The sequence below is a fragment of the Pedobacter glucosidilyticus genome, assembly GCF_002483235.1.
GTDB lineage: Bacteria > Bacteroidota > Bacteroidia > Sphingobacteriales > Sphingobacteriaceae > Pseudopedobacter > Pseudopedobacter glucosidilyticum_B.
On sequence record NZ_DLHN01000017.1, the window covers coordinates 239 to 102128 of the forward strand.

Annotated in this window: 92 protein-coding genes, 1 tRNA gene and 1 pseudogene; 17 read left to right on the plus strand and 77 right to left on the minus strand. The window is 34.3% G+C overall.

Annotation, left to right across the window (positions count from 1 at the left end):
* Positions 1–87 precede the first annotated feature (87 nt).
* The 3 genes from recO to B2745_RS03660 form a co-directional block, all read right to left on the minus strand.
* Complete coding sequence (recO, locus tag B2745_RS03650; RefSeq protein ID WP_304063837.1) at positions 88–813, minus strand: DNA repair protein RecO; 726 nt, start codon at positions 811–813, stop codon at positions 88–90.
* Position 814: 1 nt separating this feature from the next.
* The gene (locus B2745_RS03655; RefSeq protein ID WP_304063840.1) at positions 815–3049 is read right to left on the minus strand and encodes a T9SS type A sorting domain-containing protein; all 2235 of its coding nucleotides are present in this window, start codon (positions 3047–3049) and stop codon (positions 815–817) included.
* A 75-nt stretch (positions 3050–3124) separates the two neighbouring features.
* A complete protein-coding gene (locus B2745_RS03660; RefSeq protein WP_155977916.1) occupies positions 3125–3316 on the minus strand; it encodes a hypothetical protein in 192 nt (63 codons plus the stop codon).
* Positions 3317–3434: 118 nt separating this feature from the next.
* On the opposite strand from B2745_RS03660, the gene ileS reads away from it, so the two are divergent.
* From ileS to B2745_RS03700, 8 genes are all read left to right on the plus strand, one after another.
* Positions 3435–6827, plus strand: coding sequence for an isoleucine--tRNA ligase (ileS, locus tag B2745_RS03665; protein ID WP_304063844.1), 3393 nt, complete (start codon positions 3435–3437; stop codon positions 6825–6827).
* A gap of 2 nt (positions 6828–6829) precedes the next feature.
* Entirely contained in the window at positions 6830–7213 is a 384-nt protein-coding gene (locus B2745_RS03670) for a TraR/DksA family transcriptional regulator (protein ID WP_026904133.1), read from the plus strand.
* A complete protein-coding gene (locus tag B2745_RS03675) occupies positions 7213–7815 on the plus strand; it encodes a lipoprotein signal peptidase (RefSeq protein WP_304063847.1) in 603 nt (200 codons plus the stop codon). Before B2745_RS03670 ends, B2745_RS03675 begins: the two co-directional genes overlap by 1 nt.
* A 21-nt stretch (positions 7816–7836) precedes the next feature.
* Complete coding sequence (locus tag B2745_RS03680; RefSeq protein ID WP_304063850.1) at positions 7837–8529, plus strand: DUF2490 domain-containing protein; 693 nt, start codon at positions 7837–7839, stop codon at positions 8527–8529.
* A gap of 223 nt (positions 8530–8752) precedes the next feature.
* On the plus strand, positions 8753–10195 hold the full coding sequence (locus B2745_RS03685; RefSeq protein WP_304063853.1) for an SDR family oxidoreductase: 1443 nt from the start codon (positions 8753–8755) through the stop codon (positions 10193–10195).
* Between the two features lie 72 nt (positions 10196–10267).
* A complete protein-coding gene (locus B2745_RS03690) occupies positions 10268–10693 on the plus strand; it encodes a CBS domain-containing protein (protein ID WP_026904129.1) in 426 nt (141 codons plus the stop codon).
* 66 nt (positions 10694–10759) lie between these two features.
* Positions 10760–11665 (plus strand): TIGR01777 family oxidoreductase, encoded by a 906-nt coding sequence (locus B2745_RS03695; protein ID WP_304063855.1) that lies wholly within the window; start codon positions 10760–10762, stop codon positions 11663–11665.
* Positions 11658–12971 carry a cryptochrome/photolyase family protein gene (locus B2745_RS03700; RefSeq protein WP_304063857.1) on the plus strand — a complete coding sequence of 438 codons (1314 nt, stop codon included), beginning with the start codon at positions 11658–11660 and terminating at the stop codon, positions 12969–12971. The genes B2745_RS03695 and B2745_RS03700 overlap by 8 nt, the downstream gene beginning before the upstream one ends.
* Positions 12972–12974: 3 nt before the next feature.
* Here B2745_RS03700 and B2745_RS03705 read toward each other — a convergent pair whose 3' ends face one another.
* The 9 genes from B2745_RS03705 to B2745_RS03745 all read right to left on the minus strand — a co-directional run bounded on the left by B2745_RS03705 (position 12975) and on the right by B2745_RS03745 (position 25077).
* The gene (locus B2745_RS03705; RefSeq protein ID WP_304063859.1) at positions 12975–13979 is read right to left on the minus strand and encodes a LacI family DNA-binding transcriptional regulator; all 1005 of its coding nucleotides are present in this window, start codon (positions 13977–13979) and stop codon (positions 12975–12977) included.
* 125 nt (positions 13980–14104) lie between these two features.
* The gene (locus tag B2745_RS03710; protein ID WP_304063860.1) at positions 14105–15223 is read right to left on the minus strand and encodes a hypothetical protein; all 1119 of its coding nucleotides are present in this window, start codon (positions 15221–15223) and stop codon (positions 14105–14107) included.
* Between the two features lie 10 nt (positions 15224–15233).
* The gene (locus B2745_RS03715) at positions 15234–15935 is read right to left on the minus strand and encodes a fasciclin domain-containing protein (RefSeq protein WP_026904124.1); all 702 of its coding nucleotides are present in this window, start codon (positions 15933–15935) and stop codon (positions 15234–15236) included.
* A 19-nt stretch (positions 15936–15954) separates the two neighbouring features.
* Entirely contained in the window at positions 15955–17514 is a 1560-nt protein-coding gene (locus tag B2745_RS03720) for a RagB/SusD family nutrient uptake outer membrane protein (RefSeq protein ID WP_026904123.1), read from the minus strand.
* An 11-nt stretch (positions 17515–17525) separates the two neighbouring features.
* The gene (locus B2745_RS03725; RefSeq protein ID WP_304063862.1) at positions 17526–20696 is read right to left on the minus strand and encodes a SusC/RagA family TonB-linked outer membrane protein; all 3171 of its coding nucleotides are present in this window, start codon (positions 20694–20696) and stop codon (positions 17526–17528) included.
* Positions 20697–21065: 369 nt separating this feature from the next.
* Positions 21066–22088, minus strand: a complete 1023-nt coding sequence (locus B2745_RS03730; protein WP_026904121.1) for an asparaginase — start codon at positions 22086–22088, stop codon at positions 21066–21068.
* Positions 22089–22141: 53 nt separating this feature from the next.
* Positions 22142–22909: a TatD family hydrolase gene (locus B2745_RS03735; protein ID WP_304063864.1), complete on the minus strand. Its 768-nt coding sequence runs from the start codon at positions 22907–22909 to the stop codon at positions 22142–22144.
* Between the two features lie 80 nt (positions 22910–22989).
* Positions 22990–23949 (minus strand): FKBP-type peptidyl-prolyl cis-trans isomerase, encoded by a 960-nt coding sequence (locus B2745_RS03740; protein ID WP_304063865.1) that lies wholly within the window; start codon positions 23947–23949, stop codon positions 22990–22992.
* Between the two features lie 117 nt (positions 23950–24066).
* Entirely contained in the window at positions 24067–25077 is a 1011-nt protein-coding gene (locus B2745_RS03745) for a DHH family phosphoesterase (RefSeq protein ID WP_304063866.1), read from the minus strand.
* Between the two features lie 108 nt (positions 25078–25185).
* Between B2745_RS03745 and B2745_RS03750 the strand changes: the two genes are divergently transcribed.
* Positions 25186–25605, plus strand: coding sequence for a nucleoside-diphosphate kinase (locus tag B2745_RS03750; RefSeq protein ID WP_149074960.1), 420 nt, complete (start codon positions 25186–25188; stop codon positions 25603–25605).
* 57 nt (positions 25606–25662) lie between these two features.
* Here B2745_RS03750 and B2745_RS03755 read toward each other — a convergent pair whose 3' ends face one another.
* The 10 genes from B2745_RS03755 to pruA form a co-directional block, all read right to left on the minus strand.
* A complete protein-coding gene (locus tag B2745_RS03755; RefSeq protein WP_304063867.1) occupies positions 25663–26670 on the minus strand; it encodes a hypothetical protein in 1008 nt (335 codons plus the stop codon).
* A gap of 69 nt (positions 26671–26739) precedes the next feature.
* Positions 26740–28272 carry a 2-oxoglutarate dehydrogenase complex dihydrolipoyllysine-residue succinyltransferase gene (odhB, locus tag B2745_RS03760; protein ID WP_304063869.1) on the minus strand — a complete coding sequence of 511 codons (1533 nt, stop codon included), beginning with the start codon at positions 28270–28272 and terminating at the stop codon, positions 26740–26742.
* Between the two features lie 29 nt (positions 28273–28301).
* On the minus strand, positions 28302–31106 hold the full coding sequence (locus B2745_RS03765; protein WP_304063871.1) for a 2-oxoglutarate dehydrogenase E1 component: 2805 nt from the start codon (positions 31104–31106) through the stop codon (positions 28302–28304).
* A 92-nt stretch (positions 31107–31198) separates the two neighbouring features.
* Positions 31199–32098: a MerR family transcriptional regulator gene (locus B2745_RS03770; RefSeq protein WP_304063872.1), complete on the minus strand. Its 900-nt coding sequence runs from the start codon at positions 32096–32098 to the stop codon at positions 31199–31201.
* An 81-nt stretch (positions 32099–32179) separates the two neighbouring features.
* On the minus strand, positions 32180–33703 hold the full coding sequence (locus tag B2745_RS03775) for a cryptochrome/photolyase family protein (protein WP_304063874.1): 1524 nt from the start codon (positions 33701–33703) through the stop codon (positions 32180–32182).
* 86 nt (positions 33704–33789) lie between these two features.
* A complete protein-coding gene (gene arsB / locus B2745_RS03780; protein WP_304063877.1) occupies positions 33790–34860 on the minus strand; it encodes an ACR3 family arsenite efflux transporter in 1071 nt (356 codons plus the stop codon).
* A gap of 1 nt (position 34861) precedes the next feature.
* Positions 34862–35281 (minus strand): arsenate reductase ArsC, encoded by a 420-nt coding sequence (locus tag B2745_RS03785; RefSeq protein WP_304063880.1) that lies wholly within the window; start codon positions 35279–35281, stop codon positions 34862–34864.
* 25 nt (positions 35282–35306) lie between these two features.
* Complete coding sequence (locus B2745_RS03790; RefSeq protein ID WP_304063883.1) at positions 35307–35873, minus strand: DUF6428 family protein; 567 nt, start codon at positions 35871–35873, stop codon at positions 35307–35309.
* Between the two features lie 20 nt (positions 35874–35893).
* Entirely contained in the window at positions 35894–36223 is a 330-nt protein-coding gene (locus tag B2745_RS03795) for an ArsR/SmtB family transcription factor (RefSeq protein ID WP_304063886.1), read from the minus strand.
* Between the two features lie 269 nt (positions 36224–36492).
* A complete protein-coding gene (pruA, locus tag B2745_RS03800) occupies positions 36493–38121 on the minus strand; it encodes an L-glutamate gamma-semialdehyde dehydrogenase (RefSeq protein WP_304063889.1) in 1629 nt (542 codons plus the stop codon).
* A gap of 213 nt (positions 38122–38334) precedes the next feature.
* On the opposite strand from pruA, the gene B2745_RS03805 reads away from it, so the two are divergent.
* Both B2745_RS03805 and B2745_RS03810 read left to right on the plus strand, forming a co-directional pair.
* A complete protein-coding gene (locus tag B2745_RS03805) occupies positions 38335–39546 on the plus strand; it encodes a proline dehydrogenase family protein (RefSeq protein ID WP_304063892.1) in 1212 nt (403 codons plus the stop codon).
* Between the two features lie 55 nt (positions 39547–39601).
* Positions 39602–40486 (plus strand): AraC family transcriptional regulator, encoded by an 885-nt coding sequence (locus tag B2745_RS03810; RefSeq protein WP_304063895.1) that lies wholly within the window; start codon positions 39602–39604, stop codon positions 40484–40486.
* Between the two features lie 357 nt (positions 40487–40843).
* On the opposite strand, the gene kbl is transcribed toward B2745_RS03810, so the two are convergent.
* The 4 genes from kbl to dnaG are packed head-to-tail and all read right to left on the minus strand — an operon-like array spanning position 40844 to position 45425.
* Positions 40844–42034 carry a glycine C-acetyltransferase gene (gene kbl / locus B2745_RS03815; protein ID WP_304064195.1) on the minus strand — a complete coding sequence of 397 codons (1191 nt, stop codon included), beginning with the start codon at positions 42032–42034 and terminating at the stop codon, positions 40844–40846.
* A gap of 49 nt (positions 42035–42083) precedes the next feature.
* Positions 42084–43145, minus strand: a complete 1062-nt coding sequence (locus B2745_RS03820) for a glutaminyl-peptide cyclotransferase (protein WP_304063898.1) — start codon at positions 43143–43145, stop codon at positions 42084–42086.
* Positions 43123–43491, minus strand: a complete 369-nt coding sequence (locus B2745_RS03825; RefSeq protein WP_304063901.1) for a YraN family protein — start codon at positions 43489–43491, stop codon at positions 43123–43125. Before B2745_RS03825 ends, B2745_RS03820 begins: the two co-directional genes overlap by 23 nt.
* On the minus strand, positions 43491–45425 hold the full coding sequence (gene dnaG, locus B2745_RS03830; protein ID WP_304063904.1) for a DNA primase: 1935 nt from the start codon (positions 45423–45425) through the stop codon (positions 43491–43493). Before dnaG ends, B2745_RS03825 begins: the two co-directional genes overlap by 1 nt.
* A gap of 214 nt (positions 45426–45639) precedes the next feature.
* On the opposite strand from dnaG, the gene B2745_RS03835 reads away from it, so the two are divergent.
* The gene (locus B2745_RS03835) at positions 45640–46224 is read left to right on the plus strand and encodes an outer membrane beta-barrel protein (RefSeq protein WP_304063906.1); all 585 of its coding nucleotides are present in this window, start codon (positions 45640–45642) and stop codon (positions 46222–46224) included.
* A 156-nt stretch (positions 46225–46380) separates the two neighbouring features.
* On the opposite strand, the gene B2745_RS03840 is transcribed toward B2745_RS03835, so the two are convergent.
* Positions 46381–46980, minus strand: a complete 600-nt coding sequence (locus B2745_RS03840) for a TetR/AcrR family transcriptional regulator (protein ID WP_304063909.1) — start codon at positions 46978–46980, stop codon at positions 46381–46383.
* Between the two features lie 269 nt (positions 46981–47249).
* On the opposite strand from B2745_RS03840, the gene B2745_RS03845 reads away from it, so the two are divergent.
* Positions 47250–47867 carry an outer membrane beta-barrel protein gene (locus tag B2745_RS03845; RefSeq protein WP_304063912.1) on the plus strand — a complete coding sequence of 206 codons (618 nt, stop codon included), beginning with the start codon at positions 47250–47252 and terminating at the stop codon, positions 47865–47867.
* Positions 47868–47989: 122 nt separating this feature from the next.
* Here B2745_RS03845 and B2745_RS03850 read toward each other — a convergent pair whose 3' ends face one another.
* A complete protein-coding gene (locus B2745_RS03850) occupies positions 47990–48466 on the minus strand; it encodes an Lrp/AsnC ligand binding domain-containing protein (RefSeq protein ID WP_026904098.1) in 477 nt (158 codons plus the stop codon).
* 163 nt (positions 48467–48629) lie between these two features.
* Between B2745_RS03850 and B2745_RS03855 the strand changes: the two genes are divergently transcribed.
* Positions 48630–48741 (plus strand) — tRNA-Asp (locus B2745_RS03855).
* A gap of 133 nt (positions 48742–48874) precedes the next feature.
* Positions 48875–49102: a hypothetical protein gene (locus tag B2745_RS03860; protein WP_304063915.1), complete on the plus strand. Its 228-nt coding sequence runs from the start codon at positions 48875–48877 to the stop codon at positions 49100–49102.
* Between the two features lie 44 nt (positions 49103–49146).
* Here B2745_RS03860 and B2745_RS03865 read toward each other — a convergent pair whose 3' ends face one another.
* From B2745_RS03865 to B2745_RS03895, 7 genes are all read right to left on the minus strand, one after another.
* Positions 49147–50457, minus strand: a complete 1311-nt coding sequence (locus tag B2745_RS03865; RefSeq protein WP_304063917.1) for an ABC1 kinase family protein — start codon at positions 50455–50457, stop codon at positions 49147–49149.
* A gap of 121 nt (positions 50458–50578) precedes the next feature.
* On the minus strand, positions 50579–51262 hold the full coding sequence (locus B2745_RS03870; RefSeq protein ID WP_304063920.1) for a TetR family transcriptional regulator C-terminal domain-containing protein: 684 nt from the start codon (positions 51260–51262) through the stop codon (positions 50579–50581).
* Between the two features lie 22 nt (positions 51263–51284).
* The gene (locus tag B2745_RS03875) at positions 51285–51926 is read right to left on the minus strand and encodes a flavin reductase family protein (RefSeq protein ID WP_304063922.1); all 642 of its coding nucleotides are present in this window, start codon (positions 51924–51926) and stop codon (positions 51285–51287) included.
* 1 nt (position 51927) lies between these two features.
* Positions 51928–52626: an SDR family NAD(P)-dependent oxidoreductase gene (locus B2745_RS03880; protein ID WP_304063925.1), complete on the minus strand. Its 699-nt coding sequence runs from the start codon at positions 52624–52626 to the stop codon at positions 51928–51930.
* A gap of 1 nt (position 52627) precedes the next feature.
* Positions 52628–53329: a GTP cyclohydrolase I FolE gene (folE, locus tag B2745_RS03885; RefSeq protein ID WP_304063928.1), complete on the minus strand. Its 702-nt coding sequence runs from the start codon at positions 53327–53329 to the stop codon at positions 52628–52630.
* Positions 53292–53705 (minus strand): 6-pyruvoyl trahydropterin synthase family protein, encoded by a 414-nt coding sequence (locus B2745_RS03890; protein ID WP_304063931.1) that lies wholly within the window; start codon positions 53703–53705, stop codon positions 53292–53294. Before B2745_RS03890 ends, folE begins: the two co-directional genes overlap by 38 nt.
* 71 nt (positions 53706–53776) lie before the next feature.
* Positions 53777–54064, minus strand: a complete 288-nt coding sequence (locus B2745_RS03895; protein ID WP_026904090.1) for a TIGR03643 family protein — start codon at positions 54062–54064, stop codon at positions 53777–53779.
* 40 nt (positions 54065–54104) lie between these two features.
* On the opposite strand from B2745_RS03895, the gene B2745_RS03900 reads away from it, so the two are divergent.
* Both B2745_RS03900 and B2745_RS03905 read left to right on the plus strand, forming a co-directional pair.
* Positions 54105–54257, plus strand: coding sequence for a DUF2256 domain-containing protein (locus B2745_RS03900; RefSeq protein WP_081659247.1), 153 nt, complete (start codon positions 54105–54107; stop codon positions 54255–54257).
* A 37-nt stretch (positions 54258–54294) separates the two neighbouring features.
* Positions 54295–55638: a DASH family cryptochrome gene (locus tag B2745_RS03905; RefSeq protein ID WP_304063935.1), complete on the plus strand. Its 1344-nt coding sequence runs from the start codon at positions 54295–54297 to the stop codon at positions 55636–55638.
* Positions 55639–56199: 561 nt separating this feature from the next.
* Here B2745_RS03905 and B2745_RS03910 read toward each other — a convergent pair.
* From B2745_RS03910 to B2745_RS04115, 42 genes and pseudogenes are all read right to left on the minus strand, one after another.
* Positions 56200–56547, minus strand: a complete 348-nt coding sequence (locus B2745_RS03910; protein ID WP_304063938.1) for a type II toxin-antitoxin system VapC family toxin — start codon at positions 56545–56547, stop codon at positions 56200–56202.
* Positions 56548–56585: 38 nt separating this feature from the next.
* Positions 56586–56786 carry a type II toxin-antitoxin system VapB family antitoxin gene (locus tag B2745_RS03915; RefSeq protein WP_304063941.1) on the minus strand — a complete coding sequence of 67 codons (201 nt, stop codon included), beginning with the start codon at positions 56784–56786 and terminating at the stop codon, positions 56586–56588.
* 396 nt (positions 56787–57182) lie between these two features.
* On the minus strand, positions 57183–58319 hold the full coding sequence (locus B2745_RS03920; protein WP_304063943.1) for an ATP-binding protein: 1137 nt from the start codon (positions 58317–58319) through the stop codon (positions 57183–57185).
* Between the two features lie 549 nt (positions 58320–58868).
* Positions 58869–59165 carry a hypothetical protein gene (locus B2745_RS03925; protein WP_304063945.1) on the minus strand — a complete coding sequence of 99 codons (297 nt, stop codon included), beginning with the start codon at positions 59163–59165 and terminating at the stop codon, positions 58869–58871.
* Positions 59166–60124: 959 nt separating this feature from the next.
* The gene (locus B2745_RS03930; RefSeq protein WP_304063948.1) at positions 60125–61015 is read right to left on the minus strand and encodes an NAD-dependent epimerase/dehydratase family protein; all 891 of its coding nucleotides are present in this window, start codon (positions 61013–61015) and stop codon (positions 60125–60127) included.
* Positions 61015–62484, minus strand: coding sequence for a Fic family protein (locus B2745_RS03935; protein WP_304063950.1), 1470 nt, complete (start codon positions 62482–62484; stop codon positions 61015–61017). Before B2745_RS03935 ends, B2745_RS03930 begins: the two co-directional genes overlap by 1 nt.
* A 190-nt stretch (positions 62485–62674) precedes the next feature.
* Positions 62675–63004, minus strand: coding sequence for an NAD-dependent epimerase/dehydratase family protein (locus B2745_RS03940; protein WP_304063952.1), 330 nt, complete (start codon positions 63002–63004; stop codon positions 62675–62677).
* Positions 63005–63008: 4 nt separating this feature from the next.
* Positions 63009–63758, minus strand: coding sequence for a glycosyltransferase family 2 protein (locus B2745_RS03945; RefSeq protein ID WP_304063954.1), 750 nt, complete (start codon positions 63756–63758; stop codon positions 63009–63011).
* 910 nt (positions 63759–64668) lie between these two features.
* Entirely contained in the window at positions 64669–65919 is a 1251-nt protein-coding gene (locus B2745_RS03950) for a glycosyltransferase (RefSeq protein ID WP_304063956.1), read from the minus strand.
* On the minus strand, positions 65916–67199 hold the full coding sequence (locus tag B2745_RS03955) for a hypothetical protein (protein ID WP_304063958.1): 1284 nt from the start codon (positions 67197–67199) through the stop codon (positions 65916–65918). Before B2745_RS03955 ends, B2745_RS03950 begins: the two co-directional genes overlap by 4 nt.
* A complete protein-coding gene (locus B2745_RS03960; RefSeq protein WP_304063960.1) occupies positions 67186–68235 on the minus strand; it encodes a glycosyltransferase family 2 protein in 1050 nt (349 codons plus the stop codon). Before B2745_RS03960 ends, B2745_RS03955 begins: the two co-directional genes overlap by 14 nt.
* Positions 68219–68389: pseudogene (locus B2745_RS16970) on the minus strand (transferase); the annotation flags it as partial. The gene B2745_RS03960 and the pseudogene B2745_RS16970, both read right to left, overlap by 17 nt.
* A gap of 451 nt (positions 68390–68840) precedes the next feature.
* Positions 68841–70037, minus strand: a complete 1197-nt coding sequence (locus tag B2745_RS03970) for a glycosyltransferase family 4 protein (RefSeq protein ID WP_304063964.1) — start codon at positions 70035–70037, stop codon at positions 68841–68843.
* The gene (gene glf / locus B2745_RS03975; RefSeq protein WP_304063966.1) at positions 70034–71137 is read right to left on the minus strand and encodes a UDP-galactopyranose mutase; all 1104 of its coding nucleotides are present in this window, start codon (positions 71135–71137) and stop codon (positions 70034–70036) included. The genes B2745_RS03970 and glf overlap by 4 nt, the downstream gene beginning before the upstream one ends.
* Positions 71124–72569: a flippase gene (locus B2745_RS03980; RefSeq protein WP_304063968.1), complete on the minus strand. Its 1446-nt coding sequence runs from the start codon at positions 72567–72569 to the stop codon at positions 71124–71126. The genes glf and B2745_RS03980 overlap by 14 nt, the downstream gene beginning before the upstream one ends.
* 1 nt (position 72570) lies before the next feature.
* Entirely contained in the window at positions 72571–73641 is a 1071-nt protein-coding gene (locus B2745_RS03985) for a Wzz/FepE/Etk N-terminal domain-containing protein (protein ID WP_304063970.1), read from the minus strand.
* A gap of 149 nt (positions 73642–73790) precedes the next feature.
* Entirely contained in the window at positions 73791–74477 is a 687-nt protein-coding gene (locus tag B2745_RS03990; protein WP_304063972.1) for a cytidylyltransferase domain-containing protein, read from the minus strand.
* A 2-nt stretch (positions 74478–74479) separates the two neighbouring features.
* The gene (locus tag B2745_RS03995; RefSeq protein ID WP_304063974.1) at positions 74480–75532 is read right to left on the minus strand and encodes a nucleotidyltransferase family protein; all 1053 of its coding nucleotides are present in this window, start codon (positions 75530–75532) and stop codon (positions 74480–74482) included.
* Entirely contained in the window at positions 75525–76676 is a 1152-nt protein-coding gene (neuC, locus tag B2745_RS04000; protein WP_304063976.1) for a UDP-N-acetylglucosamine 2-epimerase, read from the minus strand. Before neuC ends, B2745_RS03995 begins: the two co-directional genes overlap by 8 nt.
* Entirely contained in the window at positions 76673–77680 is a 1008-nt protein-coding gene (gene neuB / locus B2745_RS04005; RefSeq protein ID WP_304063978.1) for an N-acetylneuraminate synthase, read from the minus strand. The genes neuC and neuB overlap by 4 nt, the downstream gene beginning before the upstream one ends.
* The gene (locus B2745_RS04010) at positions 77673–78317 is read right to left on the minus strand and encodes an acetyltransferase (RefSeq protein ID WP_304063980.1); all 645 of its coding nucleotides are present in this window, start codon (positions 78315–78317) and stop codon (positions 77673–77675) included. Before B2745_RS04010 ends, neuB begins: the two co-directional genes overlap by 8 nt.
* On the minus strand, positions 78310–78774 hold the full coding sequence (locus tag B2745_RS04015) for an ATP-binding protein (RefSeq protein ID WP_304063982.1): 465 nt from the start codon (positions 78772–78774) through the stop codon (positions 78310–78312). The genes B2745_RS04010 and B2745_RS04015 overlap by 8 nt, the downstream gene beginning before the upstream one ends.
* Positions 78775–79926 (minus strand): LegC family aminotransferase, encoded by a 1152-nt coding sequence (locus tag B2745_RS04020; protein WP_304063984.1) that lies wholly within the window; start codon positions 79924–79926, stop codon positions 78775–78777.
* 6 nt (positions 79927–79932) lie between these two features.
* Positions 79933–81120: a UDP-N-acetylglucosamine 4,6-dehydratase gene (locus B2745_RS04025; protein WP_304063986.1), complete on the minus strand. Its 1188-nt coding sequence runs from the start codon at positions 81118–81120 to the stop codon at positions 79933–79935.
* 633 nt (positions 81121–81753) lie between these two features.
* Positions 81754–84258: an SLBB domain-containing protein gene (locus tag B2745_RS04030; RefSeq protein WP_304063988.1), complete on the minus strand. Its 2505-nt coding sequence runs from the start codon at positions 84256–84258 to the stop codon at positions 81754–81756.
* A gap of 473 nt (positions 84259–84731) precedes the next feature.
* Positions 84732–85868, minus strand: a complete 1137-nt coding sequence (gmd, locus tag B2745_RS04035) for a GDP-mannose 4,6-dehydratase (protein ID WP_304063990.1) — start codon at positions 85866–85868, stop codon at positions 84732–84734.
* Positions 85869–86047: 179 nt separating this feature from the next.
* Positions 86048–86458, minus strand: a complete 411-nt coding sequence (locus B2745_RS04040) for a four helix bundle protein (protein ID WP_304063992.1) — start codon at positions 86456–86458, stop codon at positions 86048–86050.
* 114 nt (positions 86459–86572) lie between these two features.
* Positions 86573–87445, minus strand: coding sequence for a glucose-1-phosphate thymidylyltransferase RfbA (gene rfbA, locus B2745_RS04045; protein WP_304063994.1), 873 nt, complete (start codon positions 87443–87445; stop codon positions 86573–86575).
* A gap of 117 nt (positions 87446–87562) precedes the next feature.
* Positions 87563–88126, minus strand: coding sequence for a DUF3109 family protein (locus tag B2745_RS04050; protein ID WP_304063996.1), 564 nt, complete (start codon positions 88124–88126; stop codon positions 87563–87565).
* A 57-nt stretch (positions 88127–88183) separates the two neighbouring features.
* Complete coding sequence (locus B2745_RS04055) at positions 88184–88681, minus strand: N-acetyltransferase (protein ID WP_304063998.1); 498 nt, start codon at positions 88679–88681, stop codon at positions 88184–88186.
* Positions 88674–89774 carry a DegT/DnrJ/EryC1/StrS family aminotransferase gene (locus B2745_RS04060; protein WP_304064000.1) on the minus strand — a complete coding sequence of 367 codons (1101 nt, stop codon included), beginning with the start codon at positions 89772–89774 and terminating at the stop codon, positions 88674–88676. Before B2745_RS04060 ends, B2745_RS04055 begins: the two co-directional genes overlap by 8 nt.
* Position 89775: 1 nt before the next feature.
* The gene (locus tag B2745_RS04065) at positions 89776–91041 is read right to left on the minus strand and encodes a nucleotide sugar dehydrogenase (protein ID WP_304064196.1); all 1266 of its coding nucleotides are present in this window, start codon (positions 91039–91041) and stop codon (positions 89776–89778) included.
* Positions 91042–91095: 54 nt separating this feature from the next.
* Positions 91096–91884 (minus strand): DUF3108 domain-containing protein, encoded by a 789-nt coding sequence (locus B2745_RS04070; protein ID WP_304064002.1) that lies wholly within the window; start codon positions 91882–91884, stop codon positions 91096–91098.
* An 88-nt stretch (positions 91885–91972) separates the two neighbouring features.
* A complete protein-coding gene (locus tag B2745_RS04075) occupies positions 91973–92488 on the minus strand; it encodes a DUF2480 family protein (protein ID WP_304064003.1) in 516 nt (171 codons plus the stop codon).
* Positions 92489–92556: 68 nt separating this feature from the next.
* Positions 92557–94650 (minus strand): SurA N-terminal domain-containing protein, encoded by a 2094-nt coding sequence (locus B2745_RS04080; protein ID WP_349681770.1) that lies wholly within the window; start codon positions 94648–94650, stop codon positions 92557–92559.
* A 113-nt stretch (positions 94651–94763) separates the two neighbouring features.
* On the minus strand, positions 94764–95339 hold the full coding sequence (lptC, locus tag B2745_RS04085; RefSeq protein WP_304064008.1) for an LPS export ABC transporter periplasmic protein LptC: 576 nt from the start codon (positions 95337–95339) through the stop codon (positions 94764–94766).
* A 2-nt stretch (positions 95340–95341) separates the two neighbouring features.
* Positions 95342–96634, minus strand: coding sequence for a hypothetical protein (locus tag B2745_RS04090; protein ID WP_304064010.1), 1293 nt, complete (start codon positions 96632–96634; stop codon positions 95342–95344).
* Complete coding sequence (locus tag B2745_RS04095) at positions 96627–97355, minus strand: type III pantothenate kinase (RefSeq protein ID WP_304064012.1); 729 nt, start codon at positions 97353–97355, stop codon at positions 96627–96629. The genes B2745_RS04090 and B2745_RS04095 overlap by 8 nt, the downstream gene beginning before the upstream one ends.
* Positions 97355–98047, minus strand: coding sequence for a phosphoribosylformylglycinamidine synthase subunit PurQ (purQ, locus tag B2745_RS04100; RefSeq protein WP_304064014.1), 693 nt, complete (start codon positions 98045–98047; stop codon positions 97355–97357). Before purQ ends, B2745_RS04095 begins: the two co-directional genes overlap by 1 nt.
* Positions 98048–98178: 131 nt before the next feature.
* Positions 98179–99153 (minus strand): DUF6427 family protein, encoded by a 975-nt coding sequence (locus tag B2745_RS04105; RefSeq protein WP_304064016.1) that lies wholly within the window; start codon positions 99151–99153, stop codon positions 98179–98181.
* Positions 99154–99184: 31 nt separating this feature from the next.
* Entirely contained in the window at positions 99185–100174 is a 990-nt protein-coding gene (locus B2745_RS04110; protein ID WP_304064018.1) for a glycosyltransferase family protein, read from the minus strand.
* Between the two features lie 60 nt (positions 100175–100234).
* Entirely contained in the window at positions 100235–101071 is an 837-nt protein-coding gene (locus B2745_RS04115; RefSeq protein ID WP_026905494.1) for a UDP-2,3-diacylglucosamine diphosphatase, read from the minus strand.
* Positions 101072–101890 lie beyond the last annotated feature (819 nt).

Below are 101890 nucleotides of genomic sequence, written 5' to 3' on the forward strand. Positions count from 1 at the left end.
TGCTCTGAACCAGCTGAGCTAATCCTCCAAATCTTTTGGGACTGCAAAAGTAAAATCTTATTCGAGAAAAGCAAAATAAATTTGAAATTATCCTAAAACTTCTTCTAAAATGGTATGTGATTTTACTTGCCCAAAATCATCTATATGCAAACTATAATAATCAATAAGCTTATCTATCAAAAACTTACGACTTTGATGTGCTATTTTAAGTTGCTGATAGTTTTCTAAAGAACATCTTAATAATAAAATGAAATTTTGTAAATCATCATTGGTGATGTACAATAAGTGATTAGGCTGTTGCTTGCTAAAAACACCATTTTTTAAATCGAAATAATTGCTGGTATCGGCGTAACTGGTATCAGGGTAAAACCCTAAAAACCTAGTTAACTTCACTAAAAAGACGAGATGAAAATTGGCTATAGGTTCTTCTGCAGCATCTAAAAGCTCAATAGACTTAAAAATAAACTCAAAAAGTACTTCATCATCTGATTGTTGCCTTAATGATTTATACAAAATCTCATTGATAAAAATGGCAATAGAACTTTTCACTATATCATAAGGGATATGATGTAGCATAGGCATACTCCTGATGTCTGAAATTTTCTGAATACCACCATTGGGCTTGTGATAAACCACCATATCCAACAGGTGTAATGGCTGCAACATATTCATCTTCACCTTAGACTTAGCTTTTTTTACCCCATTAATCATGTAAGATTGCAAGCCAAACTTCTCTGTAAAAATTCTGGCTACTACACTACTCTCAGAGTAATCTGTAACTTTTAAAACAATGCCTCTGGTCTTATGAATCATGTTATCTTACGATCATCAATTTAGAAATAGCGGTATCTGTACCATTTTCTGCAACTATTAAAATCAGATATACGCCCGAAGAGGCGGCATCTCCATTAAATGTACGTCCGTCCCAAGTTGCTAAGCCTCCTTTTGCTACGGTTTGGTAAACCAAGTTACCGCTGATGTCTGTTATTTTAACCCTGGCTTGCTCTGTTAATCCTTTTATAGCGATTAAACCTGTATATCCCGGTCTTACCGGATTTGGATAAACTGTAATTTCAGAAAGCTTTGCAGATGCTGCTGTAGCATCGCCACGATAAGACATTAAACCACCTTCGGTAGCAAAAAACACTTCTCCACTTTCAGCTTCTACCTCAATATCTACAATACGGTTGCTGATTAAAGGGCTATTGCTGGTATTAAAATTTAAAATTTGTTTACGCAAATCCTCATCAAAAAGCCAAACGCCATTATTTGTACCTATCCATTTGCGGTTTGCGCCATCTATAGCTATACAATTTATCCGCTCCTGACTTAATACTGGTCTTATAAAGCCATTTTCCGTAATTGTTGGAATTTCTATCTCTACATTACTAAAGGCATCTTCTGGATTCTCAATTACAGCTATTCCCTTATCTGTACCTATCCATAAGGCACTTTTTATATCCTTTTTAATACTTAAAATATCGGTTCCGGGTAATAAATTGGTTCCAAAACCGATAACTCTAGCTTGCGAACCATTAAAAACTAACAAACCTCTGTTTCTAATCATGAGCCATTTCTGAGATGCATCATCTACCAGTAAACCTTTAGCTTCTATAAAAGCACCCGGTAGCGCATCCTGAAAAGAGAAAGCCTGCCATGTGCCATCCATTTTTAACACAGACAAAGGACTGCTAACTCCAAACTGACTTACCCAAATATTACCCGTTTGATCTTCTCCAATACCCGAAACTCTTATTGTAGCAGCATCACCAACGGTAGTTTGTAAACTGCTATTCGTATTGTTAAAAAGGCTAAAGCTATCTCTATCCTTTATTAATAAGCCATTAACAAAAGAGCCTAAGTAAGTTTTTGCTGCTGATTGATGTATAACTGTAAGATCTCTAATAGGTGCTAATACCGAGTTTGATTGCTCGTTATAATTCTTCCATTCACCGTTTTTAAACTCGGTAAAACCTAAATTTTGAAATAAAGGCGAGTAGGTATCGCTAAAACCACCTGGTGCCATAAGCAACTGTTTGTTTAGGGATGATAAATCTTTAATAATTTGGGTTTGAGGACCTGCTGGTGTATAATTTACAAAGCTAGCATCAGGTTTAAAACCTACTAAGCCAATTTTATCATCGGCTATTAAAACTTCTTGGTTTAGTAAGGTAACATCATTTACGTTGTTAAAAACATTGGCATTCTGGATGTTTTTGAGCTGATTGAATTGACTATCGTAAACAATAACTCTAAAGGGTGCTATGGTAATGAACCTCTTATCAGCTACTTTTAAGCGCTTAACATCAACAGCAAAAATGGAAGATAATTTCCATTGGTTATTCTCAAAAATATAAATCTGGTTGTTAAATAAGCCGTAGAGTTTCCCATTAAAATCTACAACAGACCTACAAACCCCACCCGGATATAGCTGATTGGAGGCATGTTTACGCCACCTGCTAAAATCTATCAATAAATCATTGAGATTGGCTTCGTAAATACCGGCAGAGCTTGCTGCAAATATTTTATCTCCTAAAATAACGGTTTCAAAAACTTCTAGAGGCGCACCGTTTTCGGTAAAAAAATAAGTATCTGTAACTTCTTTTCTAGCAAGATTATAGACCACTATACCAAAGGCGGTACTCAAAAAAGCCATTTCTTGCTTAAAAAATACAGTATTAATGGTTTTTCTACCTAAGTTATTACGGTTAAAAATCTCTGGTAGGTTATAAAGTTTACCCTTCTCTAAAACATCTATGTTTGCGTTTTGGTAAACGATGAAGAGTTGCTTGGTATTTGTATTCCATTTTGCAAGTTTGATATCACTACTTGCAAAACCATCTAAAACAGAAAATTTTTGTACTTCTTTGGTATTTCTATCTACAGTAAACAGCCCTCCACTAGTGGCACAAAAAGCCTCTTCCTCATTTATATCAGTACTAGAAGCATTAAAAAAGGGTAGATAAACTTGCCACTGGCCTATGCCAACTTGCTGACCAAATACTACTTTGCTAACCAATAGCCATATCAGAAGGAGCTTTATTTTCATTTACAGCCCCAAATTAAGGCTTATCACTTAAAGCACAAAAATATAGCACCTTTATTGTAACATTGTGGCTTAAATTTAATGGATAGGCTTTTTCTCACCATACCTTTTAAACATAAATACGATGTATAAAACTGTTGCTATGGCTAAGCTCATTAAACCAAAACCTAAAATATACTTACCAAAATCTGGATTAAATAAGTATAATAAAATACTGGCAGCTACTATAATTGCCGAGTATCTTAATGCGTAAACTGATCTTCTTAACATAAGCTTTTTTAGTAATGGTAATACAATTTTCAAACCAGTTTTTGTTTTTCTCTTTCTATTACTATTTAAACATCTAAATGCCTAAATTTGCAACCTTAATTTTGGAGACAAAGCGCTGATGTACAAAGAATATAAGCAACTTAACTTATCACAAATAGGCAAAGAAGTATTAGAAAGCTGGAAAAGCAATCATATTTTCGAAAAGAGTATCAACAATCGTCCGGCTTCTAAACCATACACCTTTTATGAGGGGCCGCCGTCTGCTAACGGAATGCCTGGTATTCATCATGTTATGGCTAGATCTATTAAAGATATTTTTTGCCGTTATAAAACTTTAAAAGGTTTTCAGGTTAAAAGAAAAGGCGGTTGGGATACACATGGTTTACCTATTGAGCTAGCGGTTGAAAAATCTTTAGGTATCACCAAAGAAGACATTGGTAAGAAAATTAGTGTAGAAGAATATAACGATGCCTGCCGTAAAGAGGTAATGAAATATACCGATGTATGGAATGACCTTACTGAGAAAATGGGGTATTGGGTGGATTTAGAAAACCCATACATCACTTACGAAAATGAATATATTGAAAGCCTTTGGTGGATTTTAAAGCAATTACATAGCAAAGGTTTCTTATACAAAGGTTATACCGTACAGCCTTACTCGCCTGCTGCCGGTACAGGTTTAAGCTCGCATGAGTTAAACCAACCAGGTACTTATCGTGATGTTAAGGATACTTCCATTGTTGCGCAGTTTAGATTAAAGAAAGATCAGGTTTATCCGCTAATTTCAAAACTTTTTGAAACTGAGGAAGAAGATACCTCCATTATCGCTTGGACAACTACACCATGGACTTTACCGTCTAACTGTGCTTTGGCGGTTGGCGAGAAAATCACCTATGTAAAAATCAAAACCTTTAACCCATATACTCACCTTCCGGTAAGTGTTGTTTTGGCTAAAGATTTAATAGCTAAACATTTTAAAGCCGAAGCACAAAATTTATCTTTTCAGGATTATAAAGCTGGTGATAAACTCATCCCATGGGAAATTGCGGCCGAGTTTACAGGCAAAGAGCTTTTAGGCTTACGCTATTTCCAACTGCTTCCTTATGTAAGTAACGAGGATTTAGAAGCCAAAGCTTTCCGTGTGATAGCTGGTGATTTTGTGACGACAGAAGATGGTACGGGTATCGTTCATATTGCATCAGTTTATGGTGCTGATGACTTTAGAGTTGCCAAAGAAAATGGTGTACCGTCTGTTATGGTTACCGATGAAAAAGGAAACGAATTCCCTCTGGTAAACAAACAAGGTAAGTTTGTTGATGAGGTAACAGACTTTGCAGGCAAATATGTAAAAGAAGAGTATTATAGTGATGAAGAACGTAAAGCGGCCGATTTTAAGCCAACTGATGTTTTAATTGCCATAAAACTTAAAGAAGAAAACAAAGCTTTTGATGTTAAAAAGTACGAGCACAGCTACCCACATTGCTGGCGAACAGACAAACCTGTACTTTATTACCCTCTTGATAGCTGGTTTATCAAAACTACGGCTGTTAAAGAAAAGCTAGTTGCCCTTAATAAAACCATTAATTGGAAACCAGAAAGCACCGGAACCGGGAGATTTGGAAATTGGCTAGAAAACTTAGTTGACTGGAATTTATCTCGTTCTAGATATTGGGGAACACCTTTGCCGATTTGGAGAACAGAAGACGGAGCAGAAGAAATTTGTATTGGTGCTGTTGCCGAGCTAAACACAGAAATAGCAAAAGCTATAAAAGCTGGTTTTATGCCAGAAGGTTTTACTTTACAAGACATGCATCGTCCTTTTGTTGATGATGTAATTCTGGTTTCTTCAACGGGTAAAAAAATGTTCCGCGAGCCAGATTTAATAGATGTTTGGTTTGATTCTGGCGCTATGCCTTATGCACAATGGCATTATCCGTTTGAAAATAAAGAAGAATTTGAGAAAGCCTACCCTGCAGATTTTATTGCAGAAGGTGTAGACCAAACCCGTGGATGGTTTTTCACTTTACACACCCTAGCTACTTTATTAAGCGAAACCAGCGATGATATAAAAGCCGTAAATATTAAAAATGCGAACCAAGGCATTGCATTCAAAAATGTAATTTCTAATGGTTTGGTATTAGATAAAAACGGTAATAAGATGTCTAAAAGACTAGGAAATGCAGTAGATCCTTTTAGCACCATAGAAACTTACGGTGCTGATGCTACGCGTTGGTACATGATTAGTAATGCATCTCCTTGGGATAACTTAAAATTCAATTTAGATGGTTTAGATGAGGTTCGTAGGAAATTCTTCGGTACCCTTTACAATACTTATGCGTTTTTTGCCCTTTATGCCAATATCGATGGTTTTAAATACGCAGAAGAAGAAGTTGCTAACCGCCCAGAGATAGACCGTTGGATTATATCTTTATTAAATACTTTAACCAAAGAAGTAGACGAGTTTTATGAAGATTTTGAGCCTACAAAAGCGGCTAGAGCAATACAAAATTTTGTTGATGAGCATTTAAGTAATTGGTTTGTACGTTTAAGTCGTCGCCGTTTCTGGAAAGGTGATTATACTGAAGATAAAATATCGGCATATCAAACTTTATACACTTGCTTAGTGGGTGTTGCCAAATTAATGTCGCCTATAGCACCTTTCTTCTCAGATAGGCTGTTTAACGATTTAAATAGCGTCACGCAGAAGGAGGATGTAGCATCTGTACATTTAACAGATTTCCCTATTTACCAAGCTAATTTGGTTGATAAAGACTTAGAAGAAAGGATGCAACTAGCACAAGATATATCTTCCATGATATTATCTCTGCGTAAAAAAGTAGGCATAAATGTAAGACAACCGCTTAGTAAAATATTGTTACCAGTACTAGATCAAGGTTTCCAGCAAAAAGTAGAAAAAGTAAGAGAACTCATTCTTTCTGAGACCAATATCAAAGAAATTGAATTCATTACAGATACAGCGAGTATCATTAAAAAGAAAATAAAACCAAACTTTAAAGCACTTGGGCCAAAAGTTGGTAAGAGCATGAAAGCTGTAGGAAACTTTTTAACGGCTTTAAATGATGAGCAAATCCAAACTTTAGAGATCCATAGAAATATAACCTTTGAAGTAGAAGAACAAACATTCACCATTGCTGTTGAGGATGTAGAGATTATTGCAGAGGACGTACCGGGCTGGCAAGTTACCAATTTAGGGCGCTTAACTGTTGCTTTAGATGTTACCATTAGCCAAAACCTAAAAGAAGAAGGTATTGCCAGAGAGGTTATTAACAGAATACAAAATTTAAGAAAAGACAAAGGTTTTGAAGTTACGGATAAGATAAGTGTTGTGCTGCAAAGGCTTCCAGTTATTGCGGATGCGGTTAGTAGCAATTTATCCTATATTTGCGAAGAAACACTGGCAGAATCTTTGATATTAAGCGATGAATTAACCGGTGGAGACACCATAGAAATAGAAGACACTCAAATTTTTATCTCACTAAAAAAGAACTAAACATGGAGACTAATAATAAAACCCGCTACTCTGATGCCGAGCTACAAGAGTTTAAAGAACTGATAACAGCAAAATTAAATAGTGCTAAAGAAGAATTAGCCATGCTTGCGGGCTCTTTAAGTAACCCAAATGTTAATGGTACAGATGATACCGCTGGTACTTATAAAACCTTAGAAGATGGCTCTGCAACTTTAGAGAAAGAACAAATTAACCAGCTTGCTGCCCGTCAGAAAAAGTTTATTGAAAACCTAGAAGCTGCGTTGGTAAGAATAGAAAATAAAACTTACGGTATTTGCAGAGAAACAGGAAAATTGATACAAAAAGAGCGCTTAAAGGCTGTGCCACATGCTACTTTAAGTATGGAAGCTAAATTAAAACAGAATTAATGAAAGGTTATACCAAGCCTGTATTTTTAATCGTACTGGTACTTCTTGCTGATCAGATTTTGAAAACCTGGATTAAAACCAATATGTATATTGGTCAGGAATTCCAGATTATTCAAGACTTTTTTATTATCCATTTCACAGAAAATAACGGAATGGCCTTTGGAATGGAGTTTGGTGGAGAACTGGGAAAATTGGCGCTGTCTTTATTTAGAATTGTAGCTGTTATAGGGATAGGCTACGGTTTACACCATCTTATTAAGCATAAATATCATAGAGGTTTAATTCTTAATGTATCTCTTATTTTTGCCGGTGCCTTAGGAAACATCATAGATTCTGTTTTTTATGGTGTAATTTATGGCTATGAAAAACTTTTTCATGGCCGTGTGGTTGATATGTTTTACTTCCCTATTTTTACAGGGGTTTTTCCAGAATGGTTACCTGTTTGGGGTGGCGAAGATTTTATCTTCTTCAGGCCAGTATTCAACATCGCTGATGCGGCTATATCCGTAGGTGTTATTTTGATTTTAATTTATCAGAAAGTTTACTTTAAAGAAGAAATTAAAGAAGAGCCAAGTACCAATAGTGAAGTAATTGAAGATTAAGGAAATTCATTAATTACATTCATGAAGAAACAAATTCTACTCTTTTTAGCAGGTATTACATTAGCCTTAACAGCAACAGCGCAAACGGTTAATCAACAATCCGGCTGGGCGGCTTGGTTCCATAGTCAGAAATTTTCTAAAAAAACGGGGCTACATTTTGATTTTCAAGTACGCTCTGCAGATGATTTGGAATATGTAAGAAACATCCTGATAAGACCTGGCTTTACTTATTTTATTAATGATAAGCTAAATGCAACGGTTGGTTATGCTTTAATTATTACCGATGAACCTAACAGAGAAGCTCTTACAGAAAGTCGTATATGGGAGCAATTTATAGTAACCTACAAATTGGGTAAAATCCCCTTAACCCATCGTTTTAGGTTAGAACAAAGGTTTATTAACCAAGCTAATGGCGATGATGCTTTTTCGCAAAGGTTACGCTATTTTTTCAGGAGTGTTATCCCATTACAAAAACAAAATACGCCAGCTTTTAGTAAAGGTGCTTTCGTAGCTTTACAAAACGAAGTTTTCTTAAGTATTCAAAACCAACCCAATGGTTATTTATTTGACCAAAATAGGCTTTACTTGGCAGCAGGTTATAGGTTAAACCCGAAAATGGATTTAGAAGCAGGTTATCTCAATCAATCTATCAAAGGTGCTGCTGTAAATACCAATAATAACATCTTTCAAATAGCCTTGTATACTAGATTTTAATATTTAAAACCATCATAATAGAATAGGCTATCTCAAAATCGCATTTGTCACATTGAGCGGACCTTTTTTGTCATCCTGAGCGAAGTCGAAGGATAATAAAAAGGCTTCGACTCCGCTCAGCCTGACACAAAATTGTAGCTTGAGACAGGCTTTTCTGTTTACACTGATATTAAAAACTTCATCCTCTGGTAAAACTGCTTTCAGTTTTAGGTGTTGATAGGATATGAAGATTCTACTAACAGGTGCTAATGGCTATATCGGAACCAGATTATTACCTGTCTTACTAGAAAACAAACATGAAATAGTTTGTCTGGTAAGAGATAAAAGACGTTTTCAACGAGATAACAATTGGGAAAATCAGGTAGAGATTATTACGGGAGATTTACTTAGGGAAGAGTCTTTACAAGAAATCCCGAAGGATATAGATGCAGCTTATTATTTGGTACACTCTATGAGCAGTACAGATTTCAGCGATTTAGAAAAACTCTCCGCACATCATTTCATCAAAGCTTTAGAAAAAACAAATTGTAAGCAGGTTATTTACCTTACCGGGATTGTTAATGATGATAACTTATCGGTACATTTAAAATCAAGGTTAGGCGTAGAAGATATTCTCAAATCTTCAAAAATTGCACATACATGTTTAAGAGCCGCCATAATTATTGGCTCTGGTAGTGCATCTTTTGAAATCATAAGAGATTTAACCGAGAAACTTCCAATCATGATTGCCCCTAAATGGTTAAAAACACGTTGCCAACCCATTGCTATCAGAGATGTTTTAGCCTATTTACATGGCGTATTAGGCAATAACAAAGCTTTTAACAAAACTTTAGATATTGGAGGTCCTGATATACTTACCTATAAACAAATGCTATTGCTTTATGCTAAAGAAAGACATATTAAACGATGGATTTTTACTATTCCCGTACTTACCCCGAGATTATCATCCTATTGGTTAAATTTAGTTACCTCTGTAAATTATAGTATTGCTAGTAGTTTGGTAGAAAGTATGCGTAATGAGGTGGTTTGTAAAGACGAAGAGATTAAAAAAATTGTTCCGCATGAGTGTGTAAGCTACCAAACAGCTTTAAAATTGGCCTTTGAAAAAATAGAGCAAAACTCTATAGTATCTAGCTGGCGTGATGCTTTAAACCGTGGCTTTTTAGAAACCAGTTTTATGGACCAAGTTAAAGTACCACAAAATGGAACGCTAGCGTACAAAGTTAAAATTGATTTTAAAAGAGATAAACATGAGGTTTTACAAAATATTTGGGCTATTGGTGGTAAAAGGGGCTGGTATTATTTAGACTGGCTTTGGAATTTAAGAGGGATTATAGACAAACTAGCCGGTGGTGTAGGTACCAGAAGAGGAAGAAGAAGTAATATAAACGTAAAAGCAGGCGATGCCTTAGACTTTTGGAGGGTAATTTTAGCTGATAAAAAAAATAGCAGGCTGTTGCTATATGCGGAGATGCGTTTACCGGGCGAGGCATGGTTGGAATTTAAAATTATTGATAGACCAAGTGGAAGCATCTTAAGCCAAGTGGCAACCTTCAGACCTAGAGGGCTATGGGGACGTATTTATTGGTGGATGTTATGGCCTTTTCATTATTTTATCTTTAATGGGATGGCACTTAACTTGGTGAATTACAAAGAAAATGTTTAACCGTTTTTTGATATTACTATTTCTTTGTAAGGAAAATTTTACTAAATTTAGTTAACCCATAAAACTAGATTTATGAAACCTGTAAGTAAAATCCTTAAACAAAAAACCAATCATCTTATTAAACTCAGTCCTGATGCTACAGTTTTTGAAGCTCTACAGCTGATGATGGACCATAATATTAGTGCTGTTTTAATAGGCCAAGACCAACTTGAAGGAATTTTTACTGAAAGAGATTATGCCCGTAAAGTGGTACTACAAGGTAAATCATCCAAAGAAGTTAAGCTTAAAGAAGTGATGACTGCAAATTTAGTTACCATTTCTCCGCAAGATAGTGTTGAGTACTGCATGCAAATGATGACAGACAGACATATACGCCATTTACCCGTTTTAGAATTTGGAAATTTGGTGGGCATGGTTTCTATAGGTGATGTTGTAAAATTTGTTATAGAAGACCAAAAACAAACCATTCAGGATTTAGAAAGCTATATCAAAAGCTAAATTATCAATAACTAAAATGTAGTCTGTTAAAAACTAAAATCTGGTATTTTGGTTATTAAAACAGCTATGGCAAAAAAAATTCTGATTACTGGCGGCACAGGTTCTGTTGGTAAAACCTTAACACAATTATTACTCAGCAAAGGACATGAAGTCTGTCACCTTTCCAGAAGTAAAGGCAAAAACCCTAGTGTTAAAACTTTTATCTGGGATGTAGAAAATCAAGTTATTGATGAAACCTGCATTGATGGTGTAGATACCATTATCCACTTGGCTGGTGCTGGTATTGCAGATAGCCGCTGGACAGCAAAAAGAAAAGAGTTATTGATAAAAAGCCGTACAGAATCTATAAAGCTTATTTATCGGTTATTAGATAAAAAACCACATCAAGTTAAAGAAATTATTTCCGCCTCGGCTTCTGGCTATTATAGTAACCGTGGCGATGAAATTTTAACAGAAACATCAAAACCTTTAGATGATTTTTTAAGTACTTGCTGTATTTTATGGGAACAAGCTGTAGATTTAGGTAAAAAATACAATTTACGTATCGTAAAATTTAGAACAGGTGTTGTGTTAGATAAAGATTCTGGTGCGCTAGAAAAATTAGCACAGCCTATAAGATTTGGCGTAGGCTCTCCGCTTGGTAATGGCAAACAATGGATTTCTTGGCTACATTTAGAAGATGTTGTAAATATGTATGATTTCGCCATAGAAAATGAGCAATTAGAAGGTGTTTTTAACATGAGTTCGCCATTACCTGTCACCAATGCAGAATTAACAAAAGCTGTTGCTCAACAATTTAAAAGACCTATCTGGCTCCCTAACGTTCCTGCTTTTATTTTAAAGCTTTTATTTGGTGAGATGAGCTTAGTAGTACTAGGAAGTACCCGCATGGATGTAAAAAAAATACAAGATGCCGGCTTCAAATTTAAATTCCCTGATATCAAATCTGCATTAAAAAATATTTATGAGTAATTCTAAAATCAGTATCCTTTGGTTTAGAAGAGATCTTAGGCTAAATGATAACGCTGCCTTGTATCATGCTTTAAAAAGTAATCATCAGGTTTTACCCCTATTTATTTTTGATGAAAATATACTTACAAAATTGGAAGATAAAGATGATGGCAGGGTAACTTTTATCCATCAGGAGATCATGAAAATAAGGGAACAACTTCATAGTTTAGGTAGTTCAATCATCATCAAATACGGTAAACCTTTAGCTATTTGGTCGTCCTTATTAAAAGAATATGATGTTGCTGAGGTTTATACCAATCATGATTATGAGCCTTATGCTAAAGAAAGAGATAAAAGTTTAAATCAGTTATTTCAAGAAAAGCAGATTTTATTTAAAACTTTTAAAGACCAAGCTATCTTTGAAAAAGATGAAGTTGTTAAGGATGATGGCTCTCCTTATGTAGTTTTTACGCCTTACAAAAGGAAATGGTTAGCTCAGTTAAATCCCTATCACTACAAATCTTATCCAACAGAAAAATACTTCCAGCATTTTTACCAAACTAAACCATTTGCAGCTATAAATTTGGCAGATATGGGTTTTGAACCTAGTAAATTAAAATTTCCTGAAATATCTTATTTAGGTATTTTAAAAGGATATGGAGAAAATAGGGACTACCCTGCTAAAAATGCTACTTCTCGTATCAGTTTACATCTTAGATTCGGGACTATCAGTATACGCGAATTGGTAAAAAATGCTTTGGATTATAAAAGTGAAGCTTGGTTAAATGAATTGATTTGGAGGGATTTTTATTTTGCTATTATATGGCATTTCCCACATTCTGCAACACAAGCTTTTAGGCCCGAGTATGACCAAATAGCATGGCGTAAAGATGAAGAAGCTTTTAAAGCATGGTGCGAAGGAAAAACAGGTTACCCCATTGTAGATGCTGGTATGCGAGAACTTAACGAGACTGGTTTTATGCACAATCGTATCAGGATGGTTGTGGCAAGCTTCTTAACCAAGCACTTACTGTTAGACTGGCGCTTGGGAGAGCGTTATTTTGCCAGAAAACTTCTTGATTTTGAGCTTTCCAGTAATGTAGGAGGTTGGCAATGGGCGGCAGGTTCTGGTGTTGATGCAGCACCTTATTTTAGAATTTTTAACCCTTATGAGCAACAAAAAAAATTTGATAAAGAACTAGCTTACGTAAAAAAATGGGTTCCTGAATTTTCAGATCCGTTTAAATATCCTAAAGCTATTGTTGACCATAAATTTGCCAGAGAAAGATGCTTAAAGGTTTATCAGGAAGGATTAGCTAAGCGTTAGCTACTAGGTTGAAGCTCTTTTAATTAGGACAGATGGTAAAATAATTTTTTCATCATTTAATTCAACCATATTCCTATTCAGAGCATCCAATATGGCTTGTGCTGCTGCTTTACCAATTTCATAAGCCGGCTGCGAAACTGTAGTTAAAGGTGGGCTCAACAATGCTGCCGCAGGCATATTAGAAAATGTAACCACTTTAACATCACCAGGAATAGATAAGCCTAAATCTCTACAAACGGTATAGGTTGTAATGGCTAATCTTTCTACACAAGTAAATATAGCATCGGGTCTGTTTGGAGAGGACAACAACTTTTTAATAAGATTATAATTCTCATCATCATTGGTGGTACAACTTAAAACTCTTTTTTGCTCGCCCGTATATTTATAATCTTCTAAAGCTTTTAAACAACCTTGCATTCTTTTTTGGTCTACTGATATATTGAGTGATAAGGATATGTAGGCGATTCTCTGTGCTCCTCTCTCAATAAGATGTTCTGTTGCTTTATAGGCGCTTTCTATATCATTGGTAATTACTTTTACTGTATTCAGTTTATTAGAAACCCTGTCAAAAAATACAATTGGAATTTTTTTCTCCTTTAATGCTCTTAAATGAGAAATATCATGGGTTTCTGTGGCCATACAAATTAATACGCCATCTACCCTTCCTTCTAGCTTATTTACAATATTGACTTCTTTTTGCTGATCTTCATGACTTAGATAAATAAGCAACTGATAACCTGCTGTTTGCATGATAGACTCTATACCATCTATTGCTAATGCAAAAAAGTTATTGGATAATTCGGGTATGATAACAGCAATAGTCTTGGTCTTTTGACTACGGAGACTCATTGCATGAGGGTTGGGCTGGTAATTTAACTTTTCGGCCAGGTACTTTACCTTCTGTTTAGTTTCCTCACTAATTTCATGACTATTACTTAAAGCCCTAGAAACCGTGGAAACAGAAAGGTTTAATTCTTTAGCTAGTTGCTTCAGGTTAACTTTACTCATATAACTTCTCTTTTACCAAGATAAGAATAAGTTAAGAAATGTAGCAATGGCTACTGCATGTTTAAATAAAAACGGGCAAGTTTGTAAGCTTACCCGTTTTAAAATTGGTTTAATAATATTTCTCCTTATATAGGATCACTTAAAATAGTGCCATCGTTATTGATGTAAACGCTGTTTAAAAATAAAATTGAAGGATTAGTATCAGCAGCCACTTTACCAGGGAATTGAATTTGAAATTCTCTTACCACAGGATCTTCAAAATCAGGAAATCTTGTTTTTGCCTCTGCTAACCAATTCTTTATACCATCACTTCTAAACCATTCTACACCCTCAACGTGTGCAATAAACACATTTTCAGCATTTATGGAGAAGGTTATATTTTTTGCTACACCATCAGCAAATAGAAATCTTGGATCTCTTCCTGATTGGGCAGTTAGACCAGGTCCTGTTAGTGCATAAGGTGCTGGAAATGTACCAACTGTAAAAGTACCTGTACCAGTTGCTGGTGTATATGTTTCAAATCTTATTTGATAATTATTTTGGGTAGCTGGATTATTTCTAGGCCAAATCTCCCATCTAATTTCTCTGATATAAGCTCTTTCTGGATTCCTTGAAGGTTGATTAAAAAGTAACCTAACAGTGAAAGGAGCACCTGTTTTAAAAAATGTTTTGTATCCTATCTTTGTTCTAACTGAAAAAGGAATTTTTAGCTCTGCCAGATTTAATAATCTACGAATATTAGCATCTGTATTACTATTGTTATTTCTATTTGATGCTAGCTCAATAGAACTATTTTGACGATTATTAGAATTAAATAAGACAGGAGTAGTCCCTCCTCTAACATTAGACTGTGACCATCCATTTCCTATAAATGTATATGGGCTTTGAAAATGATCAAAGAAATATCTGGTAACATTCATTGTAGTTGTTCTGGTAGAAGTGTTCTTACCTTTTTTAGCAGTGGCTGTAACCTGATACTGTCCTACTTGAGTAGGAGCAACCCAAACATTTTCGAATAAATTCTGAGTTCTAAACCCTTCGAATCTACCGCCGTTTGCTGACCATTCGTAAGACATTCCTTCTTTCTCACCCTCAGTACTAGCCCACATTAATACCTTCTCACCAAAATAGTATTCGTCTCCGGCTTTATTTAGTGAGACCATTTCTACTTCATCATCTTTCTTGCAGGAGGTAATTATTAAACCTAATACAAGAACATAAAATATATTTTTTGCTACTCTCATTGTTTTAAAATTATGGATTGTTAATAATAGCCTGCCTTGTAGGTTGAGTTAAAAACCTATTCATTACGTGAACTACACCATTTGTTGCATAAAGATTTGGAGTACGTGGTGTTAAACCAGAAACAGGACTATTTAAATAATCATTGATTCTTAAATTACCATCTCTGTCGTTTGTCATATACATCCTTACTTTAGCTGAATCATTCGTAGCATTGAAGGCAAAAGACTCAAACCAGCGTGGTGTTGATCCCAATACCGGGTAATCTACTCTACCTTTAATTACATGATATCTTAAAAGCCTAGCAATTTCTTCTCTACTATAATCAGCCCAGGATGACCCTCTAACTAATAAATTAAATGTAGGACTGCTGGGGTCTGTATCTATAACTCTATTAATGCTAAAATAGCTATTACCATCTTCTATATTAATGGTAGCATTATTGTGCAATAAGAAAAATGTATTACCCTCAGACATATAAAGCTGCTTCACATCACTAAAAGCTGGATCTTGATCTACATAAGCTAAAGCTTCTATCAATCCAGAAAACAAATCTGGTCTGGATTGGATAAATTCCATAGTTGTCATATTCAATTTATCATTATAAAATGATGTTGTATACTTTTTAGACTTCTGTAAAGGGAGTTTTTCACAAGCTGTCAAAACAGTAACTAAACAAGCTACTCCAATAACAAATATTCTTTTTAAATTCATCTTAATTAAATTAAAATTATTATTCTGAATAAGGAGGATTTTGTTTACCTCTCAACAAAGGATTAGCGTTGATAACAGCTGAATTAATAGGATATAATATACGTCCCATTGCTTCATTTGAATTATAAACTACAGATCCGGCTCTACTTGATAATACAGGATTCATGATTTCTCTTAGATATTCATATCCATTTAGTGAGTAATCATAAATATTACCTATTCTACAGAGATCAAACCATCTCTTGCCTTCTCCTAATAATTCAAGCTGTCTTTCTTCCAGAACTGTTCTCTGAATTGCAATACCTATTTGGTCAGAAGTACCAGAATAATCGGATAATCTCGCCTGAATAGTGTAACCTACACGATTTCTTACTGCGTTAACAATGTCTAGAGCTTGTTGATGGCTACCTGTACGAGCCAAAGCTTCTGCTCTAAGAAGCATAACATCTGCATATCTATAAATTGGTAATTTAACATTACATTGGTCATTACCTATATATGTAAACCTATTAGTAACTGGATCTACAGCCATGAACTTCCCAAATTTCTCAACAGTTGTTTCGTAAATTGCTAAAGTTGGGTATAAAACAGTATCAACCGAGTTCCATAATCTAGAATCTAACTTTCTATTTGTAACTGGATCCACTCTGTTATAATATTTACCTATTACGTTGCCTCCAAATGTATATTGACTGGTGTTAGAACCTGAGCCAAACTTCTGGCATACACCTATACCTTCATTACCAAATTCTACAGCGTCCCAATATAAATTGAAGATAGTCTCTGTAGATGCTTCTGGATTTAGAAAAATATTCTTCCAACCAGCTCCGTTTGTAACCCAAGAATACCCTGAAATGTTGTTCGATGCGCTAATTGCTTCATTGTATTCTTGAAACCACATGTGGACATCAGTTTTAAGTGCATATACCGCAGGTCTCTGAATATAGAATTTAATAGCAGTATTTCCTCCAATATTTGCAATTGCGCCGTCTAAATCAGAAAGAATTTGAGCCTTCACTTCCGCCACTGTTGCTCTAGGGAAGTTTATTTGCTCCGTTACTGATTCAATTGGAGTATCCACAATTGGAACACCTCCCCAAACTCTTAAAGCATAAAAGTACAACATTGCTCTTATCGCATAAGCTTGACCTAGCTTATCACGATATAAAACTTCACCTGCTGCCACATTGCTTTCAATCATTGGAGGTAACCTATTAATCGCTGTATTACAAAGAGAGATTGTTCTATATAAATTTGTCCAATCTGTAATGCTATTTAAATCATTATCATTACCTGCTAAAACATTATTCAATAATTTAGTTTGTGCGGTACCAGTACCAGCTCTTGTAACGTTATCAGATCTCACTTCTCCCCAATCAAACCAATTGGTACGTAGAGTTGTTTGAAGAGAATTATAAACTCCTGCCATGAAGGCTTCAACATCCTTTTGATTCCTCCAAAAATTATCAGGTGCTACTGTTTCAAGCGGATCTCTTTCAAGAAAGCTACAACCTGAACCACTTACCAATAAGAATATTGTAGCACTTATTGTAAAGAATATATTTTTTATCTTTTTCATATTATTAATATTTAAAAACTAGCATTAAGACCAAGACCAAATTCACGTCTTCTTGGATATCTTCCAACATCTCTTCCCGGTTCTAAAACATTTCTTTGATTAACCTCTGGATCAAATCCTGAGTAACTTGTCCATGTAGCTAAATTATTGCTATAAGCATATAAGCTTAGGTTTTTCATAAAGGCTCTTTTAGCAATTTTATCCGGCATCTGATAAGAAAGTCTTACAGTTTGCAAACGGATAAAAGATCCATCTTCTAAGAAGTAGCTATTGCCAGGACGAGAATTATTGGCTGTTCTATCTCTACTATAAACATCCGTTATTTGCCCAGGATATTTCCATAAGTTTCTGATGATATATGGGAAAGGAGTTACGTTTGTTGAACTAAACTGAGCATTTCCTCTATTTAACTCATTGTAAATTTGGTTTCCAAAGCTTCCAAATAAAAAGAAAGAGAACGTAAACTTCTTGTAGCTTAAGCTGTTTTGAAATCCTACAGTTAGTTTAGGTATACCTGAGCCAAGCACTTGTCTATCTTCAATACTTATGGTATTGTTATAATTTCCATTAGCATCTGGAAGATTCTCCCATATTACATCGCCTCCTTTTGAAATAGTACCATCTACACTCAATTGGCTGACTGGTCCTGTGTACGGAGTGCCATCAGGAAGAACATAGCCAGTTAATACTGGTCTTAAATTTTTATCTGTAAATATATTCCCGTCAGCATCTCTTTGAAATTGCGGGATTAATCTTGTAGTATAATCTGGGGTATAAGCGTTAGATTCATCATAAGCATAAACACCTAAAGCTTTATATCCAAAGAATCTTCCTGCCTCTTCACCTTCTCTCACTAAAAAGATATTATTAAGGATATATTCATCACCAGGTAAGTCTGTTATGTCATTCCTGTTGAACCCTAAATTAACATTAGATTGCCAGATAAAATTTTTAGTTGTATTTCTAATAGGATAGCCTGAAATTTCAACTTCCACCCCTCTATTTCTAATCGAACCGCTGTTTATAGTTGCATTGTCTGGAAAACCAATCTCTCTTGGAAGAGGTTGATTTGATAAAAGATCTTTTGTTGTTTTGGTATAATAAGAAGTTGATACAGCTAATCTACCTCCAAATAAGGTTAAGTCTAAACCAACATCAGCTTGTTCCTGTTGTTCCCATCTCAAACCGCTATTACCTAATCTCTCACTTACAACAACACCACTTACGCCATTATAAAAATATTCGCCAAATACATATTGATTTCTGGAGGCAAAATTACCTATGTTTTCATTACCTGTTATACCCCAAGTTGCCCTGAATTTCGCATCTGTTAAAAACTTCTTAGACCATGACATAAACTTTTCATCACTTATCCTCCAAGCAAAAGAAGTTGATGGAAAATAAGCCCATCTATTATCCGCACCAAATCTTGAAGACCCATCTCTTCTTATCGTAGCATTTAAGATGTATCTGCCTTTATAATTATATCCGGCTCTTGCGAAAAAACCTAAAAGTGCATTTTGCGTTGCCCCAGTATTGGTACCAGCAGGACTTAAATCTTCTAAAGCATTTAATGTTTCAATACTTTCGGTAATAAATCCACTACCATTTATGCGGATAGAGTTTAGTCGAGATTCATCTAAGTTCGCACCTAAAGTACCTGTGATGGTATGATCATTATTTATTGTTTTATTATAAGAAAAATAAGCATTTGCTTGAAGTCTTCTAATAGTTTCATTAGATTCAGAAGCTGTACCAATGCCTGTATTTTCTAATAATCCAGAAACGGAGTTTCTATTTCGATCTAAGTTTAAAGAAGCCGAACCATCGAGGTGGAACATTAATGGTTTGCTTAATTTATACTCAAAAGATTGATAAATTATACCTGTATATAAACCATCTAAATCTTTTCTTAATCTTGCCTCTTCGATAGGATTTTTACGCCCCCCATTATCATAAATAGGCGTTCCGTCTGGCAGATAAAGTGCTTGAGAAGCTGGTCTTTGAGCAGCTTGAGATAAAACTCTACCGTCATTAACTCTATTTATGTTTTGGTATCCAAATGTTATTCTGGTAGCAAGTGTTGCTTTTGGAGAGATATTGTAATCTACATTGGTTCTCAAATTAAATCTCTTATTGTAAGAAGAAAGAATAATTCCTTCATCATCAAGATACTGAACACCCGTGTAATATGTTAGCCCTTTTTGCCCACCACTAACACTAAAATCTACCTGACGTCTTACACCTGTTTGGGTTATTAAATCTTGATAATCCCAATCATTGTTTCTTCTGTAAGCTGTAGAATCATCAAAAATAGGATATAACCCAAAACGAGTTGGTAAGTTACTTTGCTCAAAGCCTTCTCTTTCTAAACGATTTGCTTGAGGTAATTTATGCGCTAAGTTACTGTAGCTCTGAATATAATTTAATTGAACTCTTGGTTTACCCTCTTCTCCTCTTTTTGTTGTAATTAAGATAACCCCATTGGCAGCTCTAGCACCATAAATAGAAGTTGAAGCAGCATCCTTTAAAATCTCAATAGATTTAATATCGTTAGGACTTATACCATTAATATTATCTACCTGAACACCATCAACAACATAAAGTGGTCTTCCTCCATCTGCTGAAATAGTAGAAACCCCTCTAATTGATATTTGAGCTTCATCTCCAGGAGCACCAGAATCAGCAGCTACACGCACACCTGCAGCAGCACCTTGTAAAGCATCAAAAATATTTACAGGAACACGTTCTTCAATAGTCTTTTGGCTTACAGAACTTATTGCCCCAGCATTATCTCTTTTTGGAGCCGTTCCATAACCAATTACTATTACTTCATCTAACCTGCTAATGTCTTCTTTTAAAGTTACATTAATACTTGTTCGGTTATTTACAGCAACCTCTTGAGAAAGAAAACCCAGATATTTTAATTGCAAAACTCCATTTCCTGGTGCATTTAATTTAAACTGGCCATTTTCATTGGTCATGGTGCCTGAGGTAGTTCCTTTAATTGTCACTGCTACGCCGGGTAAAGGTAATCCACCTTCATCTTTGATAACCCCAGATACACTAATCGTTTGTGCGTAAGCACTGGCTACCATTAAAGGTATTACCAACAAGCATAGCACTAACCTTCTTTTAAAAATTAACTTTTGGAAAAAGTCTAGTAGTACTCTTTTTTTCATTTTATTGATTTATAGATTGGTTAATTGGTTTTTTCTGATGATTCTTTAATTGTGTACCGATTAAGCTTTATAGCATAGAAAAACGGTTGTGTCTAATCTTCCATGATTTAACTTGCATAGTAAAAAAAGTAATGGTTTTTGGTTTATTATTTGGGGATAGTGTTAACAAGCTATTTAGGTTAACTTCTATTAAACCCCCTTTATTCAAATATCGAATAAATAAAATCCAGATATGTATGGCAGATTGGCAAAAGAATATCTCCAATTAACATATAATACCATGTTATTTGGAGATCATTTTAATAAGATAGTGTAAGAAACCACATGATGGTGGTAGTCAAGAAGGTTGATTAAAAATACGATCGCATGTTAATATTGCGTTAATTCGCCTCTTATAGACGTACGAAGTCTACGCAATAAACGGTCTTTAGGATAGTTTCTACCTAATAAATACATGAGTTTTGTTACGGCAGCTTCAAAAGTCATGTCATAACCATTAACAACACCCATTTTCAATAACTCGCTACTTGTTTCATAGCGCCCCATTTCTACTGAGCCTACTTTACATTGCGAAATATCTAAGATAATTTTTCCGTTTTTAATAGCATGGTCTAACCTATCTAAAAACCATTTTGCTGTTGTGGTGTTACCTGCCCCAAAACTCTCCATAATGATAGCTTCTGCATCAGAGTTTAGAACGGCATCTACAATTTGAGGACTTATGCCTGGATATAATTTTAACACCCCTATATTATTGTTTACATTAGAATGTACTTTTAAGATACAGTTTTCGCATTTCCCTATGGCTGCATCATTATATTTAATATGTACGCCAGCTTCTACTAAAACAGGATAATTGGGTGATCTAAAAGCTTCAAATTTGGCAGAGTTATATTTGAAGGTTCTATTACCTCTAAAAAGTTTATTCTCGAAATAGATACACACTTCTGGAACCCGGGCTTTCCCATCAGGTAGTTTTGCTGATGCAATTTCTAAGGCGGTGATAAAGTTCTCCTTAGCATCTGTTCTTACTTCAGATATAGGAAGTTGCGAGCCCGTAAAAATAACTGGCTTGGTTAGACCTTCTAGCATAAAGCTTAAAGCTGATGCCGAAAACGCCATCGTATCAGAACCATGAAGAATTAAGAAACCATCATGATCATCATAATTATCTTCAATTAATTTGGCTAGAAATGCCCAAATTTCGGGCGTCATATCAGAAGAGTCTATGATAGGATTAAAAGAGTGGACGGTTAATTGATAATCCATTCTTTTTAACTCGGGAACATTCTCTATAATTTGTTCAAAAGTAAATGGCTTGAGAGCGCCTGTTGCCGGATCGGTTATCATACCAATGGTACCGCCGGTATATATGACAAAAATTTTGGTCATCAGGTTAATTTTAATTTTGAACTTTATGAGTTACAAAGAAAAAGAAATAGTTCTTATACACCAAAGATTTCTATGGAATTAGCCGTTGTAATTTCTGCAAGCTCTTTTAAAGGAATTTGATGTAAATCTGCCACTTTTTGGGCAACATGAATAAGGTAAGCACTCTCATTAGGCTTTCCTCTAAAAGGTACTGGAGCCAGATAGGGTGCATCCGTTTCTAAAACGATATGTTTTAGATTTATTTGCTCTACTACTGCATCTAAACCAGACTTTTTGTAGGTTACAACCCCGCCTATCCCTAAGAAAAACCCTAAGGAGATGACTTCTCTGGCTTGTTCTAAATTTCCGCTAAAACAATGGAATATTCCTCTTAGCTTATCATCTTTCATTTCGTGAAGTATGGCTAACACCTCATCAAACGCTTCACGACAGTGAATAACAATAGGTAAATCTAAATCTTTAGCCCATTGAATTTGCTGTTTAAATGCTTCTTGTTGTAAGCTAAGCGTGGTTTTATCCCAATATAAATCTATCCCTATTTCACCAATAGCATAAATTTTTGCATCATGTAGATAAGATTTTATTTTACTTAATTCATCCTCAAAACCAATTTTAACATCGCAAGGATGCAAGCCCAACATAGGGAAACAGTGGGCTGGATACTGCTTACATAAATCAAAAACCATGGGAACAGATTCATGATCTACATTAGGTAAAAACAACCTGCTCACATGGTTAAGAAAACAGTTATCTATCAACTGCTTTCTTTTATCTATATCCTGCTCATAATAAATATGAGTATGGGTATCTGTCAATATCATTTCTAAAAAGTTCTTTCTTTATCTTTTAAAAAGGAACATAACAAAAAACCCTTTCTAAAATTAGAAAGGGTTTTTTGTTTTTATTTTTTCGGAGCTTCCGGCGAAACTGGCGTTGCTACACCTTTACCCGGCACAACGTTAACCAGTTCTATTTCAAACACTAAAGGAGTAAATGGACCAATCATGCCACCTTGCATGCCTTGCTCTCCATAAGCTAATGAAGAAGGAATCAATAAAACTGATTTACCGCCTTTTTTCATTTTTAAGACACCTTCATCAAAGCCCGGTATCACATTACCTTGACCAATAACTAAGTTTAAAGTAGTGTAAGGTTCTCTTGCTGGGTTGTAAATGTTGTTCTTTTTAGCAACTTCTGGCAAGCTAGTATCAAACACTTTACCTGAAACTAACTTACCCGTATAGTTTACCATTACGCTGTCACCTGGTTTTGGTTGTACACCAGTACCTTCTGTTAAGGTAGCTACTTGTAAACCTGAAGGGTATTTCTGGGCTTTTAAGCTGTTATCTTTAATGTATTTCTCTAATTTAGGTGCTTCTGCTTTTTTAGCTCTATCACCTTCTGCTTTAAAGAAAGCCTCAATTTTAGATTGGAACTCTTGCTCTTTCGTAGTATCCTTTTTAATTACATCTTCAATTTTTACGGTGTAGATGATGTATTTTCCTTTGATACCTTGTGGTCTTGGCTGACCTTTTTTCTCGGCTGAATCAATATCTACTTTAATGGTAGCGCTATCGCCTTTGGTTAATTGCATGATAGCAGTAAATAAATCACCATCATACATAGGTTTTGGTACAAAAGTTTGAGATGCTCTATCCATTTCATAAGAATTGTATAAAACAGAGTCGCCATCGGTTTTTGCAATAATATTTAAGCTGATAAAATCTCCTTCTTTGATTGAATCTCCTTCAACATCTTCATGAACTTTATAAAGTAAGCCTGATGCACCTTTCTTAAATCCACCGTTACAAGCTGCGAATCCTAACGCCGCTATACTTAAAATCAATAATCCTTTTTTCATTAATTTAATTTTGTTTAATAAGGCATTTTTTTGCCCTTTACTATTTTATAATCGTTTATCTGTTTTTTTAATGATTCAATATATCAAAAATTGCTGCCAAATATAAACTTATGTTTCTTATAGTAGCAATAGCTTTTGATATTCGGGTAATATACTTTTAAATTTTTGTACTACCTGCTCCAAGCTTTCTTCAGAATGGCCACCTGCAGCATTTCTATGCCCTCCGCCATCAAAATACTTTTTACAAATTTCATTTGCCGGAAAATCTCCGGTAGAGCGTAAAGATAGTTTTACCCTATCTGTTCTTTCTACAATAAATGCCGCTAATTTTATTCCGTTTATAGATAAAGCATAATTAACAATTCCTTCTGTTTCGCCTGTTTGAATATCAAATTTGGCAATATCACTTTTAGAGACACTAATTAAAGCTGTATTATATTCTCTAAAAACTTCTAATTTATTACTTAAACAATAACCCAAGAATTTTAAACGCCCTTCTGTAGCGTTATCATATACTTGTTGATGAATTCTCCAGTTTTCAGCACCTGCATCAATCAAATCTGCTACAATACGGTGTAAGCCAGCTGTTACAGTAGGGAATCTAAATGATCCAGAATCTGTCATGATACCGGTATACAAACAAGTAGCTACGTCTTTATTGATGTATTGCTTCCCATCCAACTCATTCACAATAAAATCATAAACCAACTGAGCGGTAGCACAAGCACCAATATTCCAATAACGATAATCATCAAAACCTTCTGGCTCTAAGTGATGATCTATCATGATTTTAATGGCTGATGATTTTCTTACCTCATCCCCTAGCTCATTGATACGAGATAAAGCATTAAAATCTAAACAAAATATAAGTTCTGCTTCGGCAACTAATTTCTTACTCTCTTCTTGCTTATCTGTAAAAATGATAACTTCTGGATTATTAGGCAGCCATTGTAAAAAGTAAGGATAATCTGTTGGAGAAACAACTTTAACAAAGTGTCCTTTTTGGATCAAATAGTTGTATAAACCTAATGAAGAACCCATGGCATCTCCGTCTGGTTTATGGTGAGTAGTAATTACAATTCGTCTGGGCTCAGCAAGCAGCGCTTTAATAGCGGTTATATCAATCATCCAAAAATCTAATAATTGCGAAGTTACATAATTACCAACAAATTAAAGAGCTATAGCTTTTACATTAAGATTTTAAACGTATTTTTGCGGTCAAATTCAAAAACAAATATGGCTACTAACAGAACTTTTACAATGATTAAGCCCGATGCCGTTGCAAACGGACATATTGGTGCTATTTTGAATGATATTACATCTGCCGGATTTAAAATTATTGCCTTAAAATATACCCGTTTGAGCGAAGAGCTTGCTGGTAAATTTTATGAAATCCATAAAGAGCGTCCTTTCTACAAAGATTTAGTTGATTTTATGTCTTCTGGACCAATTGTGGCTGCTATCCTTGAAAAAGATAATGCTGTAGAAGATTTTAGAAAATTAATTGGCGCTACAGACCCAACTAAAGCAGAGCCAGGAACTATCCGTAACAAATACGCAAAATCTATCGATGCTAATGCGGTACATGGTTCTGATTCTGATGATAACGCTTTAATTGAAGGTAATTTCTTCTTTAACGCTTCTGAAAGATTTTAATAAACATAAAACTCAAAAAAAGAGCTTTAGGATGATCTTAAAGCTCTTTTTTTATCTCTATTTCTTTAAAGTTCTCGTGTTAAACAGATTATAACGTAAAGAAAATGCTTGTTGGCTATCAATGATGCCATCAACAAAATGTAAAGAGCATATAAATTTACCTTGAATATTCTTGAACTTAAAAGGCGTAAAGCCAATATCCAAACGATTGTAAACATCAGAAGTATAAAATTTATCGCCATTTATTAAGAAATGCCCCTCGCCAATGTATAAAGCATTGTGTACATCAAACTTTTTATAAGCGGCATATACATGACTGATGAAACCTGTAGGGGTTTCTATACCTGTTAAGCCTCTTGTTCTTTCTATAGATACCATAATCCCAGCAGAAACAGTTATAGAATCAAGAAATAAAGGTTTCCCTAAATCTAAACCCAATTGTACTAAAACAGCTCCGTTATCTTGCAAATATTGGTCGGCTGGTGGCATTTTAGAAAAAGCATTATGAAACATATAAGCGTAGTGCGAAACAAAAAATTTCCCAGGCTTATACATCCCAGAAAAGCCAAAAAGGAAAGCCTCTCTGCTTTGGTTAGTTTGCTTACTTGTCCAATCTATCCAAATGTTTTGCTTAAACTTTGCTGTTTCGTATTTCACCAACATCCCTTCTATGTTTGGTCTGAAGTAATTTAAAGTATCATTTAAAAGAATGCGGGGATAATCATCTAATAAATTTACTCTTGGGAATGCTCCTAAATAAAAATCCCAAGCTTTTTTTTGGTATTGATAATAGATAACCGGGTTAGCTTTTTCTATAAATTCTGAGGAACCAAATTCATGAAGTAAATTAACCCCAACTCTTAAACGATGTACGCTATCTAATAAAACACCAATTTCAGGCGAGAAACGAGCACCAAATATCGTTTGAGATAAACGCCCAGATTTCGCATATTCTCTATTATCGGCAAAGCCATGGAAATTAAAATTAGTCTCTAATTGCTGTGCAAACCCACTTAAAGAGCTTAAGATTAGAACAGAAATGATTAAATATTTTTTGATACTCATAAATTTGCTCATTAAAAAAGAAAACCTCTGGAATTATCTCCAGAGGTTTCTTTAATTTATGAAAGAGGCTTAAACGCCTAATAATAATCTTGCTGGATCTTCTAAAAGTTGTTTAACTCTCACTAAGAAACCTACAGACTCGCGTCCATCAATAATACGATGGTCATAAGACAATGCTACATACATAATTGGTCTGATCACTACTTGTCCGTTTTCTGCAACTGGTCTTTCTACAATATTGTGCATACCTAATATTGCCGATTGTGGCGCATTAATAATAGGAGTAGATAACATAGAACCAAAAATACCACCATTGGTGATGGTAAAGTTGCCACCTGTCATTTCCTCGATAGTAAGCTTGTTCTCTCTTGCTTTTGTAGCTAAGCTGATAACTTCTTTCTCTATCTGAGCTAAAGACATTTTATCTGCATTTCTAATGATGGGTACAACCAATCCCTTAGGCGCAGAAACAGCGATAGAAACATCAGCAAAATCACTGTAAACAATTTCATCACCATCTATTTTAGCCCCAACCGCAGGGAAATCTTTTAAGGCTTCTGTAACTGCTTTAGTAAAGAAAGACATAAAGCCTAAGCCAACGCCATGTTTCTCTTTAAACTGGTCTTTATATTTTTTCCTAAGCTCCATTACCGGCGCCATATTAACTTCGTTAAAAGTAGTTAACATAGCGGTTTCATTTTTAACTGAAACTAAACGTTTAGCAATAGTTTTTCTTAGCGAACTCATTTTCTCACGACGTTCTACTCTATCGCCACTAACAGCGGTTGCACTTGGCTGGCTAACCGCAGCTTTTGCTGGAGCACTTGCTGGCTTAGCTGCTTGAGCGTTATTAGCATCTTCTTTTGTGATTCTACCTCCTACGCCAGTTCCACTTACTGCGCTAGGGCTGATACCTTTTTCTGCTAAAATCTTTGCAGCTGCCGGAGAAGGTGTTTTATCTGCATATGAACTGCCTTCTGCTTTAGCCGAGCTTGCTGCTGGTGCTGTTGCCGGAGCAGAAGAAACCGTCTTTGCAGAAACACCTGCCGAACCACTAATGGATGCAACTAAGGCTCCAATCTCTAATACATCACCTTCTTTAGCTATCGTTTTTAAGATACCAGCACTTTCTGCAGGTAATTCAAATGTTGCTTTATCAGATTCTAATTCTGCAATCACCTCATCCATAGCCACTTCATCACCATCAGCTTTTAACCATTTGGTTAAAGTAACTTCTGCGATTGACTCTCCAACTGCCGGAACTTTTACTTCTACAACACCGCTACCAGTAGAAGCTGGTGCAGCTGCTGGAGCTGCTTCTTCTTTAGAAGTTGCCTCAGAAGTTTCTTCTTTCGCCGGAGCAGAAGTTGAACCTTCTATTTTGCAAACTAAAGCTCCAATTTCTAATGTATCACCCTCTTTAGCAATAGTTTTTAATACTCCTGCACCCTCTGCAGTAAGCTCAAATGTAGCTTTATCTGATTCCAGTTCTGCAATAACTTCATCCATTTCTACATGATCTCCATCAGATTTGATCCATCTGGAAAGGATCACTTCAGTTATAGACTCGCCTACTGCAGGCACTTTAATTTCTAAGCTCATAAATACGCTATTATATATTTGATATATGATTAATCTACTTTAGCAGTTTTAGCGGTTGACGCTTTTTTTACTACTTCTTTAACTTGCTCTGTATTTTTTATCTCGAAAGCTTTAGCTACTATGGCAGCTTGCTCTGCTAAGTGTAATTTTGCGAAACCTGTTGCAGGGCTGCTGCTTGGTTTTCTAGAAATTACATCAAAATCAAATTTAGATTTTCTAAACACTCTACTGATAAATGGCCAAGCACCCATATTTTCTGGTTCTTCTTGTACCCAGATAAACTCAGCATTGCTATATTTCTCTCTAATTTTGTCTAACTGTGCAAAAGGAGTAGGATACATTTGCTCTAATCTTACAATAGCAATGTCTTTTCTATTTAACTTTTCTTTCTCCTCTTGTAAGTCGTAGAAAATTTTACCAGTACATATTAACACACGTTTAACTTCTTTCGCTTTCGCTGAGGCATCATCAATAACCTCTTGGAATTTATTATTGGTAAAATCTTCTAAAGGAGAAACGCATTTAGGGAATCTCAACAAGCTCTTAGGTGTAAATACAACTAAAGGCTTACGAATTTCTCTTTTTAACTGGCGACGTAATACATGGAAAAATTGAGCTGGTGTTGTACAATTCACAACGCTCATATTATACTCTGCACAAAGTTCTAAAAAGCGCTCAACCCTTGCAGAAGAGTGTTCTGGACCTTGTCCCTCGTAGCCATGTGGCAATAACATCACCAAACCATTAGCTCTTTGCCATTTGGTTTCTGCTGATGATATGTATTGGTCTACAACAATTTGAGCTCCGTTGAAGAAATCACCAAATTGTGCTTCCCAAATAGTTAAAGCATAAGGATTTGCCATGGCGTAACCATACTCAAAACCTAATACACCGTATTCTGAAAGGTGAGAGTTATAAATCTCAAAAGGAGCTTGCTTTTCTGATACTTGTGTTAAAGGAGTGTATTCTTCTTCAGAATCTTCTACTTTAACTACCGCATGACGGTGAGAGAATGTACCTCTTTCAACATCCTGACCGCTTATTCTTACTCGGTTACCTTCGTTAACTAAAGTTCCATAAGCCATCAACTCACCCATTGCCCAATCAAAAACATGGGTTTCGTTAACCATTTTCTTGCGATCTTTAAATAAACGATCTACTTTAGATAAGAATTTCTTATCTGTTGGTAAGTCGGTAATTTTAGAAGCTATTTTTAAGAAAGTATCTTTATCTACGCTGGTATCTGGAGATGATGCAAAATCTTCTTCTTTAGAGAACCTTACTTCTGTCCATGCACCAGAGAAAACTGGGTTTATTGGTGCACCTTCATCTTCTTTAGATTCATTTAATCTTTCTTGTAAAAGATCTCTGAATTCTTTATCCATTTGTTTTGCCAAATTGGCATCAACAGCACCAGAAGCTTTAAGTTTTTCAAGATAAATCTCTCTTGGGTTTGGATGTTTTTCTATGGTTTTATAAAGAAGTGGCTGTGTGAATCTAGGTTCATCAGACTCGTTATGTCCATATCTTCTGTAGCATAAAATATCTATAAATACATCGTTATGAAAACGCTGACGATATTCCATAGCCATGTTGATGGCATACACTACTGCTTCAGGATCATCACCATTTACGTGGAAAACTGGCGATAAAGTAACTTTTGCAATATCTGTACAGTAAGTTGATGAACGAGCATCTTTAAAGTTAGTAGTAAAACCTACTTGGTTATTGATAACCAAATGGATGGTACCACCTGTTTTATAAGCATCTAACTTTGCCATTTGTAAAACCTCATAAACCAAACCTTGACCGGCTACAGAGGCATCACCATGAATTAAGATAGGAGCAATTTTCTTATAATCGCTACCGTATTTCATATCCATTTTAGATCTTGATAAACCTTCTACAATAGCACCCACGGTTTCTAAGTGAGAAGGGTTAGGGCATAGACTTAAATGAACTTTATTATTGTTAGAGGTTTCTACATCAGTAGAAAAGCCCATGTGGTATTTAACATCACCGCCAAAAGGTAAATCTTTATTGTATTTACCATCAAACTCAGAGAAAATATCTTTATATGTTTTACCCATGATATTGGCTAAAACATTTAAACGACCACGGTGGGCCATACCAATAACAAATTCTTGGATACCTAACTCTGCTCCTTTCTCTATAACCGAGTCTAAAGCAGGTATTAAAGATTCTGCTCCTTCTAAAGAAAAACGTTTCTGACCTAAGAATTTTGTTCCTAAGAAGCTCTCAAAAACTACAGCTTGGTTAAGCTTTTGTAGAATTCTCTTTTTCTTCTCGGTATCAAAATTTGGCAGGTTACGACTAGATTCCATACGCTCTTCAAACCATTTAAATTTGATAGGATTACGCATGTATCTATACTCAACACCGATAGATTGGCAATAAGTATCTTCTAATAGTTGATAAATATCTCTCAGTTTAGCAGGACCTAAACCAACTTCAACACCTGCATTAAATACGGTGTCTAAATCAGCATCGGTAAAACCAAAAGTTTCTATACCCTTACCAGGATAATATTTTCTTCTTTCTCTTACAGGGTTGGTTTTGGTAAACAAATGGCCTCTGGTACGATAGCCATTAATCATGTTCAAAACATTAATTTCCTTTAATACATGATCTGGAGTGGAATTTACAGATACATTTTCGGTACTGTTTCCGTCTACTGCCTGTTGGCCAAAATCAAATCCTTCGAAAAATTTCTGCCAGCCAAAATCTACTGATTGCGGATCTTCTTTATATGATTGATAAAGGGAATCTATATAGGCAGAATCTGCGTTACTTAGGTATGAAAAACTATCCATCAAAAACTAATTCTTTATAAGGGGCAAAAGTAAAAAATAGGTTTGTAAACCACTAATTTAAAAGGCTTAAATATTCAAATAATTATTTGAATTTAAGAAGCTATGCTCATATTTAACTTTTCTATGATACTTGCAAACTCTCCTATATTTTTCACGATGATGATTTTCTCTTCTTTATTAGTCTCTTGACTGGTAATTAAACTCCCTGTAAGAATTAAGGGGGTTTGGCCAATGGCATTTTTAATTTTAGAGACTGCATCATCAACATCCGTATCGGTATTTAAAACTGTTAATACGGATAATACAAAATCAGGCTCATAATAATTTACAACCTCGGCTAAGCTTTCATAAGGGAGATTTTGACCTAAATATAAAACATGGTGACCATTACTTCTTAGCATATATTGTGCAAACAACAAGCCTACCTGGTGATGTTCATTAGGTGGTAAAAAGAGTAAATATCTTTTACCTTGTTTATTAATTTTTTTATTGAATTGTGTGGTACAATAAATGATTTTTTGCTCTATTTTGTGCGTAGCAAAGTGCTCGTGTGCTGGGTTAATGGTACCAACTTGCCACATAAAACCTACTTTTCTTAAAAAAGGGAAAACGATTTCGGCTACAGCCGTTTCCATTCCCATTTCTCTGATACAAGTACTTAAAATTTCATCAAACTCTTCATCATCCATTTTTAACATGGCATTTGAAAGCATTTGAACCTGAATATTGGTATTGTAATGATTTTCTTTGAGTGAGGCAACCAGTTGATTGATTTCTTCACTATTCATTTGAGAAATCTTACTGATTTTATACCCGTTTTCATTTAATGTTGCGATGTTAAGGAACATGCACAAATCCTGATCATCATAATAACGGATGTTGGTTTCCGTACGTTTTGGCGTGAAGAAATTATAACGTTGTTCCCACACCCTAATGGTATGGGCTTTTATACCAGTTAAGTTCTCAATATCACTAATAGAAAATCTTTTCACCTTACCTGTTTTATAGCTACTTCTGCTTTAGAGTTATTGCAGTAACAAGCTAATGTTAAATTTGTTTAAACAAATACAAATTTACAAGCTGTTTAGATTTTCCAAATATTTTTTTGCTTGTTCTGAAATTTTTTCTTTCTCCGTAGGTTCCATTTTTTCTAAGAGTTTATACATCATAGAAACCCGCTGATTATTTTTTAATTTATCTTCTTGTTCTATATAAAAGTTCCAATACAAACTATTGAATGGGCATGCCTTATTTCCATATCTTTTGGTCTTATCATAAAAACAATTTTTACAATAATTACTCATTTTATCAATATAGTTGGCAGATGAAACATAAGGTTTACTTCCAACAATGCCTCCATCTGCAAATTGACTCATACCTCTGGTATTGGTAATTTGCACCCATTCTATGGCATCTGTGTAAACGCCTAAAAACCAATTATCAACTTCTGTTGGATGGATACCTGCCAACAAGGTAAAATTTCCAATCACCATTAAGCGCTGTATATGATGTGCGTAAGCATTTTCTAAAGAATTAGCTATACAGTGCTTTAGGCAGTGCATTTTCACTTTTCCATCCCAAAACCAATCTGGCAAAGGAGCATTGTAGTTGAAGAAATTTTTTTCTTTAAAGCCAGGCATTTCTGCCCAGTAAATTCCACGCATATACTCTCGCCAACCTATCACTTGCCTGGTAAACCCTTCTACTTGGGCAATGGTAATGCTGTTTTGATGATGCTCCCAATATTTTATAACTTGCTGTATAATTTCATTGGGACTAATGATTTTTAAGTTGAGTACAAAAGATAATCGGGAATGAAATAGTGTTACATGCTCTTTCAGCATGGCGTCTTCATAAGTACCAAAAGCGGGTAAAAGTTCTTGGCAAAAGTAGTCTAACAGCGCAAAAGCTTCTTGCCTACCAACCGGGTAATCAAATTCTTTTTTATTGATTTCGCCCATATAAGGAACCTGCATTTTTTCAAGTAAGTTTACCAACTCGGTAACATCCCTTTTAAAAATTAAAGGTTCTTTCAAAGGCACTTTTCCATCATATTTTTTTCTATTATCAGCATCAAAATTCCATTGACCACCTGTTGGGTTAAGTTGGCTATCCACCAATAGATGATGCTTTTTACGCATATACCTGTAGAAGTTTTCCATGAGGTATTGCTTTTTCCCCTTGAAAAAGTCTTTTACTTCATTTCTTGAAGTTAGAAAGTGATGGGTATCATAGACTTTACTTTCTTTAAATTCCTTTTGGATTTCTTTTAAAGTTTCATCTAGCCTTAATTCATCTGGTAATTGATACTCAAATTTCTTGATGTTTAGCTTTTGCTTAAGCCAGATTAAGTTTGCTCTAAAATCTTGTTGATTTTCTGCGCTATCTAGATAAAAGTAAATTACATGATGCCCTTGTTGTTTAAGACTCAGTGCAAAATGCCTCATATTAAGGAAAAAACCGACAATTTTTTGGATATGATGTTTCACATATAATTGTTCTGGCATAATTTCCATCATCACATAGGTAACATCCTTTTGCTTATCAGCAAACCAAAGATGTCGACAATTGAGTTGATCTCCTAAAATTAACCTCAAGGTTTTGGACATTTAGAGTCAACATGTAAAATGCAATTTGGTTTTGCATTATTTTATGGGTTTTGATAACCTGTGTATTTTCTTATTCAATCCATATTCGGATAATACTTTCTTCTAAACCAAAAAGCTAAATTTACCAAAGCTATTAAAGCGGGTACTTCTACTAAAGGACCAATTACTCCGGCGAAAGCCTGCCCAGAGTTAATACCAAAAACACCAATGGCAACGGCTATAGCCAGTTCAAAATTATTTCCGGTGGCTGTAAAAGCTATAGATGTTGATTTTGAATAATCGGCGCCAAAATATTTTCCTATGTAAAAACTCAGGATAAACATCACCACAAAGTAAATGAGTAAGGGGATGGCAATTCTAACCACATCTAGAGGTATTTGTATCATCAATTTACCTTTTAGGCTAAACATCACCACAATGGTAAAAAGTAAGGCAATTAAGGTAATGGGTGATATAAAAGGAACAAATTTTTCTTGAAACCAAGTTTCGCCTTTTAATTTTATCAGGCCATATCTGCTTATAATACCCATCAAGAAGGGAATACCTAAGTAAATGAAAACACTTTCGGCAATTTGACTCATGGTAATATCAACAGCTAAACTGCTTAAGCCAAAATAGGGAGGCAAAACGGTTATAAAAAGATAAGCATACACACTGTACAAAAGCACTTGAAAAATACTGTTTAAGGCAATTAAACCAGCAGCATACTCTCGGTTTCCTTCGGCAAGTTCATTCCAAACCACTACCATCGCGATACATCGGGCCAGACCAATTAAAATTAAGCCCACCATATACTCGGGGTAATTAGCTAAAAAAGTAATAGCCAAAATAAACATCAAAACAGGGCCAATAACCCAATTTAGAATAAGCGAAGCGCTTAACACTTTGGTATTTTTAAATACCTCGCCCATGTTTTCATATTTTACTTTTGCTAGCGGCGGATACATCATCAAAATTAAACCTATGGCTAATGGGATATTGGTTGTTCCACTAGAAAAAGAATTGATAAAAGCAGAAGACGACGGAAGAAAATAACCCAGAGCCACGCCCAATATCATGGCCATAAAAATCCATAAGGTTAAATTACGATCTAGAAAGCCTAACTTTTTTCGCTCTACCGCCGGAGCACAGTTATTTGCCGACATATTAATCTTTTTTAACGTGGGTGTTTACAAAGTTTTGTGCGTAGTTTTTAATCATCTCCCTCACTTCTCTAAACTGAGCCATAATTTCCTCTTCTGTACCTTGTGCTTTAGCTGGATCAGGGAAATTATAATGAAATTTCTGAGCCTGAGTTGGAAAATACGGGCAGTTTTCTTTAGCATGATCACAAACGGTTATCATATAATCAAAATCTATGCTAGTGTATTCATCAACATGGTTAGAAGTATGCTTAGAAATGTCTATACCATCTTCTTGCATGGTAGCAATTGCCCTTGGGTTTACACCATGTGTTTCTATCCCAGCACTGTAAATATTTGCATGGTTTTGTGCAAAATGCTTTAAATAACCTTCAGCAATTTGGCTTCTACAACTATTGCCGGTACATAAAACTAAAATATTCATCTATCAGATTTTAAATTATTGATGATTAACAGCATCCAGAACCAAGTTCGCAGCTGCTACCTTCTTGTGTAACTAAGTTTTTTAATTGAATTTTTGGCTTTTGAGCCGATGGTGTACAACATTCTTCTCCAGCCGGTGTGGTACCGCAACTTCCACCTCTTTCAATAGCTTTACATTGGGTAACATCGGGTCTTAAATCGATGATGAAATTCTCTTCATCTGCGATAAACGCTTTTGGCAATAGCTGTCTGGTATCATATTCTTGATTACCAAATTCTACTTTTACAACCGCATTAGGCTCAATAGCTAAAGATTTTTCTACCAATTCTATAATCGAAATCGCTTTTCTAACTTTCATAGATTTAAGCTGTTGCTGATTTTCTGGCTCCCAAAGCTGGATGATAATTTCTGTCCATTGGTTTACCACGCCACCACAATCAACAGAAGTGATAGGTGCATGTTTTAATTCTGTGATGTGATAAGAGGGCGAAACCCATTTATCCTCTGCATATTGAAATTGTAAATCTAATAAGGGATGCGCTACCAAAGCAGCCCTAAATTCTTTCAACGTAATTATTTCTGAAACATTCATAATAGTATGATTAATTCATTTTAGCAACAACTTACAGGACCTTTAAATTCTTTTAAAAACCCGTTTAAGTGTTGTTCTAATTTTTTCCAGTTTTCTGGATGAATACAATAGCAAACGCTTACACCTTCTATAGTGCCTTGTATCAATCCTGCATTTTTTAATTCTTTTAAATGTTGAGATATGGTAGCTTGAGCTAAGCCTAACTCGCCCACCAAATCTCCGCAGATACAAGTATTGGCTACCATCATACGCTGTAAAATGGCAATACGGGCCGGATGCGCCAAGGCTTTTAATAATGTAGCCAATTGGTTTTGCTCCTCTGTAAATATTTCTGTCTTTGTAACTCCCATATCTATATATTGCAATATTACGATTAATTAAGAACTCGTCAAATAAAATTTTATTTTCCTTGACTAAAAGGGTATGAAAATCTAATCAATTATCATGATAAGAAGATTGGTAAAAGCCTCTTAAACTTAACTTTATATCACTAGAAGCTTCATTGATAGTATCATTTGATAGTATCAAAAATAGAATTTTTTATCCATAAAAAAAGCTGTCTCCATTATGGGGACAGCTAAACTTAAACCTAAACATATTCACTTAAACAATGAATTCTTTACTCCATAAATGGATATCTATAATCCGTAGGCGGATTAAAAGTTTCTTTGATTGTTCTTGGGGAAACCCATCTCAATAAATTTATCATCGAGCCGGCTTTATCATTGGTACCAGAAGCTCTCGCTCCGCCAAAAGGCTGCTGCCCTACTACTGCACCTGTACACTTATCGTTGATGTAGAAGTTACCTGCCGCATTTCTTAATTTGTAAGCTGCCTTTTCTATCACATATCTGTCATTAGCTAAAATAGCACCTGTTAACGCATAAGCTGATGTTTGATCTATCAAGTCTAAAGTTTCATCAAACTGCTCATCATCAAAAACATAAATGGTTAACACTGGACCAAATAACTCCTCGCTCATGCTGGTATAATGAGGATCTTGAGTGAGCAAAATGGTAGGTTCTATAAAGTATCCTACAGCTTTATCGTATTGGCCACCCGCAATAATTTCTACAACTTCGGCTTTCTTTGCATCATCTATAGCTTTGGCTAGTTTATCAAAAGATTTTTCATCAATAACTGCATTAATGAAATTGCTAAAATCTTCTACCGGACCCATTTTAAAACTAGCTACATCTTTCAACAATAGATCTTTTAACGCTGGCCAAACTGATTTAGAGACATAAACTCTTGAAGCTGCTGAACATTTCTGCCCTTGATACTCAAACGCTCCCCTAGCAATAGCTGTTGATGCTGCTTTAACATCAGCACTAGCATGAACCAGAATAAAATCTTTTCCTCCTGTCTCTCCTACAATACGCGGGTAGGTTTTATAGAGATGAATATTTTGACCAATGGTTTTCCATATTTCTTGAAAAACTTTGGTTGATCCTGTAAAATGTATCCCTGCAAAATCTGGATGTTTAAAAATAACTTCTCCTATGCTTGGTCCATCGCCATAAATTAAATTGATAACACCTGCTGGCAAACCTGCTTCTAAGAAAATACGCATGATTAACTGAGCAGCATAAATTTGCGTATCGGCAGGTTTCCACACCACTACATTCCCCATTAACGCTACTGATGCAGGTAAATTTCCGGCTATAGCCGTAAAATTAAATGGCGTTAAAGCAAATACAAATCCTTCTATAGGACGTTGTTCTACCCTATTCCAACTACCTGAAGGAGAAACTGGTGGCTGTTGTTGATAAATTTCTGTCATATATTTTACGTTGAAACGTAAAAAATCTATCAACTCGCAAGCCGAATCTATTTCTGCCTGATAAGCATTTTTAGATTGCCCAGCCATAGTAGCTGCGTTTAAATCGTATCTATATTTACCAGCAATTAAATCTGCAGCTTTTAAAAATATAGCTGCCCTATGCTCCCAAGCTGTGTTTTCCCAATTTTCTTTCGCTTTTAATGCTTCAGAAATTGCTTTTTCTACATGACTTTTATTTCCTTTATAAAAATGAGCAATAACTTTTTTGTGTGCATGAGGAAGACGAACACTTCCTGTTTCGCCAGTTTTAACTTCCTCTGCACCAACAAACATCGGGATGTCAAGTGTTGTGGCATACACGTTTTCTAAAGCGGCTTTAAGCAAATCACGCTCTTTACTACCTTTTGCGTATTGCAAAACAGGCTCGTTAACGGGAACTGGTATATTAAAAAAACCTTTCAACATAATCTTGATATTACAGCAATTACACAAAATACATACCTAAGATTTTATCAGCTTCTATAAAACAAGCTTTTTAAAACAAATAGGCTGGTATTTGTTTAACAAAGTAAGTGCTAATACAGGATTTAGATATAACAAAAATTGTCCATTAATAATCTAAAATTGCCAAAACAAGGCAAATAAATGTTTGCTTATTATTTTTGATATTATAATCAAATGATGATGAATAAGAGGGTTTCTTTTAACGATACAGCCATTGCCTTTTCGCATAAAACAGATAAAGAATTGGCACAAGCACATTTTATTTTTTCTTTAATGAAATTCCAATGGCTGGTAAAAATTGGGACCAAATTAACCCCCTTGGCACTAAAGTGGAAACTACCTATAAAAGGTCTTTTACGTCATACCATTTTTAAAATATTTATTGGTGGCGAGAGTTTAGAAGAAACCAAAAAAGTACTAACCACGCTCAATCAATATCAAGTTAAAGTTATATTGGATTATGGTGCCGAAGGGAAAGAAAATGAAGAAAGCTTCACTAAAACTTGTAACGAGTTTATTTCGCTCATCCAATACGCAGGGAAACAATCTTCTGCTCCTTTTATCAGTATTAAAGTAACGGGCTTAGCTCGTTTTAGCTTTTTAGAGAAGCTAAACATCATCATTAAACAGCATCCATTTACACTTCCTAACCCGAAGGCTTTAACTCCGGCAGAACAACAAGAACTTGAGTTACTTCTAAATAAAATTACAGCGATTGTAGAAGCGGCTAAACAAGAACATATTGGCGTTTTAGTAGATGCCGAGGAAACTTGGATTCAAGATACAATTGATGCCTTAACTTTCCATTTTGCTAAACTTTATAACCAACAAAACGCTGTTATTTTTAATACCATACAATTTTATCGTACTGCAGCCTTTGATTTATTACAAGAAAGTATACGCTTAGCACAAGAACACCAATTTATTGTAGGTATTAAAATGGTAAGAGGTGCTTATATGGAAAAAGAGCGTTTGAGAGCTCAAGAATATGACTATACTTCTCCTATCCACGCTACAAAACAAGTCACAGACGACGCTTTTAATAAAGGTTTAGCTTATGCAATTGCCAATTTAGAGAAAATACATCTGATCATAGCCAGTCATAATGAAGAGAGCAATAGCTACGCTACGGAACTTTTAGCACAATATGGTTTCGCTCAGCAACATCCGCATATTCATTTTTCTCAGTTGTATGGCATGAGTGACCATATTACTTTTAATTTGGCTAAAGCCGGATATGCAACCAGTAAATATTTACCTTATGGCCCTATAGATGATGTTGTTCCTTATTTGATGAGAAGAGCAGAAGAAAACACCTCTGTAGCAGGACAAACTAGTAGAGAGCTACAACTGATTGAGCAAGAAATTAAAAGAAGAAAGTCTTAAACTATCAGATATTGCTAATTTTACCTAATTTTAAATTGTATTTTAGCAATTTTAGATGAAGGTTATTCAATTTACAGTTCCTGTAGACAAAAGCGACTCTGTTGTTATCCAAGAGGATATATTACCAAATTTTTATCATTACCTACATAGGCATAAAGAGGTTCAAATAAGCTTAATCTTAAAAGGAGAAGGCACTTTAATTGCCGGAAACTTTACGCAACCTTTTAAAGCTGGTGATGTTTATATCTTAGGAGCCAACCAGCCGCATTTATTAAAAGGAGATGCTAAATATCTAAAACTGCCAAACAAGAATAATATTCACGCTATCCATATCTTTTTTGATGCCCAGCAATTGCTAGCTCCTTTAAATGCTATGCCCGAGTTTGCAGCCATTCATCAATTTTTAAAACTTACGGATAGTAGTTTGCAATTGCCTTCAAATTATTACCAAAAGACAGCTAAGGAGATTATTAAAATTAGTAAAGCAAGTGGTTTTAATAGGCTCATCAGTTTCTTACAACTGCTTGATTATTTTTCTAAAGAGGTAAAAGATTGGCGTTCTTTATCTACCGGATTTTCTAAGAAATCTTTTTCAGAATCTGAAGGGATGCGTATGAACGATATTTATCAATATACTTTAGAAAACTACGCAGAAGATATCACCCTTAAAAAAATTGCCAATGTGGTACATTTAAGTACTTATGCTTTCTGTAAATATTTTAAGAAACATACCCGAAAAACCTACCTCAATTTTTTAAACGAGATAAGAATTAACGAAGCTTGCAGAAGAATTTTACATGGCGATTCTGAATCTATATCGGCCATAGCTTATGCAACAGGTTTTAATAGCACCATTACTTTTAATAGGGTATTTAAGAAAGTAACGGGAATGTCGCCAACGAATTATGTGAAGGTTTATAAGTTTAAAGTAGGAGATTAAAAATTATAGGTTAAAACTTTTTATCAGAATGAGCGGAGTCGAATTCCTATTATTCTTAGACTCCGCTGTAATTGATTTGATTATAAATATTTAAAAGGTAGGCATTCACCCTCAGGCTTTTCCGGCCTCTTGACCGGCCATGTCAAGGCACTTTTTTCCGCAAAAAGTGCCCAAAAACTCTCCGCTACGCCGCTTGCTTCTAAAGATTCTGCTAAGGCTAATTCTGTAGATACCGCAACCGCCAAGGCGGAATTAAGCGTAAACGGTTGTTAATGCTCAGGCTCGATTACCGTACTATCTAGAGAACTCATTTACAGTTAACTATTAAAACATCACACATGGAAAGTCAACACCTAACTACTCAATCACACCCAATTCTTTCCCTACTTTTTTGAAAGCTGCAATACATTTATCTAAGTGAGAGCGGTCATGTGCAGCAGACATTTGCACTCTTATTCTTGCCTTACCTTTTGCTACTACAGGGTAATAAAAACCAATAACATAAATACCTTCTTCTAACATTCTGGAAGCAAATTGCTGAGCCAAAGGCGCATCATACAACATCACCGGAACAATGGGGTGTGTACCTTGCTTAATATCGAAACCTGCTTTGGTCATTTCTGCTCTAAAATAAGCGGTATTTTCTGCCAATTTATCTTTTAAAGTGGTACTTTCTTTTAACATATCTAATACTGCGATAGAAGCCCCTACAATAGCGGGAGCTAAGGTATTAGAGAATAAATATGGTCTTGATCTTTGTCTTAGCAATGCTATAACTTCTTTAGGACCAGAGGTAAATCCGCCAGAAGCGCCACCTAAAGCTTTTCCTAAAGTACCTGTTATGATATCTACCCTACCCATAACACCATGATGCTCATGAGTACCTCTTCCGGTTTTACCCATAAAACCAGAGCTATGACATTCATCTATCATCACTAAAGCCTTGTATTGATCAGCTAAATCACAAATTTTATCTAACTGGGCGATGGTTCCATCCATAGAGAAAACACCATCAGTAACAATAATACGATGTCTTAAATGTTGCGTAGCTTGTAGCTGAGCTTCTAAATCGGCCATATCATCATGCTTGTAGCGATGGCGTTGCGCTTTACATAACCTAATACCATCAATAATAGAAGCATGGTTTAATTCATCAGAAATAATAGCATCTCTTTCATCAAACAAAGGTTCAAAAACACCTCCGTTAGCATCAAAAGCGGCAGCATACAAAATAGTATCTTCTGTACCTAAAAACTCGGATATTTTTTGCTCCAACTCTTTATGGATGTCTTGTGTACCGCAAATAAAACGTACAGATGATAAACCAAAACCATGACTATCAATAGCTTTTTTTGCCGCCTCTAAAACCTCCGGATGGTTAGATAAACCTAAATAGTTATTAGCGCAAAAATTAATTACTTCTTGGCCGCCGGTAACAGCAATATCTGCCGATTGTGGGGTAACTATAACACGTTCGTTTTTATATAAACCAGCGTCTTTTATATCCTGTAATTCTTGAGTTAAAACAGATTTTAAAGTTTCATACATCATTTAAAATTTTATGGTTCAACAATATGTTGGGTAAAGCGGTTTGTAATTATCTCTTTACCATTTCTATCTGATATAATTTAGGCCATTTCTTCCCGGTTACAAATAACCTTTTACCTTTTGCATCCCAAGCAATGCCGTTTAAAACATCCTGGTCTTGATCTTCTACTTGGTCTTTATTTAAACCTATCAAATTGATATAAGCTTCTACCTCTCCCGTTTGCGGATTGATGATGGCAATTAAATCTGAAGTATAAATATTGGCAAATAGTTTACCATCTATCCATTCTAATTCGTTCAATTGCGTTACTGGGCCTTTATCATCATATACTTCTATATAACCTTCTGGTTGGTAAGTTTCTTTGTTGAGCTTATAAATTTTATTAGTGCCATCGGTATTGTAAATGGTGGCACCATCATACGCTAAGCCCCAACCTTCAGCAGCGTGGTTGTAAGGTAAAGTTCTTAATAAATTAAAGCTGTTTTTATCGTATTCTAAAATCACACGCTCTTTATAAGTAAGCTGAATAATTTTATCACCAATTACTGTCATCCCTTCAGCAAAGTATTGTTGAGCAATGTCTTGTTTTTGTAGCACTTTACCTTCAACGGTGGTTTTTCTGAGACTAGAAGCGCCATACTCGCCATCACTTTCGTAAAAGAAACCATCATGATATTCTAAACCTTGGGTGTAAGAAGAAATATCGTGTTGATAGGTATTGATGATTTTAAAACCATACTGATCAGGAATTTTTGAGGATACCAAAACTACATTGGTACTCAGCTCTTGAACATCAGCACCAGTATATAATTTAGCATTGATGAGCCTGATACCTAAAGGCATATCTTTGGTAGCTATCATTTGGGTTGCTGTATCTTTTGCTGAGGCTACCAATTTATCATCAATAAAATATTGTACAGAGTCTGGAAGCTTATTGCTTAACATCAAACTCAATTTAAGAGGCTCACCTGCTTTAATTAAACTGCCACTTTCTGGAAACAATAAAGCTATTTCTTCCTGACCAGATTTTTTCCCTTGATTACAAGATAAAATCAACATCAGGAAACTAAAGACAGTAACCAAATATTTATTCATAATTCCAAAAAGCATCTTCAATATGTTTTAAAGTGTATTTTTCTAAGTTTTTATCAAATAAAATGGAGATAATATCAAACCTAATTTCTCCTTTGTGATTCATCAAATAAACGTATTCTTCTGCAGCATCTGTTAAAAGTCGCTGCTTTTTTACATCTACAAAATCCTCTGGCTCGCCAAAAGCATTTCCACTACGCGTTTTAACTTCTATAAAAATGATGATTTTATGCTTAAAAGCGATGATATCAACCTCGGCTTTGCCAAAACACCAATTTTCATCTAATATTTCAAAGCCTTGCTGTTCTAGAAAATCTTTGGCTATTTGTTCGCCATTTTTCCCTAAAGTATTGTGTTGTGCCACTATTTTATAATTACAGAACCCAGATAATGAGAGATATACCTTTCTACTTCTTTTAAATCCTTATATTCCTTCATCAAAATCATCTGATTGTCTTCATTAATCTCTTGTTGCAATTCTTTTTGCTTAGCAATAAGCATGGCACCAATTTTCTTTTTTTTCAGATGAAAAATAGCTCCCATAACGGTAGATTTTAAGTTTTGTGTTTCATCATTTACATTGATGTTGTGCATAGTGTACCAATTCTCACTTAATTGATAAGGTGAGGAAATGATAGAAATAGCTGTCTTTGATATTTCTTTATCAGGATGCTGGATAAAATCCTTTTCTGTTGGAAGTTTACCTTTCTCTAACTCATCATGATAATAAGAAATAATGCGGGTATAAACTGGATTTAAGAAACTTACATCACTTAAATTGGTGATGATATAAGGGCCAATGTAGGTATCAGTCATATCATCCCAATTCACCAATTGATGCCCATAGGTAAGCAGTACCCTCAGGATTTCTTTTTCCTGATACTCATCTGTTTGGGTAGGTTTATCTTCAAATAAATCTGCTGGCGGACCATCCTCTGGCTCAGAAAACTCTGGTGGAGGCTGGTTTTGAGGGTTATTTTTATCTTTCTTAGCTTTTGCTAAACGTATTTTGTTCAGCTCGGCAATTAAAATACGCTCCTCCATGTTTAAGAGGCTGCTACACTCTCTTAAAAAAACAGAAGCCTTTATGGCATCAGGAATTTTAGCAATACTTTCAACTACATCTCTAATAACACCTGCTTTTTTGATGGGGTCATTTGCAGCATCCTGTAAAAGAATCTCGGTTTTGTAGAAAATAAAGTCCTTTCTGTTTTTCTCTACATGGGTTTTAAAAGCCGAAGCACCGTGAGCTTGAATATAGGAATCTGGGTCATGACCATCAGGAAAAAGTACAACTTTTACATCCAAACCTTCCTCCAAAATCATATCCAAACCTCTTAATGAGGCTTTGATACCTGCCGCATCTCCATCGTAAAGAATACAAACGCTATTGGTAAACCTGCTGATAAGTCTAATCTGCTCGGTAGTTAGGGAAGTTCCTGATGAAGCAACTACGTTTTCTACCCCCGCTTGATGAACCGCCATCACATCGGCATAACCTTCTACCAAGAAGCAGTTATCCATATCTCGGATAGCTTTTTTAGCTTGAAAAAGCCCATAAAGCACATTAGATTTATGGTAGATATCGCTCTCTGGCGAGTTTACATATTTAGGAACGCTCTTGTCTGTTTTTAAGGTTCTGCCGCCAAAACCTATTATCCTACCCGTAAAGTTATGGATAGGAAAAATGACACGAGCTCTAAATCTATCGTAAATACGGCCTTTATCATTTTTAATAACTAAGCCGGTTTCTTCTAGAAATTCTTGCTTATAGCCTTCAGAAAGGGCTTTATCATTTAAGGCCGACCATTCTTCAGGAGAATAGCCAATCTCGAATTTTTTGAGTGTTTCTTCTCTAAAACCACGCTCTTTAAAATAGCTTAAGCCGATGGATTTGCCTTCATCGGTATGCCACAGGTTGTGTGCAAAAAACTGAGCTGCAAAAGTTGATATAACGTAAAGGCTTTCTTTTCTATCAACTTCGGCTTGGTATTCTGGTGTTACCTCGGTTTCTTCAATTTCTATATTATACTTTCGAGCAAGGTATTTTATGGCTTCTGGATACGAGTATTTCTCGTGGCTCATGATGAATTGGAGAGAATCTCCTCCCTCGCCACAGCCAAAACATTTATAAATACCTTTTGCCGGAGAAACATGAAAAGAAGGCGTTTTTTCACCATGGAAAGGACAAAGCCCTATCATACTTGTGCCTCTTTTTTTGAGGTACACAAAATCTCCTACAACTTCCTCTACACGGGCTGTTTCTAAAACACGGTCAATGGATTCTTTTTTTATCATGCGATAAAAACAAATTTAAGAGAATTTGTGAAGCAATCTTAATATAAAGCTAATTTTAAAGGACAAATAAATGTCGCCATATGAAATATCCGCATTAACATTCTAATAACAATTAACATACAAAAATCTACAAGAAATTAATTTAAAATTTTAAAATTTTGAGTCTCTCAAGCACTTTTTAACTTAAATTCAGTAAGAAATTAATAGAAAATTTATGAAAAAAACATGCGGATTAATGCTTTTAGCCTTTTCACTATTTACTTTAAAAGGCTTTACTCAAACAGAAAAAGGAATTATAAATTTTGGAGGTACTGTAGATTTTAGTACTACCAAATCTACTACTTCTATTTCAACAACATCTTCAACGTTTGGAATCGGACCTAGAGTAGGGTATTTTATTTTAGATAATTTAAATATCGGAAGTAGCTTAAGTTTTAGACATACTAAGGCTAACGATTTTAAAACAAATCAATTTTCTGTTGCTCCATTTGTTAGAAAGTATGGGTCGCTGTCTGACGCTTTTAAAATATTTGGACAATTCTCAGTACCATTTAGCGTAAGTAATGAGAAAATCAGTTCATCAGAATATAAATTTCGCTCTGTGGGTGTAAACTTGTCACCTGGCTTCGCATTTTTCCCGACCAAAAAAATAGCTTTAGAATTTTCATTTACAGGTATATCTTATGAATCATCAAAATCTGATTCTAATATTAGCCAACCTAATGAAGTTAAAAGAAACACATTCTCTATAGGCACCAACTCTTTTGCACCAATTATCGGAGTTCAGTTTCATCTTTAGTTATTTTAAAATTAAAAAAGAGGCTGTCTCAAGAATCATATTCGTCACATTGAGCGGAGTCGAAATGTTCTCTGATATACTCACAGAAAAGGCTTCGACTTCGCTCAGCCTGACACGTAGTGGTGATTTGAGACAACCTCTTTTTGTTTACTAAATTCACTTAGTAATGCCGCCCAAAATCATATTGATTAAACGGCAACAAGACTCTGAAGAGCTAGTTAAACAAGCCGAAGATTGGTTAGGAAGTTCTAAGCCATTAAAGGCTGCATTTGTCCAGCTGGCAAAAAATGTAATTTCTTCATCATTCATATTTTTGAACTCGCCACACTGCACACCACTTTTAATAATTTCTTTGATAAAATCGATATGCGTTTGCTCGAATTCTTGTTTTAAACCGAATATTTCTCTAAAATGGTCGAAAACATCTTCAAAAACTACCTTGCTTAAATTGTCATATTCTTCTTTAAGCTTTAATCTAGACATTAAATAAGCCTGAAATTTAGCCAAAGCCGTACTTTCTGCATTTACTGCCAGCCTAATGTGTTTTACGGCATTTTGCATTTCATGATTTACAACAGCCTCAAACAATTCTGATTTACCCGGATAGTAATAATAAAGCGTACTTTTTCCCTTTCCTACAGCTTTGGCAACATCCTCCATTGTGGTTTTTTTTAAACCATACTTAGAAAATAGTTGCTTCGCAGCATCTAAAATTTCTTTATTAAGACCATCATCATTTACAGGAGTTGCCACCATTGTTTAGACTTCTTTTAATAATTATTCTAAATATACAACATTTTTCTTACGCATCAAGCATATCAATATCTTAAAATGCTTCTTTTATTGCCCCTGCAAAAGTCAGGTATAAGTAAAACTAAAGTCAGATTAGATTCATATAGCCCATGAATCAGCAAGTTACCGTAGACTAAACGTACAGGTCTTAAAAATATTTTTGCGTTATAGATTTTTAGACTAATTTTGACTAACAGTCGAAAGACAAAAGTAAAACATAAATATAAAAAGACATGAAAAAATTAATTTTATCATTCGCAGTATTAGCAGGACTAGGTATTTCTGCACAAGCACAAACAGAAAAAGGCAAAATTATTCTTGGTGGTTCAGTAGCCTATCAATCAGAAAAATCTGATGCTAACGGTGCTAACGCTGCTGAAAGTTTTAACGTACTCCCTAGTGTTGGATACTTTGTAGCAGAAAACATTGCTATTGGGACAGGTATAGGCTACAACTACAGCAATGTAGGCGCTGCTAGTACTACCGGACAAAGAGAAGAATTCTTGGTAAGTCCTTTTGGCAGATATTATACTGCTTTAGGCGAAAAATTCAAATTCTTTGGTCAGTTACAAGTGCCTTTAGCTTTTGGTACTGTAAAAGCTACTGATGCTAGCGGTGATGCAGGTTCTAAAACTGGTACTTCAACTTCTATTGGTGTAGCATTATCTCCAGGTTTTGCTTATTTCCCAACCAAGAAAATTGGTATTGAGTTTGCCCTTAACGGCATATCTTACAACAATTACCGCGTTGAGGATGCAAATGGTAACGAATTAAAAGGTGCTGGTAGCGATTCTTTTGCAATTGGAACAAACTTCTTTGCACCTAGAATTGGAATTCAGTTCCATTTCTAAGCAATATAGCTGGTTGGATAGCTAAAAAGCGTACTATATGGTACGCTTTTTTTGTTTTTATGCTATTGTATGTAAACATCAACGCCTTTAAAGAGGTGTAAACTATAAGCCTTGTTGTTTTATTACTTAAGTGTAATTTGCCTTTTAATACTTTCCTCTAAAGAGATAAAAGTTTCGGTACGTTGTATACCTGGTACAGCCTGTACTTGATCGTTTAAAACATGACGAAGATGGGTTGTATCTCTACAAATAATTTTAGCAAACATAGAATAAGCACCCGTACAATAATGCAGCTCTACAATTTCTTTTACTTGTTTTAATTTTTCTACAGCATCATGATATATAGAGCCTTTTTCTAGATAAATACCTAAAAATGCACAAATATCATAGCCAACTTTTTGTGCATCCACAATCAAATTTGAACCTTTGATGATACCCATATCCTGCATCTTCTTCATCCTTACGTGTATAGTACCACCAGAAACGATGAGTTCTTTGGCAATTTCTGTATAAGCTGTAGTTGCATCATTCATCAGGATAGACAAAATTTCAATATCCAGATTATCAATTTCTAAATTTTGGCGGGCTTTATCAATCATGTTTTTGCTATTTTTTAATCGTAGACAATATTAAATAAAAAATTACTAAAAATTAAAATATATTGTTGAAATATTTGTAAAATATAAGTTTTGCTATTACATTTGTATTGTTCAATCACGAGAAAGAAGGCGATCTTCTTCAAAAATTGAAAAATAAATATACTGTAGGGTGGTGAAATTGGCAGACACACCTCCTTGTCTCGGTGGCGAAGGTTTGGGAAATAGCAGCAATGTGAAATAACTACTTCGTGTAGGTTCGACTCCTACCCCTACAGCCCTTTCGTTTAATTTAGGTTTATAATTGGTTAGTTTAAGCTCAGTTCTCCCCGTTCTGAGCTTAACTGTTTTTAGACCAGTCGGTTAGTTAGAAAAATAAGTTTTGTAAATTTGTTTTAAAAGCATCAAACTATGACACATGCAGAAAAATATATAGTTAAAACTTATTCAGGACTTTTTGAAAGTTTGAGCTCAATTAGTAAACTTGAGTTGTTAGAAAAACTCGCAAAATCAATAAGAAAAGATACAAAGATTAAAGAAAAAGAATTCTTTAAATCCTTTGGTGCACTTGCTTCTGAAAAATCAGCAGCAAAAATTCCAATGAGATTTAGGAAAATAGGGCATTCGGAAACTAAATGAGGTTATAAATAAGCTAAAAAAACTTTAAAATTCCTTCACAAACATTAATAAGCCAATTGTACGTGTGGCTTATAAGTATCTGTTCTGATATTTGCTTTTAGCTCATGCAAAATATTGTATAAACCAAAGTTGGTACGATTTACATAAATAAAATGCTTCACACCACGAGCCTGTTTAAATTCGGGCATTTTAGCTATTTTCTCGCCAAAGGTATATAAATCATCAAAGAAATGGGTTTGCCCGAAATCAAATTCACCTGTCATGTAAGGTTCTGCAAAGAGGGTAATCATCTCTTTATAGGTTTGATAATAGAACTCTATTTGTTGAGCATTATCTTTTGGCAAAATCATCTCTAAAAGCCTAAAAGCTTTGATGGTTTCTTCTTTATTGTTCAATAATTCTGTTGATGTAGTAGAGAAAAAAGGATAGTAAAAATCATCTGGGATTTCTTTGATACATCCAAAATCTATAATACCTAGCTTGCCTTCAGGAGTAATTAAGAAATTACCTGGATGCGGATCAGCATGTACTGCTCTTAATTCATGCTGTTGAAAATTGTAAAAATCCCAAAGTGCCTGGCCAATTTGGTTTCTTAATTCCTGACTAGGATTGGTTTGTAAGAACTCTTTCAGATGCTGACCTTCTATCCAGTCCATAGTAATAATTCGTGGACCAGACAATTCTGGATAATACGCCGGAAAAACCAGATTGGGAATATTAGCGCAGACTTTAGAAAATTCTAAAGAACGCTTTACTTCTAATTCATAATCCGTTTCTTCTATCAAACGCTCTTCAACTTCTTTCATGTAAATATCCAACTCCTTTTCGCTCATACCTAACAATCTAAAAGCAAAAGGCTTTACCAATTTAAGATCTGATGAAATAGAGCTGCCAACACCTGGATATTGGATTTTTACAGCTAATTTTTTTCCATTTAAAGTAGCCTGATGCACCTGTCCAATAGATGCTGCATTAGTTGATTTTAAGTTGAAAGTGTCATAAATCTTCTCAGGAGACTTACCAAAATGCTTTTTAAAAGATTGTACAATCAATGGTCCGCTTAAAGGTGGCGCATTGTATTGTGATAAAGAAAACTTGTCTACATAAGCTTTTGGCAGAATATTTTTATCCATGCTAAGCATTTGTGCTACTTTTAAAGCACTGCCTTTAAGTTGGCTTAAAGAGTTATAAATGTCACTGGCATTATCTTCATTCAGTTCATCTCTACTTAAATCTGGATTGAAAAGCTTTTTAGAGTAATGCTTGATATAATTACCGCCTATTTTTATACCTGTGCCTACAAATTTTGCAGAACGAGCTACTTTACTGGATGGAATACTGTTTTGCTCTTTCATTTTTATATGTGAGTAATAGATGGAATGATACGTGATTCTATTATTTTAGATGCTTAAATCCATCCTTATTTTTCAGTCCTTATTCCTTTATCTTTATTCCTTGCTCTTTACTCCTATAAAGTTAAAAAGCCATTTTAATACCTGCATGCTGTGCTAAAAACTTCCCATACTCAAATAAATTATCAATAGGAGAGCGTTGGAATAAATCAAAAGTTACGTTGATGCCTTTTTCTATAGCTTCATCGGTTTTTTCAAAACCTGCGGATTGATCTTTAATCCAGAAGTTTAGTAAGAAGGCTACTTGTAACCAAAGTGCATCCACATATTTATCACTAATAAACTTTCTTTCTGAAAGTTCTCCGCTTTCTAAACCATCTTGTATAATTTGGGTGCTAAACTCAGTAAAAGTTTCTTTGGCTGAGCTTAATGCCGTTGGGGTTTTAAGTCCTTTTTTAAAACTTCTTACGCTGTGTAAAGCATAACTTCTTTTGCTTTTTAAAAGCTCAAAAAAACTGTAGAAGAAAGAAAGAGCTTTTTCTCTTGCCGAATATTGTTCCCAAACATCTTGGCCTTTAATCTCTGTTATCGTCTTAGAAAATAAATCGTTCCAGATATCAGCTTCTATAGCACTAAAAGAGGCATAAAACTTATAAAATTCTTCTTCGGCCATTTTATTCTTTTTCGCAAAAATAAAAACCGATGCAGGTTGCTTGCCTTCTGTTAATAAGTGTTCTATATAAGCGTTCTGAATTTTTTCTTTAGTACCCATTGCTTTTGGCTTTTTTTCTGAGACTTTATTTTCCATCATCTTCAAGATTAATTACTTCTTAAACGTTTATTTCTTCTGGATGTTTTTCTGGTTGTGCATAGCTTAATCTGGCTAGCAATTGGGTGCTATGGTAAGCATCTAAGCCAGCAACTGTTACCGTATTTGTTGCCGCAAGATTTACATAACCATCTGCTAAAATTAAATTCTCATCAACCAAAACATGTTGCACTTCGCCAATAACTATGCGAGTACCATTTAACGTCACTGGTATGATTTCTTTTAATTTTAAGCCTAGTTTAACTGATGATTCTTTCACAAAAGGAGCATCAAAGCCTTCTAAAAATTCTTCATTAAAACCACAAGCAGCAAATTCAGACTCCCCAGCTTTATACCTTGCACTAGTCTGGTGCGCCGCTTTATAAAATTCTTCTTTAACGTTATTAAGGGTATAAAATCCGCTTTCGCTGATGTTTTTTAGGGTTTCATGCTCTGGTCCGTCTGGCCTTAGCACCATACCGATATAAGGCGGATTTGCCCCAATATGAAAAATGGAGTTAAATAATGCAATATTGGTTACTCCAGTATTTTTACTTTTTGTAGCTACCATTTGTAGGCTTTTAAAGCCTGATATACTGTTCATAAAAGTGGTACGGTACCTGGATGGCAGCTCAGCAATTTGCGCTAGTGTAAGATGCTTCATCTTAAAAAGATTTTAATGTAGACATTCCACCATCTATACCTATAACTTGCCCTGTTACCCAAGAACTTTTATCAGATAAGAGAAAATGGGCTGCTTCTGCAAGTTCTTTTGCGGTACCCACTCTACCCAAAGGATGTCTTTTTTCTGAGGCTTCTCTTCTTTCTGGTGTAGCTAATAAGCTAGCTGCTAAAGGCGTGTCTGTTAAAGAAGGTGCTAGTGCATTTACTCTTATTTTTGATGCTGCAAATTCTGCTGCCAGAGAAACTGTTAAACCTTCTATAGCACTTTTTGCTGCCGCTATAGAAGCATGAAAACCCATACCAGCTTTTGCAGCTACAGTACTAAACAACAAAATACTAGCTTGTTTGGCTGCTTTTAATTGTGGTAAAACTTGCTGAATAACTTTAACGGCACCAATAACATTTACTTCGTAATCTCTTCTAAAATCGTCTGCCGTTAAACGGGGGAAAGGTTTCAAATTGATAGTACCTGGACAATAAGCTAAACCATGTAAATTTTCTGGTAAATGATCCTTTAAGGCAGAAATATCTTCCAAAATATCCAAGGCTACAAATTTTGCTTCTAGAGGTAATTCTCCTTTATGCCTAGAAACAGCAATGACCTCATGCCCATCAGCAAGCAGCTTTTTAACTAATGCCAAACCTATACCTGTACTACCACCAATTACCAAATAATTCATGTTATCCTATATGTTTTAAAAATTCGTTACGGGTATCGATATCTAAGAATTTGCCACCATATTCTGCCGTTACAGTAGAGCTTTGCACATCCTTAATGCCTCTTGATGAAACACATAAGTGTGTAGCATCAATAATAACAGCAACATCTTCGGTACCTAAGGCTTGCTTTAACTCATTAGCAATTTGCATGGTTAAACGTTCTTGTACTTGTGGCCTTTGCGCAAAGTATTGTACCATACGGTTTAACTTTGATAAACCAATTACTTTACCGTTACTGATATAGGCTACATGCGCTTTTCCAATAATAGGAACAAAATGATGCTCGCAATTGCTATAAAGAGTGATATTTTTTTCTACCAGCATTTGATTGTACTGGTACTTATTATCAAAAAGCTTCATATCTGGCTTATTAGCCGGATTTAAGCCTTTGAAAATTTCTTTTACATACATTTTAGCTACTCTTTGCGGAGTACCTCTTAGGCTATCATCAGTGAGATCAAGTCCTAAAATATCCATAATATGCTTAAAATGGTGAGCAATTTGGTCTATCTTAACATCATCTTCTAAATCAAATGCGTCTGGTCTTAAAGGTGTATCGTAAGATGTGCCAATATGTTCGTCGCCTAACTCATCAAAATGAGTTAATAAGTCTTCTTTTAGTGGTTTAAGCTGGGTACTCAACATAGTTTCTTTCAGTTTCAAAAAGTGTAACATAAAGATCTAGCGCATGATCTATATGCGCTCTTAGTATATTCCAAATTACCATGGCAATGTTTTCTGCGGTAGGGTTTAAGTCTTTAAACTCTGCCACATCCAAATTGAGGTTCTTATGGTCAAATTTTTCTACAACATGCTCTTGGATGATATCGGATAAAATTTTCATATCTACCAGGTAACCTGTTTGCTCATCGGTATAGCCAACAACTTTTACAACAAGTTCATAATTATGTCCATGGAAGCTAGGGTTATTACACTTACCAAAAACCTTCTTATTTTCTTCATCACTCCATAAAGGGTTATGAAGCCTGTGAGCGGCATTAAAATGTTCTTTTCTGTAAACGGCTATTTTCTGTTTCATTGTAAGTGTAACATCAAGGATGTTGTTTTGTTTAACTTTTATAGATAATTCTTAAACAAATGTACGATGGATTATCGTTTAGAGATTTTGTTTAATGTAATTTGACGTTGTAATGAACATTTAAAGCGGTTTACGTCTTGGGCTCTTTTCTTTTGATGTTTAATAGAGACTTGGTGAGCCCGCTCTCTCCAAAGCCTCCAACTTGATGGTTTAAGCTCTCTTCTCATCAGCCTAATCACCTCTTGTTCTGATAATTTAAATTGATAAGCTATAGCCTCAAATGGCGTACGGTCTTCCCAAGCCATCTCTATAATCCTATCTATTTCAGCCGGGCTTAAGTGTTTAAAATCTTGTTTCATTCCTCTTTAAACATCCGAAGTATTTTATTGTTTAAGTAACATGAAGAACAAAAGTGGTAAGGTTGTTAGCAAAGCTTATTTACCCTCTAAACTTTGTGCATCATGTCATCGGCCTTTTTCTTGGCGTAAAAAGTGGGAAAAATGTTGGGAGGAAGTAAAATATTGCTCAGAACGTTGTCGAAATATGAAATAATAACCAAATTGCAGGCATTTTAATTATAAACCTTGGTATGAGTAGTAAAACGATATTAGTATGGTTCAGGAATGATTTACGTATTCATGACAATGAAATATTGCTTGAAGCTACTTTAAAAGGTGCCAAAATTGTTCCAGTTTATATTTTTGATACTCGTTATTACACACAGTCTGTTTATCAAACTCAAAAAACAGGCGTTTTTAGGGCGCAATTTACTATAGAAAGTGTTACTGATCTAAGACTTTCGTTACAAAAACTAGGTGGAGATTTATTGGTATATACCGGTATTCCAGAAGAAATACTTCCCGAAGTAGTTAAAAAATATCAGGTTGATGAAGTTTATCACCATAGAGAGGTAGCTTCTGAGGAAACTAAAATTTCTTCTCTGGTAGAGGATGCCCTCTGGAAAAGTCAAATCAACTTAAAGCATTTTATAGGTCATACTTTATATCATAAGGAAGATTTGCCTTTCCCTATAAAAGACATTCCCGATGTATTTACAAAATTCAGGAAAAAAGCAGAAAAAGAGGGTCAAATACGCTCAGTATTTACCAAGCCAGAAAAAATTGTAGTTCCTAATAACTTAGAACAAACAGAAATTCCAACACTTCAAGATTTAGGTTTTGAAGCATTTCAGCCCGACCAACGTAGGGCTATAAATTTTATAGGCGGCGAAACAGAGGGCTTAAAAAGGTTAAATTATTATTTGTGGGAGACAGATTTTCTAAAGCAGTATAAAATCACCAGAAATGGTTTAATAGGTGCTGATTATAGTTCTAAACTTTCGCCTTGGCTATCTGCCGGATGTGTTTCGCCAAGGGAAATTTATTGGGAAGTTAAAAAATATGAGAAAGAGCGTGGGGCAAACGACTCTACTTATTGGCTGATTTTTGAATTGATTTGGAGAGATTATTTCCGTTTCATGTTTAAAAAATATGGCACACAATATTTTATACAAGAGGGGGTAAAAGGAAAATCTCAAGATTTAGCACCCAACCAGGAAGAGCTTTTTGAGAGATGGAAAGCTGGTAAAACGGGAGTACCTTTTGTAGATGCTAATATGAGAGAGCTTAATCTAACAGGGTTTATGAGCAATCGTGGTAGACAAAATGTGGCTTCTTATTTAGTGAAAGACTTAAAAGTAAACTGGACTTTAGGGGCGGCTTATTTTGAAGAAAAGCTTATTGATTACGCCCCTTCCAGCAATTGGGGGAATTGGGCTTATGTTGCTGGTGTAGGTAATGACCCTCGAGAAGACAGGTATTTTAACATCCCAAAACAAGCTAAAGAGTACGATCCCAAAGGTGAATATGTAAAACTATGGCTACCAGAACTTTCTGACCGTAGCGCAGAAACTGTACATGAAAATTATATTTAAGGGTACAGGGCGTTGTTGATTTCTTCTGGTTTGATTACCTAGGTGGGTATTGTTAAATTCATCATTTTGTTATTACGAACGTAGTGATTTAACTCTTCTTAAAGGTTCTAAGAAAGAAGCCTCGTTCCTAGCAGTGACAAACTATCTTCTTGAGCTCGTTTGCAACGAGTTCTTACCATGAGATGGCGATTGTATCGCTTTTTTTCTTAAACGCATATTTTTTTTAACCGCAGAGGCCGCAGTGTCCACAGAGATTTTCCTAGTTTGATTACCTAGGTGAGTGTTGTTAAATGTATCATTTTGTTATCACGAAAGTAGTGATTTAGCTCTTTGCAGGTTATAAAAAAAGACTGCTTCATTCTTCGCAGTGACAAAAACCATGAGCGGAGTAGAAGAAAATGTCACCCTGAGCGGAGTCGAAGGGTGGTTTATGACAGCTAAAGTGTTTCGACTTCTTCTTGAGCTCGTTTGTAACGAGTTCCTAACATGGGGTTGCGATTATATCGCTCTGTTTATTAAACGCAGATTTTTTTAACCGCAGAGGCAACAGTGTTCACGGAGTTACCATATTACATCTAAAGGATATTTTTTTATATGTTCATCCTTAGAGATTAAGATAAAATCATAACTTAAGGCTGTTGAAATGATTAATCGATCAAATGGGTCTCTGTGAATGAATGATAAATCTTTAAGTATATTCAATTCGCTCATAAGGATAGGTAAAATTTCGATATCGCTTTTTACACAGGCTTCATAGAGTTCTTGTAAACTATAAGATAAATTAAGTTTACCTAGCGATTGCTTAATGGTAATTTCCCAAAAACTGACTATACTAACATAAAGGCTCTGATTAGCGTCCGCAAGAATCTTTATCGAGTTGCTAGACAGAGAAGGATGATTATCTTGCATCTAGAGCAAGGTATGCGTATCTAATAAAAACCCTTTCACTACATATAATTTTTAAAATCCTCAAGAGGATCGTCAAATGAGTCACTCATCTTCATCTTACCTTTTAATAAACCTAAAGGTCTTTGTTTGGATGAAATGACCGTTTTTTTTACTTTTTTTTCTAAAATAAAATCAACAACTTCTTGTTGGTAGTTTTCGGGGATAAGCCTAATTTTTTCCAATATTTCAGTCGTACTCATTTGTATCTTTAATTATTTAAATAAAAGTAATAAAATATTACATAAAAGCTATGGATAACATATCACTATTTCAGTGTAAACGCGAGGCTCTACAATAAATTGCTAAGTTAAGTAGAGAAATTTCTCATTTAGACAAGTTCGTTTAGCCCAACATAAAATTCTACTTTGCATTTCAATTGTTTTTTGAGCTCGTTTGTAACGAGTTTTTAACACTGGGTAGCGATTGAATCGCTTATTAAACGCAGATTTTTTTAACCGCAGGAGGTCGCAGTGTGCACAGAGATTTTTCTGGTTTGATTGCCTAGGTGGGTGTTGTTTAGTACACCATTTTGTTCATAGCGAATAAAAAAAGCTATCCTCACAGCTAAGTATGCCATGTCATTGAAAAGTACAAGATTAAATAATTCCCCCCGCCCATAATTGCTCTAAAAAGACTTTCCAAGGTTTAATTGTAATATTACCAATTTTTCTTTCCAAAGGATCATTACTTACCACAATAAGTTTTTTTACAGGGTACTCCTCAGAAAAGCTTTTCAAACCTTTTAAATGACGTTCTTGCACATTATTGGTAGCTTTTATTTCTATAGCTACTTCATGATCTCCTAATATAAAATCAACTTCAATTTGTGATGATGTTCTCCAGAAAGAAATTAAATAGTTTAAATCCGAATATTTACTATGTGCATAAAGTTCCTGATAGATAAAATGTTCAAAAGCATGACCGAAAGCCTCGCTTCCATCTTCTATTTTATGACGTTTAAGTAAAACGTTAGCAATACCTACATCAAAATAGTAAAATTTAGACGCTTGCACTACTCTACGTTTGGGCTTTTTCTGAAAACTGGGAACAAAACGGCCTATTAGGGTGTCTTCTAAAATTTGAAAATATTCTTTTACAGTTACAGAACTTACACCACAGTCTGCCGCAATATTAGTATAGTTAACCATTTCGCCATTAGAGAATGCTGCTGACTCCAAAAATTGATTAAATGCTTGGATATTTCTAATCTTAGCTTCCGCAATAATTTCGTCTTTAAGATAGTTGCCGATATAAGCATCTAATAACTTCTTAGGATTATCTGCCAAATAATGCCTAGGCAATAATCCATTATTCAATGCTTTTAATAAATTAAAATCCGGAATTTCAGAATAAATTAGAGGGTACAATTCATATCTTAGTGCTCTTCCTCCTAGTAGATTCGAGCCTGATCTAATGATTTTCCTTGGGCTAGAGCCGCTAAGTATAAATTTTACTTGATGGTTCACCATAAGCCAATGAATTTCATCTAGCAATCTGGGTATCTGTTGAATTTCATCTACAATGACTACTTTAGCAGGATTGGCTAAAACAACTTCCCTAAATTGCTCCGGATAACTTTGATATCTTCTAAATACATCCGAAAGTAGGAGATCAAACCAGACGGCATCTGGAAATAAATACCTTAATAAGGTGCTTTTACCTGTTTGCCTTGCTCCCCAAAGAAAAAGGCTTTCTTCTCCTGAACCTTCTAAAATTTGTTTTCTTAAAAACATACTTTAATATATCATGCAAATTTAAAGTATAACTTTAATATATCATGTAAATTTAAAGTTTAATTTTTGATTTTGTGCTTATTATTTATTAGATTGTCAAAAATCATACTGTCACATTTAGCGGAGTCGAAATGTTCTCCGATATGCTCAGAAAGGCTTCGACTCCGCTCAGCCTGACACAAAGCAACGAATTCTTACCATGGGGTAGCGATTGTATCGCTTTTTTATTAAACGCATATTTTTTTTAACCGCAGAGGCCGCAGTGTGCACAGAGATTTTTCTTAGCTGGATGTTGTTAAATGCATCATTTTGTTATCATAAACTTAGTGATTATCTCTTCTTGCAGGTTATAAAAAAAGAAGCTTCATTCTTCGCAGTGACAAAAATCATGAACAAAGCCGAAAAGTTGTATTATGACTAAAATTCTTCTTAATCGACTCCTTCAGGCTTAAAAGTTAGAGTAACATTTGTCTTAAAGTTACTATTGAACAGTCTTATCCTACGTTTATCCTACGTTCATCTTACGTTAGTCTTACGTTAAGATGATACTTATTCTTTAGTTGATGCCAAGTAATCTCCAATAGCTTGATGATAAACAAATTTGCCCGGTGGGGTATGAGCAGCGACTTCTTGTTTCTTTTTTGGATCTGCTAAAACTGATTGAGCATATCGTACAGCTTTAGAAAATCTATTTTTCTCTTTTACTTGCTTTTCACTAGGAACCACTTTGGACATATCTGGGTAACTACATACAAATGTTTTTTTATTGCGGGTTTTAAAAACTATTTGCTTATTGAGCGCACCGCTTAGTCCTTGTATAATGATGTTGTTTTTTACTCTTGCCATAGGTAATTTAATTATTCCCTAAAATATTGAAATAGCAGACTTTTTGCAAAAATAATTTTGTTTTAATGTTTCAACTTCTTTTAACCCAAAATTCTACTTTGCATTTCAATTGTTTTTTTGAGCTCGTTTGCAACGAGTTCTTACCATGGGGTGGCGATTATATCGCTTTTTTATTAAACGCAGATTTTTATTAACCGCAGAGGACGCGGTGTGCACAGAGATTTTTCTGGTTTGATTACCTAGGTGGGTGTTGTTTAATACATCATTTGTGATTATGAACGTAGTGATTTATCTCTATACAAAGGTTATTAAAGACTGCTTCATTCTTCGCAGTGACAAACTATCTTCTTGAGCTCGTTTGTAACGAGTTTTTAACACTGGATGGCGATTGTATCGCTTTTTTATTAAATGCAGATTTTTTTAACCGCAGAGACCGCAGTGTACACAGAGATTTTACTGGCTTGATTACCTAGCTGAGTGTTGTTTAAGCCATCATTTGTGATTATGAACGTAGTGATTTATCTCTATACAAAGGTTATTAAAGACTGCTTCATTCTTCGCAGTGACAAACTATCTTCTTGAGCTCGTTTGTAACGAGTTTTTAACACTGGATGGCGATTGAATCGCTCTGTTTATTAAACGCAGATTTTTTTAACCGTAGAGACCACAGTGTGTACAGAGATTTTTCTGGTTTGATTACCTAGGTGGGTGTTGGTTAAGCCATCATTTGTGATTATGAACGTAGTGATTTAGCTCTATACAAAGGTTATAAAAGACTGCTTCATTCTTCGCAGTGACAAAAGACTCTGTACAAAATATTAGCTCTCCAATCCTGAAATTCAATAAGTAGGATTTAGGCTCTTAACTTAAAAATGTGTAAAGCGAGTCTGAGATTCGCTTTATACCCCCTATTCAAACATGCGCTTTACTGATATGATGAATAGCTTAAATTCCAACAATTATATCTTAAAAGCTTCCAAAACTTTATTTGGATTCCAACCTAGTGCTTCCCTGGCTTTAGAATCATCAAAAGTTAAATCGGCAGAAATTTTAGAAAGCTTATAAGAATTAAATGGGGCTTTTCCTCCTAATAAATCACCTGTTTTGGCCATCAAAACTGCCATCCATTTAGGAATGTTTAAAGGATTTCTTTTATTTAATTGTTGAGCTATACATTTACTTAATTCTTTAAAATTTGGATGATAGCCGTCTGTTAAATTATAAATGCCTCCAATTTCAGATGCTCTAATAATTATTTTAGCAACATCTTCTGCCAGAACCATACTCTTACAGGCTAAACCTCCAGCTATATTCATGTAATAGCCTTTTTGAATAGCTTTAATCATCGCTCCTAAATTACCTGGCGGGTTTGGGCCTACTAGTAAAGGTAATCTCAATATGGTACAGATGACGCTATTTTTATCACACCAGTCTTGTACCATTTCTTCTGCCTGTATTTTACTTGAACCATATGGATCTTTAGCATTTAATGGATTAGATTCTTTGATGCTTTCTCCTTTATCCAAACCATAAACGGAAACAGAACTGATGAAAACGAATGCTTTTGGGAAAGCTTGTGATTGCTCTATACCTTTTAAAAGGTTTTGAGTACCCTTTACATTTACATCAAAGAATTCTTGTATTTGTTCTGGTGTTTTAGGGACTGAGTGGGCTTTGCCGGCTGAGTGGATGATTAAATCTGCATTGGGTAATACAGGGACTTGAATAGATAAATCACAAATTACTTTTGCATTGTGTCTTGCTAAGGTTAAAACCTTAGCCTCCTCTGTAAGCACCTGCTTTAGAAGACTTCCTAAGAACCCTGTTGATCCCGTCAATATGATATCCATTATTTTATCTTTTCTAAATATTTTATAGCTCTACCGGTTAGCTTATATTTTTGTAAGCGGCTATTGGGCTTTTCTGGAATGGTTTGAACAATTAAGCCTAATGAAATGGCTGGGTGAATATAGTTATCTCTAAAGGTAGCTCTATGCTTAATTCCTAATCTGGCTCGCATTTCGCCAGAAGATAATTCTCCTTGAGCTAGTAATTTCAACAGTTGAATAACTGGGTCGGTGACTGGGTCGGTGACTGGGTCGGTGACTGGGTCGGTGAAGGCTAAGTAATGAGCAGAAATGGGTACTGTAACTTCAAATACTGTTAATTTAGAAAAATCGAACAGCGCTGAGCCATTGCCATTTTCTAATAACTCTTCTTTTACCCGGGTAACGCCCCTACTAAAGCGATTGACATAACCTAAAACCTTCATGGCTTCAGCAATTACAGGATTACGATAATCATTAACATGTGGAAAATTCTCCGGGCGAGCATTCCTATACAACCCCCCGGCATTCATTAATTCTATACGATTTGAATATTCGTAAAACCGTATCGGAGTATGAGATTCATAATCGCGATGCATCACCGCATTCATCATCAACTCTCTGATTGCCCAAAAAGAATAGTTCATTACTGTTTCCTCCCTTAATACACTTACCGGAACAGGATGCTTTTTGATAAAAGATGTCTCTATGAAAGTATCTAATTTAGAAAGAACAGAAAAAAGGTCACCCGAAAATTTAACCTCATTATTAATATCTGCACCCAATGAAAGCCCTTTAAATGCCACATATTGTATATAAGCTCCGAACAAAAAATATTCTGGTTGTTTCCCAAATAATAATATCCCCGCATTGGTAGGAGAGTTCTGCCTTAAATCAAAAAACCGTAATGAGGCTAATTTTTGAACGATGGTTCTATTATCTTCTTTTAAACTTTCAGCATCTATGGCCTTAGGCAAGTAGTTTTGAGTAAAAGCATCCAAATTTAAATCGGCCAAAGTAGAACCAACACAAGGCCTAGTATCAAAAGTAGTGGCAGAAGAAATTCTCTTTTCAATGAGTATTCGCTCTTCGGCTTCATTAGCAACTGCTTTTCGGGGTCCAACCCTAATCCACACTTTTCCCTTATAACGAATTGGAGGAAAATTTGAAGGCAACACTTCAACCACAGCAACATCTCCTTCTTCAAAGCTGAAATGACAAATATTTATTTGCGGTTGTGGAAGAATTAAGCCATCCGACCGAATCCCACCCAAGTTTTTCAGTAAGTCATCCGTAACCTTTAAGCCAGCTAAGCTCCCATTGTCATGTACGCCTATTAATAAATAGCCAGGTTTCTGATGCGCAGGTAAATCATTAGCAAAAGCGCAGATAGCCATACCAAATTTATCGGTATTGTTTGTGGAAATTGTACGCTCTATGAGATCTGATTCCAGATCCTTTATGAGGGTGGCTATCTGTGATTTATTAATCAAATTTTTTTAATGCGTTTAGAATCAAATATAAGAATGATTTATTATAATGTAATATTCGTTAAGTACTAACCAGATGTACAATGACTTTGTGTTAATCACAGCATTCCTGCACTATTTCTTCTGCCTGTATTTTACTTGAACCATAAGGATCTTTAGCATTTAATGGATGAGACTCTTTGATCTCATTTCCTTAATCTAAACCATATACTGCAACTGAGCTGATAAAAACAAAAGATATGGGCAAAGATGGCGCCTGTTCTAAACCCTTTAATAAATTTTGAATACCCAATACATTTACATCAAAAAAACTCTTTCTTTTGTTGTGGTGTTTTTGGAACTGAATGCGCTTTTCCGGCTGACTGGATGACAATATCTGTAGAAGGCAATTGGGGATTTGGGAGGATAAATCGCAAATGATATTTGAGTTTGTTCGACTAATAGTTATTTTATTTTCATTTTGAAATTCAATATTAACGTATTGACCAAAAAATCCAGAAGAACCAGTAAGAATTAATATCATAATATTAAATAAAATATTTTCTTAATCCTGAGATAGCGTAGCTAGTAAAGTAATAGGCTGACTTAAAAATATTTAAGTGCTCAATGTTTCTATAGATGTTCCAAGTGTAGCTTGCGGCTTTCACTTTATTACTAGAAAGAGAATTAGACTGAACTCTATAAAACATTAATGGTTCGTTTAGACCATAAGCTTTGGGTATAATTTTTAGTGCGTTTAGCCAAAATACAAAATCTTCATGACCAACCTTTATGAACCTTAACTTGCCAAGTATAGACCGTTTAAAAAGTGAAGAAGAACACGGAATAACATTATTATATAATAACTTTTTATAATTAACTTCTTTAGGAACGGTAATTATTTTCTTACTTATGCCTCCATTTTCATCCATCTTTCTATATGAAGTATATGATAAAAAAAAGTTTCCATCTTGCATAAATTTGATTTGTTTTTCAAGTTTCAAGGGATGCCACAAATCATCCGCATCTAAAAACGCTATATATTCTCCAACAGCTACTTCTAACCCTTTATTACGAGATGCGAAAGTTTTTAAGTTAATATTATTTTTTAAAATTCTTATCCTACTGTCTAGTTTTGAGAAATCTATTAACATTTCAAGGGAATTATCGGTAGAACAATCATCTATAACAATCCATTCCCAATTTTTATAGGTTTGTTTTAATACTGATTCAATAGTTTCCAAGAGGTATTTCTCAGCGTTATAGACTGGTGTAATGATTGAAATAAGAGAATCCATTTAAATAATTTATTTAAAGATATTTTTTTAGAATAGTGGAGCTTCCTCCGTTAATTAGTTTGACTTAATTTGGAATATACTGAATGTAATTAATTTAAATATATCATAAGAAGACTTTCAAAGTTATAACTGCTTTTTATCTTTCATTAATGATTTTGAAAATCCTTTTTTTCAAAAAGATTCTATGGATATATCAAAGAAAAACATAGACTAATGTACTTTAAGAGTATTTCCTAAATATGCTCTTTTATTACTATTTATAATATTCAAATTTATTGTTTGCTTTTCTATTAGATTTCTAATGATAAATTAAAAAAATACTTGATTTACGTAGGATTAGCATGCCAATACTAACTACAAACAAAATCTTATTTTTATAAAACGTCTTATCTTAGTTCTAAAAAAAGCTCCCAATCCTTTTAGAATGTGTTTTATTTTATTGTTTTCTTGTAAGGTTGTTAGAAGTGGGCTTTATTGCAACCCCTATTATTTTACTTGTCCCAATTCATCATATTTTACAAAATTAGTATGAAAAATATTTTTACCATATGATATTGTATAAGTAATAACTATATATCCACGTCCATAATAATTAAGAAGGTTTCCCGTAATGATATTTCCATTACAGAAATACTTAAAACTTATTTCTCTTCCTTTTAAAATCTTGATTTTACATTTTAAAATAATGTTTCTATAGTGTTATGCACTAGCACAATACTACCATAGATGTTTCTTATGGGGGTAGCAACATATTTTCACTTAACTAATTTATCTACAAAATTTTGAGTGCTTGTTTATTATTAAGATTATAATTCACAAAAGCACAAATTATTATATTTTAACATATAGTTTTCGCTTTACAAAAACAATAAATAAAAAAGAAAAAACATATTTAATATTAGTTTTCCCATTAAATAAGTATATTCTTATATATAGTTGAAATTTTCTCAGAATAACATTTAAGATCTAAACTTTTAATTTTTTCCCTAACTAAATCGAATGATTTTGAAGTTGTTTCATAGGAAGCAAGAGCCTTTAATATTTGATTACTTAAGTCTTGCGAATTATCATTTTCAAATGTGTGACCTAATGCAATCCATTCAACCATTTCTTTCATACCACCATGATTAGTTACTATAGGCACAACATTAGAAGCTACAGATTCAAAAACTAACATTGATGCAGTCTCATAACATTTTGATGGAAGAACAGATACTTTTGCTTTATTTAAAATTATTTTTAAAGACTCTTGTCTTACGAATGGAACGAACTCAACTATATCCTCAATGTCAAAATCTTTGACTAACTTTATTAACCTTTTTAATTCTAAACCTTCGCCAATAATTTTGAGCCTAATATTAAAGTGATTTAATTTTAATAAATAAAAAGACTTTATAAGTACATCAATGTTCTTTTCATTTGAAAGTCGACCGAAGTAAACAACCAAATTTTCTTTCATCCCATAATCAAATTCATCACTTATGGATTGATTGATAAATATATCAGGTAATGGATTTTTAATAGAACTAATATTACTAATCAAAAGTCTATATTGTCCCATTTGAGCTTTTAAAAATTCTGAAGGTGTAATCCATTTATCTATTATTCCCTTATTTATATAATAACTAGCTAAAAGTGAAGTTATACCCTTTCCGATGGAGTGAATAAACCCACCTCTACTACAGCCACGGTAAAATATTTTTGTTTTAAATGTTGAGTTTGAGCAATCAAGGCATTTGGTTTTTTTTTTATAATCATATGCAGCATGATGAGAACAAAGATATTCGAAAGTATGTACAGTGTGTATAACCTTTATCTTTTTGTTATTATTTTTGTAAACCTTAATAGCTTTAAGTATAGAAGGGGATAAATTACCATAATTTTGAAGATGAATAATATCTGGTTTTTTTTCATTCAGAAAGCTCAACAAGATTCTGAAATTATGGAACGAGAAAATCTGAGATAATAAAATTCTCAATTTGCTTTTATTCCTCTTATTTTTAAAGTCTACATCAACACTAAATCCAAGAGAAGAATCTGAAATGCAACCAACTAAATGGGTGTTTTCAATGTCAAATCTTTTTAAAGCAGTAATAGTATCTCTAAAAACTGATTCTGCACCCCCACCGTGAGCTTTTTCTGATAAATGAAGTATTTTCATTCTATAGATTTTTTTATATTTATTTTCCTATCTAATATAAATGAAAAACATATCCAAAATAGTATAATTTGTGTTATTGGTAAAAAACCAATAACCTCTCCTTTGTAATGAATCACCATTAAATAGGTCAAAATTATTCCGAAGAATAAAAAGTCACTTTTTGATTGTCTTGGATTAAATTTATAATTCGAAATTATTATTTTAAAAGCAGTTCTAAAAAACTGCAATTGATAAAAAATAAAAACAAATAAACCAAAAACACCGTAAAACAATATTTGCCTCATGTATCCAGCGTCCGTTTCCATATAATATAATCCATTTTCTTGCAAATATTTTCCATCTCCAAGTAGAAATGTCTTCCAACTTATTGGAAAATACATTGTACTTAAAACATCTGTAGATTCTGTACTAAATTTACCCTCATCCATATAATTATAAATAAATTCAAAAGCGAAAGGTAATAGAGTTTCACCTATTAACTCCTTTGACGAGGCAGGAATAAATAAATAAATAATTAATGCAAATGCAGTAATCAAAAATAATAGCTTTAGAAGACTCCTTAATCTTTTTCCAAAAGAACGATAATTAAATAGGTAAAGAACTACTGCAAAGCTGAATCCTACAAAACCTGTTCTACCCGCAAAGAATGTCCCTACAAATAATACTAAAAATACAATGCTATTGATAGTATTAAATTTAGCTCCTTTTTTATCTAATATATTTTTTATAAATAATATATAAACCAAGCCATAAGCAGCTGATAAATCAAAAAAAGGGTTACCTGATAAGGCCAAAGCTCTAATTCCACCAAACTCTTTATCAGTAATACTTTCTTTTTGAAAAAAATTAATAAAATTCCTTATTTGAATATTTGAAAATGCAAAGCATTGAATGACGGATTGTAACAAGAAGGCTAAAATCAAAAGTTCCAGTATTTCATAGAAACGAGAATTCGAGTCTTCACTACATAATATTGGAAATGAAAATAAAGCAACCGTTAATAAAAACAATTGTAAGGCAAGGACTTTTATAATATTAAAATCGAAAGTTCTGTGTAACAGAGCAGGGATAAAAGATAATACGATGATAAAAAGTAGAGATAAGAGTATAGTGAATACATACTTTTTAGAAAAAATCCTTATTAGTTCATTAAGCTTTTTATTATCATATATATAGACAGATAGAGAAATAAGAAATGCTAATATAGCTGAATTATAAACTACAGGAATTGGAAAATTAAACAGAATAAAAAAAACTATTATAACCCTAATAATTAACATTAAATTTATCTTTTAATATATTTCTGAAACCCAAGAATGTATATTTAGAAAATAATTTTAAAATGCCATTGCATGTTAAATAAGCCTTAGAATAAATTATAAAAACTATAACTCTTTCTCCAAAATAGCTTTTCAATTTATCAACATCTAATTTTGTTTCAGAGGTTAAAGAGTTAATAATTTTCTCAAATATATTGATTAAGATAGAAGGATTTTTACCTATAATGTTAGTAACATAAGGTAGTTGAGCTCTGTTCATACTACAAGTATAAATCAATTGTTCTGTCTCGTTTAAGTTTATATTAAATTTATTTAAGAAATCTTTATGAATTTTAGAAGCAATTTTTCTCCTTTCAATAAGATTTTTTTCAGCCAATCTTGTTTCGCTACTTTCTAAAATTCGATATTTCAACAACACTTCTGGTAAATTAGCTCCCTTTGTCTTATCAAGTATATCTATCCACATTTTGTAGTCTTCCGATCTATAGAATATGCTATTATAAAAACAATTATTTTCAATTAACACACTCTTACGTATCATAACTGTAGGATGAAAAAAAGGGGATCCCACAAATAAGTAGGCTCGAATCTCAGAATCACAAACAGGTAATTTCATAATATTTCTAGAATCTTTAGAACTAGAAATTACTTCTATGTAGGATCCTAGTAATCCGATTTCACTATTGAGTTCTAAAAATGAAACTTGTTTAGCTATTCTATCAGTTGAAGATATATCGTCTGCATCCATTCTCGCAATATATTTACCTTTAGATAGTCTTATTCCAATATTTAAGCATTCAACTAATTTCAAATTGGTTTCATTCTTTATATATAGAATTCTATCGTCTTTTAACTGAAGTGACTTTAAAATTTCTCCTGTTTTATCTGTGGAACAATCATCAATTACAATAATCTGTAATGTTTGATAAGTTTGATTAATTATTGAACTAACAGCTTCATACACAAAATCTTCTGCATTATAACAAGGTATGATTACAGAAACTAATATCTTCTCATTATTATGACCACTTAACATTTTCTTTTATTAATTTAGCAGGTACGCCTCCTACCATTGAGAAAGGTTTAACATTTTTATTTACTAATGCTCCAGCTGCAATTATAGCTCCCTCTCCAATCACTACCCCTTTTAGTATGGTCACATTCATACCAATCCATACATTATTATGTATTAAAATAGGTTGCTCTGCTTTGTGAGTAGAGTTTAAAATATTATGGTTATCACTATCCCTTATAGAAACATTTTCTGATATATACACATTTTCTCCTATTTCAATCCTTTTGTAACAACTAATATTACAGTTATTATTTATATAGCCACTTCCTAAAATCAATTCTGCATTGGGATTAATATATATTCTTGCTCCTGAGTATATTTTGAACCTTCCTCTAACATGAATAAACGAATTTTTGGACATATATAAAAATGAAGAAAAAGGCTCTCTTTTGTTCCATGCTAAAAAAAACAAAAAATCCCTAGAAACTACAATACGTGATGTTTTATGAATACTAAAGGATAATTTACTGGCAACTATTACACGAAAAAACTTATCTTTATTACGTTTTGTTAGAAAATTTAATAATGCTGTTTTGAATATAAAAATATTTGATTTGATAATCTTGTTAATCATAAGCCGTAATTTTTTTGACACACTCAAGGTAATTTAGCGCAAAATCATCTAATAAAAAATATTTATTATATATATCAAAATTAATCTTCTCTAAGAAGCTATTTTCTAATTTTGATTTACTAGCTATGAAATTTATTTTATTAACTGCATCGTTAACATTTTCTTTTTTAAAAAAGAAAATTCCAGAATCTTTGTAATTCGAAAAGAATCTATTGCCACCAGTTTCGCTTAATAATAGTAGTTTACCTAGCGACAAAACTTCTATTAAAATTAAATCAAAAAAAGTTTCTCTGTTAGGCAAAATAAATAAATTTCCAGCTGAGATATAAGAATGAGGGTCCGAAGTCCAGCCAACTTCTATCCATCTAGAGTTTTTGAGACCACAAATAGGTTCTTCTTTACCAAGTATTAAAAAATAAACATCTTTTATTTTTTCATTCTCTAAAATATTTTGCGCTATTTCTTTCAGTAAATCGTAACCCTTTACATAATTATGTCTTCCGGCATAAACAATTACAAACGCATCGTTTGGAATATTTAAACTTTCTCTTATTTGAATATTATCCTTCTTGACAGATGCCTCAGGTGAGGATGTTAAAAAATACCCAATTTTTTTATTTTTAATGATTTCACTAAAATTCTTCCAGGTATTGAAATATGGCTCCAAAGCTTCTTCGCAAGGGAATACTAAAGCATCGGCATTTTTAAAAGCAAATTCATCTATAGCCAATAGTTTTTTAAAAACATTGTTCCAAATTTTACCTACACTAGTTTTTAATACATCTTCTATATACTCTAAGTGATAAGCTTTTGGTGAATGAGTTGTTAAAATTATCTTTCCACTATAATTTTTTTTTAGATATGGGTAATATTTATATAAATCAAATGTCGAATGGAAATGTATAATGTCATATTTATCTAATTTAATTTTATCTAAATAATTATATTCATTACGCTTATTTAGTTTATATATTTGATATAATGCTACTAAATTAGGGTTTAATCCTCCAACAAATTTTATCTTCAAATTCCGTATTGAAGAATAAACAACTTTCTCATCATTTAGATAATCAGATAAAAAATCAATTGAAAGATTATTTTTTAATATCGACTTCCTAAGATTATAAAGATAAGTAGGAGGGCCTCCATTTCTTTCAGAAAGTTTATGATAAAAGATTAATATTTTCATTTTTGTATTTTCTTTGTTACAGTAAGTGCGGAAGCTATTACTTGATGCATATCATAATATTTATATTCCGCTAATCGCCCGCCAAAAATTACATTTTCTTCAGTCTCAGATAATATTTTATATTTCTTATAAATCTCCGTGTTTTTAATATCATTTATTGGATAATAGCTTTCTTTACCTAAAGACCACTCGTCAGGATACTCCTTAGTAATCAAAGTTCGATTCTGAGTTCCAAATTCAAAATGCTTATGTTCTATTATTCGAGTATAAGGCACTTCTCTTTCAGTATAATTAACTACAGCATTACCTTGAAAATTATCTAACTCTAATAATTCATGCTCAAATCTCAAACTTCTATACTCGAGTTCGCCAAATCTAAATTGATAAAATTCATCAATCTTTCCTGTATAAACAATATTAGTTGCAAGAGCATCCAATTCATATTTTTCCTCAAAATAATCAACATTAAGCTTTATTTCAATTCCCTCTAATAGACCATCAATTAATTTATTATAGCCTCCAATCGGGATTCCTTGATATTTGTCATTAAAATAGTTATTATCGAAGTTAAATCTAACAGGTAATCTTTTGATAATAAATGCCGGTAAATCTTTAGCATCACGTCCCCATTGTTTTTCAGTGTAACCTTTAATTAGTTTTTCATAAATATCCGTTCCTACTAATGAGATAGCTTGTTCTTCCAAATTCTTAGGCAATGTTATATTTAAATTTTCGCATTGACTACGGATTTTTTCTTTTGCTTCACTTGGTGTAATTGTTCCCCAAAGTTTATAGAACGTATTCATATTAAAAGGTAGATTATATAATTCGCCCTTATAATTAGCTAGAGGCGAGTTCGTATATCTATTAAATTCCACAAACTGATTAACGTAATCCCATATCATTTTATCATTAGTATGAAAAATATGCGCCCCATATTTGTGAACATTAATTCCTTCAATATTTTCACAATATACATTTCCTCCTTTATGAGATCTGCGGTCAATAACTAAACAGGTCTTATTTATCTTTTTCATTTCATGAGCAAACACAGCACCAAAGAGACCACCACCAACAATCAAATAATCATACTTTTTCATATTTACAATATTTTTTTACAAGATTTAAAGTTTCTAGTGCTAGTGATGTTTTTAAAATAAACAGGTTAGTAATTACAAATGTTAATCCAATAAGAGATACTGCAAAGAGTCCAAAAACTACATCAGAATAAAAATGTTTTTCTATTATGAAACAGAATATTGCAGTTGGACAATAAAGTAAAAAATGTACACCTATTATTTTAATTGGTTGCTGGATATTAATTACTTTTTTTGCTAATAAGTAAGTAGAAACTGTAACCACTATTTCACTAAACACATTTGCTAACGCAGCCCCCTTTTCAGCAAACATTGGAATAAGTAGAAAATCTAAAATCAAACTACAAATTGTTCCAAACGTAACACACTTTAACAACTCCTTATCTTTGCCTAATGGTGTTAAAATTTGCATGCCATATAAGTTTGATAAACCTATTAATAAAGCTAAAGAAGACATAATTTTAATTGTAGCATCAGCATGTAGAAATTCAACACCTCCAAACAGCATTATTAAAGGTTTAGAACAAATAAATAAGACAAATGTTACAGGAACACCTATCATGATTACAAAATCAGTTGATTTTTTAATTAAACCCTTGAACTGATTGAAATCTTGATCGTGAGCAGCTTTCGTAAGCTTAGGTATTAAAACTGTACCTAAGGCAACTACTATAACCAAAGGAACCTTATTCAGCCTTATGGAAAGAGCATAATATCCAACAATTTCAGCCTCTTTATAGAATCCAAGAATAATTGTATCTATCAATACATAAAGACTAACGGCTACTGTAGTAGAAAAGATGTAAAGTAGAGGTTTTAGATGCCTTATCAAATCCAAATTAATTAAATGAATAGATATTTTACTTCTTAGATAAAAAAGATTAATTATATTATTGAATAGGAGTAATAAGACATTAAGCGCAAAATACCAAAATACATCAGTTTTAGTTTTAACCAAGAGAAAAAGTAGAGCTACAAAAATTAATTTAATTAAAATACTACGAATAGCAATAAATTTAAATTCACTTAACCCATTAAAAAACCATTCTATTGACAAAACATTTGAGAAAATATAAAATATTCCCAAGAGATAAATTGTTTTATAATCATTAAATTCTAAAACGTTAAAAATAATTATACAATAGAAAATTATACAAATTAGGGTAGTTATTAAATGAATAATCAAAATTTCGAAAAAAATTTTACTTCTTTTAAATAAATCGTGTGAAACTTTAGATATTTCTCGAATTCCATAAATTGGAATACCAAGCGCTGCAAAGAGCATGAAGTACCTACAAAAATTCTCAGCAAATGAAACAACTCCAATACCTTCAGGACCTAAAATTCTAGAAGCATAAGGGAACGTCAAAAGTGGAAATAGAACTATCGATAAAGAATTTAAAATATTAAAAAAAAGATCTTTACTAACTTTCATTTCACTCCATTATCATTTTTTTGAAACGATAAATAATAAGAAAACAACAGCTTGCTATGCAAAATAAAATACAACCTAAAATAATTCCCGATATTTTGCTTAATTTATTGTTTTTAATCGGTAATATAGGTTGATCAATCACCTGTATCAAAGGCTTTTCTTTCCTTAATGTTATTTTAGAAAGTTCTAAATTTTTTACTAGCTCCTGATAAACAGCCCCAGCCGCCTGTACATCCACTTGTCTTTTTTGCGACCCTACCCTTAATCTTTGAAAAGCAGGGTTAGAGTTTGGATTAGCGTCTATTTCAGCAGCTACTCCTCCTATACCACTATTTAAAACCCTCCTTACGCTATCTGTCTGTTGCTGTAAAATAGCAACATTTTCCATTGATTTTTTTGTCTTGGTTTCTACATAAAACTGGTTTACCTTGGCTACAATATTATCAGCAAAAGATTTAGCAAATAATTCATCTTTAGATTTTACATCAACTTTGATAATGGAAAGTTTTTTATCAGGCTTGCTTACACTTAAAATACTCTTATTGATAGTTTCCACAATCTTCCCCATCACAGAATCTCTTAGTCTATTGTAGCCTTTTACATCAGCAGAAAAATTTAATTTGGCTAATTCGGGCTTTTCCTGCCAATCCTCTCTTAGTTTATTAAATTCAATATACCTATCAATCAGCAATTGTTGTTTCCCTGCAAAAGTATCCTGGCTCAATAAAGTCTCTTGTATCATTTTCCGAGACTTATACAATTCTAAGATATTATCTCCTTTAAAGATACCTCCGCCACCTCCACCTAAATCAATACCCACCATAGAAGCTATACCAGCATAGGCACCTAAGCCTCCACCGCTTTCTCCTTCTTCCAATACAAAAGTCGTGGTAGCGGTATATACAGGTTTTTTAATCAAAGCATAAGCCAAGCCTAAAGCCCCGCCTAAAATACCTGCTATTAAAATGGTTTTCCATTTTGATAATAGGTATAAGTACCATTCTTTTAGTTTAAGAATAAGTTCTTTGAGGGATATTTCGTCTTCTGCTGTATTCAGTTTTTCTTCTGCCATAAGGCGGGGTATTTTTTTATGATTTTAATGCTGGTGTTTTTCCTGCTCTGTGTTTTACTTTAATTTTGTTTTTTGATAGCTGTTTTTGTGATGGGCAAAGGTAATTATATTTTAAGTTGAAAGAAATAGTTTAGCAGGTTATTCGTAAATTAATTGTTTATACCCGCAAAATACGTTGCTAAAACCCAATCTGCTTCGGTATCTATATCTATACTACGTTCTACAGGCATGAGTATTTTTTTTATATGATTAAAATTGCTAATCCCCTTTTCATGCAATGCTTTTACCCTGATTAAGTACATAGCGCCATTATAAGCATATACCTTAGGGCAATCTTGTCGGCGTTTAAAATGACCTTCTTTACTCTTTGTCAAAAAGCCTTCGGTATTTTCCTCAAACAAGGTAAAATATGGGTTTTCTTTAGCTTCTTTTACGCTTACGACCATATCACAACGCTCATCAAATTTTGCTATCAATTTGGTAAAATCTTCTATTTGCCTAAAAGGCGAGGTAGGTTGTAACAATAAAACAGCGTCAAAAACTTTACTTTGTTGTTCATAATAAGCCAGGGCATGTAGGATAACTTCCTCAGTAGTTGCCATATCATGAGCCAGATATTCTGGTCTTTTAAATGGAATATTAATTCCTAAACTTTCTGCTATTGTGATAACCTTCTCATCATTGGTAGAAATACATATTTCATCATTGGCACTGGCTATTGCTAAAGCAAATTCTATACTGTATTGTACTAAAGGTTTTCCTTTTAATGGCTTGGTATTTTTACCGGGTAAGCCTTTAGAGCCAGCCCTGGCTGGTATCAAATATAAAATCCTCATTTTTAGCTTAAATTTAAATATTTGATGTCTTCTTGTGCCTTCTTAAAATCTTCGTGTTTACCAATATCTAACCAATAACCTAAAATAGGGAAACTGACTACTTTTTTATTCAACATCAATAAACGCTCTATTAAATCGGTGATATTATAAAATTCGCCATCCGGAATTAAATTAATCAACTCCTTTTTAATTAAATAGATGCCTGCATTGGAATAATAGGTGTATCGAGGTTTTTCTTTGAGCGAGTTTACCTGAGCTTCTGCATTCACTTCTATAACCCCATAAGGCACATCTACATGGTAAGAAGTTGAAGCTATAGCCATATCTGCCCCTTGTGTTAAGAAAGCTTGATAAAACTCGGTAAAATTGATATTCGTCAACAAATCGGAGTTCATGATTAATAGCGTATCACTTTGATAGTCTTGGGTTAATTTTACCGATGCAATGGTGCCTAAAAACTCTTTTTCTACTAAGTATTTAATATCAAGACCTTTTTCTTTTCCATCTTTAAAATAGGCTTGTATTTGCTCGCCCAGGTAATTGATGCTGATGTGGATATTTGTTACGCCGCTTTTGGCTAAACGGTCTATATTGTACTCTATGATTGGCTTATCGCCGATGCGCAATAAAGGTTTTGGAGTTGTTTTGGTTAAGGGTAATAAACGCTGTCCTTTGCCACCTGCCATGATGATAGCATGTACAGGTAATTTGGGTTGATATTTATGAACCTCGATAATTTCTATAATTTGGTGTTGTTGATTTACTATCGGTACAAAAGTGATGTTGATGTTGCGAAGTTCTTCCATATCTTTTACATCAAAATCCTGATAAAGGTATTTACAGTTCTGACGCATAACTGCTGTAATCAACGTAGCCAAGGTTTCGCCTCTGAGCAATGCTCTCCGAATGTCTCCTTCTGTTACAGAGCCTAATAACTTACGTTCCTGACTCACTACAAACAAAACATTGGCTATAAGTCCTTGTTTATCAATAATTAACAGCGCATCCCTAATGGTGATGGTATCGTTTACAGTATGTTTTTCTAGGTTATACATGTTGGAGGTTGTAAAAAGGTTTTGGTAAAAGAAGCGCTAAGGGAGTTTCTGCAATAATTTTCACGATTTTCTCTGCTGTATGTCCATCCCCGTAAGGGTTTATATTATTGAAATTTCCTTTTGATTGTTTGATGTTGTTTATTGCACTGGCAATTTCTGACGCAGAAGCATTTACATTTATTACACTGCTGGCTTGTACTCTACCTTTTTGCCTATCCCCGATATTGATACTAGGTTTATGAAAGGATGGTGCCTCTAAGATACCGCTAGAGCTATTCCCTATAACTGCAGTACAATATTTCATAGTTGATAAATATCTTAACTGCCCCATAGAAGTAAAAGCAATGGCTTTTTGGGGATTTTTTGATACGTAATCATCAATCATTTGGTTGATGATACGACCATGGGTATCTGCATTGGCTTTTGTAAATATCAACAAACTATCTGCTTGTGTATCCAATGCTTTTAAAAGCTCTTTAAATTGTGCCTCTACGCCTATTTTAGCATGAGTTTCTGGATGGAAGGTGATGAGGTAATTGTACTTTAAAAATTTTACTTGAAGTTGCTCTTGGAGCGCTGCCAAGCTTAGTAAATTTAAATTTTTGATATTATCTAAACCTATAGCCCCTACATGGTGTACATGTTGAGGATTTTCTCCTAACTGTATAACCCTTTGCCTGTAAGCTTCTGTAGAAGTGAAATGCAGGCTGCTCATTTTGGTGATGGCGTGTCTGATAGCATCATCATAAGCGCCTTCTGTAAGCTCGCCGCCATGTAAATGTGCTATTGGAATTTTAAAGATTAATGCTGCCGATGCTACTGCTAACATCTCGTACCTATCTCCTAAAATTACCAATACATCTGGTTTTAATCGCTCCAATACATCGGCAAAACCTATCAATGCTAAGCCCATAGATTTGGTAATGCCCACTGCACTATCAGAAGACAATAGCATTTCTACTTTTTCTATCTGCTGGTAACCGTCCTGGATAATTTGTTGATAGGTTAGACCAAATTCTGGAGAAAGATGTGCACCCGTTACACATAGCTGTAATTGAAAGCGTTTATCCTGAGCAAAGCTATCTATTAGCGGTTTTAACAAGCCATATTCGGCCCGGGTACCTGTTACTACACAAACTTTCATACTATTAAATCATCTTCGTTAAAATCCTGAGTAGCCATTGTCCCAATGATACTATCCCAAAGCATAGGAGATAAGCCAGTACCTGGCCTTTTGGTGGTTATATTATCTTCTGTAAACGGTGTACCTGCTTTTATTGGCTTTTTAGCCGTAATGCTTTTCCTGGCTATAGCCATATTTTTTAATTCTGATGCTGTTGGCTCTTTGATACCATTTCCGGATAAGGCAAGCTCTATATTTCTAATGGCTTTTACCATAGCCCCTAATTCTTCGGGGTTTAAGGATGCTTTATGGTCTGGCCCTTCCATATTTTTATCTAAGGTAAAATGTTTTTCTATAACACAAGCACCAAGTGCCACAGCAGCTATGGGGATTTCTATTCCTGCTGTATGGTCTGAGTAGCCTACCTGAACATCAAATTCTTGTGCTATAGTTTGCATAGCTTTAAGGTTAACCTCTTGCATAGGTGTAGGATACTCTGTAGTGCAATGTAATACAATGATATTTTTTAAGGAAATTCCTTCTTTTAAAAACACTTCTATAGCGGCTTTAATTTCTGCTAAAGTTGCCATCCCGGTTGATAGGATGACTTTTTTAAATAGGTGGCCAGCTTTTCTTAAATAGGGTAAATTGGTAAGCTCGCCAGAAGGAATTTTAACCAAATCTAAACCAATATCTGCTAGATACTGTAGCGACTCTAGATCAAAAGCCGTTGAGAAAAAATGAATACCTTTTTGCTTACAATATTGAATTAGGGTTTGATGATCTTGCTCAGACAGCTCTAGTTTTTTGAGCATTTCTAACTGTGTTTCATGCTCGTTTTGGGTGTTTACTATTTGATAATCGGCTTTTTTAGCTTGCTTAGCTACTAGAGCCTCGGCTTTAAAAGTTTGAAATTTCACATAATCTACCCCAGCTGCTACTGCAACATCTACTAAGCTTTTGGCTAAGGTAATATCTCCATTATGGTTTACACCAGCTTCTGCAATAATGATGGTTTTAGCCATGCGTCATTCGTTTTGATGGGTTTCCTACAAAAATACCCGGTTCATCTATGTTTTGCAATAGCACTGCACCTGCCCCAATAATACTGGAGGCGGCTATACTTATCCCATTACGGATAATGGCTCCGCTACCTATAAATACTTCATCTGCAATATTTACATCGCCATTGATGATGGCTTGGGTAGAAATATGACAATGATGACCGATGTGAACATCATGTTCTATATTACAGCCAGTATTTAAGATACAATTTTCTCCAATTTGTGCACTTGCGTTTACTTTTACATGATGCATCAGGATGGTGCCTTGGGCGATACTGGCATGCTTAGAAACAATAGCGTAAGGCGAAATAATGGTGGCTATAGGGGCATGTAAACTTTCTAATTTCTGATAAAGACTTTTTCTTGCTGTAGCACTTTTAATTTGCCCTAAGGTGATAAAGAAATGATAGCCCTGCTTGGTTAAACTTGGCAAATCATCATCTGTACCGATGATAGGATAGCCTAAAAGTGTTTCGCCAACTTTATGTTGAAGATCTAAAATACCTTTAATTTGATATTGATCTTGGGCTTCTATGACCTCTATACAAGATTTGCAATGACCACCAGCGCCTATGAGTATAAGATTATTTTTATTCATGGTTTACCTCCCAATAACCACCCTTTGCAGAACCTTTCCTGTTCAGTTGGCGAATCTCTTTTAACTTACTTAAATCTCTAGTAACTGTTGACCTATTAACTCCTAATTTCTCAGCAAGTTGATTTATACTTATAAATTTATTTTTCTTAATTTCTAAAATTAAACTTTTTAAGCGTTCATTTTCATGCTCATTTATAAAAGACTTAGCAAAAATGGTAACGGAGAACTGATACTCATTTTGTTCAAACAAAACCTCTGGCAGTCCCATCTTGCTGCAAATTTCTGAAATTTTCAAGGTCCCATTTCCCCAACTTTCTATAAAACCTGCTTTATAAAAGACATCTGCCAATAAAATATGTCTAGGATAAGATAAGTGCGGCTTTTTCAAATCAGAAATACTCATTCCCTCGGGAAGTCTACCGTCATTCACAATCTGGATATAATTTTTTCCAAGCATTTATATTCTTACACTACTAGGGATATTTACTAAACGGTCTGCAATATACTCGCTATTGCTAAGGTCGGCTTTTTGAGCTGTACTAAACATAGGTAAACGGTGCATCAATTCCCAAACAGGTCTTGACATTACCCCATGGTCATTGGCATATTTTAAAAAGGCCTCTCTTTCTTCTATATCTTTCCATAAAATAGCATTTAACCAATAATTTGATTGTGCCTCCGGTAGCTCTTCTACGAAAGGTATAGCTAAATCTTGGAAAAAGTTTTTGTATGATGATGCTAATACTCTTTTATTTTCTACAAAAGCATTCAATTGCTCTAATTGGGCACAAGCTAATGCTGCATTTAGATTAGGCATACGGTAATTGTAGCCAATTTCATCATGTAAAAAAGCCCATCGATGTGCCTGTTTAGCTTGGGTACTGAGGTGTTTAGCTCTTTTTGCTAAAGCATCATCATCTGTAACTAATGCGCCACCGCCTCCGCAGGTTACTGTTTTATTGCCATTGAAACTAAAGGTACCTATTTTACCAAAAGTTCCGGTGTGTTGATTTTTATAATAACTTCCTAAAGACTCTGCGGCATCTTCTATTAGACTGATGTTCCACTGTTTACAGATTTCTGCTATTTCATCTATACGGCAAGGTAAACCAAAAGTGTGCATAGGTACGCAAGCTTTTATACGTTTTTGGCTTTGCTTGTTATAGGTATAACCATCAGCTCTTTTTTCCCCATATTTATGGAGAAACTGGTTTAATGAACTTGGCGATATGCCTAGGGTATCTAAATCAACATCTATAAATACAGGTTTAGCTTTGATATAGCTTATGGCATTACAAGTGGCAATAAAGGTTAAACTTTGGGATAATACTTCATCATCTTCTTGCACATCAGCCAATAACAAGGCTAAATGCAAAGCATTGGTTCCATTTACGATAGCTATTGCATGCTTAGCTCCAGTAATTTCACACATCATTTCCTCAAACTTATTGACATAAGCCCCAACGGAAGATACAAAAGTGGAGGATATGGCATCTAAAACATAAGCTTTTTCATTCCCGATAAATTTAGGCTCGTGAAGGGCAATAAAATCCTGATGAGGAAATTGTTGTTTGATAAAATTTACAACTATTTGAAAGGTATTTGGCATCAACTATTACATTTTAGCATCTAAATATTTACCTGTTTCTTTATGTCCAAACTCTGGAATTATCTCATGAAAGAGTTTTACCAGATCTTCCTTAGACCAATAAGCCTGCTCTCTGAGCTTAGCTATTTCTTGAGAGAAATAGTTAAGTTGTGCATCATCATAAGCCAAATGGTTTTTGATAATTCCGAAATTATGGAATCTTTCCATGTCTAATATTTCTTTCTCTGTAAAAAACTCTTCAAAGTCTTTTTCTCCTGTAGTATCACTTCCAGAGAATAAACAAGGCCATTTTTTTTCCTCTATTAAAGCATCTATACGCATTCTTGCTTCTTCTTCTGTTTCACAAATATGAGGCTCGTAACCTAAATTTTTCAGGTATCTCATAGCAATATCAGAAAAAGTAATTAAGTGTAAATGTTCACTTAATTTAGGAAAAAATATATCTCTATTTTGACCCATCAAACAAGACATGAGGCATAATTCTCCAGACTCTTTTGGAATAACGAAATAACGTTTGATATCATTTGGAGCTGCTATAGGTTGTTTTTTTTGAATACGCTGGTTAAAACCATGAAGCAAAGACCCATCTGAAAAAGCTACATTGGCAAAGCGAGCTGTAGATATACTCATTTCTGAGCTCCTTCGCATCAAAAACATCTCCATAATTCTTTTTGATGCTCCCATCATGTTTACAGGATTGGCTGCTTTATCTGTAGACACACAAAAATACTTTTTGACGCCTTTTTTGATACACTGCTGCACCGTTTTTTCGGTATTGAAAATATTTACCTGTATCATGCGCATTAAGGTGTATGGGTCTTTCTCGCTCCTCACATGCTTTAATGCTGATAAATTCAGGACATAATCATAATCACCATCGGCTTCAAAAAAAGCATCATATTCTAAAGAACCAATGTCGAGTGCAAAAGTCTGAAAATCACCAGAAATATAACCGTAAGAACTTCTGATATCTCTTACTAATTCTACCATGTTGTTTTCGCTAATATCAACCACATGCAGTTTTAAAGGGTTTCTTTTAAATATTTCTTTGGTAACGGCTTGTCCAATAGAACCAGCACCACCAATCACCAAAAATTTAGATTGGCTTACCAATTGCCTTAATTCTTGCTGATGCCGGCTTATATCCTGATGAAATAATTCTTCTTTACGTCCAATTAATCCTAAAATATCCATAATTTATGAGGTGCTTATGCTAATATTATCCTCTATCAACTTTAATATTAAAATAACGTTTAAAGCTACTCTTTTTATTTTTTACTTTGATAATTTGTTGGGTGGTTAGTTAGTTTGTTTGTTAGGTGGTTAGGTTGTTAGGTGGTTGGTTTGTTAGGTGGTTAGGTTGCTGGTTTGTTAGGGAGGTAGTTGGCTGGGTGGTTGGTTTGCTGGGTTGCTGGTTTATTAGGGAAGTAGTTGGCTGGGTGGTTGGTTTGCTGTGTGGTTAGGTATATTTTTACTTCTCTTTGTAAGAAAGCGAAAGAAAAATTTTGTATTATGCTAAGTTGAGGTATGACATTCTCTTCGACTATACCATCCAGAACAATATTCTCTTGTACCCCTCACTTAACTAACAAATAATCCAAACTAAACCCCAGCTAAAAGAACTTAAGGCAATGCAATCGCTACACATAGTAAGAACCTGTTACAAACGACCTCAAGAAGGTAATTCTTTATGAAACATATTTCTGTAGTTAATGAAAACTCTGCTTTTAATAGAAGGCGATGTAATCGCCCTACCATATCAAGAACTCGTTGCAAACGAGCTCAAGAAGTAAGGTGTATAGGATAATACTAATGATTAATAAATACTTATTTCAATAAATTCATCACCCCTAGTATAATCGCACCAAAAGAGGCTAAACCTGAAATAATACCTACCGTTTCTGCAGGGGTAAGCTTACGCTTTTCTTCTTGCTTAGGTACAAATATTTCTGCCCCTGTTTTCACCAATGGATAATTATTAAACAACAAGAATCTTTTGGTGCTCCTAACAGAGCCATTGGCATAAATGATGTAAGAACCTTTCCTTAAAGCGTTTTGAGAAAAGCCACCTGCATTATTAACATATTGTTTAAATCCTCTTGATTTGGTATAAACTACTGTATTTGGTGATAAGACCTCGCCACTTACTTTTACTGTTTGCAGTTCTTTAGGGACAGAAATGATATCACCTTCTTCTAGAAATAAGTCGTCTCTTCTTCCGGGTTTATCTAATATGTTTTCTAGGTTTATCCCTACAAAATTATTTCTAGCTACTTTATTCTCCAAATCTATAGCTGTACTATCCTTAGCTTCTTTTTGTACTTTTTTAAATTGCAATAGCTTTTGGTCTTCTTTCTCTTTATCTAATTGGGTATCCATTTTACCTTCTCTCTTTAAAGAAGCACCTTCTGCATAAGCTAATTCTGTTAAGCCGCCTGCTCTGGTAATTAAATCAGAAATACGTTCATCCTTACGGGTGATACTATAAATACCGGGATATAAAACCTCCCCTTCTATACGTACTTGCTTTTGAATCTCATAACCCGGTAAAGAACGTACGGTAACAATATCAAAAGGTTTTAAAATAAACTTAGCCGCAACTAAACTTAGGTTTCTATTTACCTCTAATTGGAATACTTCGGCAGTTCTGGCAGATGCTGATGCTGCTGCTTCACTATTATTAACCACCCTTCTAGAAATTTCTATCCTTTGCGGACTGGCAGATTCTTTAAAACCACCGGCTTGCATGATGAGGTCTTCTAAACTCATATTTTCTATAAAGGTAAAAGAGCCAGGTCTTCTGATTTCTCCATCAATACTTACTGCATATTCTTCTCTAAGCTCAAAAATAGATGAAATGGTAACGATGTCTTCTCTTTTAAGCGTAATATCCGCAGCTTTACCATTCATTACTTTGCCTAAATCAAAAGATAATAATTCGGTTTGGTTGTTAGGTAATAATCTTGTAATATAAGCTCTATTGATAAAAGCATCTTCTTTTAAACCTTCTGCTTTTTCTACCAATTGTTTTAGGGTTAAACCCGATGTTAATTCATACTCGCCTGGTCTAAAAACTGCTCCTACAATAGAAACTCTGTTTTCAAAACGGTCTAAAATTTCATTCACAAAATATTTGTCTCCGCTTTCAGGTTGGTAGGTACCAAAAGCATCAGCTACGATATCAGCTATTTTACGCTCTGTGGCTGTATTTTTTAAGACTTTTATTCTGGCTTGGTAAGCTCTTTCTGTAAAGCCTCCAGCAAAGTTTAATAAATCCTTTAAATCTTCACCGTTCTTCATCTCGAAAATAGCTGGGCGTTTTACTTCACCCACAATTTCTACTCTTTTTTGATAAGTAGGTACTCGGATAATATCCTGATCTTGCAAACGGATATTATTTTTTAAATCTCCTCTTAACAGGAAATCATAAACATCTAATGTGCCTACTTTTCTTCCGTTTCTGATAATTTCAATATTTCTAAAAGAACCGTTATCTGTGGGTCCGCCAGATGAGTATAAAGCGTTAAAAACGGTAGCTAAAGAAGGTAAGGTGTAAGTACCGGGCTTAGTAACTTCGCCTGTTAATATCACTTTAATACTCCTGATATTACCAATAGCTATACTGAGTTTTGTATTACCCGTTTGTAAACCGCTATAGATAGGAGAAAGTTTGTTTCTTATTCTTGAAGTAGCAGCTTCTATTGTTAAACCACCAACTTGTACTATGCCAGCATAAGGTATATTAATCGTACCTTCTGGACTTACTGTTAGTTGATAGCTAACTTCAGAATAACCATAAATATCAATCAATAATTGGTCTGCCGTACCAATTACATAATTTAAAGGCGTAGCTAATCTTAAATTAGGTTCGAAAGTAGTTGCTGCATTAGAAAACAACTCTTTACCAAATATTTTAGATTTTAAGGCTTGCAAAGCAGCATCTGCCTCTGTTTCTGTCTTTTTATCGTCTGAATTAGCAATTTCTTCTACTTCGCCTTCAAAACTTCTGCTTCTGCTTCCGTCTTTTCCTTTTACAGTAGCATCAGTGGCGCCCGTTGCTGAGCTTTTGCTGTTTACGGCATTTACTCTTGCTCTTAGTTTTTGAATTTCTGATGGTTGCATACCACGAGCAGCAGCCATTTGTTCTAACTGCGCCTCTGATAATCCAGATGATTCTACTTGTTTGATAATTTGCTTGATTTGATCATCTGTCAACTCATCTACACGAACGTTGGAAAAATTTTGTTGTGTTACATTTTGAGCGAAAGATGGAACGACCTTAAACCATAATAAAAGAATGATGAGGTAGACAGATATATTCTTAATATTCATGTATTTATTTTCTTTAAAGCCCTGCAAAATTATCAATTTCTTTATGTTATTATTTTATTTTTTATAATTATCCTTAACTTGATTTTATCATGCGGAGTCGAAGCATTTATTACCCTTCGGCTCCGCTAACATTGAATTTATTTAAAATATTTAAAGTCAGGCATTCACACTCTGGTCTTTCCGACCTCTTAACCGGCCTTGTCAAGTTACTTTTATTCAAAGTATTTTATTTTATCCTTTGGCCTTCATGAATGCTTCGCATGTTTCCGCAAAAAGTAACCAAAAACTCTCCGCTGCGCCGCTTGCTTCTAAAGGTTCTGCTAAGGCTAGTCCTGTAGATGCCGCAACCGCCAAGGCGGAATTAGGCGTAAACGGTTGTTTGTGCTTAGGCTCGACTATCGAACTATCTAAATACGTTATTTCATATTGAATTATATGAAATATATTTGAACACAGGGTGATATGTTATTCAACTACTCAAAGTAATTCATGGTTTGGTAACCCCCATCTTTCAAATATTGATCTTTTTTAGTTTGATGTAAATCAGATTCCATCATATCCTTAACTAAAGCAGGTAAATCATACTTTAATTTCCAACCTAATTTTTCTTTAGATTTTGTAGGGTCTCCTAATAACAGCTCTACTTCGGTAGGTCTGAAATATTTTGGATCTACTTTTACCACAGTTTGACCTAATTTTAAAGCTTCAAGATTTAAGCCTAAAGCTTTAGCCTTCTCCTGATTAACATCAATAATTACCCCTTTTTCATGCTCATCTTTACCACTAAATTCGAGCTCAATACCTAGCTCCGCAAAACTCATTCTCACAAAATCTCTTACGGTAGTGGTTACACCAGTAGCAATAACGAAATCTTCTGGCTTTTCTTGTTGTAAGATTAACCACATGGCCTCTATATAATCTTTAGCATGTCCCCAATCTCTTTGTGCAGACAGATTACCTAAGTACAAACAGTTTTGCAGTCCCATCGCAATTTTAGCCGTGGCTCTGGTAATTTTTCTGGTTACAAAAGTTTCCCCTCTGATAGGGCTTTCATGATTGAAAAGTATACCATTACAAGCATACATATCATAAGCTTCACGGTAGTTTACCGTTATCCAGTAAGCATACATTTTTGCAACTGCATAAGGTGAACGAGGATAGAATGGCGTTGTTTCTGATTGAGGAACTGCTTGTACCAATCCATAAAGTTCTGATGTTGAAGCTTGATAGATACGGGTTTTCTTGGTTAAACCTAATAATCTTACAGCTTCTAAAATTCTTAAAGTACCAATTCCGTCAGCATTAGCCGTATATTCGGGAGTATCAAAGCTCACTTTTACGTGACTCATCGCAGCTAGATTATAGATTTCATCTGGCTGTATTTCTTGAATTAGTCTGATGAGATTGGTAGAATCTGTTAAATCCCCGTAGTGTAAGGTTAGTTTTACCCCATCTTCATGAGGATCTTGGTATAAATGGTCTATCCTATCGGTATTAAAAAGAGAAGACCTTCTTTTTAGACCATGTACGATATAACCTTTTTTTAAGAGAAATTCGGCTAAATATGCTCCGTCTTGCCCAGTAATACCTGTTATTAAAGCTACTTTCATTTGTTTATTCTTGATGTATTTAAATGGAATATTGGAATGTTCTTTTTTGGAAAATTGGAATATCAAATTTATCCATATAATTATTATCCTTAGTTCCTTTTATATTCTTTCTTAATTTCTATAATTGTCTTTAAAGGGGAATATTGGAATGTTTTTTTTGGAAAATTGGAATACCAAATTTATCCTTTATAAAAACTATCATCCCAAGTACCGTCTTTCATTTTCTTTTGTAATGATTTTATTAATTGTATTAAAGCGTTTTCTATTTTATAATGCAATTGATCTAATTTTTCAAAATCACTTTTAATCATTTGATTAGCTTTTAAAAAACTATAAATACATGAATGGTATTCTCCACTAGATCCTAAAGCTATATTTAAAAATTGAAGATATTCCTTAATACTTCTTCTGCAATAACCCTCTGCAATATTTCTACTAATACTATGTGCACTATCAATGCAATTACTAGCTGCTTTTTTTAACTCAAATGGGAAATTTGAAATTATTTCACATGAAATAGCATACAATTCAATAGCATCATTCCAGACTCTTAACTGTTTATAACCTCTATTAATATTATTGCGTTCCAAGTTATTATTAACTAAAATTTTTAATATTTTATTCTACTAATTTATTGTAGCACAAAATCCTTCCAACTTTCCCAATATACATTATTTGTGTTCTATTCCAATATTCCAAAAGAATCACAAAATCTTACCCTCAACAATATCCATTAAATAGGTGCCATAACCACTCTTTACTAATGGTTTTGCTAAAGAAGCTAATTGTTCTTTATTGATAAAATTCATGCGGTAAGCAATTTCTTCTATGCAACCAATTTTTAATCCTTGTCTATCTTCTATTACTTGCACAAATTGCCCAGCTTGCATTAAAGACTCAAAAGTTCCTGTATCTAACCAAGCTGTTCCTCTACTAAGTACACCTACTTTTAATTTACCTTGTTCTAAATAAACTTTGTTAATATCGGTTATTTCAAGCTCTCCTCTTGGCGAAGGTTTTATGTTTTTAGCTATTTCTACTACAGAATTGTTATAAAAATACAATCCTGGGACTGCGTAATTTGATTTTGGCTGAAGGGGCTTTTCTTCTATGGATTTAGCATTACGATGCTCATCAAATTCTACAACGCCATAACGTTCTGGGTCGTGAACAGGATAAGCGAAGACTACACCCCCATCAGGATGGGTGTTGGCTTGCATTAATTTTGCCATGCCATCTCCGAAGAAAATATTATCTCCCAATACCAAGGCAACGGAATCTGTTCCAATAAATTCTTCTCCAATGATAAATGCCTGTGCCAAACCATCCGGAGAAGGTTGTACCGCATAAGAAAATTTACAACCTAAATTAGAACCATCTCCTAATAACTTTTCAAAGCCCGGTAAATCATGTGGGGTTGAGATAATTAAAATCTCGTTAATACCTGCTAACATTAAGGTAGAAAGCGGATAATAAATCATCGGTTTATCATAAACAGGCATCATTTGTTTACTTACCGCTAGTGTAAGAGGATGCAAACGTGTTCCAGAGCCTCCAGCTAAAATAATTCCTTTCAAGTGTATTGCTTATTTAAATAATTTCGCAAATCTATCAATTTAAGTTTGATAAGGTAGTAAAACCTGTGTTATTTTAAATATTTTATAGTTAAACTTAAAGATGTTTAAACAAACATTCTACATGCCTTCTACTTTTTCTTTTAAATCTAAATACCATGCTTCGCCATACTTTCTTATTAATGGTTCTTTTAGAAACTCATATACTTTTACGTTTAAAGCGTCTCCAAAATTACAAGCATCAGCACAGATACTCCATTTGTCATAATGTAAAACATCAAAATCTGGATAAGCAGTTATTCTTATAGGATACAAATGACAAGAGATTGGTTTTTTCCAATTCACTTTTCCATCTTCGTAAGCTTTTTCTATAGCGCATTTGGTAATTCCGTTTTCCCAAATGACATAAGCACACTCTTTATTGGTGTCTACACAGGGTGTGGTATAATCGCCTTCAAAATCTTTTACTGATGTTCCAACCTGCTCTACAGTTTCAATACCTTTAGCTGTCATGTAGGGTTTAACCTGGGGGTAAATCTCCTCTAAAATGGCTAGTTCATGCTCTTCTAAAGGTGCTCCAGCATCCCCCTCTATACAACAAGCCCCTTTACATTTATCTAAATGGCACACAAAGTTTTGTTTTAAAACATCTTCATGTACTAAGGTATTTTGAACTTCTAACATATCTCCTTTATTATATCAACCTACAAAATTACTCTTTTTCTTATAAGAATTTTCCGCTCATAACTTGTTTCCTTCGTGGTTTACCCTACCATGTTTTATTGCAGGATTACCATACCAAAGTTCAAAATCCTGAACAGCCTTGGTTAAAACAGAACCAGCGCCAATAAAAGCATAAGCACCAATATCATGACCACAAATGATAGTGCTATTAGCCCCTAAAGTAGCCCCTTTCTTCACGATAGTTGGCTTAAATTCGGCTTTACGCTCTATAAAAGCTCTTGGATTAATCACATTGGTAAATACCACAGAAGGTCCTATAAATACATCATCTTCTATCAGGACGCCTTCATAAACCGAAACGTTGTTTTGAATTTTAACACCATTACCAATCCTCACATTTTTGCCAATAAATACATTTTGCCCTATCACACAATTTTTACCAATTTTTACGCTTTCGCTGATATGGGAAAAGTGCCATATTTTAGTCCCTTCGCCAATTTCAACAGCAGTATCAATAATGGCTGTATGATGAACAAAAAATGCTTTTTTATCCATAAAATTCTTTGATAAGTTTAGCAACTTGCTGAATATCTTCTTCTTTTAACTGATCATGTATAGGTAGCGATAAAACCTCTTTGGTTAATTGCTGAGCAACTGGAAAGTCTTTTTCTAGACTAGCATAAGCAGGTTGCTGCGATAATACTTTAGGATAGTAAATCATACTTTGAACACCATGCTGCGCTAAAAATTTCTTTAACTCATCTCTTTTTTGATGAACTCTAATCGTAAATTGGTTCCAGCTGTGCTGACTATGAGGTGCAACCCGAGGTAAACTTATTTCTTTAACACCTAAAAGTAGCTGTTGATATAACCCTGCTAAACCGGCTTTAATAGCTAAAGAAGGCTTTAAATAGCGTAATTTAACTTGCAAAATGGCAGCCTGTAAAGTATCTAACCTAGAATTTTTACCCACCATTTCGTGATGGTACTTAGCACTTTGACCATGATTAGCCATCATCTTAATTTTTTTGGCCAAAGCATCGTCTTGTGTAAAAATGGCTCCTCCATCTCCATAACAAGCTAAATTTTTTGTCGGAAAAAAGGAGGTACAGCTGATATGACCAAAAGTTCCTACATACTGGTTTTGATACATCCCACCAAAAGATTGTGCATTATCCTCAATGATGTATAATTGATGAGCCTTGGCTATCTCTAATAATTCATCTACATCAGCTGCTTGCCCAAATAAATGTACAGCAATAATAGCTTTAGTTCTCGTGTTGATAAGCGACTTTAGTTTTGTAACATCTATTTGAAAATAGTATTCATCAACATCTACCAAAACGGGTTGAGCGCCAACTAAACTTACCACTTCTAAAGCAGCAACATAACTAAATGCCGGCACTATAACTTCATCACCTTCACCAATATTTAAAGCTCTTAATGCTATTTCTAAGGCATCGGTACCATTGGCACAAGAAATACTATGTTTGATATTTAGAAACTGCCCAAGCTGATGTTCCAGTTCAGTTACGGCTTTGCCTTTTATAAAATCTCCTGCCTGTAAAACAGCTTGCATAGCCTCATCATACTCCACTTTCCGAGTGGCATATTCTAGAGGTAAATCTATCATACTTACAGGTTTCATCTTATAATCTTGCATCTACAAAAACTCGTGGGATAATAGATTTAGTATCAAAAATTACCGTTCCGTTCTTTTTAAAACCAGCATAATCTAATGCTAAAAACTGATGATGTGCTACTGCGATAATCACGGCATCGTAATGCTCATTTTCCAAAGCTGGGATTAAAGAGAATTGATATTCTGCTGCTACTTCTTGTGGATTTGCCCAAGGGTCATAAACATCCACTTCTAAACCAAATTGCTTCAATTCTTTATAGATATCAATTACCCGGGTATTTCTAATATCAGGACAATTTTCTTTAAAAGTGAAACCCAAAATAAGCGCTCTAGCACCTTTAATGGTATTTCCTTTACTAATTAACAGCTTTATTAATTTATTGGCCACAAACATCCCCATATTATCATTCACCCTTCTTCCAGAAAGAATAACCTGTGGATGATAACCTAAAGCTTCTGCCTTATGTGCCAAATAATAGGGATCTACACCAATACAATGCCCACCAACCAAACCTGGTTTAAACTTCAGAAAATTCCATTTGGTTGCAGCAGCATCCAATACATCATTGGTATCAATACCTATTCTATCAAAAATAAGGGCTAGTTCGTTTACAAATGAGATATTAACATCTCTTTGTGCGTTTTCTATAGCTTTTGCAGCCTCTGCAACTTTAATTGATGGAGCCAAATGAGTACCAGCCGTAATGATGGATTGATACAATTGGTTGATAAACGTAGCTGTAGTAGGGTTAGAGCCCGATGTTACCTTGATAATCTTGGTAAGCGTATTGATTTTATCGCCTGGATTGATACGTTCTGGTGAATAGCCAACAAAAAAATCTTCATTATACTTTAATTTACTTTGCATTTCTAGAACAGGAACGCAATCATCTTCTGTACAGCCAGGATAAACCGTAGATTCATAAATTACCGTATCTCCTATTTTTAAAACACTGCCTACCATTTTACTTGCCTCTAGAAGTAAACTTAAATCTGGAGATTTAAAAGCATTTATGGGTGTAGGAACTGTGATGATAAAAACATTAGCATTGGAAATATCCTGTTGATTTGCAGAAAATTTAAGCTTTTCCGAAACTCTTAGTTCATCAGCGGTAAGCTGTAACGTTTTATCTTCTCCTTTTTGAAGTTCTTTTATACGTTGGGTATCAATATCAAAACCTATAGTGGGATAGATTTTACCAAAAGCAGCGGCTAACGGTAAACCTACGTATCCCTGACCAATAACAGCTATTGAAATTTGTTTAGAATTTATCAAAGTTTTAGTAAAACAGTAAAATTATAAAATTCTATGAGAAATAGAATCTCTTTATTTTATAATTTGAAGTGGCTGCCTTAAGCCTCTGGCATCGCTAAGTTCCATGGTGATGCTGCCTACTAAAACTTCCGCTTCTGCTTTAACTGGGATACGGTTAGCATCATCAGTTATCCATAAAAATAACTGACTATCCTTTTTGAAAATTCTTCCTGGCGAGATGGATGGTCTGAACTTTAGACATCTTAATTTACCTTTGCTGGTTCTAACTACCTCTTTGCCTAAATATTCTATGGTAAGTGGGGTAATTTCATCACTCAAAAAATAACGTAGTGTAAGTTTATCTCCAGCTTTTATCCCAGATAGATCTAAATTTCTGGCAAAGTAATAGGCTGATACTAAATCAAAAGTTTGCCCTACCGGAGATTTAAAAGTACCTTTATTAGCCACAATCTTACGTTCATCTTGGTAAAAACGAGCTTTTTCTGTTCTTCTATAATTCTCTTCCTGAATATTTTCTGTGTATAGGTAGGGTGCAAAATCTTTTTTGTTGATATAAGAATCGTAACGGTTACGGACTTTATAAAAAATATCAAAGGTACCTGATGTTTTACCTTGTACCAATAAATGATAAGTGGGCTGGTTCTCAAACTTTACATCGGTATCTAATACTCTTAAAGAAGCTTCTGCAGCTGTGATAAAGCCATATTTTAATTTATATTTTAAAACTTCACCACTATTAAAAGATGAATTATTTAAATATGCTAGTTCCTGACCGTTTAATTGATCAAAACCTAATACTAAGATGAGAAGGATGGTGATGTATTTCATGGTTTGTTTCATGTTATCATGTAAATCTAATGAGGTAAAATATTTCTATTGATTTATTCATCATGGTTTACATCAGCATAAAATCAAAAAGCAAACCAAATTAATCTTTTCTTTTATATAAAGGAACTGTAGAACAAGGCTCGCCGTACATGATGCTTTTAACTACCGGATGTAATTTGGAGGTTAAAGCCACGAAAGAAGCCGTAGGGACATAAATATCGCCACAACCTTTTACTACAATTCTTTGATCTTTATATTGTTGAACATCTAATTTTTCTATTTCACGGTTAAAAAGATAAATTTCTAAATCTTCTAAAGTACCGTATATGATAGATGACGCATAATCTGCCAATTTGGTTGCAAGCAACATGTAAGCCCATGTGGGTACAATAGCATCTGCAGAGCAAGTGATAGCGATATGTTTACCTGTGTACTGCTCCCAATTGTGGGTTTTGATAAATTCTCTAAAATCTTTCTCTTTTAAGATTAACCCATGAAAAAGATTATCCTTGATATCATAAACCACTCTTTCACCAGCTGGCTTTAAGTCTGCAAGGTCTACAGATACTAAGCCACTTTGCGCAACTTTGTTAACTATATTTTCCTGAATATCCATAGTGTAAAAATAAAAAAACCGGAGCCTATTTTTCACAGACTCCGGTCATAAAATTTATTGGCTAAGCATTAATAGAATTTTGCTCTAAAATCTTTAACCTTTGCTTTTTCTTTTAACACTTCAAATACAGCACCATCTACTTGCTGAGAAAGTGTTTGCATTACTTGTTCTTTAACTTTAGCTACATCTTTAAATGGCGGAGGATTGGTAAAGCCTTTAACTGTGTAAATATAAACCCCAGCTTCGCCTTCAATAGCTGTAGATAATTTACCTGGCTGTGCGCCAAAAATAGAACCTACAACTTTATTTTCTTGAGATAAGCCTGGTATTACCGGATTTGCGAATACAATGTTTTCTACAGGAGTAACAGCTTTAGCTAATTTTTGAGCTACCTGAGCTAAAGAAGAAGCTCCTTGTAAAGCTTTGTCTGCTTTTTCTTTTAGCATTCTTGCTTTAACCATATTTTGTACAGCTGGCTCTATTTGCTTTTTAACATCTTCCAGAGCCAATGTTCCTTCTGGCTTAATTTTAGTTAATACAGCAATTACATATTTATCGCCAATATCAAAAATCTCTTTAGAAACATCGCCTTTATCTGCAGTATAAACCCAACGAACTAGGCTTCTGGCATCTTCTAAACCTGGGATGCTAGCTTGTAAAGGTCCTACATCTTCGCCCACTAATTTATTAATTTTCTTAGCCTGTGCTGCTGCTTCAAATTCTTTTAGACTGCTTACTTCGCTTAAGAAGGATTGTGCCTTTTGGTAAGCTGCTTGTTCTGTTTGAGAGCTTGGCGCTAAGGCTTTATCTACAACAGCAACTTTTACTACTTTAGAAGAACCTATTTGCTTTTGTACCTCGATAACATGAACACCAAATTGTGTTTTGATCGTCATTAACTGACCAACGCTAGCTCCGAAAACGGCATCTTCAAAGGCTGGTACCATAGCACCACGACCAAAAGTACCTAAATCGCCACCAGAATCTTTAGAACCGTCTGTACCAAACTCTTTAGCTAATTTTGCAAAATCAGCACCTTTAGCGATTAGATTTCTGATAGAATCTGCCTTTGCTTGAGCTTTATCAATACCACCTTCTGTAGCTGGATTGATTAAAATATGACGAGCTTTCACAGAATCTGGACCAACTCTAGTATCTATTAACTTAGCTACTTTATAAGCATTACCAGAGAAATAAGGCCCATAAATGTAACCTTTAGGAGCTGTAAACATGACAGAGTCTAATGCTGGTTCTAAAGCACCTTTCTTTTGATAAGTTAAAGGCATTTTAGTATCCGCATTGATGGCAACAAAAAGAGAATCATTGGTGCTGGTTCTTAAGCCTTCGGTAATTTTATCAATTTTTGCTTTTGCTTCTAAAGTATCTTGTTTAGATGGTGAGGCATCGAAAGAAACATACTCAAACGTTCTGGTTTCTGTTCTGTTTTTGAACTTGAATTTGTTTTTATCGTAATACTCTTGGTAATCTGCATCAGTTAATTTTACCTGATTTGCTGGTATAGAAGCGTAATCCAAAACTACATAATCAAACTTAACCAATTTGTTTCTGTTGGTATAATCATCTTTAGCATCTAGCGAGTTTGCATAAACCCCATTTTTAATAAGGCTTAAATATTTTTGGTTGATGCGCTCTTGCTCCACACTTTCTTCTAGAGCTAGCCATTGCTTTTCTAACTGACCTGTAGGATCTGTACCGGCACTTTTTCTAGAGTTGATAGCTGTATTTCTATCAAAAGCACCCGTTTCTGGATTAGTAAAAATTTGTTGCATTTGCTGAGTAGGATTATCAAACATGATGTTAAATAATTCGGTATTACCTACAGCTATGCCTAATTTCTCGGTTTGTTTTTTCAAAATTACCGAAGACATCATTTGATTCCAGGTGTTTTCTACCACATAAGACTGCATTTGAGCATTTAAATTACCGCCCATTTGTGCTTTAAACTGTTGAGAATTTTGTTCTACACGCTCATTAAACTCGGTGTAAGAAATTTTTTCTCCGTCTATTACACCTATCTCACTTTGTGCATCAGCTATAAACCCACTTCCGCTTCTTATTGCATCACTTAAAAGAAATGCTACAATTGCTAAACCTATGGCTATAATAATAATTGCACCAGCTCGGTTACGCAAAAAACCCATGATTCCCATATGATTCTTTCTTTTTTTTAAATTTTAGAGGGCGCAAGATACAAATTTCAGTAATTAATGCGCAAATTTTATTTATTGGCTTTGTTTGGCTATTTCGGTATTATTTAAGGCTTTGTGGTTGCGGTGCTATCCAAATCGGTATTAAACTGTATGGGGCCGCTACCTTGCTTAATTTCATAATAGCTAAAGTCTTCTAATGCCCAAAAACTAGTACCAGAAATAGTTGCTTGACCGGTATTGATATTTACTACTTGGTTAGAGTAGAATTTCTTAGTATTCTCATCCCAAAACAGCTCTTCTGATTTAAATGTCTCGCCTTTCATATTTTTAGCGACAACATTTTTGCGTAATTCTACTGTTTTTTCATGTTCTCTTCTAATGGCATAATCAGAAGTAACAGTACTTGTAGGCTTAAGATTTTCATCAAAAAAAACAACATCAATACCTTTTGGCATTTCGTAATAAGGTTTTGCTGCTTTAAAATGCAATAAAATAGGCGCTTTTAGTTTGGCTTTTACTTTGGCAGAATCGCTGTAAATAATTTCGGCTCCTTTTGTTGTTTCTACTTGAATGTTTTCATCCAAGTTAATGGATTTGGCTGCGTTTAAATCACTATCACAAGCTGATAAAAAAAAGCCTAACACACCTATAAACAGAAAAGACGAAATTCTGCCTAGCATTTTTAGTCGTATTTATATTTTTGGAACCACCTATCGTTGATGGTAAAACCTAAATTAATGTTATAAAAGTTCTCTTTGATTAGGTTATTATCTAAAGTGCCTCTGCTTCCAATCTCGGCAGATACGTTTATTTTATAAAATGCAGATCTGTTAGATACCAACGGCAAACCTAAACCTACATTAATGCTTTTAACATCTATTTCGGTATTATTAATTTTTACGTAAGATTTATCGTAATTAACACCAAAACGATAGTCCATCAATTTAAGATAATTGGTTACTGCATTGATATTAGGTACTATTACCCCACCAACTGATACACCCCAAGTATTATTGAGATTTGGATTATTACCGTTGATACGATAATTAGACCAGTTAGACATTCTAAAATCGGCACCAATAAGCCATTTGTTTTCTTTCATCAATGAAATACCAAGCGTATGTGAAGCAGGTAAGTTAATTTCGCCCTCACGGTCTAAAACAGAAGAAATGGTATCAATTTTAAACTCATCATCAGTAGCGATATTGGTAATATAAGTGAAAGTACTGGTGGTATTATTGGTATTTAAAGAAGATTTTAATGTGGTATTGTAACCTATGGTTAGGGTTGTTTTTTCATTTATGGCTGCTAAATATTGCAAGCCCAAATCAAGGGTTAAACCTCCTATGCCATTTCTATTTTCTGTTCTGGAATTATAGAAAGTAGCTACATTTTGATATTCTGTAGAACGGGCATCTTTTAAACTGCCAAATAAGTAGGACAAGTTAGCTCCTAAGTTTAAGTTTTTCCCTAATCCAAAACCATAGCCTAAATAAGCTTTTGACAGCCCGCCTTCTCCGTTGTAAAGATAGTTAATATTGATAGTGTCTATAACGCCTGGCGTGGTGTAAGTGTATCCAAAATTGCTATATGGGAGTAAGCCAAAACTTACCGCAGACTTTTTACTTACCGGAACTGCTATAACCAAATGTTTTAGCATAGCATTGAAACTATTGTCTGTAGCTGAACCTTTTTTTAAGGTTTGGATGTTAGAGCCTACGCCAATATCAAAGGTGGTTAATCTTATTTTAGAATAAGATGCCGGGTTGTTTAAATTGATATTGCTGTATCCTCCAAAGTAACTTACTGCGGCTGATAAATTACCCATTCCTTTATTTTGAGGGAGATAAGTTCCTGTTAAGTTACCTAATCCGTATTGCGAATACGGAGAATTTATGGTGGATTGCGCAAGAGCTGTAAAAGTAAAAGTTACCATTATGGTAACGATTAATAAATATTTTTGAGTTTTAATCATGCTGATAGTTAACAACCTTATTTAAACCTATCAAAACCAAATGCGGTTCTGTAAGTATTTGGTGGGCAAAGATGCTATTTTTCAATCTAGTATCAAAAAACGCTGCATCGCCGCCACATAGTATAATTTTAGTTTCAGGATTATGATTTAAATAGTGTTGTATGTATCCTGAAACTTCAAAAATCAATCCGTTTACAACACCACTTTGTAAAGCTTCCTTTGTAGAAGCTCCATAAAAAGCAGTATTATTTTCATCAAATGCTACCAATGGTAACTTTCCAGTAAACTCATGCATGGCTTTAAAGCGCATTTGTAAACCTGGAGAGATGCTTCCTCCTTTATATTCTTTTTGTTTATTGATAAAATCGTAAGTAATGCAAGTACCTGCATCAATTATTAAAATATCTGTACTGTTATATAAATGGCTTGCTCCTATTACTGCTGCTAGCCTATCCAAACCTAATGTCTCTGGTGTTTGATACCTATTTTGGATAGGAATTTTAGTTTGATGGTTAAACTTTAAAACAGGAATGGCCAATTTAAAAGTAAAATCTTGTTTTACCGAAGCATAAATAAGCTTTTTGATAGCATGCTGTTGTACTATCGCTTTCAAATCTTCTTCGTTAAGCTGTGCTACTTTTGTAATAGATACTAATTTGTCATGCTCAAAAACTGCAATTTTTGTAAATGTATTACCAGTATCTATGACTAAGTTAGCCATTAAGCATTTACCATTTTTAAGATAGATTCAAATAAAGGCAAACCGTCTTGATTTCCCAAGATAGCATCAGCGGCTCTTTCTGGATGCGGCATCATGCCAAAAACGTTTCTGCCGGCATTGCAAACGCCTGCTATATTTTCTATTGAACCGTTAGGGTTAGCTTCTTCGGTGATGTTCCCTGATGCATCACAATATCTAAATAGCACTTGGTCATGATCATTTAACCTTTTTAGTTCATCAGCATGAGCGTAAAAATTACCTTCGCCATGTGCTATTGGAATATTTAAAACTTGATTTGGAGCTATTGCTGATGTTACCAAAGAGTTTTGCGTTTGCGCTTTTAGGTAAACATTTTTACAGATGAACTTTCTGTTGGTATTGTGTAGTAAACCACCTGGCAATAAACCTGCTTCTGTTAAAATTTGGAAGCCGTTACAAATACCCATAACATAACCTCCTTTATTGGCAAAAGCAATAACTTCTTGCATGATAGGAGAAAAACGAGCAATGGCACCAGAGCGTAAGTAATCACCGAAAGAGAAACCTCCGGGTAAGGCTATAAAATCTACATTTTGTAAATCGTGGTCTTTATGCCATAAAGGAACTACTTCTTGTCCAAGAATTTTATCGAAAACATAAATTAAATCCTGATCACAGTTTGAACCTGGGAAAACTACTACGCCAACTTTCATTTTTCTTTTGATTATCAGGCTAAAACAGCCTACAGATTTTAAAAATTATTAAGTGAATATACTTGCTAGCAAAACTAACTAAATTTTGATTTTATTTGGCCGACTATCTGTTAAAAAAAGTTAAAGCCCTGTTACACAAACTGGAAATAAACAATAAAACCAATGATACATAAGAAAAGAGGCTCGTAAAACCATTTTTTATTTGCATGCAAAAAATAATAAGCTAGTAAAGTTGAAACAGGTATTACAGCTAAATGAAAATGATTGATGCGATAATCTGGTTTAAGGTAAAAAGTAAAGGTAGCTATGATGAAAACAAAAAACAGGAGTTGGAAGGTTTTTCTTACCTGTACAAAACTCTTGAAAAAATTTTCTCTGAGATGATAAAAGCCTAATAGCAAACCAATAGAAATGGGTAATAATACGATATAATCTTGAAGCTGAATTTTAACAAAAATAGGGAATGCTTCTGTTAAAGGCGTCCAGATGGCATAAAATGCTGCCAGTTTATCGTTCCAATAATAATAAACGCCGAGTAAAAAAATAATGGTGAAATATCCTATCAAAATTGATATCCATTCTCGCCAGTTGAAAGGTCTAAAAATAAGTAGGACTATCCACAGCAATAATATCATCCCTATGAAAGGAAAATAAAAAATGGTTGCTACTGCGGTTGCCAATCCTAGATCAAACATGATGGATACAAAAGCTGTATCTTTAACTGATGACAGTATGCGGTACAATATAAACAATAAAAAAAAATTACAAACTAGCGGCGGAGACAGGAATAAAAAAGGTGTAAAAATGCTAGAAGATACAACATAAACCAATGCTGGTAAAAATGTTGATTTTCCTATAATATTAAAGTTATTTACGATTCTATTAAACCATAGCGCTTGTACAAATACCACTAAGCCTGCAAGCGTGATATTGGTAAATGGTGTCAATAAATTGTCTTGTGATATTAATAAACGGTTGGCTAATTCTGAAAAACCGGTATTGATATTTTCTGGTAATTGAACGTACAAACCTATTCTTAGTATAAAAACCAGAAAAAATAAAACAAACAGGTTAATAAAACTTAAGCTTTTAAATTGCCCTATCATTAGTGCAAATATAATTATTTAGCCCTAAGATTTATTGCCTATAGGTATTCACTACTTTTTCTACTATAGCAGCGGTTTGGTTAGGAAAATCTACATTAATTTTAAAGTCTTCTTTGATCCAGGTATCTAAATAAGAAATAAATTTTTTATTAATGTCATGAACAACAGGTACTCCCATTAACCGAGCTGCTTCTGCATTACATTCCTGTTCAAACTGGTATTTCATGGGTACTAACAAAACTTTTTTACCTAAGTATAAAGCTTCTGCTGGGCCTTCAAAACCGCCTCCGGTAAGTAAACCTTCACAATTTTCTAGACTTTTATTATACTCGGTATTGGTAATGGGCTTTACCCAAACATTAGCGTATTGATAAGGTGTTTTTTGATGCTTACTAAATACATGCCACCTTACTTTTGGAAATAAATGGAGATATTTTACTAGAATTTTATCATCTATAGCGGGAAGATAAACCGTATAATGACCAAAATTTTTAGGGTTTAATGCTCTGATTTCGCTTCTGATAACTGGAGTATAAATGAAATCATCATAGGGTTGAAAATGAAATCCTACATGGTCTGTTGTTGGAGCGTAGTATTTTAAAATCCACTCGGCATATAAACCTTTTTTAGGCGGACGAGGAGTTTTATCAGAAATAAAAGCCGCTTGATGACTTAAAGAAACGCTACGCTTACCTTGTAGTTTACAAGCCCAAGCGGTTAGGGGCTCAAAATCGTTGATGATTAAATCATAATCATTTAAAGGAATACTACGCATATCTTTCCAAAACCTGCGCAAATTCATCACTTGATAAGATTTCCAGTGGTCTACCCCTCCTTTTTTTCCAAATACGAAACTAAAACCATGAAACTTATACTTCACCTCTTGCTGCAAAGTAATATCGGCTTGTGTACCACTAACAAGAATATCTAATGCTCCATATTGCTGCAATAAAGGTATAATTTCTTTTGCCCGGCTGATATGGCCGTTTCCGGTTCCTTGTATAGCGTAGAGGATTTTCATAGATTAGTAGTTGGTATAGCGTAGTGGGTAGTGCGTGTTCATAGATGATAAAAATAAAATTTAAGCTACACTTTGTGTGAATTTTTTAAATAATTCTTTAACATCCATTTTAGATTGGGTATCTTCAAACTCGTCTTCTTCCTTTTCTGTATAAGCGGTACCATCATATTTATAAATATTCCAATTACCGTTACAATATTCTAAGGATGTTAAACTTTCTACCCAATCACCAGAGTTTAAATAAACAACTTCACCTTTCTCATTTTTAATTGTTCGCATTTCGGCATGATGTATATGTCCGCAAACTACGTATTGATAATTTTTCTCGATAGCTAAATCGGCAGCTGTCTCTTCAAACTGATTGATAAATTTTACAGCTTCTTTCACACTGGCCTTTATTTTTTGCGAGAAACTATATTTTTTTCTGCCCATTTTTACCAAGCACCAATTTACAAAGCTGTTGATGAGGATAAGTGTATCATAACCTACAGCTCCTAATTTTGCTAACCATTTAGAGTGCTGCATGGTTACATCAAAAATATCGCCATGAAAAAACCAGGCTTTTGTTCCGTCTACCTCTAAAACTAGTTTATTTAAAAGTTGAAGTCCGCCCATATTAAAATCAGTAAACTTACGCAGCATTTCATCATGATTTCCGGTAAGGTAATAAACAGGGGTGCCATCGGTAACAAATTTTAGAATTTTTCTGATGACTTTGGTGTGTGCTTCAGGGAAATAAGATTTGCTAAACTGCCAAATATCAATAATATCTCCGTTAAGGATTAAAATTTTTGGGTTTACACTTTTTAAGTATTTTAGTAGTTCTTTGGCGTGGCAACCATAAGTACCTAAATGAACATCAGAAATAACCAGAATATCTATATCTCTTTTTGGCATATTTAGTACTTTAATCTTCTTCTTCCTCTATACGCAATTCAAAAGGACTGAAGTAGAAAACAATAATCACCAATAGCACTATCGCAATTAAGAAACCATCATAGCTATGTATCATGAACTGTTGTTTTTTCAAAGTAAGCGTATTAAGATTAACAACAAGTTAAGTGGTGATTAAGTTTAATATTGGGTACAGAGTGGGAAGTTGAAAGTAGAAAGTATAAAGAACCTAAGGAGCGGATATTCGAATAGTAAAAAGTACTGAGTATAAAGTATAAAGACCCTAAAGAGCAGATATTTAAGAGCTGCCTTTAATCATTAAATAACATTCTCCGAAGAACGAGAGACGGCCTATGAAGATTTGGAAGGAAAGACCCATAAATCTTTTGCATAAACTCTCATAAAGCACTATCGGAAAGCAAGCGGAAGAAGTGTTGTAAATGCTTTCAAAAAAGTACAAACTTTACCACGACTCCCGTTTGCTGATAAAAGATTTGTGGAGGATTTACAACAAATATTCATCAGCCTTGATTTTTTGTTCACTTTTTTATCAAGAAAAAAGTGAATAGGGCTGGCCGCCTATGAGGCCGGAGAGCCTTGTGCGAAAATGCCATTACAGCAAAGGAAAAAGCTACTGTCCAGCTAGACTTAGGAAGCCTTGAGCTAATTAGTTCGAAATATCTTTAATGATAATAATTATCCGCCTCAAGAGCCGGCGGGGCCCATTACTTTTGTGAGGGCAAAAGTAATCAAAACCCTTGATCAATCCCACAGGAGCCTTTGTCGCACAAACCCTAACCACACTCAAAAACAATTAGCGCT

What these genes read in the sequence shown, in the direction of transcription:
- B2745_RS03675 (WP_304063847.1), top strand. Translation starts at nt 7,213, where the DNA reads ATGAAAGGTTATACCAAGCCTGTATTTTTAATCGTACTGGTACTTCTT.
- kbl (WP_304064195.1), bottom strand. Translation starts at nt 42,034, where the DNA reads ATGTATGAAACTTTAAAATCTGTTTTAACTCAAGAATTACAGGATATA.
- B2745_RS03985 (WP_304063970.1), bottom strand. Translation starts at nt 73,641, where the DNA reads ATGGCAGAAGAAAAACTGAATACAGCAGAAGACGAAATATCCCTCAAA.
- B2745_RS03730 (WP_026904121.1), bottom strand. Translation starts at nt 22,088, where the DNA reads ATGACCAAAATTTTTGTCATATATACCGGCGGTACCATTGGTATGATA.
- B2745_RS03740 (WP_304063865.1), bottom strand. Translation starts at nt 23,949, where the DNA reads ATGAAAAAAGGATTATTGATTTTAAGTATAGCGGCGTTAGGATTCGCA.
- B2745_RS03845 (WP_304063912.1), top strand. Translation starts at nt 47,250, where the DNA reads ATGAAAAAATTAATTTTATCATTCGCAGTATTAGCAGGACTAGGTATT.
- B2745_RS03710 (WP_304063860.1), bottom strand. Translation starts at nt 15,223, where the DNA reads ATGAGAGTAGCAAAAAATATATTTTATGTTCTTGTATTAGGTTTAATA.
- B2745_RS03745 (WP_304063866.1), bottom strand. Translation starts at nt 25,077, where the DNA reads ATGATTGATATAACCGCTATTAAAGCGCTGCTTGCTGAGCCCAGACGA.
- B2745_RS03910 (WP_304063938.1), bottom strand. Translation starts at nt 56,547, where the DNA reads ATGCAAGATAATCATCCTTCTCTGTCTAGCAACTCGATAAAGATTCTT.
- glf (WP_304063966.1), bottom strand. Translation starts at nt 71,137, where the DNA reads ATGAAAAAGTATGATTATTTGATTGTTGGTGGTGGTCTCTTTGGTGCT.
- B2745_RS03920 (WP_304063943.1), bottom strand. Translation starts at nt 58,319, where the DNA reads ATGTTTTTAAGAAAACAAATTTTAGAAGGTTCAGGAGAAGAAAGCCTT.
- B2745_RS04020 (WP_304063984.1), bottom strand. Translation starts at nt 79,926, where the DNA reads ATGCCAAATACCTTTCAAATAGTTGTAAATTTTATCAAACAACAATTT.
- B2745_RS03900 (WP_081659247.1), top strand. Translation starts at nt 54,105, where the DNA reads ATGAAGAACAAAAGTGGTAAGGTTGTTAGCAAAGCTTATTTACCCTCT.
- B2745_RS04060 (WP_304064000.1), bottom strand. Translation starts at nt 89,774, where the DNA reads ATGAAACCTGTAAGTATGATAGATTTACCTCTAGAATATGCCACTCGG.
- B2745_RS03720 (WP_026904123.1), bottom strand. Translation starts at nt 17,514, where the DNA reads ATGAAAAAGATAAAAAATATATTCTTTACAATAAGTGCTACAATATTC.
- B2745_RS03790 (WP_304063883.1), bottom strand. Translation starts at nt 35,873, where the DNA reads ATGAATGTTTCAGAAATAATTACGTTGAAAGAATTTAGGGCTGCTTTG.
- B2745_RS04050 (WP_304063996.1), bottom strand. Translation starts at nt 88,126, where the DNA reads ATGTTAGAAGTTCAAAATACCTTAGTACATGAAGATGTTTTAAAACAA.
- B2745_RS03670 (WP_026904133.1), top strand. Translation starts at nt 6,830, where the DNA reads ATGGAGACTAATAATAAAACCCGCTACTCTGATGCCGAGCTACAAGAG.
- B2745_RS04025 (WP_304063986.1), bottom strand. Translation starts at nt 81,120, where the DNA reads ATGGATATTTTAGGATTAATTGGACGTAAAGAAGAATTATTTCATCAG.
- B2745_RS03895 (WP_026904090.1), bottom strand. Translation starts at nt 54,064, where the DNA reads ATGAAACAAGATTTTAAACACTTAAGCCCGGCTGAAATAGATAGGATT.
- B2745_RS04030 (WP_304063988.1), bottom strand. Translation starts at nt 84,258, where the DNA reads ATGAATATTAAGAATATATCTGTCTACCTCATCATTCTTTTATTATGG.
- neuC (WP_304063976.1), bottom strand. Translation starts at nt 76,676, where the DNA reads ATGAAAGTTTGTGTAGTAACAGGTACCCGGGCCGAATATGGCTTGTTA.
- B2745_RS03950 (WP_304063956.1), bottom strand. Translation starts at nt 65,919, where the DNA reads ATGAAAATACTTCATTTATCAGAAAAAGCTCACGGTGGGGGTGCAGAA.
- B2745_RS04095 (WP_304064012.1), bottom strand. Translation starts at nt 97,355, where the DNA reads ATGGCTAACTTAGTCATAGATACTGGTAATACATTTACAAAAATTGCA.
- B2745_RS03700 (WP_304063857.1), top strand. Translation starts at nt 11,658, where the DNA reads ATGAGTAATTCTAAAATCAGTATCCTTTGGTTTAGAAGAGATCTTAGG.
- B2745_RS03810 (WP_304063895.1), top strand. Translation starts at nt 39,602, where the DNA reads ATGAAGGTTATTCAATTTACAGTTCCTGTAGACAAAAGCGACTCTGTT.
- B2745_RS03820 (WP_304063898.1), bottom strand. Translation starts at nt 43,145, where the DNA reads ATGCTTTTTGGAATTATGAATAAATATTTGGTTACTGTCTTTAGTTTC.
- B2745_RS04055 (WP_304063998.1), bottom strand. Translation starts at nt 88,681, where the DNA reads ATGGATAAAAAAGCATTTTTTGTTCATCATACAGCCATTATTGATACT.
- B2745_RS03945 (WP_304063954.1), bottom strand. Translation starts at nt 63,758, where the DNA reads ATGGATTCTCTTATTTCAATCATTACACCAGTCTATAACGCTGAGAAA.
- B2745_RS03880 (WP_304063925.1), bottom strand. Translation starts at nt 52,626, where the DNA reads ATGAATTATTTGGTAATTGGTGGTAGTACAGGTATAGGTTTGGCATTA.
- B2745_RS03765 (WP_304063871.1), bottom strand. Translation starts at nt 31,106, where the DNA reads ATGGATAGTTTTTCATACCTAAGTAACGCAGATTCTGCCTATATAGAT.
- lptC (WP_304064008.1), bottom strand. Translation starts at nt 95,339, where the DNA reads ATGCTAGGCAGAATTTCGTCTTTTCTGTTTATAGGTGTGTTAGGCTTT.
- B2745_RS03930 (WP_304063948.1), bottom strand. Translation starts at nt 61,015, where the DNA reads ATGGATATCATATTGACGGGATCAACAGGGTTCTTAGGAAGTCTTCTA.
- B2745_RS04015 (WP_304063982.1), bottom strand. Translation starts at nt 78,774, where the DNA reads ATGCTTGGAAAAAATTATATCCAGATTGTGAATGACGGTAGACTTCCC.
- B2745_RS03870 (WP_304063920.1), bottom strand. Translation starts at nt 51,262, where the DNA reads ATGGAAAATAAAGTCTCAGAAAAAAAGCCAAAAGCAATGGGTACTAAA.
- B2745_RS03805 (WP_304063892.1), top strand. Translation starts at nt 38,335, where the DNA reads ATGATGATGAATAAGAGGGTTTCTTTTAACGATACAGCCATTGCCTTT.
- B2745_RS03735 (WP_304063864.1), bottom strand. Translation starts at nt 22,909, where the DNA reads ATGATATTGACAGATACCCATACTCATATTTATTATGAGCAGGATATA.
- B2745_RS03960 (WP_304063960.1), bottom strand. Translation starts at nt 68,235, where the DNA reads ATGTTAAGTGGTCATAATAATGAGAAGATATTAGTTTCTGTAATCATA.
- B2745_RS03705 (WP_304063859.1), bottom strand. Translation starts at nt 13,979, where the DNA reads ATGAGTAAAGTTAACCTGAAGCAACTAGCTAAAGAATTAAACCTTTCT.
- B2745_RS03750 (WP_149074960.1), top strand. Translation starts at nt 25,186, where the DNA reads ATGGCTACTAACAGAACTTTTACAATGATTAAGCCCGATGCCGTTGCA.
- dnaG (WP_304063904.1), bottom strand. Translation starts at nt 45,425, where the DNA reads ATGATAAAAAAAGAATCCATTGACCGTGTTTTAGAAACAGCCCGTGTA.
- B2745_RS03905 (WP_304063935.1), top strand. Translation starts at nt 54,295, where the DNA reads ATGAGTAGTAAAACGATATTAGTATGGTTCAGGAATGATTTACGTATT.
- B2745_RS03690 (WP_026904129.1), top strand. Translation starts at nt 10,268, where the DNA reads ATGAAACCTGTAAGTAAAATCCTTAAACAAAAAACCAATCATCTTATT.
- B2745_RS03850 (WP_026904098.1), bottom strand. Translation starts at nt 48,466, where the DNA reads ATGATTGATAAAGCCCGCCAAAATTTAGAAATTGATAATCTGGATATT.
- B2745_RS04090 (WP_304064010.1), bottom strand. Translation starts at nt 96,634, where the DNA reads ATGATTAAAACTCAAAAATATTTATTAATCGTTACCATAATGGTAACT.
- B2745_RS03835 (WP_304063906.1), top strand. Translation starts at nt 45,640, where the DNA reads ATGAAAAAAACATGCGGATTAATGCTTTTAGCCTTTTCACTATTTACT.
- B2745_RS03840 (WP_304063909.1), bottom strand. Translation starts at nt 46,980, where the DNA reads ATGGTGGCAACTCCTGTAAATGATGATGGTCTTAATAAAGAAATTTTA.
- B2745_RS04075 (WP_304064003.1), bottom strand. Translation starts at nt 92,488, where the DNA reads ATGGATATTCAGGAAAATATAGTTAACAAAGTTGCGCAAAGTGGCTTA.
- B2745_RS03655 (WP_304063840.1), bottom strand. Translation starts at nt 3,049, where the DNA reads ATGAAAATAAAGCTCCTTCTGATATGGCTATTGGTTAGCAAAGTAGTA.
- B2745_RS03715 (WP_026904124.1), bottom strand. Translation starts at nt 15,935, where the DNA reads ATGAATTTAAAAAGAATATTTGTTATTGGAGTAGCTTGTTTAGTTACT.
- B2745_RS04010 (WP_304063980.1), bottom strand. Translation starts at nt 78,317, where the DNA reads ATGAATAAAAATAATCTTATACTCATAGGCGCTGGTGGTCATTGCAAA.
- ileS (WP_304063844.1), top strand. Translation starts at nt 3,435, where the DNA reads ATGTACAAAGAATATAAGCAACTTAACTTATCACAAATAGGCAAAGAA.
- purQ (WP_304064014.1), bottom strand. Translation starts at nt 98,047, where the DNA reads ATGAAAGTTGGCGTAGTAGTTTTCCCAGGTTCAAACTGTGATCAGGAT.
- neuB (WP_304063978.1), bottom strand. Translation starts at nt 77,680, where the DNA reads ATGGCTAAAACCATCATTATTGCAGAAGCTGGTGTAAACCATAATGGA.
- B2745_RS03990 (WP_304063972.1), bottom strand. Translation starts at nt 74,477, where the DNA reads ATGAGGATTTTATATTTGATACCAGCCAGGGCTGGCTCTAAAGGCTTA.
- B2745_RS03685 (WP_304063853.1), top strand. Translation starts at nt 8,753, where the DNA reads ATGAAGATTCTACTAACAGGTGCTAATGGCTATATCGGAACCAGATTA.
- B2745_RS03925 (WP_304063945.1), bottom strand. Translation starts at nt 59,165, where the DNA reads ATGGCAAGAGTAAAAAACAACATCATTATACAAGGACTAAGCGGTGCG.
- B2745_RS03865 (WP_304063917.1), bottom strand. Translation starts at nt 50,457, where the DNA reads ATGAAAGAGCAAAACAGTATTCCATCCAGTAAAGTAGCTCGTTCTGCA.
- B2745_RS03785 (WP_304063880.1), bottom strand. Translation starts at nt 35,281, where the DNA reads ATGAATATTTTAGTTTTATGTACCGGCAATAGTTGTAGAAGCCAAATT.
- B2745_RS03915 (WP_304063941.1), bottom strand. Translation starts at nt 56,786, where the DNA reads ATGAGTACGACTGAAATATTGGAAAAAATTAGGCTTATCCCCGAAAAC.
- B2745_RS03940 (WP_304063952.1), bottom strand. Translation starts at nt 63,004, where the DNA reads ATGATATTAATTCTTACTGGTTCTTCTGGATTTTTTGGTCAATACGTT.
- gmd (WP_304063990.1), bottom strand. Translation starts at nt 85,868, where the DNA reads ATGAAAGTAGCTTTAATAACAGGTATTACTGGGCAAGACGGAGCATAT.
- recO (WP_304063837.1), bottom strand. Translation starts at nt 813, where the DNA reads ATGATTCATAAGACCAGAGGCATTGTTTTAAAAGTTACAGATTACTCT.
- B2745_RS03860 (WP_304063915.1), top strand. Translation starts at nt 48,875, where the DNA reads ATGACACATGCAGAAAAATATATAGTTAAAACTTATTCAGGACTTTTT.
- odhB (WP_304063869.1), bottom strand. Translation starts at nt 28,272, where the DNA reads ATGAGCTTAGAAATTAAAGTGCCTGCAGTAGGCGAGTCTATAACTGAA.
- B2745_RS04115 (WP_026905494.1), bottom strand. Translation starts at nt 101,071, where the DNA reads ATGCCAAAAAGAGATATAGATATTCTGGTTATTTCTGATGTTCATTTA.
- arsB (WP_304063877.1), bottom strand. Translation starts at nt 34,860, where the DNA reads ATGTCGGCAAATAACTGTGCTCCGGCGGTAGAGCGAAAAAAGTTAGGC.
- pruA (WP_304063889.1), bottom strand. Translation starts at nt 38,121, where the DNA reads ATGTTGAAAGGTTTTTTTAATATACCAGTTCCCGTTAACGAGCCTGTT.
- B2745_RS03680 (WP_304063850.1), top strand. Translation starts at nt 7,837, where the DNA reads ATGAAGAAACAAATTCTACTCTTTTTAGCAGGTATTACATTAGCCTTA.
- B2745_RS03890 (WP_304063931.1), bottom strand. Translation starts at nt 53,705, where the DNA reads ATGAAACAGAAAATAGCCGTTTACAGAAAAGAACATTTTAATGCCGCT.
- B2745_RS03875 (WP_304063922.1), bottom strand. Translation starts at nt 51,926, where the DNA reads ATGAAGCATCTTACACTAGCGCAAATTGCTGAGCTGCCATCCAGGTAC.
- B2745_RS03660 (WP_155977916.1), bottom strand. Translation starts at nt 3,316, where the DNA reads ATGTTAAGAAGATCAGTTTACGCATTAAGATACTCGGCAATTATAGTA.
- B2745_RS03695 (WP_304063855.1), top strand. Translation starts at nt 10,760, where the DNA reads ATGGCAAAAAAAATTCTGATTACTGGCGGCACAGGTTCTGTTGGTAAA.
- B2745_RS04105 (WP_304064016.1), bottom strand. Translation starts at nt 99,153, where the DNA reads ATGATAGGGCAATTTAAAAGCTTAAGTTTTATTAACCTGTTTGTTTTA.
- B2745_RS03955 (WP_304063958.1), bottom strand. Translation starts at nt 67,199, where the DNA reads ATGTTAATTATTAGGGTTATAATAGTTTTTTTTATTCTGTTTAATTTT.
- B2745_RS04110 (WP_304064018.1), bottom strand. Translation starts at nt 100,174, where the DNA reads ATGAAAATCCTCTACGCTATACAAGGAACCGGAAACGGCCATATCAGC.
- B2745_RS03725 (WP_304063862.1), bottom strand. Translation starts at nt 20,696, where the DNA reads ATGAAAAAAAGAGTACTACTAGACTTTTTCCAAAAGTTAATTTTTAAA.
- B2745_RS03970 (WP_304063964.1), bottom strand. Translation starts at nt 70,037, where the DNA reads ATGAAAATATTAATCTTTTATCATAAACTTTCTGAAAGAAATGGAGGC.
- B2745_RS04070 (WP_304064002.1), bottom strand. Translation starts at nt 91,884, where the DNA reads ATGAAACAAACCATGAAATACATCACCATCCTTCTCATCTTAGTATTA.
- B2745_RS04080 (WP_349681770.1), bottom strand. Translation starts at nt 94,650, where the DNA reads ATGGGTTTTTTGCGTAACCGAGCTGGTGCAATTATTATTATAGCCATA.
- B2745_RS03980 (WP_304063968.1), bottom strand. Translation starts at nt 72,569, where the DNA reads ATGAAAGTTAGTAAAGATCTTTTTTTTAATATTTTAAATTCTTTATCG.
- B2745_RS03995 (WP_304063974.1), bottom strand. Translation starts at nt 75,532, where the DNA reads ATGTATAACCTAGAAAAACATACTGTAAACGATACCATCACCATTAGG.
- B2745_RS03795 (WP_304063886.1), bottom strand. Translation starts at nt 36,223, where the DNA reads ATGGGAGTTACAAAGACAGAAATATTTACAGAGGAGCAAAACCAATTG.
- B2745_RS03755 (WP_304063867.1), bottom strand. Translation starts at nt 26,670, where the DNA reads ATGAGTATCAAAAAATATTTAATCATTTCTGTTCTAATCTTAAGCTCT.